Here is a 115,343-nt window from a genome sequence, read left to right as displayed (position 1 = left end):
ACGCATCTCTAACGGATATTTTTCGAGAGCATTTTGGCGTGACATATCACAGAACACACTACAAAGTGAGTATGACATCTCTGCTTGGTGATATTGCACAAGCACTGCATGCCACTTCCGGAACTCCCGCATTGTTGGTAGAGAAGTTGAATTACAATCAGGATGGAGCACTAATTGACTGTGCTCTTGAGTACTGGCGTCATGATGCAGTCTGTATCGAATCAATTGCCGAAATGTTTTAATAAAAGCGCCATTCGTATGAAGTGGCGCTTCTGATTGTCAGAATATTATTTTTTCTGATGATCGTGCCTATGTTCGTAGTACTCATTTACTTCGACTTTATCATCCTCGGAAAATATACAGTACTTAACGCGCTTGTTGTTCTCGGTAAATGCACCTAGCTCTCCACCTCGCTGCACGCAGTATACTTCCGCCTTATTCGAGATTGGCTCGTAGCTTTCAACGTCGTATTCATCAGGTTCAGTTCCTGCACAACCAGCCAAAATAGCCACTGAACTCATTCCAACTAACACTGTTTTTTTGATCATCTCTTTTCTCCTGAAGGATGGATTCTTGCGCTGATGAAATAAGTGTAGGAGATAATTCTTAAAAACTGTTTTGGTAACGTCATGTTTTTCCTGTTTTTTAGAAAAATTTATTGTCATTCATACTCACGTGATACTATTCGTCGGTTTTTTGTTATAAGCGACCCTGCCAGAGACACCTGTTATGAGACACCTGAAAACCACTATCCATCCGGATATCGAGCATCTTGACGATAAAAAAATTATCAAGAGAAACGCAGCCAGAGCAATTGTTCTGGATGGCGAAAACATTTTGCTTCTATATACCGAGCGTTATCATGATTACTCAATTCCTGGTGGTGGTCTGGATGACGGTGAAGACGTGATTGCGGGAATGGTACGCGAGCTCGAGGAAGAAACCGGTGCTCAGAATATTCACAATATTAAGCCTTACGGTATCTACGAAGAATTCCGCCCATGGTACAAAGACGATGCGGACATAATGCACATGCTGTCTTACTGTTATACCTGTAAGATTGACAGAGAGCTTGGTGAAACTTCTTATGAAGATTACGAAGTCAAAAATGGTATGAAACCTTTGTGGGTTAATATTCATGATGCAATTGCTCACAATGAAGAAACTATTGCTAACAGCCCTAAAAAAGGCATGAGTATTGAGCGTGAAACCTTCTTGCTGCATTTGATAGCGAAGGAAATGTTGTAGGAATCAAGCTATGTCTAAAGCAAGAAAGTTATCACTTAGAATTTTTGCCGCGATTTTATTGCTCGGTTGGTTATCTTCTTGCGCCTTCAAAAGTGGTCAGGAGTTGGCTGATGAGCACTATCAGGAAGGATATCTCACAGATAAGAGGCTAGGAGAAACAAGCGGCATGGCCGTGTCCCGAACTAACGAAGATGTTATTTGGGTACATAATGATAGTTTTTCTTTACCTGAGCTTTATGCCATCAATAGTAATGGGGACTATCTTGCTACGATAAAGATTTATGGTGTTGAGAACAATGATTGGGAAGATATAGCAACCTTTGAGTTTAAGGGGCGTTCATATATCGTCATCGCGGATGTGGGTGACAACTATGCTGAGCGTGAAGATTATCAGCTACATTTTATTGCTGAACCCGTATTATCCAATACGAACCAAGTACTGACAGTTAAACCTGAGTGGACAGTGAATTTTCAGTATGAAGATGGTGTGCGCGACTGTGAGTCTGTTGCTATAGACCCCATTAATCAGCAAGTCTTGCTTCTTAGCAAACGAGAAGAACAACCCCGCCTTTATCAACTACCGATAAAACATAATGGGATGGCAGAGGCGAAATTTCTGGGAGAGGTGCCAGCTTTCCCTGACTCTAACCCAGACTTCTTTAATATTCTTAGCTTAGTTGGTTACGGCGCGATGCCAACTGCTATGGATATCTCTCAGGACGGGAAGCAGGCGGTTGTACTTACTTATACCGGCGTTTATCTTTATCAAAAGGATGATAATAGCTGGTTGGAGACGCTGTCTTCAGAGCCTAAGCTCCTGAACATGCCCAACATGAAACAGGCCGAAGCTGTTGCATTTAGTAACGATGGAAAGTCGATCTATATCACTTCAGAGCGAATTCCAGCCCCGCTTGTAAAAGTCGAATTAGATTAAAAATGAAACACCCGGCAAATGCCGGGTGTTTTGTTTCTGAAGTTCAGATAAGTGGCTTACTTAAGAAGACCTGCTTCTTTGTAGTATTTTGCTGCACCTGGGTGAAGAGGAGCAGATAGACCATCTTTGATCATCTCTTCTTTCTTCAGGTTAGCAAATGCAGGGTGTAGCTTCTTGAACGTATCGAAGTTTTCGAATACAGCCTTAACGATGTTGTACACCACTTCGTCTGGCACCTGGGTAGAAGATACAAATGTTGCACCTACACCAAATGTGCCTGCGTCTTCTGGGTTACCAGCATACATGCCACCTGGTACAGTCGCAGTACGGTAGTAGCTAGTATCAGAGATTAGACTATCGACTTTTTCACCTGCCACAGTAACGATTACGCTATCACAAGAAGTAGTCGCTTCTTTGATTGCACCACTTGGGTGGCCAACAACGTAAACCATTGCGTCAATTTTGTTATCACAAAGTGCTTTAGACTGCTCAGATGCTTTCAGCTCAGAAACAAGTTTGAAGTCATCTCTAGTCCAGCCGTAACGCTCCATTAGTACTTCCATAGTACCGCGCTGACCAGAACCTGGGTTACCGATGTTTACACGCTTGCCTTTTAGGTCATCAAACGTTTTGATGCCAGAGTCTTTGCGAGCAACAACAGTGAACGGTTCTGGGTGAACAGAGAATACCGCGCGAAGATCTTTGTAAGCACCTGCATCTTCAAACTTACTTGTTCCGTTGTATGCATGGTACTGCCAGTCAGACTGAGCGATACCCAGATCAAGTTCACCTGCACGAATTGTGTTGATATTGTAGATAGAGCCACCAGTACTCTCTACAGAACAGCGAATACCGTGTTCTTTTTTCGATTTGTTTACCAGACGGCAGATAGCACCACCTGTAGGGTAGTAAACACCTGTTACACCACCAGTACCTATTGTCACAAAAGTGTCCGCTGCGCTAGCAGAAAATGAAGCGCCAAGAAGCAGAGAGGATGCTGTTGCAGTGATCAGGGACTTTAATCGAGTCATATCAATTCCTTTTTTGTTTGTTTTTTTGCTCATCCGTTGCGAGCAGAAATGAAACTAAAAGAGCTTACTTCACCGAGAACGCAGTGCTTTCATAAGTCCATTGAATGAAAACACTGCGCTCTCTAATAAGTTCTTTATTAAAAAATACGCATCATACCCGTGAAAATCAAATTATTCTGTTAACTGCTTTAAAAATCAGCAGATTGTGTTGCTGTTTTGGGTGTTAAGTTTTAAATGTGTGACATTAGTGTTGTGAAAGTGTTTTTGTGGCTAAGTTGGCCTGACAACTAACACATAATGACGCCATTTTTATGTGGTAATTGTCTTATAAACTCAGAGTGTTAGCTCACTTTTAACACGATTTTTCCGATATGTTTCTTTTGCTGGAATGCTTCCTGTGCGAGTGAAATATCTCTTAACGGAAAGGTTTGAGCGACCAGTGGGCGTATGTTGCCCTGCTCTATATGCGCAACCAGGCTTGGGAAAACCTCCGGTTCGATAAAAGTACACCCGAAGAAACTGAGATCTTTTAGATAAAGTGTTCTTACATCTAGTTCAACCATTGCTCCGCCAATTGCACCTGATACGGCATACCGCCCTTTTGGTTTAAGTACTTCAAGGAACTGTGGCCACTGGGCTCCAGCAACCAAATCGATAACAACATCGACACTGTTTTTTCTAAGGGTATCGATCAGATTGGAAGAGCGATCGATTGTTTCATCAGCACCAATATCTAACAGTGCCTGTTTCTTTTCCTTTGAAGTTATTGCGATTGTATGTGCACCACGCGCTTTAGCCAACTGTATCGCTGCTGAACCAACTCCACCAGATGCTCCGGAAATCAGTACTCTGTCACCCTTCTGTACATTTGCGCGGGTTAACAGGTTTTCTGCGGTAGAGTATGAGCAAGGGAAAGAGGCGAGTTCAGTATCGGACAGTTGGCAATCAACCTTAAAAGCGTGTCTGGATGCCACTTTCGTATATTCTGCAAACCCGCCATTGCACTCGGAGCCAAAATACCATGCGCTGTCTAACATTTTGCCGTTGGCTTCTATAATACATGGCTCAATGATCACGCGTTCGCCAATGCGTGCAGCATCGACTTTACTGCCGACCTCTACGACCTCGCCACACACATCTGCCCCTTGTATTAGCGGTAAATTAAGAGCTGTTCCAGCCCAACTAGCATCATCACTGTCGCCATCGTTTTTTGAATACCAGCCTATTCGAGTATTGATATCGGTATTGTTAACACCGACGGCCGAAATTTTGATTAGGACATCGGTATCGTTAAGTGCAGGGACAGGGATATCTGAACGGTACTCCAGACATTCCGGTCCACCATGACCAATAAGCTGTACGCCGTTCATTGTTCTGGCTTTGGTACTCATTGGTTGCTCCCGTTAAATAATTTTATTAGTGAAACTTTGGCTATTGATATCGCTTCTTTTCCCAATATCGGCCACGTTGCAGATACCCCCTCGTGCAACAGAAAAATCTCTCCTGCTAACTCTTCGCGGCCACTCAATCGGCCTAACATAGCTTTAACTTCGAGCTTGTGGTTCTTGACGGCTGTCTTAATGAGAGGGTTACCGGGAAAGGCCGACATCGCTTGTGTTGACATACAGCCATTGGGAGCGTCTCTTTCCATCCACTCTTCCAGTAATGAAAAAACATGAAGTATTGCCGCCTCTCCAATTGGAAGCGCATTATCTGAAATAAGACGGAGATATCTCTCATGCCGATATTCAAGCGCACCGACTACCATAGCTTCTTTTGAGGGGAAATAACGGTACAAAGTCCTGAGGCTTACGTCGGAAGCATCTTTTAGTTTCGCGACGCTAGGCTCAGCAAAGCCGTACTCACTAAACGCGAGCTCAAGACTGGCCGAAATCTGGTTTTTTAACATAGTAACCTTAGCAGGTAGAGTGTTCATTCTACCTGCTAAGGTAAAGCATTCATTCTACCTATGTCAATTTGATATTTGCTTGATGTAAGGATACGTTCGAGGCTTTATTGAACACTGGGTGTCGTTTTAGAAGTTTCCATGCAGTCATTCCAGCACATAAGTTCGCTAATGAAGCTGCAACGATAGTATTTGGTACGTCATCGGTTTGCGTACCGATCCAAATTGCAGGAAGGTAAAAAACGAATAACCGTGCAAAAGAAAGCAGTAGTGCTCTTTTAGGGATGCCTAGGGCATTGAACGCAGATACAACAATCATACATAAGCCAAGTGGACCATAGCTGAATGGGATGATCCACATTGAGAATTTCATCCACTCGATTAGCTGCGCTTCATCGCTCATGATTGGAACTAAAAGGTCAGATGACAGAGCGACAATGAGGGCAACGCTAGTATGGAAAACCAAAACAAACTTAGCCGTGGTGTTCAATAGATTCGAGATGTTCTCAGCATTTCCTTCCCCGAGTGCCTTGCCAATCATCGGAGGGACGGACATAGTCAGAGATAGCGTGAAGACCAGAAGGAATGTCTCGGTACGGCTAAGCAGGCTCCAGAATGCAATGGCATCTACTCCCAAAGTCGATATCAGTAACATACCAAAGAACGTGCTAACAGAAGGTAGGATTTGGTTCATAGTGGTAGGGATGACCATCCGGATTAATTCTGTGAAGTACGTTATGGTTATCGCATTTATGCGAATGGTACTAAACCAACCTTTGTTACGCGCTTTAAACCACATGTAAGCTGCGCACGATGAGAAAGCAATGGTAGAGGCAATAGCAGCACCAATGATTCCCATATCAAGGACAAAAATTAAAATCGGATCGAGTATAAGGTTAATGACGCTCGCGACCACAAGAATCATACCAGGGGATTTAGTGTCCTGATTTGCCCGATAGACCGCCGATACCAGATAGAGCGTTGCGCTAAAGATTGTGCTGAATAGCCATACAGGCCAATAGCTTAGAAAAATCTGCTTTAACACTTCACCTTGTTCATCGACATCTTCAGGAGAGATAAATACAGAGAAAACCTGCTCTCTGAGCAACCATAATAGCGTTGCAACCAAAGTAATAAATAGTGTGCCAAAGATGACAGTAATACTGGCGGTAGTCGTGGCTTTTTCTGTCTGCTTAGCTCCAGCAGCTTGCGAGATTATGCAGGTAGCGGCGACACCTATACCGACCTGTAACCCAATGATGACGGTATAAAATGGAAGAGTCAGTCCCTGAACTGTTAATTGATCTATCCCTAGCTGACCAATAAATATCGTATCGACAAGCTGTACCAGCATGATTGAGAATACCCCCAACGTAAGTGGCACAGTGCGGTTTATGATCAGTTTTAAAGTTGGTGAAATAGTTAACATATCGCTAATTCGCTAGTGTGGACGTGGATAGTAATCTAATTTTTCCTTCCCTGTAATACCTCAGTTTACAATTCACCTTTGCCATATTTGCAACAATGACGGTAGGGTGAAACCTCCTAGAGATATACCAATATATTCGATAGCTTTTAGAATAAAAATTCCCTATATTGAAAATCACTTTCTTCTTTTTGTTGATAATAAAAATGAACATCGAGCACCTAAAATTATTTGTTCGTCTCGCAGCGACCCATAACATCAGCCAGGCGGGTCAGGAACTGGGTTTATCACCGGCAGTTTCCAGCTCTCATATCAATAAGCTTGAAGAGGCGTTAGGTGTACGATTGGTACATCGAACGACGCGAAAAGTATCGCTCACCGAAGAGGGAATGGCGTTTCTACCTCATGCAGAAGAGGTACTTGCAAGTGTTGAAGCTGCCAGAGCCGCTGTTGGCGTTGGGGATTCTATACCAAAAGGAACCTTGAGAATTACAGCGCCAGCGTCATTTGGACGAATGCATCTGATGCCAGTGCTCAAAACGTTTCAGGAGAAGTATCCCGATCTGGTGATTGATCTGCGATTAACCGATTCAATTGTCGATTTGATTGAGGGTGGATTTGATGTTGCCATACGTAACGCAGAGCTAAAAGACTCAAGCTTAATTGCTCGAAAACTTGCAGTCGATAAACGTATTATATGCGCCTCGCCAGAGTACCTATCCAAAAACGGTAAACCATCTAAACCTGAGGATTTGAAAGAGCATAAATTCCTAAGCCTGTCTGGTTTAGAAAACCTGTTGTTTGATGGGCCGGATGGTCGGATTCATGTTAAACCTCAGGCCAGCTTTAAAACCGATCATGGTGAAGCGGTTCGTGACGCATGCGTTAATGGGATGGGGATTGCTCTGTGCGCTACATGGATCGCTTATGAGCATATGAAGAGGGGAGAGTTGGTTGAGATTCTGGCCGATTATACATTGGTGTCAGATGCCGCTATCTGGGCGGTATATCCTAGCTCCAGGTTGCTGGCTCCCAAAGTAAGGGTGTTTATTGATCACTTAGCTGATTTTTATGGAAACCCTCCTTACTGGGATAGAGAGTTAGCATAATAGACAAGGGCTGCGAGTGCAGCCCTGAGTTTATCAATATAATTCGTCATCCCTGCGGAGGCTGGGATCTAAGATTTTGCTTTTAGCAGGCGCTGATATAGCGAATCTTTGAGCTCAGCACGATCATGCTTCATCTTATGCATGGTTTCATCATCAATCGGAGCGCCATCAAGTTCCAGCTCGCGTATTTCTGTATCGAGACCGTCATAAGTTTTTGTGTCTTTGGCAAAGTTCTCATCATTTGCAACTAGTTGAGAGATAAGATCTTTGAATTCCGGAAATTCGTTTAGTAAAGAGTGGTTTTCACCAAGCATAGTGACCCCTTAGATGTGAAATCGTAATTGATTGCTTAACTATAATAATCCTAGCAATACTACAAAAATGTGATAAGCGGCCTACAAAAGAAATCAGTTTCTGAATATCGTTGATAATGAATATGGTTGGACTCAAGTTATTGCGGCTATTTTATATCTGGGCCAAGACAACGTTCGAACAACGGGCACCCAGAGCACAAAGGTGTCTTCCTGCAAAACTGCTGGGCATGCTCCACCATCAAACCATGGTAATAAGCGTACAGCGTTGTGTCCTTGGAATAGACTTGTTCAAACATGGCCTGAAATGCTTCATAGTTTTTAGGCACGTCTAAGCCGATTCTTGTGAATATTCGGCGTGTGTATGCATCGATAATAAAAGAAGGCTTTTTGATGGCATAGACCAGGATCGCGTCTGCTGTTTCATTGCCAATGCCTTTTATTGATAGTAGCTCTTCTCTTAGTTCTGTAGTCGACTTAATACGAACTGTCTCTATATCGAAATTGTATTCTCTATACCATTGGATAAGGGCTTTAAGTTTCTGGGCTTTTTGATTGTAGTAACCGGACGAACGTATTTTTTCAGCAAGTTCTGATAATGGCATCTCTTGCATTAGTTCAGGAGTGAGCTCTTGTCCTAGTTTGTCTAGCGCTTTTTCGACATTGGCCCAGGCTGTATTCTGGACAAGAATCGCACCTACCATTACTTCAAACGGGCTGTCACTTTGCCACCAGTTGAACGGGCCATAATGAGCGCTTAAATCAACGACAACGCTTTCTATAATTGTTCTTTGTTCGGTTGATATTTTGTTGGGTTTCATATTTATACTTGAGTATATAGCCATAAACGAAAAAGCCAGAACGATCCTAAATCGTTCTGGCCAGATTAGCGGAGTAATTCGCGTTTAAATAGCTTTTTCAGTCAGTATTTTTTCTATAACCTGAACGAGCTCTTTATTTTTTGAGGTGTTCTCCGCGTCCGGGTGCGGAGCGGAAAACTGTTTTGAGTCATTGTCATAGTATCTTCCTGATGCGTTAGCAAACTCATCTGAAAGTGCTGCACGGAACAAAATATCTGCGCCAATGCTTAGGTCATTGCCCGCGACGCCGTACGCTTCTTTAACCATTTTGCTGCCCAGGAAGGAGGCCGGGTTTACAGCAATGACAGCAGGACCATTAGTGCCCAGTTCATCGGCCATATGGCGTGACCACATGGTTATTGCCAGCTTGCTCTGTGCGTATGCTGCATTGTCAGACAACGCTTTTTGACCGAGCAAAGCACTTATATCAACAGGACTCTGCGCAGCAGAAGAGAGATTGACCACTCTGCCTGATGAATCCAAAAGATGGATTAACTTTTGGGTGAGCAGATAAGGCGATAATGTGTTTACCACAAAGCGAACATCCAGATTGTCTTTGGTTCGAGTGGTTGGAGTGGTATATACACCAGCATTATTAATGATTACATCAAGGTGTGAGTGTTCCGCAGAGATAGCGACCGCCAGCGCTTCAACATCTGCAATATATGAGAGATCGGAAGTATAGCTATGGATCTTTCCTGCGCCACCGATGCTAGAAAGCAGTTCTTCTACAGCTTTTAATTTCGATGGGGTACGACCGTGAATCAGGACATTATGACCTGCGGTAACCAGCAATTTAGCAGTTTCTAAGCCGATACCGTCGGTTGCACCTGTTATAAGAATGGTTTTTTGCATGGAATATATCCTTAACTGAGAAGTGAAGTAATGATGTGTCGTAGGATAACAGACTGACTATTATTGATAATCAGTCTATTTTAGGAAAGAGTTTATAGTTATTAATGAAAATAGATAGGCAGAAGAGATGATGGAGAGAAGATGACTCTTCTAATCATCAAACTCTGCATCTTCCTCTGATTCGATAAAACTATTGTTTTCACAGCATGGGCAGGATGGGAGGATAAAATTATCCCTAACAACCACTATTGCAAAGTGGCATTGAGTACAGATATATACGCCGATACCGGGCATTTCGCCGGAGATGCGGGTTCCATTTTCTGCGTTTTTGTCGTCCATTTCACTATTCTTCCTGAGAGCATAAATTGCTCTTAATAATATAGTTGCTTTATGCCAAATGTAGAAAATAATTAGTAAATAAATATATGAATATCAGCGATTTTTATGTGGTTCAGCACATTTTATTGTTGGGCTCCTCTATGGAGCCCAATCTATAATCAGCTCTCTTCACTTTTTGCATGCAAGATAGCTAATGACATTGGAGCCAATAACATTTCTCCGTTAACCATCTGGTTAGAATTGTCACGCAAGTTGGTATCACAAATCGTTTCCCACTGCTGTTTTTTATCTGCAGGTAGGATAAAGTGTGACGGCGCGTTTGACTGATTAATCAGATAAATCAACTCATTACCATCCTGACCAATCCCAAGATGAAGAGCTACTGAGCTGAGCTGGTTCCAGTCGTCGTGTTCCATATGATCACCATCTGGTCTTCTCCAGCCGACGCGGTTCTGATTACGCTGCTCCCCGCTAAAGGCCCGAACAAATGGCGACATGTATATGTAGCGAGCTTTCACCATGTCGCTCAGCCAGGTTCGGAAGTGCTCTTTTCTGTCTGTATGTGACCAATTAAGCCAGCTTAACTCGTTGTCCTGACAGTAGGCGTTGTTATTGCCTTTTTGTGAGTGGGACAGAATATCGGCGGTCAGGATATGCGGGATACCAAATGCGAATAACAGGCTAGCGAGGAAATTTCGCTTCTGCTTCTCTCGTATCGCTTTGATTAGCATATTTTCGGTTTCACCTTCGACACCATAGTTGTCTGAACGGTTGTCACCGTGACCATCATGGTTGTTCTCACCATTCTGTTCATTGTGCTTGTGGCGGTAGGAAACGAGATCCTGCAACGTAAACCCATCGTGGTAGGTTATATAGTTCACAGTAAGCTTGTGAGGCCAGCGGCTAGCACTATATAAATCACGAGAACCCATAAGTCGGGTGGCAAACTCTTTTAAATAACCCTGATCGCCTCGCCAGAAACTTCTCGTGATATCGCGGAACTTATCATTACATTCGTTCCATCCATCTGGAAAACCGCCTACTTGATAACCATTAGGGCCAATATCCCATGGTTCTGCTATCAGCTTAACCTCTTTTAAAGCAGGATCCTGCGCAACCGCTTTGAAGAATGGAGAATGATAGTTGTAATTGTCACCATCTCGGCCAAGTGTGGCTGCAAGATCGAATCGGAAGCCATCTATTTTATATTCGTTAACCCAGTAACGAAGCGTATCCATCACCAGATTAAGCGTTGGCTGGTGCATCAGGTTCATGGTATTCCCAGTACCCGCATAGTTAGCGAAGTGGGGACCATGCATGATGTAGTAATTAGGATCCAGTGCTTTCAGGTTAAATATTGGTCCGCCGTTTCCGCCTTCCGCCGTATGGTTGTAGACTACGTCCAGAATGACTTCGATGCCATTGCGGTGAAGTTCGCGAACTGCGGTTTTAAATTCTGTTACCGCATCATCTTTAGCGTATCGAGGATCTGGCACCATAAACAGGTAAGGGTTATATCCCCAGTAATTCACCTTATCCATCTTTAAAAGATGAGGTTCATGCATACAGGCCGCGATAGGTAATAGCTGAATAGACGTAATGTTTTGCTCTTTAAAGAACTTGAGCATGGCATCACTAACCAGCCCGAGGTAACTTCCCTGACTGGATGGTGGTACATCTGGGTTGAGTTTGCTTACGCCTTTAACATGAGTCTCAAATAGCACCATGTCTTCACGAGCGATTCTTGGAGGCTCTGTTCCCTGCCAGTCAAACTTGTCTTCTGTAACGACACACTTGGCCATTTGCCAGGTTTTTTTGTTGCTGAAAGGTAGAGAATAGTTAAGTGGTCTATCGAGGGATTTTGCGTATGGGTCAGAAAGCAGATGTTGGCCTTCATCGGTTTCGATGACATAGCCATATTTTTGTCCGGCTTTCACCTTCTCAATGTAGATATGCCTGGTCCCAGCGTAATGTTCCTCTATTGGGTAGAGGGTATACTTGTCATCACTCTCGAACAACGCGAGAGAGATATCAGGGCAGTTTGGCGCGTATATGGAAAAATTACAGCCTTCACTATCCAATGTTGCTCCATGCGGATAGGGGCGTGAACGCTTTTTAGTCATTTTAAATATTCTGTTTATTTATTCTTCGAAGCTTCTGAACTTAAAGTTAATCGTCTTGTCCTATAAAGGCAACATCCTTGTATTTAAAATTTTCATTATTTTTAAAATACTTTTTGTACTCTCAAATCTGTGAAAGTTTGATGTCAGTAACATTTTGTAGCTGAATATTCCGCAGAACACCCCTCTTCTACACCCTAAATCAGTGACACAGCCTGCAAAAAAATTTTAGGGGTGATTTTCTCCTCCCTCCTACTCCCCCCAAAATTAATCGAGGGCGGAGGAAGTCAGCCTCATTCGAATTATCTAATATCGTCATCGTTGAAACAATTCACAGGGGGGCAACTCCCAACACTTACCTCTGGTTAGTCGACGCTTTTTTACTGCCTATTTGAGCGACACTGGCTAAAAGGGATAAAACAATAATTAATCGTTCAGGAGTTAACGATATGAAAAAAGTAAGCGTAATTGCTGCTGCAGTAGCAGGTACTCTACTAGCAGGAAATGCTTTAGCGGAAGATAAAGTAACTGAAGGCTGGACTGTTAATGGCTATGGCCATTTGCTATACAATGTTGGTCAATCTTTGGCGCTAGATGAGTCTTACACACACCGTCGTGATTATCATGCTGCTGGTGCCGCTTTCTCTGGTAACCCAACACAAGTCGAGTTTACTGTCACTAAGGGCAACAACTACGAAAGTGGTGCATGGTCAAAATACGTACTAAAAACTGAATATGGTAACAACGAAGGTGGTAACGGCCGTGGTTTCTACACTTCATCATCAGGTAGTGAAGGGTTCCTAGAGTCGGGCCAATTAGAATTTAAGGAAGCTTACGTTGAACTAGGTGACCTATCTTACTTCACTGACGGACTTAGCATCTGGGCTGGTCAGCGTTATCTAAACCGCCAGGCTGGTATCATTACTAAAGAATTCTGGAAACAATCATCTGGTGTTGGTGCTGGTGTTCACTATAACAACATGGGATTTGCGATTATGTCTGCTGATCCTGGTGAGGGTAGCTGTACAGTAGATGACATCAATCAGAGTTGTAAGAATCAGAACTTAGATGCCAATGGTGCTAGTACCACAGTAAACACCGCAGATTTTTACTACTATGGAGTTGAAGGACTTGGAGGTCGTTTTGACTTTGATCTGAAACTTATGAAGCGTGAAAATGTAGACGAAGCTAGCACTGCAGAAGATGGTTTTGGCGTATCGGTTACATACTCTCGTGACTACTATGGCTTTGATGGCTGGACAACTACTGCACTTACTTACGGTCAAGGTGTTGCTGCAAACCGAGGTGTAAACTTTGGTCAGTGGAGTGGTAACTGGCAGAAAGATGATGAGTCTATTTTCTTCACTTCTTATGGTGTTGCAAATGTTAGTGATAACTTCCAGTTAGGTACTGAACTAACTTATTGGGACCTTTCAAACGACACTACTGACAGTGTTTGGGGATCTCAGGGTGGTCTATCTAGAGCGTTCCTAGGCTTGACACCTTCTTACAAAGTAAACGAGAACTTCCGAATGGAAGCGGTGTTAACTTATGCAGTAGAAAGTTTAGGCTCTGCAGGTACTTGGGGACGTGAAAAAGCAGATACTGATTTCTACTCTGCAACTCTAGCTCCCGTGTTTACTGTTAACGCGGATTACTGGGGTCGTCCACAAATCAAACCATACGTAGCATACATGTCCTCAAGCGACAGTGGTTACAAGTGGTCTAGAGGTGGTGACGATAGTGAAGCTCGTGTAGGTGTTGAAGCAGAAATTTGGTTCTAATAGCCTAGACAGTTCTTTACTAAGCCAATCTACAAGCAAGGCAGCCAAGGTTTGGCTGCCTTATTCTCTTTAGGAGTATGTATGAAAAACTTTACCGTAGTATCTTTGTTGTCCTTAAGTATATTGGGGTGTGCCAATACTGCTCCCTCAAGCTCCGAGTCGCAGTTACAAACCAGCTTGAGTTCAGATTCACTTTGCTGTGTTTCTGAAGCCGATTTTCCTTGGGTTGTTCTCGACAAAGTAGACTCGTTCAAATTTGAAATAAATGAATCTGCTCCAGTATGGGGTTTCGAGTCAGGTAAAAGCTATTTTTCGGCTTTTGAGTTTTCTCAACAGTCGGGCTCGGTAAGAGTTACACTGAAAAGTAATATGGTAGATAAATCAGTGTTTGCTCCCAGTATCGCTCTGTTAGATGAGCAATATTTGGTCGTAAAAACGTTCACTGAAGATGATTTCAAGGTTAGATTTTCTGATGCATTATCAAAAAGCAGATACGAAAAAACTTTCGAAGTAGATAGCGTAAAAACTCCATATATGGTGATTTATACCGATTCAAATAGTATTAATGATGAGGTCATAGTTCCTCACCCTGCAAAAGTCCGTGCTATAGAAGCTGGTGAGCCGATGCCTATTGTAACGGATTTAAAATACACTAATACCTATTCAGGTGAACTAGAGCTAGAAATAGAAACTCTGTCACTAAGCGGTTACAAGCAAAAGAAACAGCAAGTTCGTCAGAAGGAAGCGATACCTGCACCGACAAAATCGGTAGTCAAACCCCTGCAGTCTACACAAGACTACTACCACTCATCTATTCAACAAGCAGTAGAAGCCAACGATATTCCTAAGGCGTTAAGTTTGCTTGAAGAAGCGAAAGCACTCAATGTAGAAGATGCCCAGAAGGTGTTTGTAGAGGCTGTAAACGCAAGGTAATTCTAGAATTTTTCTGAGTCGCTAATTAATTTTATTGAGCGGCTCAGGAATCAACTGTTGTCACAAGTTAAAGCAACTTTTTGTAACTGTTGCTAAAAATTTGCTCTTTTCTAAATTTAACGACATCATCTGTCTATCATTTCTTCTTTATTAAGCCTAGATTTATTTAACTTATTGTAATAAAACAAATTATATCCCAACTGGTGATTTCTTAAAAAGTTCATTTGTGTGATCTGTATTCCAATAACTCTTTGCGGAAAATTAGGTTTTTAGCTCTATAGCTGTTGATTATTAAGGTTTTTCTATAAACCTTGCGAATGATTGGTTGTTTCTGAATTGGCTCAATGAATGACAGTTAAAAACGATATATGATTTAATGATCGATATTAACACTGTTGGATCACTTTTTAATTTAAGCAGGTGGAAGTGAATTATGTCGATTACAATAAATAACAATTCAAAGTCTATTTTTGGTATCGCGGTTCTTGCCGCACTATATGGTTGTGGAGGCGGTGACGATGCTACCACAGATACATCAGTAGTAAGCACAGGTGGTCAGTCTTTGTCTGGTCAGGCAGCAGACGGATACTTATACAATGCTACGGTTTGCCTTGATCTCAATGATAATAAGGTATGTGATACCTCAGAGCCTTCTGTGACCACAGGAGAGAATGGGGAGTTTACCATTACAGGGCTCAACCAGGATGATATTGATAATCATGGTTTGATAGTTGAAGTAATTAAAGACGTAACGATTGACCAGGATAATCCCAATACGTGACTACTCTCTTGCTGCTCTTGTCGGATATACATTTGTCAGCCCAATCACCACAATGGTTGTCAGTGAGTTAGAATCTTCTTCTGAAAGTCTTGATATTGCGGAAGCAAAAATTATCAGTCAGTTAGGGTTGAATATCGAGCCTAAGCAAGACTATGTCTCAAAGAAGCAAAGCTCTGATGCTTCTGAGAAAAAAGCCTATCAGCAACTCCATCAGGTAGCACAGGTTGCTGCAGCAATTATGAAGGAAACACATACAAACTTCTCTAATGACTCTTCTGCCGAGCAAGGGATCTCTACTGAAGAAAAACTCGATTGGATTGCAGATAAAGTTGCAGACCGCCTTGAAACGATCGCAAGCGAGATAATAGAAACCGATGATGTCAACGCGACCGCGTCATCGTTTGTTGTTTCGCTGGGTTCCGAGATTGAGCTTGATGTTACTAGCGCGAAGAGTGAAATTGAAGTTAAAAGAGAGCTTCAGCTAGCGAGCGCTTCAGAGCTTCTTGATATTGTCACATCGCAAGGAATATACAGCTATAGCGCCTGGCACAATGATAGCTATCTTCGAGCATTTTATAACAACTTCAAATTGGCGACGTCTTCGAATGTTAATAACGCTTATGAAGAAGCTGGTGTCGAGTATCAATATGATGGGACGACGCCATGGAAAGTGAGAACTGATGAAGGAAGCAACATCACATTGACACCGGATGGCTGGAAGAATCTTAGGGATGATTTTTTTATCGAGGTAAACAATATTACTGGTGAGGTGACGCTTACTCATCCAACTTATTCCAATATTATAGAGCGCTTTACGGCGAACAAAGTCTCCTTGCAGAATAAACCGATTGATGACGTTTTGAATGCAGCGGATTTCAGAGCAGCTAAATGGGCTGACTTTGTAACGGCTAACACGACCTTCTCAAACTCAGAATCGTATGGATATCGAATGGAGTTTATCGAGCTGTATGATCGTTATGAACTTTGGCAGCATTCATGTGAGGCAAATGAGCTTCGAGATGGCGTATGTTATCAGACATGGTTGAGCAATGATGTATATGGATACGCACTTACTCTGAATGACCTGATTTCTCAGACGGCAGCGTCCTCCGCTTCGCAAGCTAAAGGGCCGAATGTTGCGTGGTACAACAAAGCTTCTGGAGCGCAAGGGTATGTGTTTGCTGAAATGGTGAATGATTCCAGAAAGAGTGTGAACTTTTATGTTGTATCCAATGACGAACAGGGTAACTCGAACAGCCAGAATGGTGAGCTTGTAGCGACTGGTAACTGGGAGATTAGGCAAGTTAACAGTGAAACCATTTATGTTGTGTTTTTGCCTTCAGCAGTCCGTTTTTATTCGGATGATAATGATACAGCGAGAATTTTTGCTGTTCATGACAATGCTGATGGCGTAAGTGTTGTGCACCAGGGTAAGTTTCAACCTAAGTTCACAGTAGAAGAGCAGGAAATGGTGTTTAACAAATCAGCGCATGATGAGGTGTTAGCGGTATTTGATAGCTCTAAATTTTGTTCAGTTCAGGCAGCAACAAAACACGGTAACCCTTCTCAGGCCTCAGTTGAGTGCCCATAATCCAAAAGTATGTAAAAACGCGCCTGACTGGCGCGTTTTTTGTGTTTGGGGAACAAAAAGTATTTTAGTAGCCTAACATTACTAATAAGAACTAAATGTTTTTTATTAAGAAAAGTAGTAATAAGCCGTTAAATAAATTTAAGGTATACTAATTTTTTAATTTCAGAACGTGTCAGAGTTTAACTTTGAAGTGTTGTGGTACAAGCTGACGAAACTATGAATACAATGACTCTTATTATTGGCGCTACAGGCGTGACTTTTCTGGTCGTGGTTGGCTGGGTTGCGGCGATTTCTGCGCGTAAAAAAAGAGTGGCTAATTTAAGGCTGGAAAGAGAGCGCGCTTTTAAGCGTGAAATAGAAAAACAGAGAGAACAAGAGCGCCAGGAAAGGGTCTTCAAAGCAGAAACAGGCCATGTTCCTACTCAACTATTCCTCGCTAAGGAAGCGGAGCGATCAAACCCTAGAGAGGCACTGCATTGGTATGAGAGAGCCGCGATGCAGGATAATGAGCTTGCAATGTATGGTGTGGTTAGAGTATGCGCCCGAGCGAAAGAAGATCCCGTTCTTAAGTTAAAAGCCAGATTCTGGGAAATTGCCATTGAAGCGCACAATGGTTCACAAAAAGCCAAACTGGAAATGGGTAAGGCACTGATTGGTGGGATAGGGATCGAGACCAATGTTGAAAGAGGGATTCAAGTTATCGAAGAGATAGCCGAAGAGGGGCATGCCGAAGCTCAGGTCTATATGGGCGATTGGTACGTCGCAGAATCGAATATGAATCCGAGCCCAAGACAGGCATCGGAATGGTACTTTAGAGCGGCACAGCAAAATTACACCGAAGGACAAATTAAACTCGGCATTAACTATCGGGACGGTATTGGAGTCGATCGCAGTATTAAGCGGGCTACGTATTGGTTTGAAGTGGCCGGAGAGAGGGCAACTCGGAAGGGCAGTATTACGCTGGTGATATCTGGATAGGTCGTGGCTCAAAGGGAAATGCGATTGCTTACCTCTGGCTCTATTTGTCTGCTCACTTTGGTTATGAAGCTGCTAAATCTAAACGAGATGACCTGGGTAACATACTTGGCGTTGATGGCGTAGTGGGTTTACAGAGCATGGCTAAGCCACTTGTGAAAAAGCTGACTGATGGGGCCATAGAAAAGCACTCACTTATTAATGCACTGAATAAACTCTATAAAAGGGCAAACTACTTCCCTGAAAGGGATGGTAACGAGTTTATGATGACAGATAAAACAAAGGCGGAAGAGCAACAGCATAGTCAACCAGAGGCTGAGCAGGAAGCAGAGAAACAAGATGACGATATAAGCTTTGATTTTTCAATGTCACCGATGGATAAAAACGGTCATTGATATCACTTACTACCAGTCTAAACGAAAAAAGCTTCAGGTGATGTGCCTGAAGCTTTTTTGTATTTGCTAGCTAAAACTTATTAAGCTTTGTTTTGCTGTTCTGCCTGGCAAACTGCAGCAGTGAACACTACGTCAGTTGAGCTGTTCAGTGCTGTTTCAGCTGAATCCTGAATCACACCGATAATAAAGCCAACACCAACAACCTGCATCGCAACATCGTTTGAGATACCAAACAGGCTACATGCTAGTGGGATAAGTAGAAGAGAACCACCAGCAACACCCGATGCACCACAAGCAGACACAGCCGCTACAACACTAAGTAGCAGTGCTGTTGCCATATCAACTTCGATACCCATAGTGTGAACAGCAGCAAGAGTCAGTACTGTGATAGTGATTGCAGCACCAGCCATGTTAATTGTTGCGCCTAGTGGGATAGATACAGAGTAAGTGTCTTCATCCAGTTTTAGTTTTTCACAAAGCGTCATATTTACCGGAATGTTTGCAGCACTAGAACGAGTGAAGAATGCCGTTACACCACTTTCACGCAGACATTTAAATACAAGAGGGTATGGGTTTTGTTTAGTTTTTACATACACAATGATTGGATTCACAACCAGAGCGATAATCAGCATAGCACTTAGCAGTACTGCCAGAAGCTGAGCGTAACCAGCTAGTGCTCCAAAGCCAGTTGTTGCAATTGTTGCTGAAACCAGACCAAAGATACCGAATGGAGCCAGGCGAATGATAAAGCGAACGATTTGAGAAACACCGTGGCTTAGATCCTGGAATACAGCTTTAGTTGTATCAGATGCGTGATGAAGAGCGATACCAAGACCAACTGCCCATACAAGAATACCGATGTAGTTCGCTTCTTTTAGCGCATTGATTGGGTTATCAACCAGTTTGAAAAGCAGTGTGTGAAGTACTTCGCCGATGCCTTGAGGAGGTGTTGTACCTTCTGCGCCAGCTACAAGTGTAAGCGTAGTTGGGAACATGAAGCTAAGTACAACAGCAGTGAAAGCTGCAGCTAACGTACCAATCAGATATAGCGTAACGATTGGACGCATATGAGTATGCTGACCTTTCTTTTGATTTGCGATAGAAGCTGCAACCAGAATGAATACCAAAATGGGTGCTACAGCTTTCAGCGCGCCTACGAACAGGCTACCTAGAAGACCGACATCTTTTGCGGTTTCAGGAGCGATTGTTGCCAGAAAGGCACCAAGGACAATACCGACAAGAATCTGGAATACCAGATTTCCACCGGCAAATTTTGCGATGAGTGTGTTTTCGTTTTGCATGGATTTTCCTAATAATATTTTTAATTATGTTCTGGCGATACTATTTTCTGCCAGAAGGGATATTTTAATGTTAGAAGCAAAAGTGTCTACTATTAACTCAGTAAATAACGTAAAAAGTTAGAATTTAGCCGGTTTATAGAATGAAAGGTTGTTATTGTGTGAATTTATGATAATGAAATGTTTAAACTGGGAGCAAAAGCTCCCAGTTTAATCTTGCATTAATAGCCCTTTTTTCGGAATCGATGTTCGGTTTGGATGGTACGGTACAACTTACCCAGTTTTCGGTTTTTGTCATGAAGCTCTGCGAGTGATGCGCTGTTTCTTTCCTGCTCACGCAATAGTTTCATGTAGTTGTTTAGTCGTCTTTGGTCGATGTCTCCATCTTGAAGTGCTTTTTGTACGGCACACCCTGGTTCCGATTGATGCTGGCAATCCGAGAAACGACAATTCGAAGCAAACTGCTCGATATCGCTAAATGTTTCGTGGATTCCATCTTCGCAACCAGTGAGCTGTAGTTCGCGCATTCCTGGGGTGTCTATCAAGACGGCACCATTTTTTAGAAAGTGAATAGATCTTGACGTTGTCGTGTGACGCCCTTTGCTGTCGTCCTCACGAATCCCCTGAGTTTTCTGTTCTAGTTCCCCAGTTAGCGTGTTGATGAGTGTCGACTTACCGACACCGGATGAACCAATAAAGGCGACAGTTTTACCTGGTTTACACCAGCTATTTAAAACCTCTACACTTTCTTCATTCAGTGCGTTAACGACTTCTACGACTAACAAAGGATCTATTGCCAACAAAGATGCTTTCTTTTCTTCAGCGTCATTGCAAAGATCAGCTTTAGTTAAAATGATAACCGGTTCTACCTTTGCTTCATTGGCCACCGATAAGTAACGCTCGACTCGGCTAGGATTAAAATCCTGATTCAACGAGCTGACAATAAACACCGTGTCTATATTGGCAGAGATATATTGCTCAGCAAGTTTGCTACCGGCTGCTTTGCGGCTAAATAACGAGCTACGTTCTAATAAACGAATAAACTGATTCTCTTCATCAAGTAGAACCCAGTCACCAACGGTCATTTCCGGTAAGGATTTTCGGATTGGTAAGCTAGACGTCCCCTGTTCTGAGATCAGCTCATATCCGGAACGGTGATGCGCATATACTCTGGCTACAGTTCTATTTTCGTAGTCTTCTAAAGTAAGTTGTTGTTGAAAATAAGGTTGCCAGCCTAGTTGTGGCAGACTTAAGTTTGAATTCATTTCTATATACCCCGGACACAACAGTGCCTGTGTAGATCATAATAATTACAATGGGGCTAACTTTTTGCCCCGGTTATAAGCACCGGGTAATAGGAAGGGAAGAGAGGTTAATTGTTAGAAATGATAACCTGTATTTGCTCTTATGCCTTGTTCATTACCTGGTGGGTAGTTGTAACAATCATCAATACATCTCCTAAAATTGGTTTGTTCTTGGCAATGATATATCCAAAGGTAAACAAAATAAAGGCACCTTGCGGAGCCATTATCAAAAATTAATGCTTCATTTTCATCCCTTTCATCACTTTTTTAATAGGAGCGATAAAAGTCTGACTCTCACCATTTTTGAAGTTTACAGTTACTTCTATTTCTTCTCCTTCAGTGAAAGTTTGTCTGAGCTCAAACATCATAATATGAAGGCTACCAGGCTTAAGTACGGTCTTACCCTTAGCTGGTATTTTGATTTCAGGAACCTGGCGCATCTTCATGACGTCACCATCCATAATGTGGTCGTGAAGTTCGACGATACCTGCTGCAGGCGTAGAAGCGGATACAATGGCCCTGTCCGTATCTGTTTTGTTCATTAGCGTTACAAACACAGCACTTGCTGGTGCGCCTGGCGGCATCGCTCTTGCGTAAGGGTGATGAATGTCTATATCACTAGCGAGAGCTGAACTGCTGGTAAAGAGCGATAGGAGCAGAAATAGTGTCTTTTTCACATCAAATTCCTTTTTGGGCTAAAGTTGCTTATTGTTTATCTAAAATTTTATTCATTTCAATAACTAGCGGGGTTGGTTCCAATGTATGTGGAACGCTGGTAATCAACGTACCATCAGGTTCAAGAAAATAGAAATAAGAGCTATGGTCGACAACATATCCGATAGCAGAATCTTTTAGTTCGGTTTTTCTGAAGATCACGCCATACTTATCGGCAAGTGGTTTAGTCAGTTCAAGTGGAGCTGAGAGCCCTTCTATTGTGGGGTGGAAATATTGAGCGTATTGAGTAGCGGATGCTGAGTCGTCCCTTTCTGGATCAATAGAGATAAATAATGGACGGAAGTGACTCAATTGCTCATCACTAAACTCTCGTAGAGCGCCAGACAGCATGGCAAGAGAAGTAGGGCAAACATCTGGGCAGCGTGTATAGCCAAAATAGACAATTCGTGTTCTTTTATCTTTGTTGTCAAAGATATGTACGGGGGTATTATCTCCACTATATAAAACAGGGTCGACAAGCATGGCATCCACCGCAGCCTGGACTTTTTCAGCCTCAATTTTTTCCTGACCATCCAGAAAAACTTTTAGCCCGTAGCCTAAAACAAATGCCATAACTATGGCGAGAGACCAGTTCTTACTCATCGTTCCATCCTAATTGCTGGGAATACCTTACTATTGCCATCTGAAATTGTACCTACCCAGGTCATCTTGTCGAACGTACAAACAGGCAAGAGTAGTTGTGCCTGATAATAACCGTTCTCTTGTCGTTTTAGCTGGTATTTGGCGATACCCATATCCATTTCGACCCCTTGAAGTTCGATCAATAGAGATTCAGCTTCAGATGAAGGCCAATGAACGGAAAGTGTCGTAGGGACTAAAGGCCTGGTGATATCGTGTTCGAGTAACATTGACACGTCGTTTTGTACACAAGGTTCTGTAGAAAGCACGCAGTACTTAGACAAGTCGACCTGCTCAGAAGGTTGACTCAGAGAATGGATGACATCTGGGGCGAAATACCCGGCCACGAGAGCCAGGCAAAATAATACGGGTGGAATAATTTTCATTACTTACAACTAATGGTGTTACCAACAAGTTGCAATATTAACATATTATTCAAGTTTTTATGTGATGCTGCTCTAGTCGATTAATCCTGATCGCCAAATTTTTCGAGTATAAGCACCAGTGCAATTGCGCATGACATCATGACGATTGCGATAACCAGCTGAGAAGGCTGTGATGTAATGGTTTCAAAATCGGATGGCAGCAGATTGTGTTGAAGTAAAGGGACCTGCTCACCATGCGAGTTGGTGCGCCATGTTAGCGTTTCTTTCCAGGGCCAGATTTTTGGTAGCGTACCGATCATTAAGCCAGTTAGAAACATTAAAGTAGTGTCTCTGAACGACTTCAGTAGCCAGGATAAAAGGTGAGAGAAGCTGAGTAGGCCGACAACACATCCCACTACAAATAGCAGCAAAATATCAATTTGCATGGATTTAGCCGCTCCCAGAATCGGAGCATACATACCGATCAGCAAAAGAATAAAACTGCCAGATATGCCAGGCAATATCATTGCACAGATAGCTATCGCACCAGCAATGACAATATTAATATTTGTAGGATCCATCTCTAGAGGCTTTAGAACGGTTATCGCATAGGCAAAACCGATACCTATCAGCATAAATACGCCCCGGATCAGGTCTTTTTTATCAACCTGTTTGAGTATGTGGTAGACAGAAACCAATATCAGACCAAAGAAGAAGGACCAGGTAGGGATAGGGTGTGTAACCAGCAGCCAAGAGATGAGTTTAGCCAGAGTAAGGATGCTGACGATAATGCCGGAAAACAGACTGATCAGAAAGAAACCGTTAATATGAGTAAATGCTGCTTTAAGGCCCTGATCTTTCAGGATTCCTAATAACTTTGGATTTACGCGTCGGATACTCTCTAGCAAAGTATCATAAATGCCAGTGATGAATGCTATTGTTCCACCAGATACGCCAGGAACAACGTCAGCGGCCCCCATAGCCATGCCTTTGAAAAAAGTCGATATGTAATTCATTTTAATACAAGTAATGCGTGAGTTGGTGCGAGGGATTATACCTGTGCTTCTGTCAGATGTACGCGCAGTTTTAACATATTAACGTCAAAAAAGATGAATTCTGCTCAAAAAGGCATTGCGTTAGTTGCTAGTGCTATATAGATAAGCTTATTTATAATTAAACCTATCAATTTGCAACCAGGTTCATAGTATTTTGCTACTTGTTGCAAAATGCAATTGCAAAATGCAAATGTATTGTATTCCTCTGCGAAATACTTGGGCTGAGGTGAGGAAATATGGAGAAGAAAAAGTTGGCACGTATAATGCTCTAACTATGGTGACCCTTCTTAAAGCCGAGGGTCACCTAGCCAACTGACGTTGTTAGTGAATATTATTGTTCACACTATCTATAAGCCAATTGCAACTTATTGCAGTTGGCTCTTTTTTTATCTGTAGCCAGAAAAAGCATAGGACATCTATACGGAACGATGTCAGTTAAATGTTAAAACGCCCACCAAAACGCCTGATAAAAGGATTCTTTTGCATTTTTTTCGATCTTGAGCCCATTATTCGAAATTAGCCTTTCAAACGGCCAGGTCATAATTTCCTGCACAGATGCTCTGAGCAGTGGCATGTTATCAATATGCCGTTTATCGGAAAAAGGCAGCTTGAGTTCTTTATTGACCCCATAAGCCCAGGTTAAGAGTTTCTGACCTAGTGGTAATTCAGGTTGAACGGCGAGAAGATTATCGCTCAGAATCAGTGTTCGGCTTTTAGGGTCACACATGACTAGCTTTCGGGGGTTGTCCATTCCTAACACAGCCGTTTGATATAACTCTGATTTCCATAAGTCAGGTGTTTTTGATGACAACGCTCCGTCAAAATTTAGATCGGAGCGTTTTTGTATGACGGTGGGCGTGGCAAAAAACTGAGCATCAGTATAAGAGAGCCACCACTCTGAGAGGTGCTGGTGGTATGTAGGGGAGGGGACAATCACCCCTTTAATAACTCCTAACGCAGACAGTTCTGTTTGCAGAGCGGTATTGAGTTCAACAGGAGAGTGGATAAGCAGGTAGTCGCCGTCATATTTAATTATGACCATGCGATGGGTATGCATAAGCCCTAATTTTTTATAGGGCATATCTACATACCATAACCGACCTGGTTCCCACTCCTGAATCAGCATGTAAACTCCTTTTACTGCCGCTGATATTTCCTCTTTGGGTTAATACCCCATCAAACTCAGTAGCCTTTCAGCTGTCTCTATCGCCTCTTTACGATTTGCGATGTTGAGCTTCTGATAGAGGTTCCTGATATGAGTTTTGATGGTAGTACCTGCAACGTCCAGCTCCTGAGCAATCTGCTCATTGCTAAAGCCTGAATAGATTAAGCCTAGCACCTGCCACTCCCTTTGAGTCAGTGGGCTAGTTCTTACCAGTTCAGGAATGTCTGGATGATTCAACAATTTATCAATGAACTCTTCATCGAAGTGAACAGAGCGACTGCGCTGTTTGCTTGATATGTCTTTCATTAATTGCTGAGCTCGGTGCTTTTCAAGATCGCCTAGCGTTGCTTTGTTCATTAACTTCTGCAACAGGTGCTCTATCGATGAGCCGTCAATCAGGAAGTTACCTATCATTCCTGTTTGGTTGGTCATCGAGAGTGCTTTCTTCAAATGTTCTGAAGCCAGCACTTCATCATCACTTTTCACTGCCAGAATAGCTTGCACAATAAGGTTGCGGTTGGTATCCGTGACCAGATTGAATTTGCTTGCTTCACTTTGAAGGAAGCTCATGGTTTTTTCTGCAGAGGCAAGATCACCAGTATAGATTTGGGCTCTTACGATGTTTCTCCACTGAAGCTGAAGAAAATGGTTGCTTGCTTCTTCTGGATGTAGCGCGGTTTCAAGCCAATGCTTAATCGATGTTGTATCGCCTTTCGCGTTCCAGTAGAGCAGCAAAGAGAGCGAAGAGTTAGCCGCCCAGTCGACATGATAGGTCGATTGTTGCAACAAATGCTGGATTTGCTCGATAAATCGACCAGCATTGTCAATTTCTCCACGGCTAATAGCGATGCGAGCAAGCATCGCATAACAGAGGAGTCGCTTACTAGGGTCGAGATCGCCAAGGACATCAATACCTTTATAAGCACACTCTTCTGCTTCATCTAACCTGTTCCAACACCACAATATTTGCGCTCGATTCTGCAGTAAGAACTCATGAAGGGGTAGTTGTTGAAGCTTTTGTTCTTCAATCAATTTGAACGCAGTATCCTGGACTTCATAGGCTGCCTGAACAAAGCCCTGTGCAAGCAATATTTCAGCTTGTTGAATTAGTGCCCATAATGCCTGGTGGAATAACTGATACTGACGCGATAACTTTTCGGTTTGCTGCATCAATGGAAGTGCGCGATCCAGTTGCCCCATTACATGGTTTACTTCACCTACGATGGAAGTGGCAACAATTCTGCTACGATAGATAGTCGGATCAAGCTGAGTTAATGCAAGCTCGGCGAGTTCCAGTGCCTGTTCAGGGTCATTTGCGTTGATCGCTACCTGAGCTCTAAGCGCATTGGTTTGGCCCTGGTAACTGGTCGAAAGTGATATCTCTCGTTTTGTTACTTCTTCTTCTGACTCCTTCAGCAGAGCGTCCACTTCACGATACCTGTGCTGACTTTGGGCAAGCCAGGCTCTGATCAGTGGGATGTTCATATCTGAATAGAGCTGATCTTTGCTCAGTTGGTTTATCGCCTGTTCCATGACCCTAAGTTCGCCGTGGTTGAACATGCTCCAGCCATATTCCGACACAATCTTACCGATCAGTTCACCGTCTTTAGCTTTTTGCGCGTGACGTAGTGCCTGATGAGGTATCTTTAGCTTTAACCAGGCTTGTGCCGCAGCCTGATGAAGTGCGAGCTCTTCATGTGGAATGCGGGCACTACGTTCATGTTCTAGGAATTCGGCAAACAGGTGATGGAAGCGATACCAGTTCTGTTCACCTTCCAGAGGGTAAATGAACAGGCCATAACGGTTTAACGATTCAAGCATGCTGAGTGCATCGTCTCTATCCGTTAAAGCGCTGACCAGTTTATCGTTAAACGTGTCCAGTACCGAGCACTGCATTAGAAAGTGGCGTGTTTCTGGATCGAGAATATCGAACACTTCTTCAACCAGATAATCCCATAAATGCGCGTTGCTAAACTGAGAAACAGACTCTGCTGTCTGGGCAAGCGTTTTTCTCTGGTGTTGCGCCTGAAGAGCGATTAACTGAAGTGCAGAAGGCCAGCCTTCAACGTATTTTCTTAGGTTACTTGCCGTTTTGTCATCGATGCCTTCAGATACCCTTTGATTAAAAAATCGTGTTGTTTCTTCTGTATCAAAAGCTAGTAATTCATTACCAATCTCGATCATCAAGTCCCGGACGCGCAGGTTCGCAGTCCCCAGAGGTGGATTTGAGCGACTGGTGACAACCAGTGTCATATTTTCCGGTGCGTGTTTAAGGAAATAACGCATCGTTTCGTGAATTTCGTCTTCGGTGATCAGGTGATAGTCATCCAATACGACGTAAAACTCAGAAGTGTAACTGGCAAGCTCGGAAAATAGTTCCCCGAAAAGGGAGTGAAGCGAAGAGTACTGACGTCTCTCGGCCAGTGTTTGGGCGTTTGGGCAGCTTTCGTTGGTCGCTTTGTTAATCGCCTGGATAAAGTAATTAATAAAACGGAAAGTGTCGTTATCACCGTCGTCTAGGCTATACCAGCCAACCGCTGGCTTATCTGCTAACCATTGGGCGGCCATGGTGGTTTTCCCGTAACCAGCAGGAGAGCGAAAAAGAACAAGCTTATAAAATGGTGCTTGTTGAAGAAGGTCCAAAACACGCGGTCTGAGGATCGCGTTATGTAATCGTCCAGGTTTCGTAAGCTTAGATGGAATCCACATACTACTTTTCTAATTATTAAATATTCCGGCAAATAGTACCTAGCAGGAGTCATGCTGACTACCGACAACGTACTGATTGCATGATCTTTAACACACTTCTTACCTTCTACGCCCCTTCAATGTGATGGATGTCAACTTTTGTGCACTATTTTAGTGATTATCGAACGGGTAACTGTACATATTAGTAATGTTGTAACAAACAAATTGCTTAATACCGTCATCACTTCATCTGAATTCTGAGCTGAGATGTCGAAGTTTGTTCGGGGGAGTGAGGATGAGCAATTACATTAGTGTGATCGGTACAACACTTTTCAATAGTGAGGACGAAGTTGCCATTTTTCTCACCCTTGTGAAAGTCAGATTACATTGGAAGTATTTTTGTGATGTGTATCACCTGTATGTGGGCTTAATGCCCAGATTTTTGTGAGATTCATCAATTGGTAAGTGGGAGAGGAGTATCTACGCCCTCAGTACTCCTCCTTCAGCAAGGCCATACTAGGAGGATGTTCTGCTTCCGATACGGCGGCAGGATAAGCCACAGTTAAATTGTATCAAGTTATGAGATTTCACTATGAAACCTACCCAACAGAAGACTTTTGACAAAGCGCAGTTTCAGGCTGATGTTAAAAACCACCTAAACACAACATATGCAAAAACAGAAGAACTCGCGACACCACGCGATTGGTACCTGGCAATGGGCCGTGCTCTTGCAGGCTTAACGACATCTGATCTACTAAAAACTGAGAATGACAAAAAGATTCAGAATGCAAAAAGCGTTAACTACCTGTCTCTTGAATTTTTGATCGGTCGTCTAACAGGTAACAACCTAATCAGCATGGGTCTGTACGATCAAATTGATGCTGCAATGAAAGAAATGGGTCATAGCCTTACTGACCTGCTTGAAGAAGAGCGTGATCCATCGCTTGGTAACGGTGGTCTAGGCCGTCTGGCTGCATGTTTTATGGATTCGTGTGCTGCACAGGAGTTCCCAACTGTAGGTTACGGCCTGCATTATGAGTACGGTCTGTTCAAGCAGTCGTTCGAAGAAGGTCGACAGAAAGAAGCACCAGACGCATGGCGTGGTGTTGAAGGTTACCCATGGGAAGTGGCGCGTCCTGAACTTGCTCAGGAAATCGGTTTCTACGGTCACGTTGAAGTGGTTAAGAAAAACGGTAAAGACGTGCGTCAATGGGTTCCAGGTATGACTGTTAAAGCAATGCCTTAGGATCTTCCAATCGTGGGTTACGAGTCAGACACTGTATACCCGCTACGTCTTTGGGAATGTCAGGCAATCGCTCCATTCTCTCTGGAAAGTTTTAACAACGGTGATTATTTCGAAGCTCAGCACGCGCTAATCGATGCAGGTAACATCACTAAAGTTCTATACCCGAACGACAACCACGAAAAAGGTAAGACACTGCGTCTAATGCAGCAGTACTTCCACTCTGCAGCTTCGGTACGTGATATCTTACGTCGTCATCAGGAAGCTGGTTTTACTCTGGCTGACCTGCCAAAACAAGAGACTATCCAGCTTAACGATACTCACCCAACGATTGCTATCCCTGAGCTAATGCGCATCCTTATCGACGAGAAAGGTCTGACTTGGGATGATGCTTGGGCTATCAGTTCAAAAACGTTCGCTTATACGAACCACACACTACTTCCTGAAGCACTAGAGACATGGCCTGAGTCGCTTATTCAGCGTCTGCTTCCACGTCACATGGAAATCATCTTTGAAATTAACCACCGCTTCCTGCAAGAAGTTCGTAAGATGTGGCCTGGCGATGGTGAGAAGCAAGCTAAGCTTTCTATCATCGAAGAAGGTTTCCACCGTATGGTTCGCATGGCTAACCTATGTGTGGTTGGTTCATACGCAGTAAACGGTGTAGCGGCACTTCACTCTGAGCTAGTTAAGAAAGACCTGTTCCCAGAGTTCCACGAAATGTACCCAACTCGTCTGCATAACGTAACGAACGGTATTACACCTCGTCGTTGGTTGAAGTTCTGTAACCCAGGTCTATCTAACCTAATCACTGATAAGATCGGTTCTGAGTGGCCACTAAAACTAGAGCAACTTTCAGGTATCGCTAAGTACGCTACAGATGCGAAGTTCCAGAAAGAGTTCATGGCTGTTAAGAAGCAAAACAAACAACGTCTTGCTGACTGGGTTAAAGAGAACATGGGTATCGAGCTAGATACTAACGCTATCTTTGATGTGATGATCAAGCGTCTGCACGAGTACAAGCGTCAGCACTTAGATCTGCTACACATCTTGTCTCTATACCACCGTATCCTTAACGAACCTGGCTTTGAATGTACTCCACGCGTATGTTTCTTTGGTTCTAAAGCGGCGCCAGGTTACCACCTAGCGAAAGAGATCATCTTCGCTATTAACAAGATCGCTGACAAGATCAACAACGACCCACGCATTGGCAACAAACTGAAAGTGGTATTCATCCCTGACTACCGTGTAAGCATGGCTGAAATGCTGATCCCAGCAGCTGACGTTTCTCAGCAAATCTCGCTAGCGGGTAAAGAAGCATCTGGTACAGGTAACATGAAGATGGCTCTAAACGGAGCTCTAACTATCGGTACGATGGATGGTGCGAACGTTGAGATCCGTGAAGAAGTAGGCGATGAGAATATCTACATCTTCGGTCTTGATGTTGAAGGTGTGAAAGCGGCGAAAGCAGCAGGATATAACCCTTACGACTACTATAATTCTGATAGCCTATTGAAAGCGTCTATGGACCTTCTAACGGGTGAGGAGTTCACTCCTGGTCAACCAGGTCTACTGCGCGCTACATTCGATAGCCTGCTAGATGGCGGTGACCCATACCTATGTCTTGCTGACTTTGCGTCTTACGTGAAAGCACACGAAGAGATGGGCAAGCAATACCAGGATCAGGCTGGCTGGGCTAAGAAAGCAATTCTTAACACTGCACTAGTTGGCAAGTTCACTTCAGACCGTTCGATTCGCGACTACGTGAACAACATCTGGAAACTGGAAGCGGTTAGTCGTTAATCCAGCTCAAGCCGGGGTTCGCCCCGGCTTAATACCCAATCCAATAATCATTTTTGAACCCGAGATGCTTACTGGATTTGGTATACCCTACTTATTATATATTGAAGGCCTGCTTCAGCCTTCGGAGAGAGCGATGAAAGAACAATCAGTTTTAAAACAAGTCGCTGAAATGGCTAGAATATCTGATAGCTATGTCAGTGCATGGGGAGACGATGCATTCGTTTCCGACGAGACAATACTAAGCCTGCTAGGCTCTCTGGGTTACGACACATCAAGTGATGAGAAGCTGCTTCAATCAGCAGAGAAAAAACATAAAAAAGATGTTCTCGGCTCGGTTTTGGTAGTTAAAGATAGTGATCAACCTTTAGAAGTTGAGTTAAACCTGGGTGTAAGTGCGCGCGAGAGCGAGTTTAGCTGGCGCCTGGAAACAGAACAGGGTGAGATACTGGAAGGTTATCTTCAGTCGCAAATCGTTCGCGATGATCGAGCAGAGGGTGGCGCTCTGGTATTTCAACTGCCTAACCTGCCGTGGGGTTACCACAAGCTTTTTGTAATTCGTAAGCGCCGCAAAGCACCTTATGAGATGACCATTATTGTGACGCCAAAGTCTTGTTACAAACAAGACAGCCTTGAGCAGGAAAAGAAGCTTTGGGGCCCAAGCGTTCAGCTATACACACTAAAAACCCCGCATAACTGGGGCATCGGTGATTTTGGCGATCTTAAGCAGCTAGTTGGTGAAATTGCATCACGTGGTGGTGACTTTGTTGGGCTTAACCCTATTCATTCGCTGTTCCCGGCAAACCCTGAAGGTGCAAGTCCATACAGCCCGTCTTCACGTCGTTGGTTGAACATTCTGTACATTGACGTTAGCTCTGTACCAGAGTTTGCGCTAAGTGTAGAAGCACAACAAAAGGTTGGCAGTGCAGAGTTCCAGCAACGCCTGAAAAAAGTACGTGAAGAGCACTGGGTGAACTATACCGAAGTTTCCGCTCTGAAAATGAGCGTGCTGCCACTTCTTTTCAGCGAATTTAAAACCAGACACCTGGAGAAAGAAACTGAGCGTGCACGTGGCTTCCTAGACTTTGTAGAGGAAGGTGGCGAAAGCTTGTTACACCAGGCGACGTTTGATGCAATCCATTCTAAGCTACACGCAGAAGATTCATCTGTGTGGGGTTGGCCTGTATTCCCTGAAAAATACCGTCGTTTCGATAGCCCAGCGGTACAGAAATTTATTAAAGAAGAGCAGGCCACTGTTCAGCTGTACCTGTATCTTCAATGGCTGGCAGACGGTCAGATCAAAGAAGCTCAAGCTCTGGCAGAAGAAAAGGGTATGTCGGTAGGCCTATACCGTGACCTTGCGGTTGGTGTTGCAAACTCTGGTTCTGAAACCTGGGCTGATGAAGGCAACCTGGTAATGGATGCCAGCATTGGTGCGCCACCGGATATTCTTGGCCCACTAGGTCAGAACTGGGGTCTGCCTCCGCTAAATCCACAGGTACTTCAAGCGACGGGTTATGATGCGTACATTAAGCTATTACGTGCAAATATGAAGCACTGTGGTGCCCTTCGTATCGACCACGTACTTGGACTATTACGCCTATGGTGGATTCCTGAAGGTAAAGGTGCGACTGAAGGTGCTTATATCTACTACCCGGTAGAAGATATGCTGGCAATTCTTGCCCTTGAATCTCATCGTCACCAGTGCAGCGTTATCGGTGAAGATCTGGGTACAGTTCCCGATGAGATTGTAGACATTCTTGCAGATGCAGGTGTTCACTCTTATAAGGTATTCTTCTTCGAAGTGGCAGAAGATGGTGGCTTCTACTCACCAACGCACTACAAAGCGCAGTCTATGTCTGCACTTTGTACTCACGATATGCCAACCTTACGTGGTTTCTGGCACTGTGATGACCTGAAAATGGGTAAAGAGCTAGGTTTGTATCCGGACGAAGAGCAGCTTGCGACGTTGTTTGACGATCGTCTGGAGTGCAAGCAAGGCATCCTTGACAGCGTTGCATGGCACGGATTCCTTCCAGAAGGTGTTGGACGTGATGCGGCATTAGTTCCAATGGACTCTTACCTGAGCGAAGCATTACAACTTCACGTTGGTGCTGGTTCATCAGCTCTATTGAGTGTACAGTTGGAAGACTGGCTGGAAATGGATAAACCAGTAAATATTCCGGGCACAGTGGATGAATATCCAAACTGGAGACGTAAGCTTTCGCTAACACTGGATGAAATCTTCTCTAGAGAAGAGGTGAACCGAATTGCTAAGCGACTTACAGATGTGCGTGCACAAGCGAGCAAATAGTTGTTTTATCGCAATGAAATATCCATTAGTGGCGTAAATTATCGTTTGCGTCACTCAATGTATGTGTATAGTTCGGTATATTAACCGTACGCTAAACGCCCGCGCTAGCGGGCTTTTTTGCGTAAGGCATAAATAGATATACTCAAAGTATAAGACCCCCAATAAATGCCAATTTATATTTTTAAGTAAGATAGTTAAGGGAGACGGCAGTTGAATAATTCTAAAATCTCTAAAGAGACGAAGGCTTTTAACCAGTTAGCGCAGGCTGCTTTTCCGGAACCATTTTCCTTCTTAGGCCCTTATAATGATGAAGATAAGGTTGCTCTGAGAGTGTGGATGCCGGGGGCTGACAAGGTTGAATTAGTTGTAGGTGGTGAGCCTCGTGTAGAGCTTGAACGAGAATTTGATGGTGTATTTGTTCTTCGTGATGACCGGGACCTGAGGTTTACTCATTACAAACTAGCCGTTGACTGGGCTGGTACAGAACAGATAGTAGATGACCCATACCAGTACCACGGATTGTATGCATCTTATGAAGACCTGCATACGCCAGTGAACATGTTCCACCATATGGGGGCACAGTTTGTTACTCTGGAGCGCGATGGAGAGCAAGTTTCAGGTATCCGTTTCCTTGTGTACGCACCGCACGCTTCAGCAGTAAGCTTAATTGGTGAGTTTAACCACTGGGATGGCCGACGCACGCCAATGCAGCGTCTTGATTACGGTATCTGGGGTATTTTTATGCCAGATATGCCAGAAGGCACCTCATATAAATATGAGCTGAAAGGACCACATGGTGAAGGGCTTCCGCATAAAGCCGACCCATGGGGCTTCCATGCAGAACAATATCCATCATTTGCTTCTGTTACCTATGATCACGATCGTTACAATTGGAATGATGATGCGTGGCGTAACCGCCCGGTGACAACAAAGACCAAAGAAGCCCTTTCTTTCTATGAGCTTCACGCGGGTTCCTGGAAGCGAAATGAAGATGGCAGCTTTATGAGCTACCGTCAGATGGCGGAAGAGTTGGTGCCATACCTTAAGGATATGGGCTACACTCACGTTGAGCTAATGCCAGTATCTGAATATCCATTCTACGGTTCTTGGGGTTATCAGCCAGTAGGCCTGTTTGCACCGACCAGTCGTTTTGGTTCACCAGATGATTTCAAATTCTTCGTCGACGCGTGTCACGAAGTGGGTATTGGTGTTGTACTGGACTGGGTTCCGGCACACTTCCCGGCAGATAGCCACGGTCTGGCAAACTTCGACGGTACGCCACTGTTCCATGATCCGGATCCTCGTCGTGGCTGGCATCAGGACTGGAATTCGTTTATCTACAACGTTCACAAAGAAGAAGTTCGTCGATTCCTGGTTTCGAACGCGCTTTACTGGTTTGAACAGTTCCACATTGACGGTATCCGCGTGGATGCAGTGGCATCTATGCTTTATCTGGATTACTCACGTAGTCATGATCAGTGGATTCCAAACGTCGACGGTGGCCGTGAAAACTACGAAGCTATCGCCATGTTCAAGTGGATGAACGAAGAAGTATACCGTCACTTCCCGAACGCAATGACGATTGCAGAAGAATCAACGGCTTTCCCAGGTGTTTCTGCGCCAACCTTTATGGGTGGTCTGGGCTTTGGCTTTAAGTGGAACATGGGCTGGATGCACGACAGTCTTTCTTATATTCAGGAAGATCCTGTACACCGCAGCTATCATCACAACACTATCACTTTCCCGCTAATCTATGCGCACAGTGAAAACTACGTGCTTTCTCTGTCACATGATGAGGTGGTTTATGGTAAGCGTTCTATTCACGACAAGATGCCGGGTGATGAGTGGCAGCAAACTGCGAACCTAAGAGCATTCCTTGGTTACATGTATGGTCAGCCTGGTAAGAAGCTGAACTTTATGGGTACTGAGTTTGGTCAGACAAGCGAGTGGAACCATAATGAGCAGCTTGAATGGAACCTACTTGAATACAAACGCCACCAGGGTGTGCAGAGTCTGGTTCGTGATTTGAACTTCCTGTACCGTGATGAGCCAGCACTGTTCGATCAGGATTGCGAGCCTGCCGGATTTGAATGGCGCCTTTCGGATGCAGCAGAAGCAAGCATTCTTGCCCATGATCGTATCAGTGAAGATGGTGAGCGTATTCTTGTTGTCACTAACTTTACGCCGGTACCACACGAGAAATTCCGTTTGGGAGTCCCTGTAAAAGGTGAGTATAAGCTACTGCTAAATACTGACGATGAGAAGTACAACGGTAGTGAGTTTAATGTGTACAAAACACGTTCAACGCAGGATGTCGAAAGTGAAGGCCTTGAACAGTCTATTGAGCTGAAGTTGCCACCACTTTCAACGGTATTCTATAAGTTTGTTGGCTAAACGACTTTTAGCTTCGTACTTAAGTTAGCTTCGTACTAAAAAACCGATACCAGATGACTGGTATCGGTTTTTTTTTTGGATTTAGTATTGATGCCAGCGCAGAGTTCACGGACTACCGCGCACTCCTGAACAGGCTTATATACCTAAAACATTCTGGAATAGTATCAGTGAACCTACACCACTAATCACCACCCAGATAAGATCAAACTTAAGGCTTACTAAAGTACATACAATAGCAGCCAGAACTTTAGGGTTGTGTAGGTCAAACTCCATTTGTGGCCCTGCACCTAAAACTTCAACGGCTATGATCGCTGGTAATACGGTTACAGGAACAAAGCGCAGGGTTTTCTTGAAACGATCAGACATTTCAAATTTGCCTGCCATACCGATTACTGAAAAACGAACGATAAAGGTTGCAAATACCATTGCCAGAGTAATCAAAAGGAAACTAGTCGTATTCATAATTATGCTGCTCCGTATTGGCCGTCTACTAGGTGAGTGTTGGATTGTTCTTCTGCGCGTTTCGCTTCATCTGCCTCGGATGCTAAGTCCATACGATAGCCAGCAAATACACCAACTACAGCGGCAACGACAAGGCCAATAGAATACGGAAGTTCAGCAAGCAGGATACCAGTAAAGGTAGCAACAAGTGCTGCGACGATACATTCGCGACTTTTTACCTGAGGAATTACGATTGCGATAAATGCTGCAACCATAGCGAAATCCAGGCCGTAATCAGCGATGTGAGGGAAGGATGAACCAATCACCGCACCAAGGAAGTTCGCCAGTACCCAGTTAAACCAGAAACCGCCCATTACTCCCATGTAAAACCAGATACGTCCCTCTTTTTCCTGTTTCATTTCACCAATTGACGTAGCGTATACCTCATCGGTTAGGCCATATGCCATTAGGGCTCTGATATGAAATGGGTACTCTTTCACATATTCAGATAGTGACGCGCTATAGAGAAGGTGACGAAGGTTAATTATAAACGTAGTAAACATGATCACGATGATGCTTGCGGAGGACTGTATCAGGCCAAGTGCGACCATTTGAGAAGAGCCCGCGAAGACAAAAAAGGACCACAACGTACTTTGTAATACGTTCATGCCTGCGGTGATACTGATCGCCCCTACAATGAACGAAAAAGGAAAAGCACCGACGCAGAGGGGTAGGATAGCTTTAATCCCGGCTTGAAAAAGTTGCTTCTTCATAAATTATATTTCCAGAGAGAATGATTGCCAAAATTGCATAGAAAATTCAAATATAGTTGCAATAAATTCGTGGGAAAGGATATTTCGACAACAAAAAATTGCAATCTTATCTAGCACGATTAGCGCAAAATATAACCAGTTAATATTCGAGAAACATAGAATAATGGCGGCTATAGTGTTGATATCAAAAGATTTGTAATGATGAATTTTATTTTTGCAATGTTTGATTTTACAAATGAAAGTGCAAATAAAGTTGCAATAATTGAGTTTGCAGAACTAAAATAATTTTGAATTTTTTGCAGTATTGTTAGGAACGTATTATGAAAACAATTATCACTTCTGAAAAAGCGCCTGAAGCTATCGGCCCATACTCACACGGCAACGCTTACGGTGACTTCATTTTTACTTCAGGACAGCTACCAGTATGCCGCGAAAAAGGCGGTGTTGTTGAAGGTGGTATCAGTGAGCAATCTCGTCAATCGCTTCTTAATTTGCAATATGTATTGCAAGCAGCCGGTGGTGATATGGACACTGTATTGAAAACGACTTGCTACCTTTCTGATATCAGTGACTTTGCTGCTTTTAATGAAGTATACAAAGAGTTCTTCGAAAAAGATTGCCCTGCTCGCAGCTGTTTTGCTGTAAAAGACCTTCCACTTGGCGTGAAGATTGAAATCGAAGCTATCGCTTGTCGCAAGTAGTTACGGAGTAACATGATCATGAAAGCACAATGGAAGCAATATAAAGACATTATCAATGCGGTAGTAAAGCCAGCTCTTGGTTGTACTGAACCAATTTCTGCAGCGTTTGCTTCAGCAACAGCTGCGGAACTATTAGGTAAAACACCAGAGAAGATAGCGGTTCACGTATCTGACAACCTATACAAAAACTCAATGGGCGTGTTTGTACCGGGTACTGGCAAAATTGGTCTTCCAATCGCGGCCGCGGTTGGTGCGATTGGCGGTAACGCTCAGGCTGGCCTTGAAGTATTAGCTAAGATTACATCAGAAGATGTTGAAAAAGCACAAGCACTTATCGATGCTGGTAACGTTGTTGCATCACGTAAGGACGTAGAAGAGTTCATCTACTGCTACGTTGAAGTGGAAGCAGGAAGTGATAAGGCGACCGTTGAAGTTTGTGGTGGCCATACTCAGGTAGTTAAGAAGACACTTAATGGTGAAACAGTATTTGAACAAGAAGTAAGTGCAGCTCAGTCAACAGGCTCTATCTGTGACGGTGTTGATATTAGTATTGCTCAAATCTATGACTACGCAACTCAGGCTTCATTTGAAGAGATTGAGTTTATTCTAGAAGCTTCTGTACTGAACGATACGTTGTCTAAAGAAGGCCTAGAAAATAGCTATGGCTTAGAGGTTGGACGTACTATCGAGCAAAGCATAGCAAATGGCTTTATGGGTGAAGATCTGGTTAATAAGATCATCATGCGTACCTCTTCTGCTTCTGATGCTCGTATGGGTGGTGCGACACTTCCTGCGATGAGTAACTTTGGTAGCGGTAACCAGGGTATTGCAGCGACAATGCCTGTAGTTGTTACAGCAGAACACTTTAAAGCCTCTGAAGAGTTGCTTGCTCGTGCACTAATCATGAGCCACCTGGGTGCAATCTACATTAAATCTTACTACCCACCATTATCTGCTTTCTGTGGTAACACCGTAACCAGTGGTGCGGCAGCAATGGCAATGGTATACCTGGCTGGTGGTACATTTGAGCAAGCTTGCTTTGCGATTCAAAACGTACTAAGTGACTGTTCTGGTATGGTTTGTGACGGTGCAAAATCTACCTGTGCAATGAAGGTAAAAACTTCGACTAGCTCAGCAGTGAACGGATTCCTGATGGCGATGAGTAATAATGAAGCGCATGATCAGGGTATCGTTGCTCACGATGTAGAAAAAACAATCCGCAATGTAGGTAAATTAGTTACCACTGGTATGGGCGTTACAGACAGTACAATTATTGATATCATGTCTGCTTAATCAGTTGTAACAAAACCTGTTGTTGAGCCGCTCAGTGTTATGCTGAGCGGCTTAGTTTTTTATGTAACGAGGATGAATTGCGTGTTTGAATTAACGCAAAGTGACTATGATATTCTTCATGCCATTGAAAATGTTGTTGATGGTATCGCTGCTATGTATGGTGAACATACGGAAGTAGTGCTTCACAGCTTAGACGTCAATAACCCATCAATTCTTAAGATTGTTAACGGGCATATCACGGGTAGAGAAGTAGGTGCTCCGATAACAAACGTCGCATTAATGAAGCTCTATGTCGGAAAAGATATTTCGGAGCCATATTTTAGTACTAGCCCTGATGGAAAAAACCTTCGCTCCACAACGACTATCATTCGAAACCCAAATAAACAGCCAATAGGGCTGCTTTGTATCAATTCAAATTTAGACGCATCTTTCAAGTCAGTTGTGAGTGCATTGCTTCCCGGTGCAGAACAAGGCTCTGAACAAGCTGGGTCTCAAGAAACATTTGCACGCAGTAACGAGGAGATGATGAACAGCTCCATAGAAGCTGTTGGAGCACAGGTTCAGGAAGATAATACGATACCGCCATCAAAGAAGAGCCGCGAGATTGTTACCCGACTGCATGCTCTTGGCGTGTTTAAAATAAAGGATAGCATCCAGATTGCAGCGAATAGTCTGGATATCTCTACACATACTATTTATCGATATTTGCGAGAGCTAAAAGGGTAAAAGGCAAGGGGTTATGCCTATACCCTTTAATTTACATAAGTGAAAAGCTCGAGAGCAGGAATATACCGAATGTTGTCGATGCCAACGATAGAACCGTGGTTAATGCGATGATATTTGCTGCCAGTGTAGGACTTCCACCCATAGCCCTTGCCATGATATAGCTCGCTGCTGCTGTAGGTGCTGCACTCATAAAGAATATAATGCCCAACTCCAGGCCTCGATAACCTAAAAGAAGTGCCGCTGTAACGATAACTAATGGAGCGAACAGCAGCTTATAGCCTGTAGAAAGCCATGTAGCGCCTCCTTCGCTTTTCAAAGATTTCAGGTTCAACGATCCCCCTGTGCAAAGCAGTGCCAGTGGTAATGTCATGTTTGCAAAGTACTGACCTGCATCCAGGACGATAGCTGGCACAGGAATCGAAAGTGCATAAAACGAAATGCCAGCAAGTATCGCTAATATTAGCGGATTGCGGGTTATGCTCTTTATCATCACCTTGGTTACTTCTGTAACAGAGCTATCTCCTTTTGGAGTAAGAGCGATAACCGCGAGGATGTTGTAAAGAATAGTCATAGGTGCGACATAGATAGCCGCTACGGCTACCGCATCGTGACCATATGCGTTAGCAACGTAAGCCAGGCCAATGATTGCGGTATTGGCTCTATATGCACCCTGAACAACAACGCCCTTATCCTGTTTGTTCTTTAGGAACTTACCCACCGTCAATGATGTGAGAATGAAAAACAGAATGTTGGCAATAATACCAAATAGGGTAAAGTTGGCAGCACTGGCAAAGTCGTGCTCTGAATTAACGATACTTAAGAACAAAAGCGCGGGTAGGGTGACCTGAAAAACGAGCTTAGAGGCGACATCGATAAAATTTTCATTGATTAGACCAACGCGCTTAAATACAACACCTAAAACGAGCATGAGACAGATCGGCCCGGTTATAGAAAGCGAAAATGCAAGTTGTTCCAGCAGGTGTGCCATTGTTTCCCCTAATAAATAATACAAATATACTCAGTGACCTCAAGATACAGTATTCAGAGCGACATCAGAAGCGTTAGTTCAAGGAAATAATGAGCCACTCAGAGTAAATACTCTAATGTTGCATATATGTAATAATTTGGCATTATGTACAGGGATAAGATTTATAAACTAAATAAAGTTGGCACATATCGATGAGCGAGAAGATATATTTTAATAAATCGGGAAAAAATAGTATTAAAAAACAACTAATTAATATCTCTACCCGATTACATCATACCGTGGCGCCCAGGCATGCTAAAAAACAGCAAAAAAACTGTTTTTGACTCCAGTCAGAACGCCAAAAGCCAACGACGAGCCAATTGGGCTTTCAAAATACGATCTGGAGACCAGCGAAGGAGCAATTAAGATGTACTCATTGGGGGCCGGGCCTGTTTGGGTACTGAATCATGGTTGGTCTGGCTCGGCCAGTCAGTTTTACCCATTGATGGAGTTTATTTCCTCTAATGGTTATACCGCAGTAGCTTATGATCAGCCTGGACATGGGGAAAGTGAAGGTGCTTTCGGTCATATACCCGCTTTTGTCCGCTGTCTGGAAACCGTACTGGATAGCCTGGATGATATAGCCGGAGTTGTAGCACATAGTATGGGGACAGCGGCAACACTTGAATGTCGTCATGCAAAAATCGCTGACTGCCCAATACTCCTGGTGGCTCCTGTACTTGATTATCTGGATAACCTATTTGGCAGCGTGGCGCGTTCGGGGTACTCGATGAAATTATTTCAGGAAGTTGTTGATGACGTTGCGCAGCAATATCATTATCCGATACACATCATCGACCCATACCAGCACCTCATGAACAGAACTTCCCAGACTTATATTGTTCATGACGAGAAAGATAGATTTACTAAATATTCAGTATCAGAAAAAGCAGCAACTGAAAGCGATTATGTCACGTTAATAACGGCTCATGGAAAAGGTCATGGTCGTGTTATGAAAAGCACAGAAGTCATGGAGGCGTTTAAGCAATTAATTTAATTTATCTTTTATCTGGGGCTAATTTATTATTGATTGCTAACATATGTCTCACTTCTTAGTGAAGCTTGTTTGAAGTACAAGAATTTTCTTGAATTTTTCCCAAAATAGGGCGTTACTATTAGTATCAAACGGTAATACTTACTAACACAAAACTGTAGTTGTGAGGTGAAAATGGAGTTGTTTGCCGACCATCGTGAACAAAATAACAATAACGAAGAAAATCAACCGAGAGTTCAGTTAAAACCATGGCGAGTTTTGCTGGTTGATGATGACGTGCAGATGCATCAGATTACCAAGTTGGCGTTAAATGGCTTTATATTTCAGGATCGAAAACTTGAACTTATCTCTGCATATACAGGTATTGAAGCAAAAGAAATTTTAGATAATTCAGATGACATCGCGGTAGCACTTATCGATGTAGTGATGGAAACTGAACACGCGGGCCTCGATTTAGTTAAGTATATTCGTACGGAGCTACAGAACCATATGACACGTCTGGTGTTAAGAACCGGACAGGCAGGGCAGGCCCCTGAAGATATGGTTATTCAGGAGTACGAAATTGATGATTATAAAGAGAAAACCGAGCTAACCACTCAGAAATTAAGAACGCTGCTTTACTCTATGCTTCGTTCGTATCGTGACCTTTGTATCATAGAAGAACAAAAGGAGGGGCTAAGTAAGGTTATTGAAGCCTCGGCCAATGTTCAAAACACCAATACCCTAAAAACCTACGCTTCTTCAGTGCTTAATCAACTGACTTCTTTGCTAAATCTTGAAGCGTCGGCCTTCTACTGTGTGGTTCAGCCATGTCCCGACAGTGAGGATACTCGTGCGTTAACATTGGCGGCAACAGGCGACTATGTGAACTTCTACCCGGTATGCTCATTTGATTTATTACCCGATATGGTTGCTACACGTTGCACTGAAGTACTCCATGCACATGACTCTATCCAGTACGAAGACGCTTATGTGCTTTTCTCTGAAGATGAGCGAAGGGTGATTAGTATTCTGTATGTAAACCTTAAAGAGCAGCTATCTGATCTGGATAGACAACTGCTCAAGATCTACATGCATAACATTGCCCTTACTTTTGAGAACCTCAACCTGTTAGTTGACCTGCAAGATACGTCTAAAGAGTTAGTATACAACCTGGCGAATGCAGTGGAGGCAAGGAGTAAGGAAACCGGCGCTCATGTACAACGTGTATCGATGATTTCGGAAAAACTGGCTAAGCTTTATGGTTTGGACGAACAGGACACATTAATGATCAAGCATGCATCACCGCTGCATGATATTGGTAAAGTGGCTATTCCAGATAGCATTCTTCATAAACCAGGTAAACTGGATGCAGAAGAGTGGGAAACCATGAAGAAGCACGTTGATTATGGAGTCGAGATTCTTAGCAAATCGAAGCGAAGGTTGATTGTCGTTGCACGTGAGATAGCGGGATATCACCATGAGAAATGGGATGGTACAGGGTATCCGAATCAACTTAGTGGAGAAGATATCCCTATTTCTGGGCGAATCACGGCGCTTGCAGATGTTTTCGATGCTTTGGGCTCTAAACGAAGCTATAAAGAGCCATGGTCAGATGAAGATATCATGAAAGAAATAAAGGCGTTGAGTGGAAAGCACTTTGAGCCGAAGCTTGTTGAGCTTATGGTAGAGCGCTGGGATGAATTTATCTCCATCCGGGATATGTACCCCGATTGATTGTTTAATTTCCCGTATTTATTTCTTCTACAATACCACTCTCTAACGAGAGTGGTAAATTTTGTGGGATAGAAAATATAAAATGAACACCAGCTCCAGGCTCCGAATCAAACTCTAGATTTCCCTTTAACTTCTGGTGAACTAAATTAAACACTAGATTCAAACCAAGTCCGGAACCACCTAAACCTCTTTTAGTGGTGAAGAAGGGCTCGAATATCTTCTGATGGTAGGAGCGGTCTACACCACAGCCGTTATCGTGATATTCAAACACTATTAGATCATCTTTCTGTTCAAACTTAATACTAATCTCTGGGCTTTCCTGGTTTTCAAAAGCATGGTTAACACTGTTAAGAACCAGATTCGATACGACTTGTGTGAGCACGCCTGGCAGGCTGTTCATAGTTATATCTTTGCCACCTTCGATTGTCGGCTCTACAGGAACTTTACGTGTACGAGAATGTAAACTTGCCAGTAGGGAGTCCAGTACGTTGTAAACCAGGAACTGGCTACGACTCTCTGAGACCTGATCAACGGCTGTCTGCTTAAAGTCTTTGACCAATTTGGCTGCTCGATTAAGGTTATCTTCGAGCATCACATTCGTATCGTTCATTCGTGACATAAGTTCCTGGAACTGAGTACTGGTCAAGGTTTGTGAGTCAAAAGAATGGGTTAACTCGGCTGATATCTCTTTTATAATTGATGCCGCAGTTACCGATATACCAAGTGGTGTATTTACTTCGTGCGCAACACCGGAAACCAATCCCCCTAACGCAGCTAATTTCTCTGACTCAATCAGTTTTTCCTGAGTTTGTTTCAGGTTGTTCATGCTGGCGCGAAGGTCTTTTGTTCGCTCTTCTACCTTTTTCTCCAGAGTTTCGTTTAACTCTTCAAGTTCGATAAGTGCCTGCTGCAGAACGGTAATATCGATGGCGGTTCCTCGGAAACCAAGGAAGTGCCCATCGTCGTAGTTAGCGATGGCCTGTAGTAACAGGTAATGTGTTTGTCCGTTGATTTCCACTTTTTCCTGGCAGAATTCAAACGATTGTCGATTATCAATCGAGGAAAGAAACTTAGGTGCCGTTTCGAAGATATCGAGATCTTTAATGTTGATAAGCTTAGTAGCATCAAGACCAAGGTGTTTTTCCATCTCAGCGGAGACATAGATTAGCCGGTTATCGGAATTGGTTTCCCATAACCAGTCAGACGAAACGTTAGCGAAGTCTGTAAACCTTTCCTGTTCGTATTTTATGTTGTTGTAGAGAGTGGTCAGGCGGTTAGTAATTCGGTTGGTTTCATCCCCTAACCACTGGACTTCATCTTCCCGTGACATAAAAATTCGGCGATATCTAAGTTTTAGAGGCTTCCTTGGGTGGCGAGGGTTATAGTTTCTAAGATGCCGGGCGATAGCGAATATACGTTTGTTGATACTTTCATTTACCACAAACAGGATAACCAGGCAGACAATCATGGTCTTTATACCATTTATAATAAGAGTGACTGCAAACTGCCAAATCAGGTAATCATAGATTTCCTGAGCATCGGAATGAACATACAGTGTTCCAAGATATTCGGCTTTAGAGCTCGGTGTTTTTCGGTAGACGACGGGATATCCGTCGATAACGCGATTTACTGGTACGGCTGTCCCGGCTTTGAAATGATCGTGTGCTGATTTGATTTCCAGGTAATCGATTCTTGGTAAGTTAACCAGGCCTTCCAGACGTTGTTGTACCAGTTTTAAGTCGAACTCCCATAGTGAAGCGGCAAGAAGAGGTACATGAACCATTTGAATCTCTTTGTGTCTTGCCTCTACCTCGTTAAACTCACGCGTATAATCCCATGACAACTGAAGTATGGTGGAAGATAAAGTAACGGTACTACTGATAAGAACCATTATTAAAATGATTCGTTTACCAACACCACTAAATATTGGACTCTTTATACTCTCTTCAAGCTCTTTATTCTTCATTTCCAATCCTTTGCGTGAGCATACATTTATCTTAGAGTGTTTATTAAGAAATGAAAACGTTAGGTGTAATAAAAAGTGCTCGCGCTAAAGTATCTTGAGGTCACGAGTATATTTACTTGCCAATTACGTGAAGCATCTATAATTAAAATGTCGCGTATGTGATCCGGGGTAAGCCATGAATCGGGTGTTTCTGACTCACAATATTAAGTCTCTACTTCTTATACTGTCTTTTATTTCTTTTCAATTGTCTCCTTTCCCCGCAAAAGCAGATGGAATTGTGCACCTCACGGTAGGAGAGTGGCCACCATACACCTCTCAGCATAGCCCGTTTGGTGGGTTTGCAACGCATGTTGTTACAGAGGCATTTAGCGCGGCTGGGTTGGATGTTGAGTATCGATACCTGCCTTGGGCGAGGGCAGGGGAGTATGCTAAAAGGGGAAAAGACACACACGGAGGTGAATGGCATGGTTCTGTTGGCTGGGCATACACCGAAGAGCGAGGAAAGCACTATGACTATAGTGACTCTTTAGGTAAGAGTCAGCAGGTCCTTTTTATCTGAAATCCCGCCCTCTAGTATGGCAGGAGTTAAATGATCTGAAAGGAAAGACGATAGGTGTAAACCTGGTTAATCCCTATTCGCGTTTGGCGAAAGCAGCAGAAGACGGACTTATCTACTTAGAGTCTGGTGGGAACTATGATGTGTTATTAACAAAACTTCTTTACAGGCAGTTGGATGCCATTTCTATGACCAAAGCGGTAGGTCTTCATTATCTGGAAAGTAATTACTCGGAAGAAGAGAAATCCCGTATCGGATATTCACCTGTGCCTCTTTCAACTCGAGACTTTTACCTGATTTTTTCAAAGCAGATTGAAAGTAATAAAGCTCTGAGAGAGAAGTTCAATCAGGGACTAAACACCATCAGGAATAATGGTATATATGATCTTATATACCAGAACTTGCTGGATGGAAAATATGATTAAGTTAACCATTTCTATGGTGAACTCTAATCATTTTGTTCAAGTTCTTTTGGTAACGTGAATACAAAGTGTACCCCTTGATTTAGGCTTGAGGTAAAGCTCATTTCACCGTTTAATCTTTCGCGGATCAAAGTTTGCACAAGATTCAGCCCGAGCCCGTTTTTACCGGTTCGTTTACTACTTGAATAGAATGGTTCAAATATCTTCTCGTGTAAGGACTCAGGGATGCCGCAACCATTATCCCGATATTCCAGAATGATGTTTTTTCCGGATTCTTCAAATGAAATCTCTATCTCAGGTTCAGGCTGATCGTAAAAGGCGTGCTGGACACTGTTTACAATCAGGTTCGACAAAACCTGGGTAACGCTACCCGGTAAGCTATTCATCATTAACTCTTCATTTCCGGTAAGAAGAGGAACAACAGGAACCTTGCGTGTTTCTGGGTACATACTCGAAAGCAAAGCTTTGAGTATTTCTTTAATATTAAAGGAGCAGCAGGTATTCGATACCTGATCGATTGCAGTCAGCCTGAAGTCATGTATGAGGCGTGTGCCTTTGTTAAGGTTCTCTGCAAGCATATCGGAGCTTATAGTTAGCCTTTCTACCAACTCTTCAAACTGTTGACTGGTTAAGGTCTGGTTATTAAATGATTCTTTTAATTCATCGCGTATATCCTGAATAACGGAAGTTGCTGTGATAGATATTCCTAAAGGCGTATTCATTTCGTGCGCAACACCTGCTACGAGCCCTCCTAATGTCGCCAGTTTTTCCGATTCAACAAGGTGTTTGTTTTGAGTTTCGTTTTTGTAAATGAGTTCTTTCAGGCTTTCGCGCATAGAAAGAAGATCGCGACCTAACTGGTCGATTTCACTGTTGCCAGTAGTGTCTAAGTCAGCTAATAGATCGCCCTTAGCGACCTGTTTAGAGAAACGTGAAAGCTTGTTTAGTTGTAGGTTGATACTTGAGAGCAGCGCTGAACTAAAAAACAAAAACAGTACGATAGTGACTAAAGCTAGAATACTAATGATTAACATGCCATTACGAGAAGTACTTTTCGTATCCTCGTAGAACTGATTAAGTTTGGTATCGGCAAACATCTGGATCTCATTCACCACTTTGCTAAGGCGTTGAATATGCACTTCGCCCTCTGTTGTTGTTACTTCATAGGCGAGATCTGAACGATTTAGCGAGCGATAATTAAAAACTTTTTTACGAATGGGCTCCCAGTCCAAAAAAAGCTGACGCAACTTTACTATTTCGGTTTTATCACCCAGATAGCGTTCTTTTAGGATATCGAAATAACTAAGCGTATCTCTGTGAAGGTGGCTGATTGCTTTTTGAGCTTCTGATATGTCTTTGTTGAGAGCTATATCCTTCATCTCACGGTTTATTAGCTCAATATTCAGGGCAATTTCGCTCACCGCATGATAGACGGTGACAGGGTGGTCGTAGATGTCTTCGACCAGATTGCTCATTTTACTGTACTGGATCAAGCTAATGATTAGCGATGCGAGTATGCATGTAATCGATAATGAGATGATTATCGCTAAACGAGCTTTAACGGAAATCTTCCGAAATATATTTATCATTAAGATGCTTGGTTAAAATTCAGGAGAACATACAATTTAGCGTAGCCTATTAATTTCGATATTGACGTAATCAACATCGAAATTTAAACAATAAATTCAATGTAACCTTCTGAATTATATATTTCTTGAATATGCAAGCTTATCCCGACTAAACTGACTTATCTATAAACAATACGTATGAGTATGCTGATATGCAGGTTCCTCAGGTCGACTTTAACAATAGAAAAAACGAACAAGCGCAGTTTGAAATCGTTGACCTGGAAGAGCTTGCCAGAAGAGCGCCCTCCTTACCTCATTCTCCGGATCAGGCACATAGAGTTAGCTTTTTTGCGGTTCTCTATGTAGCGGAAGGGTGCGGGAGTCACATGATAGATTTTATCGACTATCCGTTTGAAAGTGGCTCTGTGCTTTTCATTCAGAGAGAGCAGGTCCATGCCTATGACTTTTCGGGTAAACCGAAAGGAAAGGTTTTACTTTTTACTCAAGCATTTCTGGATCAATTACATTCAAATATGCGTTTGCCTAATTACACACCGACACATTTAGATTTTCAGTATCAGCCGGTGATAAATCTAACTCGTGACGTTCAGCAGTGTGTTAGTAATCTACTTTCCGAGCTACTCAGGGAAACAAGCCGTGTTGATAACGATCCTTTGATTATTATGTATTTGTTCTCGGCGTTATCTTTAACCCTGCATCGGGAGCGGCCTGAATCAAGGCAGGATAAAATGTCCAAAGAGCAGAACCAGCGCTTTGCGCGTTTTTTCGCTCTTTTGCAAACGCACTACACTTCTATAAGAGACGCGAACTGGTATGCAAATCAAGCGCACACGACCTACAAAACCCTCAATCAGGATTGTAAACTTGCCACCAACCTTACTGCCAAGCAGTTAATCGATGCTTACACCACGCTTGAGATCAAAAGACGTCTGGTGTTGCGTGATAACTCGGTACAGCAGATGGCTTATGGCATGGGGTTTGACGATGCAAGTAATTTCGTAAAATATTTTAAAAAGCAAACCGGAAGTACTCCGACTCAGTTCCAGAAGAAGTATTTTGACCCTTATCTATAGGTTTATGTCGGTTCGATATTTACCATTTTTCCGCCTCGAATGACCTGCCGTCATTGTTGGGATGATTTTAAGATACCCCCATCCCAACAAGAGGAACGAACAATGAAACTATCTACCATTTTCACACGTACACTTTTAGCTGCTGGCATCCTGACGACCGCGGCTTGTTCGACAGCCACTGATGAAGCAAGCGCTGTTTCTAACAAAGAGAAGGCAGTAGCACTTATCTCCAGCATTGAAACTGGCGATCCAGCACCAGTCGCATACGTAAATCCGGAAAAATACATTCAGCATAACCTTGCGGTAGGTGATGGCCTTGCTGGTTTTGGTGAAGTAATGCAAGCCCTACCCAAAGGCAGTGCAAAAGCAAAAGTACTACGTGCTCTGGAAGATGAGGAGTATGTAGTGCTGCATACAAAATATAACTTCTTCGGTCCGAAGGTAGGCTTTGATGTTTTCCGTTTTGAAGACGGCCTGATCGTTGAGCATTGGGATAATCTTCAGGAAATTGCTCCGGCCAATCCAAGTGGCCGAACTCAGTTTGATGGTCCGACAGAGATTAAAGATCTGGATAAAACAGCAGAGAACAAAGCGCTGGTTGCTGATTTCGTAAGTACCATCCTGATGAAAGGTCAGATGGATCAGATTGGTAAGTTTATTGGTCCAAATGATGAAGATTACCTGCAGCACAATCCAGGTATCGCAGATGGTTTAAGTGGTCTTGGTGCTGCGTTTGCTGCAATGGCTGAAAAAGGTCTTTCTATGATCTATACCGCCAACCATAAAGTGCTAGGTGAAGGGAACTTTGTTGTATCCATCAGCGAAGGTGAGTTTTTGGGGCAGCATGTAGCGTTTTACGATATGTTCCGCGTTGAAGGTGGCATGATTGTTGAGCACTGGGATGCGATTCAGGAAATTCCAGCTAAAAGCGAGTGGAAGAATCAGAACGGTAAGTTTGGTTTCTAATAGTCTGGCTATGGCTTCTTCATCTTGAGGTCACTTGAAAATGTGCTTATCATGAATACGTTTTGTATATCAGATAAGCGCATTTAATTTACGGTGTTTAAATTTTTCTTTATCCCCTTATTCACACTCTTCATCTCATTTCTGGTTCAGGCATCTGAACCAAAATCAACGCGTACTCTCGAAGAAGCAATCGAAGCCTTCACACCACGAGTCAGAGCGGAACTTACTCCCTATTTTGATAAAGCGAATATCATCTACCCGCCTGATAAAGTAACGCTACTGGCAATCAAAGAGCGTCATATTGTTGAGGTTTGGGCGACAAGCGGAGCCAAAACAAGTTTCATTAAACAATATTTTATCTGGAGTGCCAGCGGGGACTCAGGACCAAAGTTAGAGGAAGGGGATAAACAGGTTCCAGAGGGAATCTACAAGGTGATAGGGTTGAATCCGAATAGTAAGTATCACCTCTCTATGGCTCTCAATTACCCTAACGAGTTTGATATGAAATGGGCAAAAGCTGACAAAAGGCACGATCCGGGAGGAGATATCTTTATTCACGGTGACTCATACTCTGTTGGCTGCCTTGCAATGGGAAACAAAAACATAGAAGAGCTTTTTATTCTTGCTGTGGATACCGGGATTCGTAACTTCGAGGTTATAATCGCACCAGGTGATCCAAGAAAACGCCGCCTGGAACGCAAAGAAAGTGATCCGAAGTGGGTTGATACCTTGTACAAAGATATCGAATCGGCCTTTAAGCCTTTCAATTTAAGATAATTACACTTTCACCAACGTTATAGGGAATCTAATCAAGGTGGAGAATTCAATAAAAAATTCCTCTGCCCCTCATGTCGGCATTATTGGGGGCGGAATTGCAGGTTCTACAACGGCACTGCATCTTTCTGAACAAGGTTTTAACGTTACTCTGATCGAACGAGGGAACGGCCTGGTTAGTGGGCCACCTATCTGCCATCTGCATGCTGGTGGTAATTTATACAGAGAGATATCGCAACAGCAATGCCTGGATCTGTTGAGACAGTCAATTGATACCGTTCGTCTTTATCCGCATGCACTTAATGTCAGGCCTACGGTTATTGCTACACCTGTTACAGATAAGGGTGAGCCCGAAGCTCTGCTTCCAAGACTAGAAACAATTCAGAATGCGTATAGTGAACTTGTCGAACAAGATGAAAGAAATAGTGTGTTGGGCGATCCGAACGACTACTACCGATTATTCTATAGGGATGAACTTGAAGCACTCGCATTGAGCACGCAGTCTAAACACCCGGTCACTATAGAAGAGTGGCTTATTCCCTTTGCCAAACATACCGATTTGGACAAGCTCAAGTTTCCAATTGTTGTGGTTCAGGAGTTCGGGTTAAGCGTTTTCCGGTTAGCCGCGAGTGCGACCCTTTCTTTAGAATCGCATCCCCAATGTAGGCTTCTGACTGGTTGCAGTCTGGACAGTGCTGATTTTGATGGAAGACGTTGGAATCTAACTTATAGTGATAAAAATGATAGTAAGTACCCACTGGAAGTCGACTATCTGGTTAATGCGTGTGGTTATCGAAGCGGTACTATCGATGACGTTACCCGTCAGCCACAAAAAAGGTTGGTTGAGTTTAAATCTGCGTTTGTTACTCGCTGGCCAGAATGTGAAATGCACTGGCCCGAAGTGATTTTTCATGGCGAGAGAGGCACACCAAACGGTATGGCTCAATTGACCCCTTATCCAGATGGTTTTTCCAGCTGCATGGGATGACAGAGGACATTACCTTGTTTAGAAACGGCCTGACATCCTCAGACGAAAACAGTTCTCAGCCAAGGCTTCCAAAGGAACTTGAGAGTAAGATTACCAGTGGCTGGCCAGAGGTTGTTCAGGTGCAGAGAACCACCCTTGCTATAAATCATCTAAGTCAGTTTGTTCCAACTTTTTCCTCAGCGGTTGAAGCAGGAAAGCCACTATATGGTGCTCAACAGATCCCAGGGTCGGATCCCTCTTTGAGAGCGGTTGATGTCTCCTTTACAGATAATCACTATGCTCGCGTTGAAATTGTCAAAGCCTCGTCGGCGTATCAGGCAGCCTGTAAGATTGCAGAACGAGTCAGACATTTAATGGGATTCGGCAGAGAAACTGAAGACCCAGAGTCCATTGAAACGATGCATCCAAATCATCTTGTTCAGAACGCACAAACGATTGAGTGGAAAGCCATTAAACTGGCAACTGAGCGTGGCTACCCAGAGGCATTGGCAAAAATACCGGGATAAAACTATTACTGGCTATATAGGGGAGGGGCTACCGGCGTTGGCAGGAAGTACACCCCCTGCAAGCCGAACGTGTATGAGGATCCAGGCGACTTCTCTGTACTTTACAGTACGCCTTTTTTAGCGCCCGGCGACCAGAAAACCAGTCATCGGGCTTGTCCATAAGCAGGTAGCCATTAAAACGTTTCATTAGCTGAGTCCGATACTCGTCAATAAAGCGACTATCAAACTCAATCTCGAAATAATCAAGCGCCTGTTCTATTGATGTAAAACCGGCAATCGTTTTCTGAATATCTGACTGGCTCATAGTATAGTTACCTTTGATCTCTGAGCCAGTATATACTCAGTCCGCTAAAACTGTCACTGTCGGGGGGAGCATCACATTGTCAGTATCAACATATCCGATGGCTCCGGGTCTATCGATGACGAACCGTAATATCTCTTTATCATTGTTCAGCTCTATTGGCGGGGTGCCCTTACCGATAAAGCGTCTTACCGTCCAATAAGCTGAGTATTTGTCTTCATCCTGTTTTAGAAACTTATCGAGAAACTTATTTCTAAGCGGACTTTGTGGTTTCGCATTAACCGGAATGACAGATAGTCCATCGAGCTCAATGATCCTTCCTGTGTAAATTCTGAGGACGGTATCATGAGTTAGTGTTCCCATATTGCTACTTCCTATCACGACGATATCAGCAAAAGCACTTTTAGCAAGCATCACCGAAAGCAGTAAGAAGAAGGTCAGATAGTTATGTTTCATACCTCCTCCTTAAAATACAAAGCTATAGGATAAAGAAAACACCGCGATGTCTGCGCCGCTGATGTCGGTGCCAGACGGGGTATCTACCAGGCTTGAAGCATTACCGATATGGCTGAGCATAAACTCTGCCTTTAGTTTGCTGGTTGGAGTGAGCCGGTATGAAGAGCCTATTGCCATCGAATATTGGTCGTAGTTTTGATAAACGTCCGCCATCACTTTTTGTGATGCATTGATGACCTCAGAACCTGGTACTAAATCAGGGACAGATGAGCTATTCAATGCGTTATAAAACTCAGTCTCATCGCTATCGGTTTTTATCTGAGAGTAGAATATATAGGGAGTCCATTTGCCAATGCTCTTGCGCAGGGAAACATATCCGGTGTAGCTGTTTTGTCCATTGGTTACGTTGCCTATCGTTCTTCTCGCCGCCAGTTCAAACGCAAGTCGGGTATCGTATCCAAGGCCAATGTCTGCACCAAGGTTGGCAATGATAACATCCTGGTGATCAACGGGTGTCGCGCCTTCGTAGGTGTAATAGCCGATACCATTGCTCTCTGCATAAAGTGGTTTTTCATACCAGTCGAACTGGTCGCTCCTGTTTTTACTTATTGCATAATGAATACCACCGATGTAGGTGTTCTCTTCAGTTTCATAGGTTAACGCCCCGCCAGTTAGCTCAATATCTATCGGAAAATAGAAACTTCCCGCATTGATATCGGTCCCCACGTCTTCACGGTAATAAAAACGCCAGTCTGTACTGACTACGCCGTAGTAGGCATCGAGAAAAAGATCGCCCTGAGAAAGAATGAAAGAGCGGTTTATAGATATCCCGGTATAGTCGTAAGTGGGACTCAAAGAATCGAATTCAGGCGGTACCCGAACATAGTCATAGGTTACTCCAACATCCCGATTCTCGGAGTTTAGATAACCGGGAACACGTAGCATACCCGCACGTAGTAACCAGTCATTTGTAGGGCGATAGGACAAGAATGCCCAGGCAATGTTTCCCTCCCAGCCGCTATCTTTAGAGGAGTTTGCCTTTATCTGTGGTTGTAAGGTAGCGCTGAATTTAGGGTTAAACTGAATATCCAGCTGCCCGGCAAGCAAACTGTCCTGGCGGAAGGTTCCGCCGTCATCGATGTTAACCAGATAACCATATGATTTATTAGATTGCGTATAGCCGATAGTGCCAAACCCCGAGAAGTCGACCTGTATCTCGGCACGCGCAGTAAAGCTACTTGCACAGAGCAGGGTTAACAGCCCCGGAAGCCAGGCTTTGACGTTGTTATGCGTTATTTTCACTGCTAAATCCTTTTATATAACTGTTATATATAGCTATTATTATAGTTTGGTTTGTTTTAGTTGGTTTCATCCGGCCAGCTATCTGCTATTGAGATACATTGATCCTCTATAGCGATTAAAGCATCGACTATCTCCGGGTCGAGGTGATTGCCACTATTGGTTTTAATTACATCAATGGCCTCTTCGTGGGTTAGTGCATCTTTGTAAGGCCGGATACTCCTTAGTGCATCGTAGACATCCGCAACCGCCATCAATCGAGCGGATACAGGTATTTCATCACCATGCAGGCCAAATGGATAACCACTGCCATCCCATTTTTCGTGGTGGTATAAAGCAATATCCATCGCGCAGTTCAGAAAATCATCATCTCCACCCATAAAATCAGCGGCTTGTTTAAGTATTTTGTAGCCTCTTTGGGAATGAGTTTTCATTACCGAGAATTCTTCGCTAGTGTGTTTATCCGGTTTTAGCAGAATGCCATCAGGAATAGTGATTTTGCCCACGTCGTGCAGTGGCGCTGATTTAGCGATGAGATCGATCTTATCCGGTGTCAGATAAGCGTGGTGTTTGGATGATTGAGCTAGCTTCTCTGCCAGAGCTTTTACATATGCCTGAGTTCGTCTAATGTGATTCCCGGTGCACTCGTCCCGAAACTCCGCCAGAGAAACCATCACGTGGATGGTGGCATCTTTAAGCTGATTAACCTGGGTCAGACGTCGGGAAACCTCATTTTCAAGCCACTGGTTATTGTCTATTAGGGAGTCTTGCCATTCCTTTAGTCGAAGATGATTTCTCACCCTGGTTTTGACGATGGGTGGGCTGATTGGTTTATGGATAAAATCTACCGCACCTACTTCGAATCCGTGCTCTTCATCTTCGACAGATGATTTCGCTGTCAGGAAAATCACAGGCACATGGCAGGTTATGCTCTCTTGTTTTAGACGGGAGCATACTTCATAGCCATCTATGCCTGGCATCATTACATCAAGCAAAACCAAATCTGGTGGAGAGGAGAATGCCAGCTCTAGTGCTCTGGTTCCGTTATTAGCGATCTTTACACGGTACTCATCATTTAACAGACCGGTTAACAGCGTTAGGTTGGTAGGAGTATCGTCTACGATAAGTATTGTTGGCCGACTCTTATCCATGCTCTCCCCTTAGCTTGTTGAGACACTGTAATGCCCTGTCAAACTCGTAATGATTGATGTACTGATGAAGTCGAGACACTTCCAGTTTAGGAAGAGTCACTGAAAGTTGATTGTAGCTTCTGCTCCATAACTCGATGACCTCTGAATCGCCTTCAGATAACAGCTTGATCAGCTTAATGATCATGGCTTTTGTATCAACATCTGGCTGCTCAGTCTCCTGTTGAGTACTGGCGATATTCCGCTTAATCTCGGAAATGATAGGTTGTAGCCCCTTTGCGAGTTCCGAAACTAGACGAACGGCATCCTGTTCTTTACGGAGCAGTATAAATTGCTCAAGTGTTCTTGCTGTCTCTGTGAGTTGATTCGCGCCTATCGTTTTCGATAATCCAGCCAGGGAGTGAGTATAGATGGCGGCTTCTTCCCAGTTTTTTGCATTTATGTGGTTGAATGTTGTATCTGCATAAGCTGAGAAGTCTAGAACAAAATTAGAGAGCACTTTCTGGTAGAGAACCGGGTCTCCTGCGGAGTTACGTAACCCTTGCGCAATATCGAGGCTGCGGATATTTCGTATAGCTACCGTCGATTTGTTCCCTTCAGTATTATTGCTATCTGGCATTTTCGGGATAGCAGGTTGATAGTATTGATCAAGAGTGGAGTAGAGTGTTTCCGGTAATATCGGCTTAACGATATGACCATTCATACCAACCTGTGTGCCTTTCTCTATCGCTTCTGTCATCGCGTGTGCTGTCATTGCAATGATGGGGAGGTGTTCGTAATAAGGGTTGGCACGAATCTGTCTTGTTGCCTCGAAGCCATCCATAACCGGCATCTGTAGGTCCATCAATACGGCATGGTAGTGATCACACTCGTTACCCATGATTTTGTTTACCGCTTCCTGCCCGTTGCTCGCAATATCGACACTGATGCCTTTCATTTTCAATAGATCGACAGCCAACTCCTGATTGGTTCGATTGTCTTCTACCAACAGGACATTCATACCACGCAGATAGTGTGTCTTCTCAGGCACAGAATCCAGTGTGACTGAGATGGACTCTGTTTCATAGATGGATGAGAAGAGGCTCTTTAATGTGGTAGGAAGAATAGGTTTTGGCAGGAAATGCCTGACTCCCATATTCTTTACGTGCTCATGAATGATTTCAAAGTCATAAGCTGAGGTGATAACTATCTCCGAGGTTTCTCTTACCTCAATCTCTTTTAGCGCATAGAGGAAGTCACCCCCATCCATTCCCGGCATTAACCAATCTAGGAAAATTAAGTCATACGGAGAGCCTATATTGCTGGCTTGTCTTATCATTTCAATAGCTTCTAAACCGCTGTTGGTAACATCAACCTCATGGGAAACACTTGTCCCCTTACCAAACGCGTAGATCATTCCATGAAGCACATCCCTCGCTTCTTTTTTATCATCGATGATCAGTATTTTTCGTGCTTCGTTGCTGGTATCAATAGGGTGCTTCAACGGGATATCAGCGACTGTGAACTCGGCAGTAAAAGTAAAGGTAGAGCCTAACCCCGGGGTGCTCTCAACGTTAATTTCACCATGCATAAGTTCTATCAGGGTTTTAGAGATGCTCAGCCCAAGTCCCGTACCACCGTATTTTCTGGTCGTTGAACTATCCGCCTGAGTAAATTCCTGAAATAATCGGCCGACCTGTGCTTTGGTCATGCCTATACCACTGTCTTCTATAGAAAACTGTAGCACTATCTTTCCCCGGTCACGATTGACGATATCCACACCAAGAATAATGCAGCCCGATTCGGTAAACTTCACGGCATTTGAAAGCAGGTTATTAAGTATTTGCCCCAAACGTATAGGATCACCAATCAGAGTTCCGTCCTCCTCCATCAAAAATGGATCGCGGACAGAGTAAAGAAGTTCGATCTCCTTTTTTTGTAAAGCTGGCTTAATAAGAGGTAACGCATTCCCGACAACATCTTCTATTCGTAACTGGGTTTTTTCTAACTCTATTTTTCCGGCTTCAATTTTAGAAAAATCGAGAATGTCGTTGATGATGCTTAATAATGACTTACCAGCATTGTGAATGGTTTCAATATAGTGTGTCTGTTTTGTCGACAGATCGGTTTTCAAGGCTAAATAAGCCATACCAATAATGGCGTTCATTGGTGTGCGTACTTCGTGGCTCATATTGGCGAGAAACATAGATTTAGCTTTCGTTGCCTCCTGGGCCATTTGGTTTGCTTTTTCCAGTTTCTGCTGAACCTCTTCACGGTTGTGAATATCTTCTTCAATGGATTCGGACATATGGTTCAGCGTATTGCCAAGAGTAATAAGCTCTTGAGCGCTCTTTCCTGAATCTACTCGTGTTGAGTATTTTCCCTGTGCGATCTCTTCGGCGGCATCGGACAGGCGCTTTATTGGAGTGAGAACATAGAACTTGAAATAGAGGTACGAGACAAAGACCAAAAATAGCGTTGTGATAACGGCAATAAATGCATTTGTTATAAGGGTTTTTAAGTGTTTTGTAGCCAGAGAAATTTCTGTCGATGTACGGTTTTCTACTTTCATCGCAAGATCGTGAATTGCCTGAGATAGCGCCGCTTTTTCACTGTTGTAGCGTTTACTAAAAACCAATCGATTGGCGAACTGAAGGTTTGGCTCTATGTCTGATACAAAATCTTGTATTTTAGGGTCATACAGCCCCTGAGTCGCGGCAAAAGCGATTTGTTCCAGTTCGCCAAGTGATTCCAGATACTTGAGTATGTCGTTGAGGGATTGGATTTCACTGTTACTGAAACCCAGCCCTTCCATCCTGGTAAATAGAGAAGTGCCTCCTTCGTTTAGTGGTGGATGATTTTTAACATTGGCTATCACATCATCCCAATAAGTTTCCGGGTTGTAATCGACAGGAGGGACTTTTTGACCGTTTCGAATGGCAATAATATCGTAGTAATAGAACAGGTAACGAGACTCACTTGTTGCCGTATACAAGCGTACAAGCTGAGCGAGTTGACTCGTTTCTGTCCTCAGATCATGGGTTAGTGCGAGCGATTCCTGACGATGGACCTGAGCCTGTATCACTTCATCGTATGCTTTCTTAACATTAACTACAGCGTAGGAGTTAATGAGTAACGCCAGCAATAACACCAAAGAAAAATAGATAGAGGCCGTAGAAAGCTTCATGTAGTAATTCCTTTACTTTTCGATACTTATAGACCTGGCTATATATGAGTATAAGTATTGTCTCTTAATACTATATCGGCAAATGTGAAAGAATATTTATGCTTAAAAGAGTTGTAATTTGTGATCGGGTGTTTTTTGTATGGTATTTAAACTGTTAAAAAACTGTAAGTTCATTGTCACAAATGTTCATCATTATATTGCCTTAATTATAAGCACCATAGAAAGGTGCGCATTTCAGCATATAAAAGGAAGCACATAATGAATGAACTTGATCATAACAACGATCAGCGCCCATTAGATCATGAACCTGAGTTCAACCGCTTTGTTGACGCAGCAATATCTCGACGTCGATTTTTGAAAACAACAGGCGCGGCGGGTACCGTTGGCTTTTTTGCGGCTAGTCCTATTAGTCAGGCTATTGCCAGTACCATGTCATCTAAATCGGAGTTGATGGGTTTCGAGGCGATTCCTACCTCGACAGCAGACACTATCACAGTGCCAAATGGTTATCAGGCGGATGTTCTTATTTCCTGGGGTGATCCGGTTGTAAGTGGAGCGCCTGTATTTACTCAGTCAAACGATTCGAAGGCTCAAGAAAAACAGTTTGGCGACAATAACGATGGAATGACATTCTTTCTGGTTTCTGATGATCGCGCGGTTCTTGCTGTTAATAATGAATACGTAAATAAAGAGTATCTTTACGAGCATCAGGGGAAGAACATTAGCGCCGATGACGCCCGAAAAGCGCAGGCTGCTCATGGTGTTTCGATCGTTGAACTCAAAAAAGAAGACGGAAAGTGGGTGGTAAATCCACAGGGTCGAGTAAACCGCCGAATTACGGCATTTACTGAAATGGAAATGACAGGACCGGCTCGAGGACATTCTTTGCTTAAGACAAGTGCGGATGAGTCTGGAATGAAAATTCTAGGCACCATGAACAACTGTGCCAATGGTCAGACACCATGGGGTACCTACCTGACTTGTGAAGAGAACTTTAATGGATACTTTGGTTCGTCGTCTGAACAAGAGCTAGGAGATACTTATGCTCGTTATGGTTTAAAGAATAAAGACTGGGGCTATGACTGGTATAAACATGACGAGCGCTTTGATATGGCGAAGCACCCGAATGAACCACATCGCTTTGGGTGGGTGGTAGAGATCGACCCAATGAACCCGAACTCAACGCCTAAAAAGCGCAGTGCGCTAGGGCGTTTCAAACACGAAAACGCGGCGTTAACCATCAATGGTTCTGGTCATGCTGTTGTATACCTTGGTGACGATGAGCGTGGTGAGCATCTCTACAAGTTTGTTTCTAAAGGCAAATACGTACCGGGTTCAGATTCAAATCGTGATCTTCTGGAAGAGGGGACTCTTTATGTTGCGAAGTTTGATGGCGCTGAAGGTGAACTGAACGGGAAAGGGGAGTGGCTAGAACTGACCTGGGGCAAGAACGGCCTTACTCCGGAAAATGGATTCCCGGATGCTGCGTCGGTGATGATTTTTGCTCGCCAGGCAGCGACTCAGGTTGGCGCTACAACAATGGACCGTCCTGAATGGGTAGCGGTTCATCCGAACAATAAGTCAGCGTTCTGTACTTTGACAAACAACAAATATCGCGGTGTTAAAGAGACACAGCCATTAAATGTGGCTAACCCTAGAGAGAAAAACCCATATGGTCACATTATTCGCTGGAATCCAATGAATAGCGACCACACCGCAGATACGTTTGAGTGGGATATCTACGTACTGGCCGGTAATCCGGAAGTTCACGAATCTGGTTTGATGGCTGGCTCTGATAATATCAACAAAGACAACATGTTCAATAGCCCTGATGGAATCGGGTTTGATATGGCTGGTCGCTTGTGGATTCAGACTGATGGAAACTACAAAAATAAAGATGGCTTTGCTGGAATGGGTAATAACCAAATGCTTTGTAGTGATCCTGAAACCGGAGAGATTCGTCGATTTATGACGGGCCCGGTAGCTTGTGAAATCACTGGGCTTACATTCTCTCCTGACCACAAGACTATGTTTGTTGGTGTTCAGCATCCAGGTGAAAAACTGGCTCCTTCTCATTTTCCTGAAGGTGGCAATAGTATCCCACGATCGTCTGTTATCGCCATTACACGTAAAGATGGTGGTGTAATAGGCGCATAGTCCCTTGTCCCAACCCCTAATAAAGGCCTCGTTAATCTAACGGGGTCTTTTGCTTTTTGAGTTTGGGTATTAAGCGTTTTGTTGAAATTTTGAACTCTATAACATAATAATTCAGCTTTTCGGGGGAAAATATTCAGGCTTAACTAGTTAAGAGAATGTCTACTTCAGCAGTAAGGTGGTTCGTATGGATAGAGTTGCCCCCAACTCACCTGTCATTCCAGATGAGAAAGCTGAGAACAGTGATAAAGAGATAAGCAGAGATCAGGCGTTAGAGAGAGCTACTAAGCTGGCGCTTGAAACTGTGGACGAAATGTTCCAGCAACCAGGAAAGAGTAGCAACTCTTAAGAGTTAGCCTCTTTTTTGTTCTTTTTTTCAATCATCATCCAAAAGTCACAGGCAGCTCTGTCTGCCTTAGTGGGGTTGCCCCAGGCTCCGCAAAGGTCGATAGGCTTTCCCGAATTCCTTTCAAATTGACGACAGTTCCCACAGCATTTTTTCATCACGAGTACTCCTTTAGCTCAACTTAGTGTAGAGATTGTAATTCATTTTTGGTTCAAAGCTATATGCATGTGCGTTACAAATTTAAAATTAACATAAAATTAAATTAATTAACCTAAATTTAATTTACATATACTTAAATATAGGTACATATTCCTAAATAAATGATGCTCAGTACCTATTTGGTATTATGTTATTAAATTTCAGTTTATATAGCTAATAATAGGTATGAATAGATAATAATTGGCGAACTAATGCGTAATTTTACTACATGACTGTAAGTTAATACGAATTGGTTTAATGTTATTTTGGTGTTTTTATATATAAAAATGGCGATTAATTAATGATGCTTTTGCAACATACTGTTGCTTGATGAGTGTAATGTAAAGAGTTGCTCTTAGAGAGATTATTATCTATATGTTTGAATTATAGCAATAAAGTGTCTTTGTGCTTAAATCTTAGACAGCTTGATAGATTCGATTTTTAAGTTTTACGTTTGTGCGTTAATGAAAACTTACTTTTCACTTTATTAAATCCATTTAAACTGGTTAGTGAAATATAAAGTTGCTGTCTAAAAGAGACGGAAATAATTACAAATATAAATGTTAATAATGTTTAACAAAATAACGTAAACTGAAAAATGGAATAATGGAGTAGTTCTAAATGACAACCCTTATTATATCTGTAGCCCCAATTATCTTTTTGATTTGGATGATGACAAAGAAAAATGGTGTGCCATCTCACATTGCATTGCCCATTACTGCGTTGATTGTCGGATCGCTACAGTTTTTTTACTTTAATACTGATTTCACGTTAATCAGTGCAAACATCATCGCTGGTACCCTTTCTGCTATTACCCCAATTTCTATCGTTGCCGGTGCTATCTTAATCAATCGGTTAACTTATTTATCTGGTGCTGAGTCAACTATTCGCAAGTGGCTGGAAGGTATTAGCCGAAATAAAGTGGCGCAGTTGATGATCATAGGTTGGGCGTTTGCCTTTATGATCGAAGGTGCTTCCGGTTTTGGTACGCCAGCTGCCATTGCGGCTCCAATTCTTGTGGGGTTAGGATTCCCCGCCTTGAAAGTTGCGATGCTTGCACTCGTGATGAACTCCGTTCCTGTATCTTTTGGAGCGGTCGGGACACCTACCTGGTTTGGGTTCTCAAACCTAGGCTTAGAACATGCAATGCTTCTTGAAGCTGGCCAGGTTAGCGCCATGATTCATATGGTAGCTGCGTTTATCGTACCACCTATGGCACTGAGATTTGTGGTGAGCTGGAAAGAGATTCAACAAAACTATGTGTTTGTACTGATCAGTACTTTATCTTGTACAGTGCCTTACTTTTTGATCGCTCAATGGAACTATGAATTTCCTGCGTTGGTCGGTGGGGCTATAGGTCTTATCACTTCAGTGATGGTCGCACGAACCGGACTTGGATTGGTTAAAGAGGGTGAACAAGAAAATCAATCTTCTGCTGTGTCTTCTGCAGAGGTTTTTAAAGCGATGACACCAACGCTTCTGCTCATCGTTATTCTTATTGTTACTCGTATCAAACAGTTTGGTATCAAATCGATGCTTACAGATAGCACTGAAATGCTGAGCTTCTCTTTTGGAGCATTGGGCGACTTTAGTGTTAGTAAGGCACTTATCTTTAAGCTGAGTAATATCCTGGGAACAGACGTTAGCTGGGCTTACAAAACGCTTTATGTACCAGCTTTGATTCCATTCCTCCTGGTTGCGATCATCTCTATCTTCGTATTTAGGCTGGAAAGAAGTACTGTAACTCAGATGTTTGCTGAGACTGGAAACCGTATCAAGATGCCTTTCATTGCGCTGGTGGGTGCTTTGATAATGGTTAAACTGATGATGACGGGAGACCAGAACTCTCCAATTATGGTTACGGGCAAGGCTTTCGCCGATCTGATGGGAACAAGCTGGCAGTATGTTGCGTCTTATCTCGGTGCTCTAGGGGCATTTTTCTCTGGATCCGCAACGGTTTCAAACCTTACGTTTGGTGCTATTCAACAGACTATTGCGCTAAATGTTGGCCTGCAACAAACTACCATTCTTGGCTTACAATCTGTAGGTGGCGCGATGGGTAATATGGTATGTATAAACAATATTATTGCTGTATCTACCATTCTAGGGATAGCAAACCAGGAAGGTTACATTATTAAGCGTACGGTCATTCCTATGATTGCATTTGGGGCGGTGGCCGCTGGTATGAGTGTGGTTGTTTAAACTTTTTCACTCAATAAAGAGCTGTGATTTTTCGCAGCTCTTTTCGATTTCCGACTAAAATTTCTGAGTATTTCGGTTGTAGCAATCGTAGATATGTTCTATCAGTAGTTTTGTTTTGACAGGAAGATGCTTTGTATAAGGGTACACGGCATAAATACCCAGACATTTAGCGACCTTATCCTGCAGAACTTCAATCAAATCTCCACTAGATAGTTCATCTGCTACTAATACTCTTGGCACATAAACTAATCCCTGCCCAAACAAAGCTGCTTTTCTTAAAGCAGAGGCATTGTTAGTACAAAAGTTACCTGAAACATTTACTGTTACCGGTTCTGGGTCGCCTTTAAACAGCCATTCATAAGCGCCAGTCTCCTGATAGGAGTAACCAAGACAGTTGTGTGCAGCAAGATCTTCCGGTGTGAGCGGTACGCCACGCTCTTTTAAGTAAGCCGGTGCAGCACATATTACCCAATGAGCATCGACCAGTCGGCGGGCAATAAAGCTTGAGTCGGGTAAGACGCCTGTTCGTATAGCGAGATCGTATCCCTCAGCGAGGAGATCGACGAAGCGATTATCCAGGTCCATATAAACTTTTATATCGGGATACTTTTCACCGAACTCAGCAATTGCCTGAGGAAGAACAAGTTCACCAGATATGGTCGGGACCGTGATGCGGATAGTCCCGGACAATGTATCGCCAAGCCCTTGAAGCTCCTCTTCGGCACTTTGCACCGATTGATAAATCTCCCGGGCATGTTTATAGAATACTTTGCCTGCTTCAGTGAGGCTGAGCTTTCTGGTTGTTCGATAGATCAGTTGGGCACCGAGGTCTTTTTCTAACCGAGTGATGCGCTTGCTTATTACCGATTTGGTTAGATCCACCTTCTCAGCCGCTTTGCTGAATGAACCTAATTCTATCAACTGATAGAAGATTATGAAGTCATCTGTATTTCGTACCATTGTTCAACTATGTGCAACAGTGCTAGTTATCGTTGCAATAAGTTTAGCTGAATGGTTAACAAAATAATGATAGCTGCCACAGAATTTTAGAGGTCAACTACAACTTAGATTGGAATACTGAGCTTATTCCAAAATGAATATATAAAACTAACTTCATATAATACAGTTCTTTAGTGAGATCTGGATCACATAAAATTCCAACAACAAGAGTAAGTTGTATGCCTTCAAAATAAGGAGATAAATATGACGGCTTTAAGGGTTTATTACAGAGATTTTTGGGGGTTAGTTCTAATCATATCAACTCTTTTTGTGGTTATCGCGCTTGAACTGGATCTGTTGGCACTTCTAGCACACCTAACTCATGATGATGTCGTTGCGAGTATCTTCTTACATGAATCATTTCCGCTGTTTCTATTTGTTGTCCCGCCATACTTCATCGGACGATATATTAATCAACGTAAATGGGTAGCAGATACTATTGCTTATCGTCTTAGAGCTAGTCTGGGTAAAGGTTAAATTGACAAAAAGCCATCCTGATGAAAAGGATGGCTTTTACTTAAACCTAAGTGGTGCGTTACTTACTCAAGTTAGAACTTAAAGCTTACACCTGCACCAGTAAACAGACTCTTTTCATCATAGAAATCGATATTCGAATCGATGTCGCTATACGACGCTAAGAGGTTGAATGCAAGAGTATGAATACCAAATAGATCCCCGTACTCATAAGCGAATGTAAAGCCTAACTCGCTATTATCCTGAGTTTTTCCAAATACAGGGTTTTCTTTATCGAAGCTCACGCTGGCATAATCTGCGGTTAAAGCAAAAGATTGGTTTTGAACAATTCGGATCACAGTTAAACCAGCGCCATAGCGAGTGTTTGACAGTGCATCACCTTCAGCATCAAACTGATTGAGTCGGATAGAGGGTAGTATAGTCGTTACTCTATCTGGCTTTAATCTAGCAGATAGTTTTCCGTAAAAACCATCTCCGTTCCGATCCAGTTGAGAGCTATAAGCACCATAGGCTGTTGTACCAGAGAATTCATCTTCAATATCTTTATCGTAGGTCGCGATATCTACTCCAAGACCGGTACTTAATATATTGGTGTATTGAATACGGAAAGCTTGCCCGGATTCATCGGTGGTTAATCGTTCCTGACCTGTAACAAAAGGATCCGCCCAGGTCTCTTTGTCCATAACCGATGGAAGCCAGGATATTGCAACAGATGAGTTCGGTGCAACTGACAGCTTATAGCCGAGTTCAAGTGCTACCAGCCCCTGAACCACATCAGCACGTGATGTACCTGCAAAGACCTGATGCGCTGAACCCGGACCGAATGTGTATCTCAGCTGACCCAGTGGCAGGAAGAGACCACTTGAGTCAGATTCTCCGCCGCTATCTAAATCGCCCGTTTTGGTTTTATTATCCGTATTGAAGTTACTTTCGGACGAGGTATACGCTCCCATAAGAGAGAGCTCGCCACTAAAGCCAGGATTTCCAAAACCGGCAGCAGCAGGCAGGCTAGCCAAGCCTATCACTGCGGATAAAGCAAATTGACGCGTCATAATTATGTATCCCCATTTGCAATAATGGTTTTTAGTTTTTGGTATTTAGTATTGTATCAAATTAATGATAAAGGGATTTTTCAACAATACAAATTATATTATATCCATGTGGTATTTTTATTTGCCACTACGTATAGTGAGCGTATGTTTATTTAAAAACTCTGCAACATGTCCTTAATTTCAAAGCTTACCCTGCTCTTGGCTTCTTTCACCGCTTTTGCAAATGCTACGGGGGCTAACTTGCAAACCTCTGACTCAGTAGATAGTGGTGAATACAATTTTATGACTGTAGGAATGGGGCTATGGGATTGTTCTCAGGTTGGCTTACCCGAGAGTAGCCAAGCTCTGCTAGCTGTTGGAACTGACAACATTGGACTTTATCTGGCGGATGAAGCGATTACGTTTGAAGGGTTCAGTTCACATCATCGGTGTTTCGAAGAAATCATTATGTTGTTGCTCTAGATTCAAAATGGTTAGCATTTCGTGAGGATGGCAGAGGAGAGACATCAGAGCTTGAATTTAACTACGAGTTTAAGGTGCTGACCAAACGAGTTCATCAGGCTGGAATAGCAGATATCTCGAATTATCATTGCCGTAAAAAATCGCCATAAGAATGTGCTGTAGGCGATTTTTCACTCGACTTATATTTACTGCCACATCACCAATATTGCGGCCACTGCTACCATAAGCAGTGCTCCAATGTCCTTTCTCTTTATCCCTTCTTTCAGCCAAAAGTAAGAGATCAATATGGTAAAGAATACCTCTATCTGCCCGAGAGTTTTGACATATGGAACAGCCTGAAGGGACATTGCTGAAAACCAGCCAAACGAACCAAAAAAACTTGCGACACTCGTCATCGCTACCAGTTTAGGTTTGCGAATCATTTGCAACAATGTAGCTCTGTCACGAAGTAGCAGGAACGTAACCAGCATGACAGTTTGGATAAATATGACTAAAAACAGTACCCAGGCGGCTCGGTGAGGAAAGGGTAGGTGAAGGCTTAAGCTGGACTCCCGAATCCACAAAGAAGTCAAGGCGAATGCAGTGCTGCATGCTAAGCCCAAGAGTGCGGTAGAGAGGGAAATGCTCCTGAAGCCTTGAGGGCAACTCAGTATAAGAACGGCTACACCACCTATCAAAACACCAATCCACCCCAAAAGAGAAAGAGATGTGCCGAAAAACAGGACACCGAGAAAAGCTGAGACTGGTGCTTCACTCTTTGCAAGCCCGGCGCCAATAGCAAAGTTTTTTTGTTTAAACAGAACCACCATTAAAGCGGTTGCTATTATCTGCATCACTGATGCGCCGAGTATATAAAAAACAGACTCGCCAGTGATGGTTGGTAGCTCAGCAGGTTGCCACTGGTAAAGGGCTGCCAGATAAATCAATGCAAGCGGACTAGCCCATAGAAAGCGGGCCAGGGTGACACCAGTTACGTTGAGTTCTTTGCTTAGTTTGCTTTGAAAAGCATTCCGCCACGACTGGCTAAATGCGGCCAAAATGGTAAATAGAATCCAGCTCACGAAGAGATCTTATATTTGGTTTAATTGAGCTCTTATTGTTATGTAAAAACTCGTTGAGTAAAAGGGTTAACAGTAATAACGAGTCGATTATTTGAGTATTCCAATCTTGCGAAGCCGTCGGTATAAAGTATTTCTACTAACACCCAATGCTTGTGCAGTGCGACTGATATTTCCTTTGTGAGCCTTGTAGCTTGTTATAAGAGTATCTTCAACAGTGTCTCGAAGCGTTTCGATTTGACTAGAGTCAGAAGCGTTTAAAGGTATCGAAACCGCTTTAAGTAGATGCGATGGTATATGTTCGGCCGTAAGTGATTCTTCCCCATCAGATAGGAGTGAAGAAACTTTAATAACGTTGTCGAGTTCACGAATGTTACCGGGCCATTGATAGGTCATCAGAGCTTTCATCAGTCCATCATCTATTAATTGACTTCCTTGTTGATGCTTTTCGTGAACCTTCTCTATGAGTTGCCGCTTATCTTTTCGATCTCTTAATGGCGGAATATCTATCACCAGCCCATTCAACCGGTAGTATAGATCCTGGCGGAATAGACCTTGAGAAACAAGCTGTTCGAGATTCTTGTGAGTAGCGGACACTACTTGAATATCGACGCTATACGTCTGATTTGATCCTACGGGAATTATCTCTTTATCCTGTAATACGTGTAGCAGTCGACATTGAGCGTCAAGTGGCATGTCAGCGATTTCATCGAGGAACAGTATACCTTTATCTGCGTTTCGTATTTTACCCTCATAACCTTTACTGCTTGCCCCAGTAAATGCGCCGGGAGCGTATCCAAACAGTTCTGACTCCATTAAATCTTTTGGTATAGCACCACAGTTGACGGTAACAAGTGGCTGTTTTTTTCGATTGCTTGCATGGTGTAGTTGCTTAACAAACTCATTTTTACCGACGCCTGTCTCACCGAGCAACAAGATATTAATTCCCTTGTTAATCAAGCGACAGCTTTGCTGCCAGGCTTGTTCTATACGTTCATCTCCAAAGTGTAATGAAGTGGAAGCGGAATACACTCCAACCTTATGTGGTGTCTTTGTAATTTGAGACTGCCGTTTACAGAAGAGTGGTGTTTCACAGCGTTCAATTATATGTTCAATTGGCTTTCCTACGATCTCGGTTTGATCGAGTAACTGTGTAGCAATGTTGTTGTGTGCCACGATATTCCCATCTTCATCAGCGATTGCTATGCCTTGCCAGCCACTAGTGATCAGTGATTCATCTAGTGCCAGGTCGAAACGAGTTTTTGCGTCAGGGTGTTCAAAAAGTAGCTCATTTTCGATTCTTCGAACCATACTCTGAACGAGTTGAAGGGTATTTCCATGATGTAGTCGCTGCTCACTGGTAATATCGAGAATGCCTAGTAAGTTTCCCTCATAATCAAAAATAGGGCAGGCGGAGCAGCTAATAAAGTGGTGTCGGTTTACGAAGTGTTGATTACCAATGACCGAAATGGCTCTTTGTTCAACTATTGCTGTGCCGATAGCGTTAGTCCCTTTAACTTTTTCTTGCCAGCATATTCCTGTCTCAAGGGATATAGAAGCAAGCTTGTCATCAAATTGCTTTTTTCCCCATGAAGCAATAATAACGCCATCCGCATCACTAAGAATAAGTTTGCTATTTGTCCTTGCAAAAAGCTGACAAAATAGTGGTTTTGCAAACTGCTCGGTTAGAGAAATCACTCTGGATAAGCAGGCTTTTCGCTCACCTAACTGAGCATTGCCTAGCTTTATGTTGTCTGCTGCTCTGTTTTTTAAGATGCCTGCTTTCAGGCTTCTTTGCCATGAATGACTAAGCCAGTTCTGTGGCTGTTCAATTATCTCTTGTCTCATTGTTCCACTTTGTAACAGTTAGGGTGTGCCAATCTGAAACACCTGAACATTTAATCAATCAGGTCAGGACAGCGATAAACTCACCTGAGTTTAATGTAAATAAAATGTAATCATAGTGTTAACTGTCGTGTGGGGCAAGTCTAGCGATTCTGGCGTGTGATTTGCGTTAATTAGTGTCACACGAGAGTACGTGTATCACTGAATGTATCGGAAAAAGGAAAATGACATGATATATGCTCAACCGGGAACAGAAGGCTCGATTATTGGCTTTAAAGAGGTTTATCAGAACTATATTGGTGGCCAATGGGTAGAACCAAGCAGAGGGGAGTATTTTGAAAACATCTCCCCGGTAAACGGTCAGCCTTATTGTAAAGTCGCACGCTCGACTCAGGAAGATGTTGACCTGGCAATGGATGCAGCTCATAAGGCGAGAGCTGGCTGGGCGGCTACAAGCGCAGGTGAGAGGGCAAATATCTTATTAAAGATCGCTGATCGCATAGAGCAAAACCTCGAGGAGTTAGCTGTTACTGAAACCTGGGAAAATGGCAAGCCAGTTAGGGAAACCTTAGCCGCTGACTTACCTCTTGTCGTTGACCACTTTAGGTACTTTGCCGGTTGTGTCAGAGCACAAGAAGGCACTGCAGCAGAGCTTGACGTAAATACGGCTAGTTATCATTTCCCTGAACCAGTGGGTGTTGTTGGTCAAATTATTCCATGGAACTTCCCTTTATTGATGGCAGCATGGAAACTGGCTCCCGCACTGGCGGCTGGGTGTTGCGTGGTTTTAAAACCGGCTGAGCAGACTCCTACTTCAATATTGGTACTGATGGAGAAAATAGGTGACTTGATTCCTGATGGTGTTGTAAATGTGGTTAATGGTTTCGGCTCAGAAGCGGGTCAGGCGCTTGCAACGAGTGAACGCATCGCTAAGTTAGCGTTCACAGGCTCAACGAGTGTTGGTCAGCATATTCTTAAATGTGCAGCAGACAATCTGATCCCTTCTACAGTGGAATTAGGGGGTAAATCTCCAAACATCTATTTTGAAGATGTGTTTGAACATGAAGATGCGTATCTTGATAAGTGTGTTGAAGGCATGCTACTTGGCTTCTTTAATCAGGGTGAGGTGTGTACCTGTCCTTCCCGTGTGTTAGTTCAGGAGTCCGTTTACGAGAAATTTATCGCTAAGGTGGTAGAGCGAGCTCAGACGATAAAGCAAGGTAACCCGATGGACACAGAGACTCAGGTGGGTGCGCAAGCATCACAAGAGCAGTTTGATAAGATCCTGGGGTATCTGAAAGTAGGGCAAGAAGAGGGAGCGAAAGTACTGCTAGGTGGAGAGGTCGCTGAGACAGATAGCAACCTAAACACGGGATATTACATCCAGCCAACCATTCTTCAGGGGAAAAACAATATGCGAGTGTTCCAGGAAGAGATTTTCGGGCCAGTTATCGCTATTACTACCTTTAAGGATGAAAAAGAAGCGCTAGAGATCGCTAATGATACCGAGTACGGCCTCGGAGCCGGGCTTTGGACACGTGACGCAAACCGTGCATATCGAATGGGGCGTTCAATTGAGGCAGGCCGAATCTGGGTAAACTGTTATCACATGTATCCGGCGCACGCTGCCTTTGGCGGATATAAGAAATCCGGTATCGGTAGGGAAACCCATAAGATGATGCTTGACCACTACCAGAACACGAAGAACTTGCTCGTTAGCTATGACGTTAACCCACTAGGATTCTTCTAAAAATATTAGCGGCTCATGGTTCACTATTTTCTGCCAGGGCCGCTTTTTATATACAAGTGTTACAAGTCGTTACAGAGTAATTCGATTATTTAACTTTACAACATGGTGTAAGCAAGGAACAATTCGCTATCTTTAGATAAGTAGCAATCTATTCTGGCGAGTTAAGATGGATAAGAGCAAAAAAAGCAACCCGATGTTTGAGGTTGCCTTCAATGTATTGATACCTTCGTTGATTTTGATGAAGTTAAGCGGAGACGATCAGCTTGGACCTGTTGTTGCTCTTGTGGTTGCGCTAGCTTTCCCTGCTGGCTATGGCGCAAGAGAGCTTCTACTAAATAAGAAAATGAACTTTATTGCCGCTCTTGGTTTTGTCAGTGTGTTATTGACAGGCGGAGTTGGGTTGCTTGAACTTGATACTCGTTGGCTGGCATTCAAAGAAGCTTTGATTCCTGGATTGATAGGTGTGGGTGTTCTTATCTCAACGTTCACGCGCTACTCACTAGTGAAGAAAATGTTCTTCAACGAAACGCTATTCAATATCTCTTTAATCAGAGACCGTTTAGCGAAAGCGGGTAAGCAGCTTGAGTTTGAGCAGTGCTTGACGACATCAAACTATCTGTTTGCCAGCACCTTCTTCTTTTCTTCCGCGATGAACTATTTCCTGACCACCTGGATAGTGACTAGCCCTGCGGGGAGTGTAGAGTTTAATGAGCAGTTGGGTAAACTAACTTTATATAGTTACCCGATGATCGCTATCCCAAGTATGTTGGTGATGGCGGGAGTGTTCTACTATGCCTGGCGCCAACTACGTTCTATGACGGGATTAACCAGCGAACAAATTCTTGTAGAGAAGTAGAAGCGGAATAAGGACTCCGCTTCATTCGCTTCAAATGGATTAAACTTTAAACTGTCTGGTAAGCTCGCTTAGCTCTTCGGCTGAGCGAGCGACTTCCTGACTTGCCGCGCTTAACTGTTCAGATGCCGCAGCGGTTTGAACAGAAACATCGTTTATAGTAAGAATTTTCTCATTTATTTCTTCAGTGACATGTGCCTGTTCTTCAGATGCTGTAGATATCTGTGTCATCATGTTATCAATGGCATTGATAGACTCAGTAATGCTCACAAATGCCTCGCGAGTTTGCTCGGAAAGTTCACCAGCGGAAGCGGCATTTGATGCACTAATCTGAATGCTGCTGCTTACTGAATTCGCAGAGCCTTGTATGCCAGTGATCATCTGTTGGATTTCTAGAGCAGAGTCTTGTGTTCGCTGAGCCAGGGTTCTTACTTCGTCGGCAACAACGGCAAAGCCTCTTCCTGATTCGCCAGCTCTTGCAGCTTCAATTGCAGCATTCAGTGCCAGCAAGTTAGTCTGCTCTGCTATCTCCTGAATCACCTCCAGCACTTTATCTATCGCTTCACTCTCGTTCTTTAGTTCTACAACCTGATCTGAAGTGCTATTTACCGAAGCGATCAATTCATTAATTGCCGAGATATTGTTCTCCAGTGTTTCTAAACCAGTTTGACTTTGTTGCGCTGCCTGCTCCGACGCTAATGCTGCATCGTGTGTGTTTTTAGCAACATCGGAAGTGGTACTTGCCATTTCATTGATAGCGGTTGCTACTTGTTCTATATCCGAATTCTGGTTGGTGATCGATGTACTGGTTTGTTCCGATACTGCAGAGGTTTCTTCCGAAGTCGATGCAAGTGTGTTGCTCGATTCCAGCATTTTAGAGACGATACTTTTCAGGTTAGTCGACATATTTCTTAATGAACCATATAGAGTGTTGTCTGCGATAGTTTCGTCGAACTTATGGGTCAGGTCACCACTGGCGACTTGTGCTGCCAATGCAATCATCGCTTTTGGTTCTCCGCCCAGTGGCTTTTTGATTGAATTAGCTAACATCACGCCAACTATAATTACGGTCACAATGACGACGGCTAGCAATATGAACAGCAGTTTTTCTATTGTAGTAAGGGCGGCAAACGCTTCTTGCTCGTCAATTTCTACTAGCAAAGCCCAGCGGAGTTCATCAATATCAAGTGGTGCAAAAGAGGACAGTACCGGATTGCCATTATAGTCGATGATAATCTCAGAACCCGTTTCTCCCCGCAGTGCGGCATCTGTGGCAATGGTTTGGACACCATTCTTCTCGACTGAGCCTGAGAAAGATGCCTTAACAGAACGCCCAGTTGGGTCTAAATAGGAGTCAGAGCGCATTCGGTTGTCTGAGCCAATCAGATAAGACTCACCGGTTTCCCCCATACCCTCGCGCGTGCTCATTACAGCATTAATGGCATCGAGTGAGAGCTGTAACGCAACCACTAGGACTAAATCTCCCTGTTTTGAGAATATAGGTTGTGCAATAAAGGAAGCAGGGTCGAAGTTAGATGGTTCATAAGGAGAGAAGTCGACCATGCTGTATACTTTGTTGTTTTTAACCTCGCGGAACAATTGACCCAGATTGGAACCGGAATATTTACCGTTGATCAGGTTTGTACCAAAATCAGCCTCTCTTGCAGCGGAGTAAAATATTTCTCCTTCAGGCTCGATGATAAACAGGTCGTAATAGTTGTATCTTTCGATATAGGTTTGATATAGCTCTCTGTTAGTTGAATCAGTAGGTACCAGAGCATCAAGAATATTGATATCCGATACTACCTCCCAACTAAGGTCATCTGTAATTTGAATCGTTCGGCTGGCACTTAGGATAAGTTGGTTGTTCCTGTCTCGGCTAATCTGTGTGGAGTCAGAAAGAGCCGTAGCATTAGAAGGTTTCTCCATCCTCACTGAATTTAGGAATGATTCTTTAACCGACAGATCCACTCTGTCTGAACGTAAAAGGCGATCAGGACCAACCAAGTAGCTGAGAACATCGCTATCAGAGGAAAGGATTTTTGATATATGATCAATAGGGAATTGCAGTGCAGCGTAACCAACATGTGTGTCGTACTGATCCAGGACTTTTGTCAGGAAGAAACCAGCTGGTTCGTTATTGGATGGTCCGTATGCTACGAAGTCTCCAAAAAAGATGTCACTACTATCATCGGGAGATAGACGTGCTTGCTCGTAAGCTTGTTGTAATCCTGAGCCTTTAATGAGTTCAGAGTTTACGTTTTGAGCTAAATCTGATTCTCTGGCTGAGGTATAAAGTATGTCCCCATCTATATTGATTAAGAAAGCGTCATACCAACCAAATTCATTGTTGAATTCATCAATTTGAGGACCATATTTTTCTGCTGCGTCTTTCCAGAGCAGCTCTTCTGTTGACTTGCCTTGAAAATCAAACGCGCGGGAAAAGTTGTCTACTGCGTCAACCACAGAAGCTGCGTGAGCAAAAATTTTAAGTTCGTGTTTCAGAGTGTTTATATACTCTTTTAGTTCATTCTCACGGGCTTTGTTGGTTGATTCCAGTACAGAAACAGCTTCGTTATTGAAGGTGTTAATGATCTCACTAAGAACCAAAATATCGTTTTTCCGTTCTTCGAAGAAACTATTAATCTGGTAGCTTTTTACCTCTCTAATAGCGCTTAATTGGTTGTAGGTTTGTGCTTCCAGCTCGTTTCTGAATAAGCTCCCGGATATCAAGCCTACAAGCAATGCAGGTATAACACCTACGCAAAGAAGAGATAACAGCAATAGTCGTGATAATGTTATGTTTCTAAATGACATATTCATCAACCTATATCCTCATTTGAATCAGTTATTCTCATAATCTATATGAAAATATAGGTCACATGAATGATTTAAGCGTCTGCTAATAAACTATTTTCTGGATATTGATTGGTACGTCAAAAAAACGTTAGTTGATATAGATTTATAGGAATGAATCTTGAAATGTAGACCGGTGAATTTCTGTGCTATTTGCCTCCACTCTCAAGCCATAAAATGGCAGAAGCTCTATCCGGGAATATTCTTGAATTGTGTCTCTTTAGTTCTGGAATGTCTCGTTCATGTAATCGAAGCAAAGCATAACTTTCGTGAACGATAGCAATTGCGGATAGGTGCTTATAATCCAGATCACGATAAAAGCGATCTACTGCCTGGTATGCTTCAGGAGTAGCTCCGGTTTGTTGAGTGGAATCAACCAGTAGAAAGCACTCTTTATCACCATAGCTCTCAATCGCCTTTTTCTGCATTTCTAAGCAAGCAATTACACCGGGTTCGTTGAACTCTCCAATTAAAGTGAAGATAACAATATTCCCGTTGGTTTCTTTTGTATAAGTTCCGTGTTCTAACATAGTGACTCCGTACATCTAAAGATTTATTCAAATAACGTCGTGTTGTCACATACATTAGTTCATTATAGAACTATTTATTAGTGCGAACCTGGCATTTACTATGACACATCTACAGTGAGGTCCTCAGCCAATGCAAGGGCATTAAATAGATGCTTTGTTTCTTCCGTATCACTTTGTTTTGCAACATCAAGCAAGTTTTTTCTAATTTCACTTAATGGCATGGCTATATAGCGCCTGTTTTTGCTTTTCCAGCTTAATTTTTGGCTGGGAGAGCTAAAGGTATAAGTAATCATTTTTTAACCCTGCGTTCAGGCAAATTATTTATAAGTAGTTACTGACGTTGTTAGCGCAAATTATTTTAATGGGGTTGTATTACGCATTAATTGTTTTAAAAAAGGGCGTTAACCCTTTATAATTTCATTATCTAAATCACTCTGTTTAATATTGTATATTCAACAGGGTTACCTTTCCGAATGCTATTTCTATTGCTTCATGCGCATCCTGAGCGCTCATGTTCTTTTTAAGATCTTGCACCAACTTTGATACAGCAGCTGAAGCTTGTTCGTCCAGGGTATCTGACATATTCGCTTGTACGAACATTTCTACAATACGCCTGAATCTTGGTTGTGAGAGCTTATTTGTCCAGCTATCAACAAATGCTGCTTTACTGCTAACATCAAGATCTTCGTAAACAATTCCAATAAGTTTATGACGAAAAGCAAGGGACAAGTCTTTTCTTTTTGGAAAGTATCTCTGCACAGAGCTCAAGCTAACATTAAAGTGTTTCGCTACCCTCGAAAGAGTGACTTCAGCCCATCCTTCAGTAAAAAAAAGCTGCTCGATATAGGCATTGTATTGCTCGAGCTTTTTGTTTCTTTCTTCCTGAGAGATTTTTGCCATAAAATACTGTCCTTGTCTTTATGCGGTATGTTACCCCATAAAAGTGTTGCGTCAAGAAAAAATACACGTGAGATTGATATCCAGGATAGGTTGAAGAGGATTATTTGCAAGCAAGGTTTTGTTATAACTAACTTTCTCATGTTTGATTTCGAATTTGTCGTTATATTGGCTTATGCTTAATCCATAAAAAATAAATATATGGTGTTGGCTATGGTAGTTCAGGAAAGAATAACAATCGATCTCAGGCATGCCCTGTTAATGATTGCACGCGCTCTGGATTTTGTAGGTATAGATGACATAAATCACGGGCATAGGGTAGCCTATATGGCTTATGAATGCGCAAAAAGACTGGGCTGGGACAACAAAAAAGCCAGGTTTGCGTACTATACCGGTTTGATCCACGATTGCGGTGTATCGACAACAGAAGAGCATTCGGCTCTTGTTGGAGAGCTTCAACCGGAAAACGTCCGGGAACACTGTATTCGTGGTCATCAGGAACTGACTAATTGCCCGCTACTTAGTCGATTTGCAGTACCGATTTTGTATCACCATACACAATGGGAAGAGTTGAAAAATCTAGAGTTAACGGAATTTAACCGTGATATCGCAGCGATCGTTTATATCGCTGACAGACTGGATTTTCTTCGCGCCTACTATATTCAGGATAACCATCAGGAAGCGGTCACACTGCATAAAGAGCTGATTGCCGAACATATTAAGTCTCAGGCAGGAACCATGTTCAATCCTGAAATGGTTGAAGCCATGGAACAGCTCATATTTATGGATGGCTTTTGGTACAACATGGACACTGCGTACATAGAAGTTCAGGCATTGTCCGAAGACTCGGATGGCGAATACAGTGGTGAGCTTAGTATTAATGATGTTAAGCAGATGGCCAGATTTCTTGCCAGGATCGTTGATGCAAAAAGCCCGTTTACTTACCAGCATTCTGAGAAGGTCGCGGTGTTATCAATGACACTGGCGGATGAGTTGGGGTTAAGCAAGTCTATTCAGCAGTTGATATATGTAGCAGGGCTGCTTCATGATATCGGGAAATTACGCACACCAGATGAAATTCTCAATAAGGGGAACCGTCTAACACGGGAAGAATATACGCGTATCCGAAGGCATACCGTGGATACTGAACATACTTTGAGGAGCTTTTTCCCTAACTCTCCAATTGGTGAATGGGCCTCTAATCATCATGAACGACTTGACGGTTCAGGCTATCCATACAACAAAAATGGTGAAGATCTTGATCTCCCTTCAAGGATTATAGCTGTAGCAGATAACTTCCAGGCGCTTGCACAAAAAAGACCGTATCGTCTGCTTCACCTTTCTATGGAAGACATCATGTCGAGACTAGAGCCTCTGGTCGAGAGTGGAAAATTAGATCGTGAAGTGTTTGCACTGATAAAAAATAACGAAGAAAGATACTACCAAATTGCTATTTCTGAAGACTGAGATTGCAAACTGTGCCACATAGCTGTGTTATATGCCGAATTACTTGTTATATTATTATCAATTATGGATATTGGCCTGCCAATCTAAGCCATGAGTTGGCTTAGTTGACGGAGTGCAGCAAAAGAATTTTTTATGTTCGGTGACAAAATCTCATTAGCGGTTATGAGTGAGTGGTATAACAACTTCTCGATTATGGCTGCTCTTTCTGGCTACAAATTTTTATTGGCGCGTATTGATGGTGAAAAAATATCGGATGTCGTTACGCATTCTGATGATGTTTTTGATCAGGAAAAAGTGGTCAAAGAAGTTGCGAATTGCCGGCTAGATGTTCTATTCGATAAGAAAGAGCTTGTCTTAAGCTCGTCTGAATTCTCATTTATTTCTACGAGTCTTGTATTTTGGCCTGATAATTCAGTCTATGGACTGTTGATTTCATATTCTGACAATAAGCCAGAATCAGAGCAGGTTCGGGTGCTATCAGCCAACTTATCAAGCCATATAGAGAAGAACCTCACCGAGGTATTTAACACCGAAGTCAAGAGTCGTCAAAGTGAGTTAACAGCTAGCCCTAAACTATTTCCTGAACCTTCCTTCCAGGAGTTTATTGACTGTTTTGATGACCATATTTGGATTAAAGATCCGGAAGGAGTTTATACGCATTTTAATTCGTCTTGTCAGACAGCATGGAAGCAGGAACGAGAAGAGCTAATTGGCAAGACAGACTTCGACCTGTTTGAAAAAGAGATTGCTGAAAAATTTCTCAATGCAGATCAGCGGGTAATTACAGCAGGGCATCAATTAGTTGTTGAAGAGTGCTCAAACGCGGTTGATGTGGATGGTAATAGCTGGCATGAAACGATCAAAGCACCACTTACGGATCGCAATGGTAAGGTGATGGGTACTATCGGGATGACCCGTAATGTTACCAACCGAAAGCTAATCGAAGAGCAGTTAATGATTGCCGGAACGGTATTCGAAAACTCTGTTGAAGGGGTAATTATTACCGACAGGTTGGGGAATATCGTCTATGTAAATCAGGCATTTTGCGAAGTGACAGGTTATTCGCAAGCCGAAGCGATTGGACGAAATCCGAGATTCTTAAAATCAGGTCGTCACGACAAGGCTTTCTATGAAGAAATGTGGGGAGCTTTAGTGGAAGAAGGTCGATGGAAAGGGGAGCTATGGAACCGACGTAAGGACGGTGCAGTTTATCCCGAGCTCTCTACTATCAGCGTTGTATACGATGAAAAGGGTGATGCCTGTAACTATGTTTCTGTTTTTGTAGATATATCTCAGCAGAAGCAAAGTGAAGCCGAACTCATTCACATGGCCTATCACGATCCGCTGACGGATCTTCCAAATCGACTCAAACTGTCTAATCAAATTGAACATGAGATTCATCACGTTAAACGTCATGGCGGCAGACTGGCAACCATCTTTATCGATGTCGACCACTTTAAGCATATCAACGATACCTACGGGCACTTGATTGGAGATGAGGTACTTTGCGAAGTTGCAGACCGTCTTGAAGAGTGTGTCAGGGAAGAAGACACGGTTGCCCGAATTGGGGGAGACGAGTTTGTGGTACTGATTTCTGGTGTGTCTAACGTTGATAATGTTATGGTTGTTGTCAATAAGCTCATGGCGCTATTTGGCACTCAGATAGAGTTATCGAATAATAAAAAGCATCGATTGACGGGTAGTGTCGGTATTTCTTTATATCCAGAGGATGGTGAAGACAGTGATACCTTGCTTCGAAATGCTGATGCGGCAATGTACAGGGCGAAGCAGAACGGTCGCAACAACTATGCCTTTTACACTCAGTCTCTTACACAGGAATCTGAATCCCACCTCAGGCTACAGGAGGCGATGCACGACGCCTTAGAGAATGATGATTTCAGGTTAGTTTACCAACCTCAATATAATATTCAGAGTGGTCGCCTTACCGGCCTGGAGGCATTACTTCGTTGGGAACACCCCACTTTGGGCCCAGTTCCGCCTGCTGACTTTATTCCGGTAGCGGAGAAAACGGGGCTAATTGAACATATTGGAGAGTGGGTGTTGTCTACCGCGTGCCGACAGGCTTCAATATGGCGAGAAAAGGGATTTGAGTTCGGACGGGTTGCCGTCAATGTATCTGGCCGACAACTACACAAAGGTGATTTTTCTGAATTAGTAGAAAAGACGCTGATAGCAAATAACTTGAGCCCTCAATATCTTGAGTTGGAAGTTACGGAAAGTGCCATGATGGATAATTCCGGTGGTGCGATTGCACAATTGGAAGTGCTCAGAAATATTGATGTGGAGATTGCCATTGATGATTTTGGTACCGGCTATTCATCGTTGAGTTACCTTCAGCAGTTGCCACTTACCAAAATCAAAATAGATCGTTCTTTTATCGCTGATATTGAAGACAAGCAAAGTAGTGCAATTGCAAACGCCATCATTGCCCTTGGCAGAGCTTCATCATTGAAGGTGATAGCAGAAGGTGTTGAAACACGGGAGCAGCTGGATGTACTGGCATCTAGTGAATGCGGTTGTGCACAGGGTTATTTCCTGGGTGCACCTATGCCTGCAGAAGAGCTAGAATTAATACTTGCAAATCAGAAAGTAACATGCGCCTATCAGGATTAGAGCCGATATCTGGTAATTTGCATGTTGCAGGATTATGATGCTCGCGTACTTTTAATTATCTTACTTTTAATATGTCTTCACATTCTCCTATACAAGGTGCGAGCTGGATGCTTACGGCAGGTTTATCCTTTGCCATTGTTAACAGTTTCGCACAGTACGCCAGTATTAATTATGGTGTTGCATCAACAACGGTAGCCCTTATCCAGTATGCCGTTGCCTTTGTTGTGATACTTCCTTACCTGTCTACGCTTGGCATCAAAAACTCACTAAGAACCAACCATCTTTTCCAACACCTGTTTAGGGTTTTTTAGCCGTTGTTGGTGTTCAACTCTGGATGTGGGCGTTGGCATATCCTGTGCCAATCTGGCAAGGAATAGCACTGTTAATGACATCACCGTTGTTTGCAACCTTAGGCTCAGGGTTATTACTCAAAGAAAACGTCGGAGCCGCAAGGTGGATTGCAACATTAACCGGTTTTGGTGGGGCGATGATCATACTAGAGCCGTGGGCTGAAGACTTCAGCTGGGCAACTTTGCTTCCTGTTGGAGCTGCTTTCTTCTGGGCTTGTTATTCGCTGATGGTGAAAAAGCTATCCTCTGAAGACTCGCCATCAACTATGATTGTTTATTTTCTGGTGCTGATCACGCCGTTCAATATGTTTTTGGCAGCACCGGCATGGGAAACACCACATGGGACGAATGTCTGGATATTATTGGTTTTGGCCGGGTGTGCAACGGCAATCGCTCAATGGGCGATTGTAAAAGCGTATGCGGTTGCGGATGCTTCGTTTGTTCAGCCTTTTGATCACGCAAAACTACCGATGAATGTTTTTTTAGGGTGGTTAGTATTTGGCTGGGTACCACCAGGACGTTTGTGGCTCGGCGCGGCAATCATTGTTGCTTCTGTCGCATTTATCACTCAGTGGGAACGAAAAAAGTAGGATAGCGAAGATGGACTACATTCAGCTTTCACGTATCAGTCTGAAGCACCTTAGTGTGTTGCATGTGCTGCTTGCGACAAGCAGTGTGACGAAAACGAGTGAACAGCTTTGTGTTAGTCCTTCAAGTATCAGTAAAACACTATCGCAGTTAAGGCTGCTTTTGAATGATGAGCTTTTTTATCGCGATGGTACTCACCTTGTCCCGACTGCTTATGCGATAAAAATAGGTCCAATAGTACATTCGGTACTTTCCAGCATGAATGGTGTGATACATCAACAAACCTTTGAGCCAGCGAGTTACTCTGGTACGTTTAAGCTATCCATGCGAAGTAGTGCATTCGAGGTTTTTGCTCCAATCATCGCCCAGCTAGCTTCGGAGAAAGCCCCAAATTCTCGTTTTCAGGTCTACTCGAAAGAACAGCTAGGATTGGATGCTCTGATTCGTGGGCAAGTCGACCTGGTTTTGCTTCCTCATGATATATCTCAGCCTCCCACAGATAATAGCGACTTGCAGTGGCAGACGATTCTGGATGATGAAATGGTATGCCTGATGAATTCAGAACATCCGCTGGCTAACAGCGAGTTGACTATTGAACAGTACCTGGAGTTCAGACATATCGGGATTGTTGAAAAAGAGCTGAGTGTGCCGTTTTTTGAACAAAATTTGGCGCAGCGTTTTAAACCAAGAAACATTGCCATATCGGTTTCCGACTTTGGTAGTGGTGCGCTGATGTGCCATGAAACCGACTTTCTGTTTACTACCTCAAGAATCTGGGCAGAAACCGCGAGGCAGGCGAGGGGGCTAACCATGAAGAGGTTACCGTTTGATTATGGAAAAGTCGCATTTAGCATGGTTTGGAACAAAGCCAGTATCAATGACCCCTCGATGAAATGGCTTTATAACGAATTAGTCAAGGAGTCAGAAAACCTAGTTATTCGATGAATGGTTTTTGTAGTTAAGTGCTCTACATCAATATATAGTAACTAACTTATTGAGCTGTAAACTAACTTTAACCTACACTAACTACTATTGATTTGTTATGCGATTCAGATAACAGCTTCCCATGATCTAAAAAAGGGGTTGGTATGTTCGTTCAAAAAGCTCTCCGTGTTCTGTTCTCCTTGATATTAATATCCAGCTCATCCTTATTGTTTGCTGATGACTCTTTAGAATACATCGCGACAGTTAGGACAGCTCATGGGGATGTGCTGATTCAAAGAGATTCGGCTAAAGAGCCTCTTCTAACAGGCAATGGCTTAATTGAAGGCGATATAGTTACAACTAGCCGAAGTGGTAATGTTTCCCTGCTCTTTGTCGACGGTACACAACTGTCCCTAGGTCCATCCACTAGCATCATCATAAATCGATACCTATTCACACCTAAGAAAAAAGAGTATGCCTTCGAACTGAAGCTTAACAAAGGTTCTGCAATTTATAGTTCAGGAAAAATGTCTAAGCTTGCTCCCGAATCGGTAAAAATCCAAACGCCTCAAGCCACTATAGGTGTAAGAGGAACAAAGTTTTTAGTTGAGGTAGATTAATGATGAAAGGTATTTTAGGAAGAATTTTAACGATACTCGCTTTTGCCAGCGTGATTAGTGCGTGTTCATCAACTACAGTTGTTCTTCTCCCTGATGGAAACGAAAGCAGTCAGGTGACTATCTCAACAGAGGTAGGGAGTCAGACGTTAACCACCCCTGGTAGTGCTACAACAGCCAGCTCTACATCAAGCCAACCAGATTCACCAAAAGTGAAAGAAATAGAACAAATTAAGCAAAAACACGCTTCGTTATTCTCTATTCATCCAGAAGAAGCTCAAATATTTCTACTGTACTTTCAACATAATGATGTAAAACTGCTTCCTAAGTCCGAAAAACTAATGTTGGACGTAATCGCGAAAGCGAAACAACGAATTAACCCTATTATTAATATCATTGGTCACACGGACGCCTCTGGTAATAGCGACTACAATATGAGCTTATCAATTAAAAGAGCAAAAGCCGTAGAAAAGCGTTTAAAAGCGGCGGACATCTCAGGCGCAACATACAGAATCGATTCATACGGTGAAAACGACCCCCTCATTAAGTCAAATCGTCAGTATGTCCCCCAAAATAGACGTGTTGAAGTTCAGATTTGGTAACGCTAAGTGTCAGATTATCTTCCTAAAAATGTATTGTTAAATTACATGCCAATCATAATAGGGTTGATACTCTCATTAGGAACCGCTTACTACGCAGCTACAACCCCTCATGGCGAGCGAAATATTGGTTGGAAAATCTATGATTATTACAACCGCTACTACCCAAGCCCACAGCCTTCTAGCAACATAGTGATCGTTGACGTTGATGACCAAAGCCTTGAGGCTATAGGTCAATGGCCCTGGCCTAGATATCGTTTAGCTGAAACTATCAGAATCATTATTGAAGGTCGTCCCTCTAGCCTACTACTGGATATTTTGCTTGCGGAACGAGACCGAACATCGATCGTTAATATACAAAAACAGTTAGAAATGGATTTCGGCATAGACATTGAGGTGCAGGGCCTACCTGCCGTGCTGGAAGACAACGATAAATACTTATCAAGCATACTCACAAATAGTCAGGTAGTTCTGGGCTCAGTGGCAACTCAAAACAGAGTGGATGATATTGGTCTATGTGCATCAGGTAATAAAAGCACCATACAGTCAAACCACATAGAATCTCTCGAGTTTCCAAGGATGCAAGGCGTTATCTGCCCTTTAGATGGATTCTATCAACAGAGCGCTTCTACTGGTTTTATTAATTCATCAATTGATTCTGATGGGTTGCTACGGCGTGTGCCGATACTAATGAGTCATAAAAACAAGCTTATTCCCAGTTTATCGCTTGCTGGTTTGGAAACGGTATTTGGGAATAGATTTACTGTAAAACCATCGCTATCTGGTAGCACTGTCGAGATTAATGGTAGGGAGATCCCTTTAGACAGAAAGGGGAGAGCATTGCTTAACTTCCGAGGCAAGGGGCGAAGTTACCAGACAGTGCCAATATTAAATGTTTTGAACGGTACAACGCCACCAGACTTTTTTCTGGGTAAAATTGTATTGCTTGGAGCTACTGCTTCTGGGTTAAATGATGTGGTTAGCACGAGTTTGGATATAGCGTTCCCTGGTACAGAAGCTCACGCTGTTTTTATAGATAATGTGTTGAACAACGATGTTATCTACACACCTGCATGGTTCGAAAATGCTGAAACTATTACCATCATAATTATTGGTATGCTTACCGCTATGATAGTGATGTCTTTTACACCCAGAACTTGCTACTTAGTTAGCCTGTTAATCTTAGTTTTCCTCCTAGTAATCCCTGCTGCGTTGTTGTACAACTATCAACTCTATGTGTCGCCGTTTCTGTGTGTCGCGAATTTTCTGGCTATCTTGACTTTAGCCACCATTGCTAAGTATTACGCTGCTGAAAAACACCTTACAGCCGTTCTTGCCTCAATATCTAAAGCCAACTTTTCTGTTATCGACAGTATGGCAACAGTAGCTGAACTAAGAGATCCAGAAACTGGCGGTCATATCATCAGAACTCGATTGTACGTTAAGGTTCTGGCGAAAAAGCTACAAACAATGGAGGAATTTAAAGACGAAGTAGATGACGATTTCATCGAATATATAAATGCAGCAGCGCCTCTTCATGACATCGGCAAGGTTGGAATAGCGGACAAAATACTGTTGAAGCCAGGCAAGCTATCCAATGATGAGTTTGATGTTATGAGAACCCATGCTCAATTGGGAGGAGATCTGCTGAAGCAAGCTGAAGCTAATGTAGGTTTTAGTCCTTATTTAAGGATCGCTAGTGAAATTGCCGCAAGTCATCATGAAAAATGGGACGGAAGTGGTTATCCAATGGGGCTAAAAGGCAATGAAATACCACTATCAGCGAGAATAATGGCAATTGCTGACGTATTTGATGCTCTTGTAAACAAGCGTGTTTATAAGGAGGCTATTAGTTTTGAGCGAACCATCGACATCATGATGAGCGATTCAGGAACGCATTTTGACCCAACACTTATGGAAGCATTTATGGAAGTCAAAGATGAGTTTATTGAGATCGCGCTTAAAATCAGTGATGACTAAGCCTAATCTAGACTGAGTGTCGGTGGTGTTATAATATTTCTTCCCAAAATCCCTGTTAGCTTGACTCTGAAATTTTCTACATCTTCTTTAGTACAGGTATCCCAAAACAGAGCCTCCCCGCTTACTCCATGGTGCTGAAAGGCGTTGATTCTGATAGCAACGCTGGAAGGTAAGCGATTTAAATAGTCACCTACCGCAGATACTTCATCGGTAAGGTCAGTTTTTCCCGGAATGAGCAGTAAGCGTACTTCATAAAGCTTGTTTTGCGCGGCAAGATAATTGATAGACTTTATCACCCTATGGTTACCACGACCGGCCAACCACTCATGTGTTTCAGTTTGCCATGCTTTTAAATCGATCATTGCTCCGTCAAGGTATGGGAGGATCCGATCCCAGCCTGTGTCAGGTAGTGAGCCATTGCTGTCAACAAAACAAGTTAGGTGACTCAACTCTTTGTCGGCTTTTATCGCTTTGAAGAGTTCTGTAATAAACGGTAGCTCTAGTGTGGCTTCTCCACCGGAAATGGTAATGCCCTGCAAAAAAAGATGACTATCGCGGATGATCTCTACAAGTTCTGGCACAGAATAGTTCCAACCTTTAGGGTTGGACTGATAGGAACAAATATCGATACATTTATCGCAGTTGGAGCAGAGCGCTTCGTTCCAGAATACTTTGCCTTCAATACTGCGGGTGAGTGCACCATCGGGGCAATGTTCGACACAGATTCCACAATGGTTGCAATGATTGATGGTATGTGGATTGTGGCAATTCACACAGGAAAAGTTGCATCCCTGCAGAAAGATAACCAGTCGGTTACCAGGTCCATCAACACAAGAAAAGGTAAGTATTCTGCTTACCTTTGCTCGCTTTTCGCTATCTGATGTTGCCGCCATATTCTTGTTATCTAGCCGAAATCGTAAGTAGGTGACATCTCTTGACTGATAACTCTTGGCTGGCGATCAAGAATGCCGGTATTGTCTGCCGCTTCTGATCCCAGGAACGTGGTATTGGTTCTGGAGCCTTGATCCTTGAATTTAGCAATATCAGATAGCTTGACCATATAGCCGGTTACCCTAACCAGATCGTTAGAGTTTACATTGGCCGTAAATTCACGCATGCCAAGCGCAATAGCTCCTTTACAAAGGTTATACATCGCTTCCGGGTTATTTTTTACGGTTTCATCTATGGTCAAGATGTCACTGATACCCGATGGGTAATATTGATGATGTTTAACGGTTGTCTTGATATAGCTGACCGGATCGGGTTCAGTGCCATATGGAATTCGAACGCCAGGTGTCACCTCTTTGTCCAGACTGATTCCAGCCTGAGAGTGTAATAAGGCCCTGCCATTAAGTCCGTACGTGACAGGTGTTGACTCGACGATACCAGCTAGTGTTTCTGATATTTTGTAGCTTAACTTTGCGGCTTCTGCATCCCGACCGTACTGGAATGATTGCCCCTGTTTCTCAAACAGGATTTGAACGGCTTCCGCCATACCATATATGCCGTACATCGGTGCAAATTTGTCTTCGTAAATCAACTCTTCCTGAACAAGAAAGCTGCCAAAAAAGTTAGATTGCTCATGCAGGAATGCGGTACGCGCCTCTATCAACTCAAACATAATACGGCAGTACTCTGGCAGCACGTCTGCAAGGAAGTGTTCCGCGTTATCTGAACGTAAAGCCACTTCTTTCAGGTTCATTCTAACCAGTGTGTTTGCCCCCCGGCGAGAGGCAGTGAGTTATAACAGCTAACAATACCAAAACCTTTGTCATCAAATGTTCTTGAATGCATCGGGTAATTAGCGATATGTGGTTTGCTGCATTCGCAAATATTGCTGGTTGCCTGGCGTAGCAGATCATCAGGGGTTACTTCGGGATCGTACATAAACGTTAGGTTTGGGGCTATCTGTTTAAGTTCGGCATCCACTTTTAGAATGGTACGGCAGATTACGTTGTCTGTAGGGCCAATATTTGCGTGCATAAAGGCATCTGGCAGTGTGCGGTCTAACATGATCCAGAAAAGTTTCAATTTCTGATATATCTGCGCTTCGGTAAGTTCTCCGATATAGGGAAGTAATATGTCATCAAGCTGGCCGATATATACGGGAATAGACGTCACGGAAGGTACGTGATGATAAAGAATCGTCAGAAGGTTTATTGCTTCGTCCAGGTTTGTTGCCGGATCTAGCTCAAGGTGTTTTGAGCCATTGCTTAAAAACTTAGCGTAGTCTGGTAATACATACCGAGGTTTGTATGGTGCGTGGCCTTCAAAAATATCACACAGTACGTTCTCTTCTAGTGCTTTGGTGACCTTTTCTGACACGGAAACATAAGGAAGACTGTTTTCTGCTTCGGCTGCAAGCAGGTTAGTTTTCTGTTTCGGAGAAAGATTTTTATCTGAGATGATTTGAAGAGGACGATTCATATTAAAGACCATAAACGAATTATGGACTTATGATACTAAAGTGAGGTTTTTTCCACGAGTGAAATTATGTGTAAAGTATTTTTCCATATGGGAAAATGCAGATATAAAGCTAATCGATTGCTAATGAAAATTGAAGAAAAAACAGTGGCATTCATTCAGTGAATAATACATTTGCATGATAGAATTCGACTGAATTTTAAAAACATAATGAATAAAAGAGGTTGTCTTGAGCCAGATAATGAACTTTAAAGGGCGAATTGTATCGGCGTCAATATTGTTACTCGCACTATCCATGGCAATATTGGGGTACTTATCTTACAGCAACGTATCCCGGCTGGTAACAGAGGATGTAGACAGATATTCCATGCTAAAAGTATCTGCGAGTGCAGATAAAGTGGCTCAGTTTGTTAGGGCGATGAAGGTCGATCTTGAAAGTACAGCGCCATCTTTCTCGGAAATAAACGAACAGTCAGAAATCATGTCGCGTCTTAAACAGATCAGTGCGTTGTCTGATGCCTCAGCAATCGTTGTGGGATACCAAGATGGCTCAGCCTTTAACAGCAATAAAGGTCGCTACGATGCAAGTTCATACGATCCAAGAGTTAGGGGGTGGTATAAATCAGCAAAAAGCCAACGCAAGACGGTGATTACCGATATCTATACTGGGAAATCGACCGGCACTCTAATGATCAGTATCGCAACTCCATTTTACAAAGGTAGCGCTTTGGCTGGAGTACTTCTGGCGGATATTGAACTCACAATCTTAAAGCCAATCGTGGAAGAGATGGTGTTTGATGGGGCTATGGCAGCCTTATATGACGGAACAGGCCTCACTATCGCGTCTACCGGAGAAGTAGATGTACCAGGTAAATCTCGTTTGTCCGATTTTGCGGATCTGGTTCCTCTTGAAAAAGAGATGCTATCGAAGGATCAAGGTGTCTATGAATATTCGCTATTGGGTATGGATAAGGTAGCCTATTTCCAGACAATTGAACTCGACGATCGTACTAAATGGCACGTCCTGGTTGGCCTGGATAAGTCCGTTGTATATCACTCTGTTGCTGAGTCGTTCGAAACTACAGTGATTACAACATTGTCACTGGTTGTTTTCTCTGCGTTGGCTATCTACTTAATACTAAGTTATGCCTATAAGCCAGTTATTGCGCTTAAACAGACCGTCAACGAGTTATCGAGTGGCAATGGCGATCTGACTCAACGACTACCGGTAGCAAGTAATGATGACCTTGGTCAAATCTCGCGTGATATCAACACATTCATAGAAAGTCTGCAGAAAATGATGCTAGATATCTCTGATATGACTAACCGAATCGGTGATAGTGTCGGTAACCTTCAGACTCAAACCGACGAAAATCGTCGAGTGCTGTCAGAACATCAGTCAGAAACGGAAATGGTGGTTACCTCACTAGACGAGATGAGTGCCACTTCAAACGATGTTGCACAGAACACGGCTGAAGCGGTTGAGTTCACCGGCAACACAAACAGCCAAACGGATGAGTCGAAAAACTCAGTATCTCACGCATCAGGTATGGTTCTTGAGCTGGTTAATAAGGTTGAAGATGCAGCTTCGCAAATTAACCAGATGGGCGGTGATATCAATGAAATCACTAATGTTCTGAAAGTGATTGGCGAAATTGCTGAGCAGACTAACCTTCTGGCTCTTAACGCGGCGATTGAGGCGGCTAGGGCTGGAGAGCATGGCCGTGGGTTTGCTGTTGTGGCAGATGAAGTTCGTGCTCTTGCGTCACGTACTCAGGACAGCACAACAGAAATACAGAACACGATTAACCGCCTTACAAGCAGTTCAGAGAGCGTGATTGATGCAATGAACGTGACACGAGAAAGTTGTGTTCAGGCTTCAACCCAGGCGAATCAGGTAGTAGAAGATCTGGATGTAATTAGCCAGTCGGTGGATGGAATTAACAACCTGAACGTTCAGATTGCTACTGCGGCGGAACAGCAGAACTCAGTTGCTGCTGAAATCACCCAGAATATGGCGAAGATGAGCGATATGGTTCAGCGTGTTGCAGAAAGCGGAGATCAGGTAAATTCTGAAGCATCCAACCTTGCGCAAGCTAATTCCCAGTTAACTGAAATTGTGAATCAGTTTAAGCTTCGATAAGACTTATCGTTTTTGAGCGGTTCAGCATTTAACACGAGCCGCTCCTATTCATTTCCTAAGTCCAGCAATTTTGAAACGTATAGGCTATCCTCAGTCCTATGATAGGTTAGTTGAGTATAAGATTTCGTTGTTATTCTTCTTGGAGCAGAAAGTAAGGTGTTACTCTAATGAACATTAATCGAAGCACTTTAAAAAAAGCAACAGACAAAGGCATTATCACGGCTGAACAAGCCAAAGCACTTTGTATATTTATAGAATCGGAACAGCAAAATACTGCTCAATTTACATTTACCCACCTGCTGTATTACTTCGGTGCACTAATCGCCATTGGTGCTATGACGCTTTTGATGAACCTAGGGTGGTCTTCATTCGGCGGGTTGGGCATTTTACTCTTCTCATTAATCTATGCAGCTATTGGATTGTACCTTGCTAACTCATTCAATAATAAGGGGCTGCGTGTACCAAGCGGCTTATGCGCTACGTTTATCATTTGTTTGACTCCTTTAGCCGTATTTGGTCTACAGGATTGGCTAGGATTATGGCCGGAAGGTGTTGACTATCGAGAGTACCATCGGGTTATAGAGTGGCACTGGATATATATGGAGCTTTCTACTCTCGTTGTGAGTGCGCTAATTTTTGTCAGGTTCCGTTATCCATTCATGCTAATGCCAGTAGCGATTACCTTGTGGTATATGGCTATGGATGTGGCGGTGATGATTGTTGGGCCAGATGCTGAATGGCAAACCCGTAAGCTGATAACCATGTATGGTGGCCTGCTAATGACAGCATTTGCTCTGCTGGTTGACTATAAAACCAGAGATTCTGATGATTATGCATTTTGGCTTTACTTGTGGAGTGTTAGCGTTCTGGGGAGGAATGACGGCTCAAGCTTCAGATAGCGAACTTGCTAAATTCATTTACATGTGCATCAACGTTCTATTGCTTTGTGTTGGCGTGTTATTAAACCGACGTATATTTACGATTGTTGGCGGTGTTGGTGTGTTTATTTACCTGAACCATCTTGCAGTGAAGGTTTTTGAAGATAATTTCCTTTACCCAATATCATTAACCGTCATTGGGTTTGCTCTAATAAGGCTAGGCGTTTGGTTCCACAAGAACAAAGCAGAAATAGAAGTCAGAATAGAAAAATTCGTACCGATTTGGTTAGCCCGGCTTAGAGAAGCCAGGCGCTGATGTAGCTATCCTAAGTTATAATCGTTTTTCAGTGCCGGTTCTTCTGAAAGGTACTCAACAAACTCAAACTGTAAGTTGTGTTTATCGACATAGTAAACGCTTCTTCGGTGAGGGTGATTACCACCCATATGATCGAGCTGATACCCGGAGTTGGATAATCGTGTGATAACGTCATCAAGGCTTTCTACAACGATTCCTATATGTTTCACACCACTCCAATGCTCTGTCCATCCCTTAGCGTTGGTATCCCCGCCGTTTTGAATCGTGATGTAGGTTTGCTCGTCGCCTACGTGATACCAGCGAACGGCTTTTCCAAACCAATCATCCATTCTTCCTTCGCCTCTTATTGACCAATCTGGTGCAGCAGCAAGAAGAAGTTTTATTGTGTGTTCTGCATCGATGACGGTTATGTTTGCGTGCTCAATATAGGTTCTCATAAGGCTTGCTCCGTTTCTGTTTTCACATATGTTGACTGGTGAAGGTGGTCAATTATTACATCCAGTTGATGAATTGTTCGTGAAGAGATTAAACACTCTTTCATGATGGCCCTGTTCTTCTGGTAGTTATCAGTTTTTATTTCTGGTGCGTTGCCCCATGTAGATTTATCTGGCCACTGTGCATATCCAATAAGAACATTGGGAGTGTCAGTTGTGTGTAACCTGGAACCAAGACTACCGTTGCTTTTGTATATTTCTTTCGTAACTTCAAGCCAGGCATTGCGAAACGCTGTGATTTCTCCTGGTGAAACTTCAAACTCATAGATTGCGATAAACATTGGTTTTCCTTTTAAAAGTGAGTGGATGAAAACAACTCTACAACCTAAACTTAACTTTAGGTCAAGCGTCATTATGGATGATTTTATGGAGTTGAGTGTTGGTGAAGTGGCAAAGCGGGCGGGTGTGAGTGTGCCTACCTTGCACTTTTACGAAAAAAAGGGGTTGATAAGTAGCTATCGGAATCAGGGTAATCAACGACGATTTAACCGGCAGGTACTTAGGAGAATTGCGGTGATTAAAGCGGCTCAAAATGTTGGGTTAACTCTGGGTGAAATTAGCGAAGCGCTAGCAGCTTTACCAACAGATAAAGCGCCTAATAGAAGCGAGTGGGAAGAGTTAGCTGCTAACTGGAATGATAAACTGGAAGACAAAATTCAGAGCTTAAAAAGGATGCAGACTCAGTTAGGAGGGTGCATCCAGTGTGGCTGTTTGTCTTTGGACAGCTGCAAGTTATATAACCCAGATGACTCTCAGGGAATCAGGGAGCCAGGAGCAAAGTTGAGTGGCAGTTAATGCTCTTTCTTAAGCTAAGCCATTATTTCAAGATGGTTGCCTTCTGGATCGAGCAAAACACTTTCATAGTAGCCATCGCCGGTCCAGCGAGGCTCACCTAATATCTCATAACCTTCTGCCTTAAATGAGTTGGTCATCTGATCTACTTTTGCAACAGATCCTACTGAAAAGGCTATATGGGCAAGGCCAGTAAACTGCTTGTAAGCGTCAACTTGTAGAACATCTATCGATTCCATTTTCATCAGTTCAATTCGAGCCCCTTCGGGGAGCGTCAAAAAATATGAAGAAAATCCTTTGGTTTGATTGATGTATTTTTCGTTGCTTGTTGCGTTAAAGTTTTTCTCGTAGAAACACTTCATCATTTCTAAGTCTTTACACCAGATAGCTATGTGTTCGATTTTCATTTCTGTTCCTTTGAGTTGTTCGTTTCATACCAGTCATACAAAGATATTAGAGGCTGTATATGGTGAATGCTTTAATGAGATAACTTGAATCAATAACAAAGCCGCTACGGCCTTGTTTTGCTCAACTTCTCTACAAAGAAATCGATAAAACTCCTTACTTTAGAAGACATGTGCTTTCTGCTGGGGTACACCATATAAACTCCAACGGTTTTTTGTCCATATTGCTCTAGCAGGACTTGAAGTTGTCCGTCCTTAAGCTGATTACCAAGATTGAACTCTGGCATTCTTACTATCCCTTGCCCGGCTGTTGCTAATGCAAGGATCATCTCAGAATTGTTGCACTTAGTTCTGCCATCAACCCTAACCTCTATTAGTTCGCCGTTTTCGTCGTAATAACTCCAGAGGTTTGGATTTTTAAGATTACTGTAGTTGATGACTTTGTGCTTTTCGAGATCATCTGGTGTTTGGGGCACACCATGCTTGGACAAGTAGGAGGGGGCCGCCAGTGTTAATGACGCTGAGTCCATAATCTTGCGGCTGACCATTGTGGAGTCTTCCAACTGTGGTGTTGCCCTGATAACAACGTCAAAACCGTCGGAGATCAAATCAACCTTTCGATCATTAAGGTCGATATCTAATTCAATTTCAGAAAATTTTGATAGGTATTCTCCCAAAAAGGGCTGAATCTTAGATATTCCAAATGCAACAGGGCAACTAACCCGGAGAACTCCTCTTGGTTTTCCTTGTTTGCCGGCAACGGCTTCTTCTGCCTCTAATACATCATCAATTATCTGGCTGCATTTCTGATAATAGATTTCACCTTCAGGGCTTAACCGCAAAGTTCTGGTTGTTCTATGAAGCAACCTTACACCAACTCGCTCTTCCAGTTTGTTTATCTCTTTGCTGATATGAGATGTGGAGTGCCCCAGCTTTGCAGCAGCGTGAGTAAAGCTTCCAGAGTTGACCACTTCTACAAACACAGCGACTCCGTCGAGCAGATTTGATTGCATGGAGTTTTCCTTATTAACAGTCATTTGGAAATAATGATTTCACATCTACATTATTAATCCTTAATTGAGAAAGATCTATAGTAATTCCAACAAAACGAGATGACAGATTGAGTCAAAGGAGAATTACCATGAACGTATTAGCATTTGCAGCAAGCAGCAGTAAAAACTCAATTAACCAGCGTTTAGCTTACTATGCAGCAACCCAAATCGAGGGCGCTAACGTAGAGCTTCTGGATATCAATGATTACGAGATGCCGTTGTTTAGCGAAGACAGAGAGAAAGAGCTTGGACAACCAGAGCAAGCAAAAGCTTTTTATAAAAAACTTGGTGAAGCGGATGTAATAGTTATCTCTTTTGCGGAGCACAACGGTTCATATACCGCTGCTTATAAAAACCTGTTTGACTGGACATCTCGTATCGATCGCGAGGTATTTCAGAATAAACCAATGCTATTGCTGGCTACTTCTCCTGGCCCTGGTGGCGCAGCAAGTGTGCTGGCTCAGGCAAAACAGTCTTCACCCTATTTTGCAGCAGATGTTAAGGGGGCAGTATCGGTACCTAGTTTTTATGACAACTTCGATATTGAGTCAGGTAGCTTTAGAAACAGCGAGCTAGAGCAACAATTGAAAGGGCTGGTAGCATCGCTGTAGTTTATTAATGACTTCCTCAAGATGCAGTTCCGAATACGGCATCTTGAGGTCACTTTAAGTGTCAACTTTCGAATAGATATAGATACTCTTCATAGCCTTCTTCCTTCATTTTATCGTAAGGAACAAAACGCATTGCCGCAGAGTTCATGCAATATCTTAGCCCGGTAGGAGCTGGCCCGTCCTTAAACACATGACCCAGATGTGAATCAGCGAAACGGCTTCTGACTTCTGTTCTTGGATAAACTAGTAAGTAATCTGTTTTAGTGGTGATATAGCCTTCGTTTATTGGCTGAGTGAAGCTCGGCCAGCCAGTACCAGAACGGTACTTATGGGTTGAAGAAAACAGAGGTTCGCCGGTTACGATATCAACGTAAATGCCTTCTTCTTTGTTATCCCAATATTCATTGTCAAATGGCCTTTCGGTCCCTTCGTGCTGAGTCACTTTGTACTGAAGTGGCGTCAGCATCTTTTTTATTTCTTTATCTGACGGCTTTACATACGTTTTTACCGATGAGGTTTGATTTTTCTTATCGATCATCTGGCGAAGAGTAACCGGGTTATCCTCTCTGTCTTTACCGAAAACCTTGTCCAGGAACTTATCTCTACCTGATGCATGGCGATAATAGCTGTATCTAATGCTATTACGTTTGTAATAGTCCTGATGGTAGTCCTCTGCCGGATAGAACTTCTTGAACTCAATGATTTCTGTTGCAAGAGGCTTAGCGAAAATTGATGCTTCGTCTACTTCCTTAAGAAAACGTTCGGCAATCTCTTTTTTGACTTTGGTTATGATAGAAAATAGCAGGTCGGTATTGTGGGCCGCGATCGACGAATGAACCTTTGTTGTCGGTTGGATCCATATGGCGCAATAAATGGTCCAGAATACCTTCGTAATCTACAACGGAAGGATCGTACGTGACCTGAATGACTTCAATATGGCCGGATTTACCAGACGACACCTGTTTGTACGTCGGGTTTTCTAATTGGCCGCCAGAATATCCAGAAATAACATCAATGACGCCATCCAGCTTTTCAAAGTCAGATTCAGTACACCAAAAGCATCCACCGGCTAATGTGGCTATTTCTGTCTTGCCAGAAGTGGAGGTTTTAGCCGATACCTGAGAGCTTTTCTCGGCGCTAAATAGTAAGAAAAATACCGGAACGGTTAAGGCAATGGCTAAAAGCCCTTTGAGCATGGATTTCATTCTCTCTCCCCATATGCTGAGCATACTTTTATTATCTGGCTATATAGAACGGAGAAAGAGGAAAAAAATTACAACGTATCAATTTTTATTCGCGCGGGGTGCGTTGTATAGGCGATAGCCAAGCCAAAATATACAGCTGCTAAGCAGAGTTCCACCAAAGGCAACAAGCGGCCAGTTGCCCGTTTGCCAGCAATAGATCAACAGAAAGCCCCCAAGACTCCCTCCAATGTAATAATGCACAAGATACAGTGCGGTTGCCGTTGCTTTGGCTGTTTTTGCTTTCTGACTTACCCAACTATAAGCCAGCGCGTGAGTAAAAAATCCTCCGGTACTAATGAGTAGTAAGCCGAGAACCATCATAGGTATACTTTCAAACCAGGCGAGATACATACCGGCAAGTAAGATAAGATTTCCGAATAGCATTCCTACGACAGGGCTGAACCGGAGACTCCAGCGTCCGCTCAAACCTGAGCTGACGGTTCCCGAAAGATAACAGAGGAATACAAGGGAAGTTAAGCTGGAAGGGAGTGAATAGGGTGGTTCAGACAACCTAAAACCGATGACTGAGAATAGGTTTACAAAAAGCGCAAAGTTAATCCCGCCGATGATCATCGAAAACCAAACCTGATGATCTCGTACGTGCATTACTAAACCGCGGTTATGGGCAAAAAAGAGTCCTTTTTGTGGTTTGAAGTACTTTTGTTGCGGCAATGATCTTAAAACGATACTGGCACCAACAAGCGAGAAAAGGCCGATGATTAACACGGCTGTTTGCCAATCAAACAGATCCGTTAGCACGCCACCAGCTATTCTTCCTGTTATTCCACCCAGTGAGTTCGCGGCTATATATCCCCCAACAGCTTGGCCTAGTGCCTGAGGCGTCATCTCTTCTGCCATATAAGCAACCGCGACAGAGGCGAACGCAGCAAGTGACACGCCCATTGCTGCTCGAGCTATCACCATGGCGGTAAAGCCTGGATTTAGTAACATCAAAAAGTTAATAGCGGGTGGAAGAAATAGTCCTAGCATCATTACTTGTTTTCGTCCTATGGACTCAGACACCAGCGCCCAGGGAACCAAAAACATAGAGAGCATAAAAGTGGTTGCAGCAAATATCCAGTTTACCTGTGTAGCGGAGATAGAAAGCTCCACAGAGAGTGCAGGCAGAATTGGCTGAAAAAGATATAGATTGCAGAACACGAGAAATGAGCCAAAAGCCATGGTTAAGCTGACGGTTCTGTACTCACGTGTTCCAAGTTCAATCATATTTACCTATTTACCTGGAACCTTCGCCGAAAGGGTAGAAAACCAGGTTATTGCTTTCGACCATTACACAATCCATTCCTGCCGCGTGAGCGGCTTTTTTGCCTAACTCAGTATCTTCAAATACCACACACTTTTCGGGCTCAATGCCTGTACGCTCTGCGGCAAGCAGGAAAGTGTCAGGTGCTGGTTTATAGTTGGATACGTCGGTTGAGGTAATGATGGCATCGAACAGGTGAGCGACCCCTTTTCCTTTGAGTAGTAACATTGCACTCTTTCTTTGGCTGCCCGTACCAATCGCCATTTTTTTCTCACCATGATATTGGCGTAATAGCGAGTATGTTGACTCAATAAAATCGCCATGACTCTCAAGCCCCAGATAGTAGGTCATCTTTACCTTGGCGATGTCATAAGGGTCATGATTTAGCTTATAGCGCTCGATCATTTGCATTGCCATCTTGGCACTAGGTTGACCGCTTAACTGGTATGTCCAGTCCGAATCGAAAGGGAATCCAAACTGATTGGCGGTTTTTTCCCACGCAGCCAGGTTGGCAGGCATGGTATCTATTAACGTTCCATCCATATCAAAGATAAAGCAATCGTAAGCGGATAGGTCGATAGTCATAGGCTGAGCTCAGGTTCTAGGGTCATGTTACTTGAGTATATTAGCCTGAATCAGTTATGATTCAGACAAGAGATTTGTTTAAGTGTGAGTTAATGAATCATTTTCGTCGTACAGTGTTAATTTGTAATCTGGTATTGGTAGCCCTGCTGACCTCTGTGTTTGGCATTGCCTCAGCCAACAGCTATGTGTATACCAGTTACCCTGATGGCACTGAAGCGATGCTGAAAATGGAGGCTCCGGCTCTTGATTGTCAGAAGTACGAAGATATTCAGACTCACAACGAAATAGCATGGGAGAGTGCGTTAGCGATGGGAAAAGATGCTAAAGCCTCCCATCAATGTTGCCCTTCAATCAATGTCACTACGCTATTCCCTGCGACCTTTGCATCTGATTTACAATCCAAACAAACCTTCTCACTAGCGCTTATTCAGCATGAATCACTTGGGAAAACTAAGGCGCTTTCTGAATCTATCTTTCGCCCACCGATTGGCTGATTTTCTCCTAAATCACCGGACAATATAGTCCTACGTTAATCTGTTTACATATCGGAGCATGCTCTTCGATACTAATAATCTTTAAGAGAATTAAAATGAAAAAAATAATCACCTTAGTTTCTACTATCTTACTTAGTTTTGCGGTTAATGCGGCAAAGTTTGAAGAAGGTAAGCATTATCAGGAGCTAAGTACTCCACCATCTTCAAAACCTATCGTTACAGAGTATTTTTCGTTTTACTGCCCTCACTGTAAGTCATTTGAGCCTTTAATGAATCAGCTCAAAGGCAGCCTTATCGATGGTGCTAAGTTCCAGAAAGCGCATGTTTCGTTTATGGGGGGGGCATGGGTACTTCTATGGCAAAAGCCTATGCAACCATGATCGCTTTGAAAGTTGAAGATAAAATGATACCTGTAATGTTCCGTCAGATTCAGGATCTAAAACAAGCACCTAAAAACGATGCTGAACTTCGTCAGATCTTTGTGGATAACGGTGTAGATGGAGCGAAATTTGACGCGGCATTTAATGGTTTTGCTGTGCAATCTATGCAACGTCGATTTGACAAAGGCTTTAAAGATGCAGGCTTAAGAGGTGTACCGGGCGTTGTTGTTAACAACAGATACCTTTTGACTCCTGATGGAAGCATATCTTCAACCAAAGAGTATATTGAGCTAGTTAATTTTTTACTGCAGAAGTAAAAAGCTATACCTGAATAAAAAGAGCTGGCAATCACCAGCTCTTTTCACATTAAGCTATTGCTCGCTCTTCTTGTTGTGGTTTTGGGTTTACCGCGAAGACAAGCTGGATAAGAAGAAGTATTCCTGTTGCTCCTAAGCCGACACCAATACCTCCCCAGATTCCAGCCAAACCATATGATTGCATTAGAATCCACGCTGCTGGCAATCCGAATGCCCAATAGCCAACCGCAGTAATAACGGTTGGGCCAACAACGATCTTCATGCCACGTAATAGGTTGATTGCTAACAGTTGCCACGCATCAACAGCAAAGCAGAGAGCAACAATCCAGATCATTGAAGATAGTAGGGATGTTAAGTCAGTTTGGCCGTCTGCGTCTAACTGGAACAGGCTTGCGATAGCGTCCGGCCACAGCATAAACACGCCAGCCAATATAACGCTAAGAACCGTTACCATAATAAAGCTGTTTTTGGCGGTTCGTTTAATACCCTGGTAATCGTTAGCGCCAAAATCTTTTCCGACCAATATTGCAGACGCTTGTGAAAAGCCGAAATTGATGTTCCAGGTGAAGCTTAAACATTGCAGCAGAATCTGGTGTAAAGCGAGAGACGCAACACTAATCATGCCTGCCATTAGCGTTCCTCCATAGATAAGTCCGTGTTCCAAAACGCCCGCAAGCGCGATAGGGACGCCCATAGCAAACAATGGATTCATCAACTTCAATGAATACTCGTGATTGTTTTGCCATGGAGCAAATCTATAATATTTCGGCTGTCGGAAAACCCAGTAGCCGTAACCTACCAGCATTAGCGATGCGGCAATAGCCGTACCTGCACCTAAACCAGCAATTCCCCAGTTAAGCTGAAAAGCTAAAAGATAACTGATTGGAACATTAAGTATTACCGTAGCTACCGACATGATCATAACAGAACGTGCATCGCCAAACGTACTGGTTAACCCTCTTAATACAAGTAGCAACAATGTAGGTAACATTGCCCACTTAAGAGCATTGAGGTAGTTCATGGCTATTGTGATAACGTCTTCTGACTGATTTGCAGTCTTCAATAATTCTGGTGCAAATATAAAACTTAAGGTGAGTAGCACTGTAAGCAACAACGAGATCATCACTGCGCCTTTAATTGCGAAACGGATTTGTTGCATGCCATAGTCCGGGCGAGACAAACTTTGTCCATAAGCAATCGCAATAAGGTTTGCGACACATCCTACGATGCTACCTGCAACCAGAAATACAAACGAATAGACGGACGCACCAAGTCCACCAGCCGCAAGATCCGCGAGGCTTAATCTGGACATCATCCAGATATCCGTAAGAACCAGTGCCATGGCGATAAGTTGTGAAATGATAAGCGGAAACGCCAGAGACAGAATTTTTTTCATATTACCCTCGGTGATTTCCGGCAAAGATAAGCTTTTTCACACTGGTACTCAAATAACATTTATGTCATTCTCACATTACCTCAGATCATGCCAGGGAATAGGTAATCAATGTCGCCTTATCCAAACCTCCCATATTCTCATAACAGCCTAAAAGGTTTTGAATCAGTAGCAAGGTTGATGAGCTTTACGCGGGCATCTAATGAACTGCACGTCACTCAAAGTGCGGTTAGCCGACAGGTAAAACAGCTAGAGGATGATCTGAACGCATCATTAATCGTGCGCAAACATCGCTCAATCGAACTAACAGAAAAAGGTCAGGCATTGTTTGCTGTTTTGGCAGGTAACTACCAGGCGGTGGAGTCTTTGCTTGCGTCCTGGAGAGATCCAGAGCCGCACAGAATCGTGATAAAAGCATCGTTGAGTTATGCGACTCGTTCACTTATTCCCAAAATTCAGCATTTAAGTGAGCGGTACTCTGAGTATGAAATTGTTGTTATACCGACGATAGAGGAAGAGGTCAGCGATGACTATGATTTGCTGATTTTTACTACTATGAAACCCAAGCAAATAAGTCGAGAGAAAGGCGCTTTTTTCTTACGTGAAGAGTATATGGCACCAGTGTGTGCAAAAAGCCTTTTGAACGATGATTCAGATCTGGATTCAGTATTAAAAATGCCTCGGCTTCATCCATCACTCGACCATGTGGATTGGAAGTCCTGGCTCAACGCATCGGGTTACCCGGTAAAAAGGGTTCGAAACTCAACATTCTTTACTCTGGATTTGGCCTTAAGTGCTTGTTTATCCGGGCAGGGCGCGACAGTCACCGACTTGTTGCTGGTATTGCCTGAATTGGAAAGAGGCTTTCTTGTATGTCCTGAAAAGGCTGGTGTATATCCCAGCCCCTGGAAGTATTATTGCCATCAGAAAACACAATCCCCCATTGTTGATGAGCTGGTGGATTGGTTTAGGCAAGAAACGGATAATGAAACCAACAAGCTCACTCATTTGGCGACAAAGTTTGGCTGGGATATCCATTTAACTTAGATCAGAGTATGTAGTTTAAACATTGATCAGAGTATGTAGTTTAAACATTCGTCCACGAAAGATAGATATGTTCATAGCCAATACTTAGCGCAACATAGACCAACATAACCGACATCAGGTAGTTGAAGGTTTTAAAGTAAACCGGGTTTTCGATTCTTTTTCCCAGAACAGAGCCTGCCAACGCGTAACTGGCTGGCGCGCCAAACGCAACAATAGATAAAATAAGTGACCAGAAGAATATCTGGCTACCTGCAATACCTGCCGCAGGAAACTGAATGGTAGAGATCGGGAGTGTTGCAATTAGCGCTTTTGGATTAAGCAGATGCATGATTAATCCATCACGATACCTTAAGTTGCTCTTTCCTGTATCATCGTTCTTAATATTGATGTTTGCTCTGAATACCTTCCAGGCAATATAAATGATATAGCTGCATCCCAGGATACTGATATAAGGCAAAACCGATTTATCAATGACCTTTGAGCCTAAAAATGCCAGTGAAATAAACAAGATTAGCATTGCGGAAGCAACGCCAACGTAAAAACCAAAGTGAGCTTTTCCCTTGCCTTTTAAACCACTGTGCAAACCGAGTAAGTTGATAGGACCAGGGCTATACATCACACTGATCCCGTACGCGAAAATTTCTAACATATTGAATTCTTTTCTGAAAATTATAGAGAAAGCTGTAACTGATATTGCTTTGGTGTCATTCCGAAGTATCGCTTAAACCTGCGATTTAAGTGGCTGCTATCAGCAAAGCCACAAGCTTGTGCGACGTCTACAGAAGGTGTACCTACTTCAAGCGCTTTACGCGCAGCGTTGATGCGGCAGTTCAGTACATACTGGTGTGGAGTAATGCCATATTGAGAACGAAACAGGCGAATAAAATGATATTTTGACAAGTTAGCCGCTTCAGAAATGTCATCGATAGAGATATCGTCATGCAAGTTTGCGAGTACAAACTCTTTCGCTCTCAACAGTAGTTTTTCTTTACGGGTACCGGGTGTTGTATCTTCCAATTGCCCACTTAATCGTACAAGCGATTGAGCAACCTGGAACAGACCCGACTCATGTTCTATTTTGGTCGTGCTGTCATCTTTAATCAGATGAGAAAGGGATATAACCTGATGGCGAAGGATCGGGTCATCAAGCACAGTACCATCTACCCGTAAAGATTGTTTCATATTAGCGCCAAGCGCCTGAAACTGATGTTTTACTTCATCTGGGTGGAGGTACAACATCATATATTCAAGGTCGACATCGCCCCCGGAATGTCCATCGTGCACATCATCCGGGTTAAACAATACAATGTTTACAGGGGAACTTTTATGGAAAGAGCGGCAAGCGAAAAGTCCTGTCGCCCTTTTAAAGTGACACCGATAGAGAACTCTTCGTGCGCATGTTTATCATAAGAAAAGTCACTCATATTTGCACTCAGCGTCGTCACCGTATCAAGGTGCTTACTGGCTGCAAACTGAAAGTGATTCTCTTTACTCATTTATAAGTTCCATTGTGTCTGTGGCATTAATCCTCCCACAATATAGATTAGAGTTCGATGGAAAACTTGAACAAAATTGCTCTTTATCCGGATCAGGCCAGGAAAGAAAAGGTTGAGCCATTGCTGATAATTCGATAAAAAGGACGACCAACTAAAAAAACATAACAGACACAACCTCAGACAGAAATAAAACAGGACGTATTATGATTAAAGAAAACACATACTTTGATGGCGGAGTTAAATCGCTTGGCTTTTCCCAGGAAGATGGAGACAGCAGTGTAGGGGTAATGGCGGTAGGCGAGTATACTTTTGGAACCGCTGCTCCAGAGAGAATGACAGTAGTAAAGGGCGCACTAACAATTAAGCGCAAAGGTGAAGATGAGTGGCGTACATTTAACTCGGGTGATGCCTTTGAAGTTGCGGGTGATTCTTCCTTTGATGTGAAGGTCGAGCAATCAACAGCGTATCTTTGCGAATACTTGTAGTCGTTCGAGCCAATATAAACGAACCAATAAAAAATAACGCTCGCACAAACTTAGAGATAAGTATGCGAGCGTTTTTTGTGAAAAAGAATCAGGCAGTGGATTAGTCGCCTTGACTCAAGTTAATTGAGAGTATTGATTCACTACAAATAATTAGATTGCTTCACCGTTAACGGTAACAGCGACATCGATATTACCTCGGGTAGCGTTTGAATAAGGGCACACCTTGTGTGCAGTGCGAACCAGTTCAAGGGCCGCATCCTGTTCCAGGTCTAGTTTTGCGGCCAAGCTAACCGTTAAAGCAAATCCGCCTTCGGCATTTGGTCCAATACCTACTTCAGCGGTAACTGGAGCCTCGGCTAGCTTCACTTTAGCTTCGCGAGCTACATGCAGAATTGCATTAGAAAAACAGGCAGCATAACCAGCAGCAAATAGTTGCTCTGGGTTAGTTGCTGCACCAGAACCTCCCATCTCTTTTGGATAAGCCAGATTGACCTCAAGCAGACCATCGTCTGTTGATACCTTACCATTGCGGCCTGCTAGTGCTGTTGCTGATGTTGTGTATAGTGCTGACATACTATTTCTCGCTATATTTGGTTGTGCGCTATTAAGTTGCTTGCATTATATACTCAATTTTAAATTTAATGCAACTATATTGCGCGCAATATTATTTTTGTCGACTATCAATGGGTTTAAGTCGAATAAATTTGAAAGCTGAAGTAGACCTGCTTTTCGGTATCAAGATAGAATGTATGTTTTCGTAATGGGTTGAGTTCCAAGGAAGGGAAGATGAATACTGTTGTATTGGGGGAGCGCAAAGTAAAACCCTCAAAGATTGTTTGCATTGGCTGCAATTACGTTGAACACATAGAGGAACTCGGCAATTCTATACCTGAGCAGATGGTTGTGTTCAATAAGCCCAACTCAGCAATTACATGCAGGCTGAATGCTTTTCATCAAGAGCCTCTTCATTATGAGGCAGAGATTTGTTTCTTGGTACGTAAGAAAAGTCTTGCTGCAGTTGGCTTTGGGTTGGATCTTACAAAGCGTAAACTTCAATCCAACCTCAAAGCGAAAGGTTTACCCTGGGAGAGAGCAAAAGCATTCGACGGCTCTGTCGTATTGAGTCGATTTGTTCCTCTGGGAAAGGTGGATATGGATGACCTGAGTCTTGAGTTATGTATCAATGGAGTAAGGATTCAAAGTGGTCATGTGAGCCAGATGCTGTATCCACCCAGAGTGATATTACAGGAGTTGAGCACTTATACCTCGCTGCAAACTAACGATATCATTATGACAGGCACGCCCAAAGGTGTTGGTGTGATACACCGGGGCGATAAGTTTACCGGGCGCGTGAAGTGCGGTGAAAAAACGTTAGTAGAAGTAGAATGGACGGCAGAGTAGGGGCTGCAAGCTGAGTTCTCCCCTAAAATAACTAGAATATGATAAACAGTATCAGAACAAAATTAATATTAACCTACTCTGCGATAACAATGGTTTTTATTGTATTGCTCTTGAGTGTGGTTTACCTAAGCGAGAAAGGTAAAGTCCTGGACCTGGCGTTGGACAACTCTTTGTCTCTCTCCCAATTGCATGCCAACCTGGTGAGTAGCGAGTTCCACCAATATGTAACAGCACTCAAAGCAGTAAGCAGCCAGAGCAATGTTAAGCAAGGTGATAAGGAATACATCATCAATGAATTACACAGGTTAGTGGATCTTGGTGGTGGTTCATTTCGAAATGCGATTTATGTCGATAAGAAGTTCAACGCGATAGATCTCACCGGAATCAGTCTCCCCGTATCGGACTTGCCGTTTGTTAAAAATAAGAGTTGGTACAAATCTGAATACAGCATTACTCCCGGAGAATTAGGTCTGTTCACTAAAGAAAAAACCGTAACCTTGGGTGTACCAATTCGTAATCGAAATGGCGAATGGCAAGGTTGGATTGCGGTTTCTATTTCGTTAGAACATTTGACACAACAGTTGTCTTCAATAACCTTCGGAGAAGGGAGCTATGCGTTTTTATCTGGAGTTGGTGGTGAGGTCATCGCTCACCCGAGTAGGAACCTGATTTTGAACGCCAATATATTTGCTGCTGATGAAATTGGCTTTCCAGGCTTTAGCGCAATTGGGAACAAAACGCGAACCAATGAGGTTGGTTATGGTGAGTACTATAATGAGCATTCAAACGAGTCTAAGATAGTCACGTTTGCAAAAGTGGATTACTTACCAGAATGGACGTTATTTGTTGCAACTGATAAGTCTGTAATATTTAAAGAGATATATTCAATTTTGATGAACGTACTAGGCGTGTCATTGGTGCTGATGTTTATCTTTTTGTTCGTTGTCATTAACCTAACCAACAGAATAACCTCTCCGATTAAACAGCTAACCCATGTGGTTAGGGATTCTGTAGACAATCGCTTTACACCAATTATTACCGTGAAATCTGAGGATGAGATAGGGCAGTTATCCAGGGCATTCAGTGAAACGATTAATCAGGTGCATAAACACACTCACAACCTTGAAGAGTTGGTCGCTGACAGAACACATGAGTTGAATGCTGCCTACCAAAAGTTGGAAGAGAAGAATAAAGCACTTGAAGAAATGGCCTCTAAAGATCCTTTGACGGAACTGTATAACCGAAGAGCTTTTAATGTGTTTGCTGAAAAAGAGATGTCTCGTGCTGCAAGGCATGATCTACCTGCTTCTCTTATCCTGATAGATATCGATCATTTTAAGGCGGTAAATGATACGTATGGCCATGATGTCGGAGATGCGGTTTTATCCAGGATAGCTCATATACTTACCCGGTATACACGTAAAGAGAATGTCATTTGTCGCTGGGGCGGAGAAGAGTTCATCATTTTGCTCACACAGGCAACCCCTGAGATGGCATTGTGCGCTATGGCTAAAATTCGCGAGAGAATTTCTGAGCAAAGTTTTGGCCCATTAGAGTCCCTCACGGTTAGTGCAGGTATAGCTTCATATCAAGTCGGTGAGCCCCTCAAAGCCTGGGTCCACCGAGCAGATATAGCGTTATTTGAAGCAAAGTCAGCAGGTCGAGATTGCGTGAGGTTAGCTGAACAGGTTGTGCCCATAGTTGCGCTCTAAGTGCCTCCTAAAGGTCAGCAATAACAGTAAAGATATTCCCCAATACCCTGAGCTACCACCACTATCGGAAGACGTGTCGGTGCTGCTTTCCTCACTGTTATCATCCTGATCGATGTCACGGGTATTAAAATCAGGCGAAGACCAGTCTTCCTGTTCATAATCTTCTCTGTCTTCCTCAGTCACTGTATAGGAAGGTGCTTCATTTCCCGCGAGTACGGAGGCTATCCAGGTTTGATAGTCGACGACTTCTGTAAATACAGAAGTATCATCTGAATTAGCGTTATAACAGCCTGACCAGCCATAGCTAGTAATGCCGGCCTGAACATACTCATCTCCATCAAACCAGTATAAAGGTCCACCAGAATCTCCTGAACAGGTGGTGTTCCTAACTCCTGTATCTTCGTCTAACTCTCCAGTCATACAAATTTGAGAGTCATTTAAATCTCCCAGATCACATTCTCCTGCTTCGTAGTTTAGAGTGGTTTGCAGAAGCTCATCTTCATCGCCATTTTCAGTATAACCATGTCCAACGGCAATCATGGGCTCTCCATCGGTACCTCTATAAAAATCATCGCTTGCACGCACAACATAGTCGGAACTACTCACACTTATCGGTGAATCAAGCTTTATGATTGCAATATCGTTTGGCCACGAGGCTCCTGTTGAAGAGGATGAATCAACATAGTCACTGTGTGGGTAGAACTCTGAGGCACGAATCACTTCTACAGAACCGTCTAAGAACTGACTTTCATTTTCCATTTGGATCGCTACAGAGGTGTAGACAAGATAGTCTTCGTTCAGATCGCCGTTACCGTCATATAAGCAGTGTGCAGCTGTTAGTACATGCTGTTCATCCAGAATCGTTGCGCCACAGTACATGCCATATAGGCCGGTGTAATCAATAGCATCATAGTAAAGCGTAGCGATGGATGGGAACGTGTCGACGGTTGCTTCTGTGCCATTGTAGATTTGAGTAGAAATCTCTGCGGACAACGCTTTGTTCTGTATAGGTAACATGGCAATAGAAACCAGAAAAAGCTTAAATTTGGTCACAACCAAACCTCAATACTTAATTAAATCTTTCGATACCTACCGTAATGAATAAATGTGTTCTGAATATGGAGAAAATAAGGAGGTTGTCTTTTTTTAATTGGTACGATGTACTTCATTGAGTTGGATTTCGGATTAGATAAATTAACCTGAAGCTAAGTAAATGTTATGACGTGAACCTTGAAAAAGTTCCTAATGTCAGAGTTCTGTCATTATGCTATACAAACATGTCAGCTCTCAGTGACAACCTGCCTTTTATCAGTATGATTGCGCGCCTAATAATTCATTAACCCATATAAGAGTTAAAAAATGCAATCATCTATAGTTGTGACGAACGATAAACAGAATTCACGGAAGTGGACCTATAAAGACTTCACCTGGTGTCTTTCTCTTTTTGGTACAGCGGTAGGAGCCGGCGTACTTTTCCTTCCCATTAAAGCGGGCGCTGGTGGGTTCTGGCCATTAGTTATTCTAGCCCTAATCGCAGCACCAATGACCTGGTTTGCACATAAAAGCCTGGCACGTTTTGTTCTTTCTGCGAAGAATCCAGAAGCCGATATCACGGACACGGTAGAAGAACACTTTGGTAAAACTGGCGCAAACCTTATCACTTTTGCTTACTTTTTCGCTATTTACCCTATTGTTCTTATTTACGGTGTTGGTATTACCAATACGGTAGATTCTTTCCTTGTGAACCAGATTGGGGCGGATCCACTACCTCGTTGGTTGTTGTCTGGTGGCTTAATTGCTCTTATGACTGCTGGTGTTGTGTTCGGCAAAGAGCTGATGCTTAAAGCAACTTCCGCAATGGTATACCCTCTGGTATTCATTCTTCTGGCTCTTTCTTGCTACCTAATTCCAGACTGGAACACATCGATGATGAGTGTTGACCCAGACTGGTCATCAATGCCTTCAACTATATGGCTCGCCATTCCAATTATCGTATTTTCATTCAATCACAGCCCGGTTATTTCTCAGTTCTCTAAAGAGCAGCGTCGCGTTTACGGTGAGTCAGCAGCACAAAAAACCGATATGATTACTGGCGGAGCAGCAATGATGTTGATGGGTTTTGTCATGTTCTTCGTATTCTCTGTTGTGCTGTCTCTGTCGCCAGAACAGCTAAACTCAGCGAAAGAGCAAAACATTTCTATTCTGTCTTACCTTGCAAACGTACACCAATCTCCAATCATCTCTTACATGGGCCCTGTCGTTGCATTTGCAGCAATTACATCTAGCTACTTTGGCCACTTCCTTGGTGCTCATGAAGGTCTTGTTGGCCTAATCAAGTCACGCTCTAAGTTAGAAGTAAGCAAGATTGAAAAAATCTCACTTGTGTTCATCGTACTGACTACATGGGCAGCCGCAATCGTAAACCCAAGTATTCTGGACATGATTGAAACAATGGGCGCACCTATGATCGCAGCTATTCTGTTCCTGATGCCTGTTTTTGCAATGCAGGCAGTACCATCAATGGCGAAGTACAAAACTTCTTTGCCAGTACAGATCTTCACGACGATTTGTGGCTTCGCAGCAATCACATCTGTAATTTACGGCGCACTTTAATTCTTTGAATTAAAAGTATTAAACACAGTTTCGATATAAGCCTCCCTACGCGAGGGGCTTCTCAGTAAGGTACATCAAAATGATTAGTGTATTTGATATCTATAAAATAGGTGTTGGCCCATCAAGTTCTCATACCGTTGGTCCAATGAAAGCGGGTAAAGAATTTATTGATGATTTACGCACAATGGGAAAGCTGCGTGATATCACCAAGATTACCGTTGATGTTTATGGATCACTATCACTGACAGGGAAAGGTCACCACACAGATATTGCAATTATTATGGGTCTTGCCGGTAACACACCGGAAAAAGTGGATATTGACTCGATACCGGGCTTTATTTCTCGTGTAGAAGAAACGGAGCGCCTGCCTGTTGGAATGCACTGTCATACGGTGTCGTTTCCTAAAAGCGAAGGCATGAACTTCCATAGATCTAACCTGGATTTGCATGAAAACGGTATGCAGATCCATGCATGGATTGAAGACGAAAAAGCCTATTCAAAAACATACTACTCGATTGGTGGTGGTTTTATTGTTGATGAAGAAAACTTTGGTAAGGAACAAAACAGTAATATTACCGTTCCTTACGATTTCACTTCGGCAGAAGAGTTGGTTGAACAGTGCAAAGTAAGCGGCCTTTCTATCAGCGCTTTAGTGATGGAAAACCTGAAACATATGCACTCAGAGCAAGAGTCGCGTGAGTACTTTGCCAGTATCTGGAAAACCATGCATGAGTGTATGGATCGCGGAATGAATACCGAAGGGCTGCTTCCGGGTCCATTGCGCGTGCCTCGCCGGGCATCGGCACTTCGCCAGCAATTAATGGCGATGGAAAAAACAAGCAATGATCCAATGTCTGTTATTGATTGGGTAAACATGTTTGCGTTTGCAGTAAACGAAGAAAACGCAGCTGGTGGGCGAGTAGTAACAGCGCCGACAAATGGCGCGTGTGGCATCATTCCCGCGGTTCTTGCTTATTACAACAAGTTTGTTCAGTCGGTATCAGAAAAAGAATACACCCGTTACTTTGCTGCTTCAGGCGCAATTGGTGGATTGTACAAGCGTAATGCATCGATCTCTGGTGCAGAGGTAGGATGTCAGGGTGAAGTTGGTGTTGCATGCTCAATGGCTGCCGCTGGTCTTGCGGAGCTAATGGGTGGTAGCCCGGAACAGGTTTGTATTGCGGCAGAGATCGCGATGGAACACAACCTTGGCTTAACTTGCGACCCGGTTGCCGGTCAGGTTCAGGTTCCGTGTATCGAAAGAAACGGTATAGCGGCTGTAAAAGCAATCAACTCGGCACGTATGGCGCTTCGACGCTCTTCTGCACCCACGGTTTCTTTGGATAAAGTGGTTCAGACAATGCTCGAAACGGGTAAAGATATGAATGCTAAATACCGGGAAACCTCTCAGGGTGGTCTGGCAATTACCGTGCTATGCTAAATTAGCCCTCTATTAAATGTATTAACCCCAGACTCGAGTCTGGGGTTATCTTTTAGTCCTTCTTACTTTCCACCGAGCGCTTACGCAGCTGAAGTTTTGCGATCCTTTTGCTCAGAGTGTAAATGCGCTTGAGTTGCTCTACCCATTCCATTTCGTAACGAAATACCCTTAATCTGTTTGGGTCATTTTCTGTTAGGCGTTCCGCCTGATGAGCCAGTACAGAATTGAGCTGAGAGTTGAGCTCTCTTTTAGCACTAAGTACATTCGAAGCTAGGGTGTCATCGTTTCGTCTGATTGCGTTGACACAATCCAGCATCGCATCACTGACCCGGTGCTGCACGGAGTCGAGCGCTTCACGCATTTTAGGGCTGGCAGTTGTTCCTTCATTCAGAGTTTTGTATGCCATTGGTAACATGCCATCAACGATAAGATCTGCGGCGCTTTCCATCTGGTCGGTAATACTGATCAGTTTTATTTGCTGGCTACTTTGACTATCTGATAGTGCCTGCATACGTAAACGTCCGAGATAAGAGAGGATTGCTCCATGTAGCTGATCCACTTCTTTTTCGATTTGTTCTATCTCTTTGAGTTTATCCTTAACCTTTTTCCTTTCTTCCTCGCTTTCATACCTTAATGCGAGGGGAGGCAGCAAGTTCAGCATATTACATACTCGACGACCTACTCGGCCCAGCTCTAACTGTGCCTGGTCAAGTGCGATATCTGGTGTTGCTAAAAAAGCGCCATTTAGGTACTTGGTCTGAATCGTCTTTGATTTCCTTTTTTTTGCTTTAGGCTTGTGAGGAATAAATTTACGAACCAGCCATACAAATGCGCTGGCAAATGGCAGCATTATCAGAGTATTAAGAACGTTAAATAATGTGTTTGCGTTCGCTATCTGTCTGGGAAGCTCAGCTGCCATTCGTTCTATACCACTTAAATCGGCATGAACAGGGGAGATGCTAATGCTCATTTGGCTGAGATAACCGATAAACGGCAACCAAATCATAACTCCGAGGATGTTAAAGGTTATGTGCACTGCGGATGTTTGCATAGCTTCTCTGGACTTACCTATAGCAGCAAGCACTGCGGTCACACAGGTACCTATGTTCGCACCCATTGCCAAAGCGATACCTGTTTCCAGCGAAATAAACCCTTGCCCAGCGAGAACGATAACAATACCTGTTGTGGCGGAAGATGACTGAACCAGAGCGGTGAAAGCGGCGGCGATCAAGATGGCGAGGAAAATATTATCCATTTGCGCCATTGCATCAATAAAGGGCTGGAAGGTGCGGAGCGGGGACATCGCTTCGCTCATCAGGTTCATTCCCAAAAAGATTAAACCAAGCCCGAACAACATATTACCGTAGTGTCTGGTGAGTTCTTTTTGGGCCAGAAAGCTAACGAAAAATCCCCCGGCAACCATAGCAAGCGCGGCTTTGGTGACCTTAAACGCTATAATTTGTGCAGTGACTGTTGTACCTATGTTGGCACCCATGATTACGCCAACTGCCTGAGTAAGCGACATCAAACCCGCTGAGATAAAACCAACCAGAAGAACCGTGGTTACCGATGAAGACTGAATGACCGCGGTTAAACCGGCTCCGGTCATCACACCTGCGACACGGTTTGTAGTTAACCGTGCCAACAGTGTTTTCATTTTATCGCCAGCGGCTTTCTTCAATGCCTCTGACATTTTATCCATGCCGTACAGAAAAACAGCCAGCCCGCCAAGAAGGCCAACGGTCATAGGTAAGTAGCTGATTTCATTCATTCGCATACCCCATTTTCGCCGTATCTAGTATAAGTATAGCGATGGTATATACGCTCGGATGTGTATATTACATATTTGTGATATTAATATGTTGAGTATATGAGCTAGTTAGCTTTGAGATGCTGCCTGCTGCGCTTTTCAAGTTTAGAAAACAGTAGAGATAGGATTAAGCAAAGCACCAGATAAGCCAGTCCTACCAATAGCCAAATCTCAAATATTAATCCTGATGAGTTGGCTATTTCCGTTCCAACAAATGTCAGTTCCTGAATCGAAATAAGCGAAACGATCGATGAGTCTTTTACCAGAGAAATCGCCTGACCTGCTAACGCAGGGGTGATTGCAGTGATAACCTGAGGCGAAATGATATAGCGATACTTCGACCAGGTAGATAGTCCAAGTGAGTGGGCGGCTTCCCACTGACCTTTCGGGATCGACTCTAGGCCAGCACGAACCACTTCAGCAATATAAGCCGCAGAAAGCAAACCAACGCACAAAACGCCCGAAAGTAAGTTTTCCCACAACCCTGATCTCCCAAACAGAATTGACTGGATAATAGTTATCTTCCCGCTATGCTCTCGTAGCAGTGGCTCAAGACCTAAGAGTGGAATGAGCTGATTGGAGATAAAAAGTAAAAGATAAATACAAACACTAACGGTGGAATATTGCGGATAAGCTGGATATAGGCCGTTGCCGGTATCCGAAATAGTGCGATTTGGGAATGGCGAGCGACGCCTAATAGTGACCCCAATAGGATTGCTAAAACCATTCCCCAAACACTTAGCCGCAAGGTGGAAATTAACCCCTGAAAAAAGTAGGGTAGTCCACCGTCAGCACGAGGAGTAAAGATCAGTTCTATGGCTGCGGCCCAGTTCCAGTGGTAATTCACGCCAACGGAAGAGCGATAATATAGCCAGCATGCTAAAACACCGAGAACAATAAGCAAAAAATAGTCCGAGTTTGTTCAGGGATATGGCGTTTCTCTTTACCCCGGTATCAACACTCTCTGCGTTTTCCAAAGACACTAACTGAAATACTCCTGTGCTATCGATATATGGTTAAGCCGACAACTATTGCCCTTCGGCTATCTGGTTTTGCCAGTCCAGAGATGCGAACCAGTACTCGTATCGTTCTGACAGCCATCCATCTTGAGTTCGAGCCTCAATCCAGTTATCAAAGAACGCTTTTTTGTCCTCTTCGCCTAAACGTACCGCGAACGCTTCATTACCTTTTGAAAGTCTCTCATTAAATGGGAGGAAAGGGCGTTGCTATGCTTAATCGCTTCGTGTTCTGGTTTAGGGCTGGACGCAATAACAGCATGAGCATTACCATTCAGCACTTCCTGAAATGCCTGTGCGTCATCATCGAACTGCAAGATTTTTGCTTTTGGAAATGCTTCACGAGCTACCTGAACAGTATGTGCACCCCGGCGAGCAGCGATTTTTACCCTTCTTGAGTTGAAGTCGCTTAGTTGGCTGAAACCATCAGCAAGCTCTTTATTGGCTGCGACCTGGACACCTGAGTGAGAATACGGTGTGGTAAACAGAACGCTTTTAGAGCGCTCCGGCGTAATGGACATACCACCGATAATGACATCAAACTTCTTAGCAAGAAGTGCTGGAATAATGCCATCCCACGCTGTTGGGACAAACTCGACTTTCCATCCGCTGTCCTTTGCGAGGCGCTTAGCTACATCAATCTCAAAACCGATGAGTTCACCCTGCTTATTACGCATTGCCCAGGGTACGAAAGTCGACATACCGACTCTTAATGTGCCCCTTTCGTTAATCTTGTCCAGATTTGGTGTATCTGCTGCCGTAGCTGATGCAGCAGGGAGCGCAAGTAACACCCCAAGTAAACTAGTTGCTACTGTTTTTAACAGCTTCATGGTTATTCTCCTTAATACAGTGCCATTACTGACTTTTCCATTGAGCGCCAAGCTTATGCTCTAACATAGCGGCTAGCGCCGATAAAGAAAGCGTTAATACCAAATAAATGCCAGCCACACTAAACCAGATCTCAAATGGCATGGCGGTCTCTGAGACAATGTTCCGGCCTTCGGTGGTCAGATCAAATATCGCCATGACACTAACAATAGATGAGTTTTTGATAAGTGACACGGCTTCGTTAGTGAGCGGAGGAAGTGTTCTCTGTATAACCTGAGGCAGTATTACATCTTTGTAGGTATAAAACAGGGGCAGGCCTAACGAATGAGCAGCCTCAAACTGTCCCTTAGGAATACTATTTAGCCCGGCTCTGAAAATCTCGGCGGTATAGGCTCCCTGAAAGAGCGCTAAGGCTAGAACCCGCAGTTGCGAATCGGTCGAGGCCAATCACCGGGCCAAACACAAAATAGAGCAGATAGATTTGAACCAGCAGTGGTGTATTACGAATTAACTCGATATATAAACGGGAAATCGTTCTTCCTACAACTGAATCAGATAACCGAAGCAATGCAGTAGTCAGCCCTATCAAAAGCGTAGCCAAAAGGGCGTAGAAGGATATCTTGATGGTGACGATTAGACCCTCGATCAGTTCTGCTGGCCACCACTGTCCGTCTTCATAAAAAAACAGATAATCGGGTACTCTATGCCATTGCCATTGATAACCCATAGCCTCAGCACCGCTATCCAACAGCCAGCTGATAGCGAACAGAAGAATCACTATCTGACAGAGTGCGGATAAAGCTGGCTTAATAATTTTGGTGATCATTGCTCGATGGATTCTAATGGCTAAGTATCTGGTCTAAGAACGCTTGGGTGCGCTCGTGTTCTGGTGAACTAAATAACTTTTGCGGTGAGGCTGTTTCTATTATTTGTCCTTCGTCCATAAACACAACTCTATCTGCCACTTTTCGCGCAAAACCCATCTCATGGGTGACGCAAACCATGGTCATACCGTCTTTTGCTAACTCTATCATTACGTCCAGCACTTCATTAATCATTTCCGGGTCTAGTGCGGAAGTCGGTTCGTCAAACAGCATGATGCTAGGCTTCATACAGAGAGAGCGAGCGATAGCGACACGTTGTTGCTGTCCACCGGACAGTTGAATGGGGTACTTTTCGGCTTGCTCGGATATATGAACACGCTCAAGAAAATGTCTGGCGCGTTTCTCGGCTTCAGATTTACTTAACTTAAGTGTGCGCATAGGTGCAAGCATCAGATTTTCCAGTACGGTAAGGTGTGGAAAGAGGTGAAAATGCTGGAATACCATGCCTACTTTGCCGTTTTGGTTCTGAAGACGGCTGTGACCCATGACACTTACTGTGCCTGAATCATAAGCTTCAAGTCCGTTA

At 43.3% G+C, this 115,343-nt stretch carries 97 protein-coding genes and 10 pseudogenes (2 of these 107 running past the window's edge); 51 read left to right on the top strand and 56 right to left on the bottom strand.

Annotated elements, in window-relative coordinates; all coding sequences use genetic code 11:
• Positions 1-242: the end of a phosphonate utilization transcriptional regulator PhnR gene (gene phnR / locus P7F88_RS07160; protein ID WP_277823203.1), read on the top strand. It extends 460 nt beyond the left edge of the window; the window shows 242 of its 702 coding nt (coding positions 461-702); the start codon falls outside the window, past its left edge; the stop codon is at positions 240-242.
• A gap of 45 nt (positions 243-287) precedes the next feature.
• Here phnR and P7F88_RS07155 read toward each other — a convergent pair whose 3' ends face one another.
• A complete protein-coding gene (locus tag P7F88_RS07155; RefSeq protein ID WP_338405544.1) occupies positions 288-548 on the bottom strand; it encodes a DUF333 domain-containing protein in 261 nt (86 codons plus the stop codon).
• 181 nt (positions 549-729) lie between these two features.
• On the opposite strand from P7F88_RS07155, the gene P7F88_RS07150 reads away from it, so the two are divergent.
• Positions 730-1,248, top strand: coding sequence for an NUDIX hydrolase (locus tag P7F88_RS07150; RefSeq protein WP_277823201.1), 519 nt, complete (start codon positions 730-732; stop codon positions 1,246-1,248).
• Positions 1,249-1,258: 10 nt separating this feature from the next.
• Positions 1,259-2,182, top strand: coding sequence for a hypothetical protein (locus tag P7F88_RS07145; protein ID WP_277823199.1), 924 nt, complete (start codon positions 1,259-1,261; stop codon positions 2,180-2,182).
• Between the two features lie 56 nt (positions 2,183-2,238).
• Here the strand turns inward: P7F88_RS07145 and P7F88_RS07140 are convergent, their stop codons facing one another.
• From P7F88_RS07140 to P7F88_RS07125, 4 genes are all read right to left on the bottom strand, one after another.
• The gene (locus tag P7F88_RS07140; RefSeq protein WP_277823197.1) at positions 2,239-3,213 is read right to left on the bottom strand and encodes a TAXI family TRAP transporter solute-binding subunit; all 975 of its coding nucleotides are present in this window, start codon (positions 3,211-3,213) and stop codon (positions 2,239-2,241) included.
• Between the two features lie 341 nt (positions 3,214-3,554).
• Positions 3,555-4,604: an alcohol dehydrogenase family protein gene (locus P7F88_RS07135; protein ID WP_277823195.1), complete on the bottom strand. Its 1,050-nt coding sequence runs from the start codon at positions 4,602-4,604 to the stop codon at positions 3,555-3,557.
• A complete protein-coding gene (locus P7F88_RS07130; protein WP_277824571.1) occupies positions 4,601-5,122 on the bottom strand; it encodes a TetR/AcrR family transcriptional regulator in 522 nt (173 codons plus the stop codon). Before P7F88_RS07130 ends, P7F88_RS07135 begins: the two co-directional genes overlap by 4 nt.
• 58 nt (positions 5,123-5,180) lie before the next feature.
• The gene (locus P7F88_RS07125) at positions 5,181-6,548 is read right to left on the bottom strand and encodes an MATE family efflux transporter (RefSeq protein WP_277823193.1); all 1,368 of its coding nucleotides are present in this window, start codon (positions 6,546-6,548) and stop codon (positions 5,181-5,183) included.
• Between the two features lie 203 nt (positions 6,549-6,751).
• Between P7F88_RS07125 and P7F88_RS07120 the strand changes: the two genes are divergently transcribed.
• A complete protein-coding gene (locus tag P7F88_RS07120; RefSeq protein WP_277823191.1) occupies positions 6,752-7,654 on the top strand; it encodes a LysR family transcriptional regulator in 903 nt (300 codons plus the stop codon).
• A 68-nt stretch (positions 7,655-7,722) separates the two neighbouring features.
• On the opposite strand, the gene P7F88_RS07115 is transcribed toward P7F88_RS07120, so the two are convergent.
• The 5 genes from P7F88_RS07115 to glgX form a co-directional block, all read right to left on the bottom strand.
• Complete coding sequence (locus P7F88_RS07115) at positions 7,723-7,968, bottom strand: HP1242/YdcH family protein (protein ID WP_277823189.1); 246 nt, start codon at positions 7,966-7,968, stop codon at positions 7,723-7,725.
• Between the two features lie 146 nt (positions 7,969-8,114).
• Entirely contained in the window at positions 8,115-8,786 is a 672-nt protein-coding gene (locus P7F88_RS07110) for an endonuclease III domain-containing protein (protein ID WP_277823187.1), read from the bottom strand.
• Positions 8,787-8,870: 84 nt separating this feature from the next.
• Positions 8,871-9,680 (bottom strand): SDR family NAD(P)-dependent oxidoreductase, encoded by an 810-nt coding sequence (locus tag P7F88_RS07105; protein WP_277823185.1) that lies wholly within the window; start codon positions 9,678-9,680, stop codon positions 8,871-8,873.
• Between the two features lie 150 nt (positions 9,681-9,830).
• Positions 9,831-10,019, bottom strand: coding sequence for a zinc ribbon-containing protein (locus tag P7F88_RS07100; RefSeq protein WP_277823183.1), 189 nt, complete (start codon positions 10,017-10,019; stop codon positions 9,831-9,833).
• A 158-nt stretch (positions 10,020-10,177) separates the two neighbouring features.
• Positions 10,178-12,142 (bottom strand): glycogen debranching protein GlgX, encoded by a 1,965-nt coding sequence (gene glgX / locus P7F88_RS07095; RefSeq protein ID WP_277823181.1) that lies wholly within the window; start codon positions 12,140-12,142, stop codon positions 10,178-10,180.
• 446 nt (positions 12,143-12,588) lie between these two features.
• Here glgX and P7F88_RS07090 point away from each other — a divergent pair, with 446 nt between their 5' ends.
• From P7F88_RS07090 to P7F88_RS07065, 6 genes are all read left to right on the top strand, one after another.
• The gene (locus tag P7F88_RS07090; protein WP_277823179.1) at positions 12,589-13,923 is read left to right on the top strand and encodes a carbohydrate porin; all 1,335 of its coding nucleotides are present in this window, start codon (positions 12,589-12,591) and stop codon (positions 13,921-13,923) included.
• 81 nt (positions 13,924-14,004) lie between these two features.
• On the top strand, positions 14,005-14,856 hold the full coding sequence (locus tag P7F88_RS07085) for a MalM family protein (protein ID WP_277823177.1): 852 nt from the start codon (positions 14,005-14,007) through the stop codon (positions 14,854-14,856).
• A 433-nt stretch (positions 14,857-15,289) separates the two neighbouring features.
• On the top strand, positions 15,290-15,637 hold the full coding sequence (locus tag P7F88_RS07080; protein WP_277823175.1) for a hypothetical protein: 348 nt from the start codon (positions 15,290-15,292) through the stop codon (positions 15,635-15,637).
• Complete coding sequence (locus P7F88_RS07075) at positions 15,612-17,228, top strand: hypothetical protein (protein ID WP_277823173.1); 1,617 nt, start codon at positions 15,612-15,614, stop codon at positions 17,226-17,228. The genes P7F88_RS07080 and P7F88_RS07075 overlap by 26 nt, the downstream gene beginning before the upstream one ends.
• Before the next feature lie 216 nt (positions 17,229-17,444).
• The gene (locus tag P7F88_RS07070; protein WP_277823171.1) at positions 17,445-18,206 is read left to right on the top strand and encodes a tetratricopeptide repeat protein; all 762 of its coding nucleotides are present in this window, start codon (positions 17,445-17,447) and stop codon (positions 18,204-18,206) included.
• 44 nt (positions 18,207-18,250) lie between these two features.
• Positions 18,251-18,598 carry a hypothetical protein gene (locus P7F88_RS07065; protein ID WP_277823169.1) on the top strand — a complete coding sequence of 116 codons (348 nt, stop codon included), beginning with the start codon at positions 18,251-18,253 and terminating at the stop codon, positions 18,596-18,598.
• 80 nt (positions 18,599-18,678) lie between these two features.
• On the opposite strand, the gene sstT is transcribed toward P7F88_RS07065, so the two are convergent.
• The 8 genes from sstT to malT form a co-directional block, all read right to left on the bottom strand.
• On the bottom strand, positions 18,679-19,899 hold the full coding sequence (gene sstT, locus P7F88_RS07060; protein WP_277823167.1) for a serine/threonine transporter SstT: 1,221 nt from the start codon (positions 19,897-19,899) through the stop codon (positions 18,679-18,681).
• A 218-nt stretch (positions 19,900-20,117) separates the two neighbouring features.
• Positions 20,118-21,161, bottom strand: a complete 1,044-nt coding sequence (gene rsgA / locus P7F88_RS07055) for a ribosome small subunit-dependent GTPase A (protein WP_277823165.1) — start codon at positions 21,159-21,161, stop codon at positions 20,118-20,120.
• Between the two features lie 272 nt (positions 21,162-21,433).
• Complete coding sequence (locus P7F88_RS07050) at positions 21,434-21,877, bottom strand: copper chaperone PCu(A)C (RefSeq protein WP_277823163.1); 444 nt, start codon at positions 21,875-21,877, stop codon at positions 21,434-21,436.
• 28 nt (positions 21,878-21,905) lie between these two features.
• Entirely contained in the window at positions 21,906-22,517 is a 612-nt protein-coding gene (locus tag P7F88_RS07045) for an SCO family protein (RefSeq protein WP_277823161.1), read from the bottom strand.
• Entirely contained in the window at positions 22,514-22,939 is a 426-nt protein-coding gene (locus P7F88_RS07040; protein ID WP_277823159.1) for a hypothetical protein, read from the bottom strand. The genes P7F88_RS07045 and P7F88_RS07040 overlap by 4 nt, the downstream gene beginning before the upstream one ends.
• Positions 22,940-23,019: 80 nt before the next feature.
• Entirely contained in the window at positions 23,020-23,934 is a 915-nt protein-coding gene (locus P7F88_RS07035; protein ID WP_277823157.1) for a polyprenyl-phosphate transporter, read from the bottom strand.
• 481 nt (positions 23,935-24,415) lie between these two features.
• Positions 24,416-25,099 carry a hypothetical protein gene (locus P7F88_RS07030; RefSeq protein WP_277823155.1) on the bottom strand — a complete coding sequence of 228 codons (684 nt, stop codon included), beginning with the start codon at positions 25,097-25,099 and terminating at the stop codon, positions 24,416-24,418.
• A 39-nt stretch (positions 25,100-25,138) separates the two neighbouring features.
• Positions 25,139-27,847, bottom strand: coding sequence for an HTH-type transcriptional regulator MalT (gene malT, locus P7F88_RS07025; protein WP_277823153.1), 2,709 nt, complete (start codon positions 27,845-27,847; stop codon positions 25,139-25,141).
• A gap of 571 nt (positions 27,848-28,418) precedes the next feature.
• Here malT and P7F88_RS07020 point away from each other — a divergent pair.
• From P7F88_RS07020 to glgB, 3 genes and pseudogenes are all read left to right on the top strand, one after another.
• Positions 28,419-30,872 (top strand): annotated as a pseudogene (locus P7F88_RS07020) (glycogen/starch/alpha-glucan phosphorylase).
• A gap of 133 nt (positions 30,873-31,005) precedes the next feature.
• On the top strand, positions 31,006-33,183 hold the full coding sequence (malQ, locus tag P7F88_RS07015; protein ID WP_277823151.1) for a 4-alpha-glucanotransferase: 2,178 nt from the start codon (positions 31,006-31,008) through the stop codon (positions 33,181-33,183).
• A gap of 210 nt (positions 33,184-33,393) precedes the next feature.
• Positions 33,394-35,577 (top strand): 1,4-alpha-glucan branching protein GlgB, encoded by a 2,184-nt coding sequence (gene glgB, locus P7F88_RS07010; protein ID WP_277823149.1) that lies wholly within the window; start codon positions 33,394-33,396, stop codon positions 35,575-35,577.
• A gap of 135 nt (positions 35,578-35,712) precedes the next feature.
• Here the strand turns inward: glgB and P7F88_RS07005 are convergent, their stop codons facing one another.
• Complete coding sequence (locus P7F88_RS07005; RefSeq protein WP_277823147.1) at positions 35,713-36,039, bottom strand: AzlD domain-containing protein; 327 nt, start codon at positions 36,037-36,039, stop codon at positions 35,713-35,715.
• Positions 36,040-36,041: 2 nt separating this feature from the next.
• Complete coding sequence (locus P7F88_RS07000; RefSeq protein ID WP_277823145.1) at positions 36,042-36,791, bottom strand: AzlC family ABC transporter permease; 750 nt, start codon at positions 36,789-36,791, stop codon at positions 36,042-36,044.
• A gap of 320 nt (positions 36,792-37,111) precedes the next feature.
• On the opposite strand from P7F88_RS07000, the gene P7F88_RS06995 reads away from it, so the two are divergent.
• From P7F88_RS06995 to P7F88_RS06985, 3 genes are all read left to right on the top strand, one after another.
• Positions 37,112-37,492, top strand: a complete 381-nt coding sequence (locus P7F88_RS06995) for a RidA family protein (protein ID WP_277823143.1) — start codon at positions 37,112-37,114, stop codon at positions 37,490-37,492.
• An 18-nt stretch (positions 37,493-37,510) separates the two neighbouring features.
• Entirely contained in the window at positions 37,511-38,785 is a 1,275-nt protein-coding gene (locus P7F88_RS06990) for an L-cysteine desulfidase family protein (RefSeq protein ID WP_277823141.1), read from the top strand.
• Between the two features lie 81 nt (positions 38,786-38,866).
• Positions 38,867-39,511: a helix-turn-helix transcriptional regulator gene (locus P7F88_RS06985; protein ID WP_277823139.1), complete on the top strand. Its 645-nt coding sequence runs from the start codon at positions 38,867-38,869 to the stop codon at positions 39,509-39,511.
• 31 nt (positions 39,512-39,542) lie between these two features.
• Here P7F88_RS06985 and P7F88_RS06980 read toward each other — a convergent pair whose 3' ends face one another.
• Positions 39,543-40,499 carry an AEC family transporter gene (locus P7F88_RS06980; protein WP_277823137.1) on the bottom strand — a complete coding sequence of 319 codons (957 nt, stop codon included), beginning with the start codon at positions 40,497-40,499 and terminating at the stop codon, positions 39,543-39,545.
• Positions 40,500-40,690: 191 nt separating this feature from the next.
• Here P7F88_RS06980 and P7F88_RS06975 point away from each other — a divergent pair.
• A pseudogene (locus P7F88_RS06975) lies at positions 40,691-41,535 on the top strand (alpha/beta hydrolase).
• A 171-nt stretch (positions 41,536-41,706) separates the two neighbouring features.
• Positions 41,707-43,248: a DUF3369 domain-containing protein gene (locus P7F88_RS06970; RefSeq protein ID WP_277823135.1), complete on the top strand. Its 1,542-nt coding sequence runs from the start codon at positions 41,707-41,709 to the stop codon at positions 43,246-43,248.
• A 4-nt stretch (positions 43,249-43,252) separates the two neighbouring features.
• On the opposite strand, the gene P7F88_RS06965 is transcribed toward P7F88_RS06970, so the two are convergent.
• Positions 43,253-45,214, bottom strand: coding sequence for a PAS domain-containing sensor histidine kinase (locus P7F88_RS06965; RefSeq protein WP_277823133.1), 1,962 nt, complete (start codon positions 45,212-45,214; stop codon positions 43,253-43,255).
• Between the two features lie 175 nt (positions 45,215-45,389).
• Between P7F88_RS06965 and P7F88_RS06960 the strand changes: the two genes are divergently transcribed.
• Positions 45,390-45,773 (top strand): type 2 periplasmic-binding domain-containing protein, encoded by a 384-nt coding sequence (locus P7F88_RS06960; RefSeq protein WP_277823131.1) that lies wholly within the window; start codon positions 45,390-45,392, stop codon positions 45,771-45,773.
• An 83-nt stretch (positions 45,774-45,856) separates the two neighbouring features.
• Positions 45,857-46,195 (top strand): hypothetical protein, encoded by a 339-nt coding sequence (locus P7F88_RS06955; RefSeq protein WP_422127581.1) that lies wholly within the window; start codon positions 45,857-45,859, stop codon positions 46,193-46,195.
• A gap of 23 nt (positions 46,196-46,218) precedes the next feature.
• On the opposite strand, the gene P7F88_RS06950 is transcribed toward P7F88_RS06955, so the two are convergent.
• Positions 46,219-47,781 carry a sensor histidine kinase gene (locus tag P7F88_RS06950; RefSeq protein ID WP_277823129.1) on the bottom strand — a complete coding sequence of 521 codons (1,563 nt, stop codon included), beginning with the start codon at positions 47,779-47,781 and terminating at the stop codon, positions 46,219-46,221.
• Positions 47,782-47,972: 191 nt separating this feature from the next.
• On the opposite strand from P7F88_RS06950, the gene P7F88_RS06945 reads away from it, so the two are divergent.
• The 4 genes and pseudogenes from P7F88_RS06945 to P7F88_RS06930 all read left to right on the top strand — a co-directional run bounded on the left by P7F88_RS06945 (position 47,973) and on the right by P7F88_RS06930 (position 52,088).
• A complete protein-coding gene (locus tag P7F88_RS06945) occupies positions 47,973-48,854 on the top strand; it encodes a helix-turn-helix domain-containing protein (protein ID WP_277823127.1) in 882 nt (293 codons plus the stop codon).
• 102 nt (positions 48,855-48,956) lie between these two features.
• Positions 48,957-49,820, top strand: coding sequence for a nuclear transport factor 2 family protein (locus P7F88_RS06940; RefSeq protein WP_277823125.1), 864 nt, complete (start codon positions 48,957-48,959; stop codon positions 49,818-49,820).
• Between the two features lie 93 nt (positions 49,821-49,913).
• Positions 49,914-50,597, top strand: coding sequence for a L,D-transpeptidase family protein (locus P7F88_RS06935; RefSeq protein ID WP_277823123.1), 684 nt, complete (start codon positions 49,914-49,916; stop codon positions 50,595-50,597).
• A gap of 37 nt (positions 50,598-50,634) precedes the next feature.
• Positions 50,635-52,088: pseudogene (locus tag P7F88_RS06930) on the top strand (FAD-dependent oxidoreductase).
• Between the two features lie 28 nt (positions 52,089-52,116).
• Here the strand turns inward: P7F88_RS06930 and P7F88_RS06925 are convergent.
• Genes P7F88_RS06925 through P7F88_RS06905 form a run of 5 tightly spaced genes read right to left on the bottom strand, consistent with a single transcriptional unit; the run spans position 52,117 to position 58,458 of the window.
• Positions 52,117-52,392: a nitrogenase-stabilizing/protective protein NifW gene (locus P7F88_RS06925; RefSeq protein WP_277823121.1), complete on the bottom strand. Its 276-nt coding sequence runs from the start codon at positions 52,390-52,392 to the stop codon at positions 52,117-52,119.
• A 36-nt stretch (positions 52,393-52,428) separates the two neighbouring features.
• A complete protein-coding gene (locus P7F88_RS06920; protein ID WP_277823119.1) occupies positions 52,429-52,845 on the bottom strand; it encodes a hypothetical protein in 417 nt (138 codons plus the stop codon).
• Between the two features lie 9 nt (positions 52,846-52,854).
• The gene (locus P7F88_RS06915; RefSeq protein WP_277823117.1) at positions 52,855-54,147 is read right to left on the bottom strand and encodes a hypothetical protein; all 1,293 of its coding nucleotides are present in this window, start codon (positions 54,145-54,147) and stop codon (positions 52,855-52,857) included.
• Between the two features lie 56 nt (positions 54,148-54,203).
• On the bottom strand, positions 54,204-55,295 hold the full coding sequence (locus P7F88_RS06910) for a response regulator (protein ID WP_277823115.1): 1,092 nt from the start codon (positions 55,293-55,295) through the stop codon (positions 54,204-54,206).
• The gene (locus P7F88_RS06905) at positions 55,288-58,458 is read right to left on the bottom strand and encodes a response regulator (RefSeq protein WP_277823113.1); all 3,171 of its coding nucleotides are present in this window, start codon (positions 58,456-58,458) and stop codon (positions 55,288-55,290) included. Before P7F88_RS06905 ends, P7F88_RS06910 begins: the two co-directional genes overlap by 8 nt.
• A gap of 258 nt (positions 58,459-58,716) precedes the next feature.
• On the opposite strand from P7F88_RS06905, the gene P7F88_RS06900 reads away from it, so the two are divergent.
• The 3 genes from P7F88_RS06900 (at position 58,717) to P7F88_RS06890 (ending at position 63,358) form a co-directional block, all read left to right on the top strand.
• Positions 58,717-60,615 carry a PhoX family protein gene (locus tag P7F88_RS06900; RefSeq protein ID WP_277823111.1) on the top strand — a complete coding sequence of 633 codons (1,899 nt, stop codon included), beginning with the start codon at positions 58,717-58,719 and terminating at the stop codon, positions 60,613-60,615.
• Positions 60,616-60,799: 184 nt separating this feature from the next.
• Positions 60,800-60,961 carry a hypothetical protein gene (locus P7F88_RS06895; RefSeq protein ID WP_277823109.1) on the top strand — a complete coding sequence of 54 codons (162 nt, stop codon included), beginning with the start codon at positions 60,800-60,802 and terminating at the stop codon, positions 60,959-60,961.
• A gap of 816 nt (positions 60,962-61,777) precedes the next feature.
• A complete protein-coding gene (locus tag P7F88_RS06890; protein ID WP_277823107.1) occupies positions 61,778-63,358 on the top strand; it encodes an L-lactate permease in 1,581 nt (526 codons plus the stop codon).
• A 54-nt stretch (positions 63,359-63,412) separates the two neighbouring features.
• Here P7F88_RS06890 and P7F88_RS06885 read toward each other — a convergent pair whose 3' ends face one another.
• Positions 63,413-64,318 carry a LysR family transcriptional regulator gene (locus P7F88_RS06885; RefSeq protein WP_277823105.1) on the bottom strand — a complete coding sequence of 302 codons (906 nt, stop codon included), beginning with the start codon at positions 64,316-64,318 and terminating at the stop codon, positions 63,413-63,415.
• 243 nt (positions 64,319-64,561) lie between these two features.
• Here P7F88_RS06885 and P7F88_RS06880 point away from each other — a divergent pair, with 243 nt between their 5' ends.
• On the top strand, positions 64,562-64,834 hold the full coding sequence (locus tag P7F88_RS06880; protein ID WP_277823103.1) for a D-fructose-6-phosphate amidotransferase: 273 nt from the start codon (positions 64,562-64,564) through the stop codon (positions 64,832-64,834).
• Positions 64,835-64,905: 71 nt separating this feature from the next.
• Here the strand turns inward: P7F88_RS06880 and P7F88_RS06875 are convergent, their stop codons facing one another.
• Positions 64,906-65,883: a DUF2860 family protein gene (locus tag P7F88_RS06875; protein WP_277823101.1), complete on the bottom strand. Its 978-nt coding sequence runs from the start codon at positions 65,881-65,883 to the stop codon at positions 64,906-64,908.
• A 240-nt stretch (positions 65,884-66,123) separates the two neighbouring features.
• Here P7F88_RS06875 and P7F88_RS06870 point away from each other — a divergent pair, with 240 nt between their 5' ends.
• Positions 66,124-66,345 (top strand): hypothetical protein, encoded by a 222-nt coding sequence (locus tag P7F88_RS06870; RefSeq protein ID WP_277823099.1) that lies wholly within the window; start codon positions 66,124-66,126, stop codon positions 66,343-66,345.
• A gap of 185 nt (positions 66,346-66,530) precedes the next feature.
• Here P7F88_RS06870 and P7F88_RS06865 read toward each other — a convergent pair whose 3' ends face one another.
• Both P7F88_RS06865 and P7F88_RS06860 read right to left on the bottom strand, forming a co-directional pair.
• Positions 66,531-67,406 (bottom strand): DMT family transporter, encoded by an 876-nt coding sequence (locus P7F88_RS06865; RefSeq protein WP_277823097.1) that lies wholly within the window; start codon positions 67,404-67,406, stop codon positions 66,531-66,533.
• An 87-nt stretch (positions 67,407-67,493) separates the two neighbouring features.
• Entirely contained in the window at positions 67,494-69,251 is a 1,758-nt protein-coding gene (locus P7F88_RS06860) for a sigma-54-dependent Fis family transcriptional regulator (protein WP_277823095.1), read from the bottom strand.
• A 226-nt stretch (positions 69,252-69,477) separates the two neighbouring features.
• Here P7F88_RS06860 and exaC point away from each other — a divergent pair, with 226 nt between their 5' ends.
• Together exaC and P7F88_RS06850 are read left to right on the top strand one after the other, a co-directional pair.
• Positions 69,478-70,998 carry an acetaldehyde dehydrogenase ExaC gene (gene exaC / locus P7F88_RS06855; protein ID WP_277823093.1) on the top strand — a complete coding sequence of 507 codons (1,521 nt, stop codon included), beginning with the start codon at positions 69,478-69,480 and terminating at the stop codon, positions 70,996-70,998.
• Between the two features lie 166 nt (positions 70,999-71,164).
• On the top strand, positions 71,165-71,854 hold the full coding sequence (locus P7F88_RS06850) for a VC0807 family protein (protein WP_277823091.1): 690 nt from the start codon (positions 71,165-71,167) through the stop codon (positions 71,852-71,854).
• A 39-nt stretch (positions 71,855-71,893) separates the two neighbouring features.
• Here P7F88_RS06850 and P7F88_RS06845 read toward each other — a convergent pair whose 3' ends face one another.
• From P7F88_RS06845 to P7F88_RS06830, 4 genes are all read right to left on the bottom strand, one after another.
• A complete protein-coding gene (locus tag P7F88_RS06845; protein WP_277823089.1) occupies positions 71,894-74,674 on the bottom strand; it encodes a methyl-accepting chemotaxis protein in 2,781 nt (926 codons plus the stop codon).
• A 182-nt stretch (positions 74,675-74,856) separates the two neighbouring features.
• The gene (locus tag P7F88_RS06840; protein WP_277823087.1) at positions 74,857-75,237 is read right to left on the bottom strand and encodes a hypothetical protein; all 381 of its coding nucleotides are present in this window, start codon (positions 75,235-75,237) and stop codon (positions 74,857-74,859) included.
• Positions 75,238-75,335: 98 nt separating this feature from the next.
• On the bottom strand, positions 75,336-75,530 hold the full coding sequence (locus tag P7F88_RS06835) for a hypothetical protein (protein WP_277823085.1): 195 nt from the start codon (positions 75,528-75,530) through the stop codon (positions 75,336-75,338).
• Between the two features lie 145 nt (positions 75,531-75,675).
• Entirely contained in the window at positions 75,676-76,137 is a 462-nt protein-coding gene (locus P7F88_RS06830) for a TetR family transcriptional regulator (protein WP_277823083.1), read from the bottom strand.
• Positions 76,138-76,347: 210 nt separating this feature from the next.
• Between P7F88_RS06830 and P7F88_RS06825 the strand changes: the two genes are divergently transcribed.
• From P7F88_RS06825 to P7F88_RS06795, 7 genes and pseudogenes are all read left to right on the top strand, one after another.
• Positions 76,348-77,601, top strand: a complete 1,254-nt coding sequence (locus tag P7F88_RS06825) for an HD-GYP domain-containing protein (protein WP_277823082.1) — start codon at positions 76,348-76,350, stop codon at positions 77,599-77,601.
• Positions 77,602-77,733: 132 nt separating this feature from the next.
• On the top strand, positions 77,734-80,235 hold the full coding sequence (locus P7F88_RS06820) for a sensor domain-containing protein (RefSeq protein ID WP_277823080.1): 2,502 nt from the start codon (positions 77,734-77,736) through the stop codon (positions 80,233-80,235).
• A gap of 71 nt (positions 80,236-80,306) precedes the next feature.
• Positions 80,307-81,175: pseudogene (locus P7F88_RS06815) on the top strand (DMT family transporter).
• Between the two features lie 10 nt (positions 81,176-81,185).
• Entirely contained in the window at positions 81,186-82,118 is a 933-nt protein-coding gene (locus P7F88_RS06810) for a LysR family transcriptional regulator (protein WP_277823078.1), read from the top strand.
• Between the two features lie 143 nt (positions 82,119-82,261).
• Positions 82,262-82,717, top strand: a complete 456-nt coding sequence (locus P7F88_RS06805; RefSeq protein WP_277823075.1) for a FecR family protein — start codon at positions 82,262-82,264, stop codon at positions 82,715-82,717.
• The gene (locus tag P7F88_RS06800) at positions 82,717-83,316 is read left to right on the top strand and encodes an OmpA family protein (protein ID WP_277823073.1); all 600 of its coding nucleotides are present in this window, start codon (positions 82,717-82,719) and stop codon (positions 83,314-83,316) included. The genes P7F88_RS06805 and P7F88_RS06800 overlap by 1 nt, the downstream gene beginning before the upstream one ends.
• Positions 83,317-83,322: 6 nt before the next feature.
• Entirely contained in the window at positions 83,323-85,293 is a 1,971-nt protein-coding gene (locus P7F88_RS06795) for a CHASE2 domain-containing protein (protein WP_277823071.1), read from the top strand.
• 2 nt (positions 85,294-85,295) lie between these two features.
• Here P7F88_RS06795 and P7F88_RS06790 read toward each other — a convergent pair whose 3' ends face one another.
• On the bottom strand, positions 85,296-86,186 hold the full coding sequence (locus P7F88_RS06790) for a YjjW family glycine radical enzyme activase (RefSeq protein ID WP_277823069.1): 891 nt from the start codon (positions 86,184-86,186) through the stop codon (positions 85,296-85,298).
• Between the two features lie 11 nt (positions 86,187-86,197).
• Positions 86,198-87,732, bottom strand: a pseudogene (locus P7F88_RS06785) (YjjI family glycine radical enzyme).
• A 214-nt stretch (positions 87,733-87,946) separates the two neighbouring features.
• Between P7F88_RS06785 and P7F88_RS06780 the strand changes: the two are divergent.
• From P7F88_RS06780 to P7F88_RS06770, 3 genes are all read left to right on the top strand, one after another.
• Positions 87,947-89,860, top strand: coding sequence for a methyl-accepting chemotaxis protein (locus P7F88_RS06780; RefSeq protein ID WP_277823067.1), 1,914 nt, complete (start codon positions 87,947-87,949; stop codon positions 89,858-89,860).
• Positions 89,861-90,027: 167 nt separating this feature from the next.
• Complete coding sequence (locus P7F88_RS06775) at positions 90,028-90,759, top strand: hypothetical protein (RefSeq protein WP_277823065.1); 732 nt, start codon at positions 90,028-90,030, stop codon at positions 90,757-90,759.
• Entirely contained in the window at positions 90,737-91,054 is a 318-nt protein-coding gene (locus P7F88_RS06770) for a hypothetical protein (RefSeq protein ID WP_277823063.1), read from the top strand. Before P7F88_RS06775 ends, P7F88_RS06770 begins: the two co-directional genes overlap by 23 nt.
• Before the next feature lie 5 nt (positions 91,055-91,059).
• Here the strand turns inward: P7F88_RS06770 and P7F88_RS06765 are convergent, their stop codons facing one another.
• Positions 91,060-91,491 carry a VOC family protein gene (locus tag P7F88_RS06765; RefSeq protein ID WP_277823061.1) on the bottom strand — a complete coding sequence of 144 codons (432 nt, stop codon included), beginning with the start codon at positions 91,489-91,491 and terminating at the stop codon, positions 91,060-91,062.
• A complete protein-coding gene (locus tag P7F88_RS06760; RefSeq protein WP_277823059.1) occupies positions 91,488-91,829 on the bottom strand; it encodes a putative quinol monooxygenase in 342 nt (113 codons plus the stop codon). The genes P7F88_RS06765 and P7F88_RS06760 overlap by 4 nt, the downstream gene beginning before the upstream one ends.
• 85 nt (positions 91,830-91,914) lie before the next feature.
• On the opposite strand from P7F88_RS06760, the gene soxR reads away from it, so the two are divergent.
• The gene (gene soxR / locus P7F88_RS06755; RefSeq protein WP_277824568.1) at positions 91,915-92,343 is read left to right on the top strand and encodes a redox-sensitive transcriptional activator SoxR; all 429 of its coding nucleotides are present in this window, start codon (positions 91,915-91,917) and stop codon (positions 92,341-92,343) included.
• Positions 92,344-92,357: 14 nt separating this feature from the next.
• Here the strand turns inward: soxR and P7F88_RS06750 are convergent, their stop codons facing one another.
• Positions 92,358-92,747: a VOC family protein gene (locus P7F88_RS06750; protein WP_277823057.1), complete on the bottom strand. Its 390-nt coding sequence runs from the start codon at positions 92,745-92,747 to the stop codon at positions 92,358-92,360.
• Between the two features lie 104 nt (positions 92,748-92,851).
• Complete coding sequence (locus P7F88_RS06745; protein WP_277823055.1) at positions 92,852-93,757, bottom strand: LysR family transcriptional regulator; 906 nt, start codon at positions 93,755-93,757, stop codon at positions 92,852-92,854.
• A 128-nt stretch (positions 93,758-93,885) separates the two neighbouring features.
• On the opposite strand from P7F88_RS06745, the gene P7F88_RS06740 reads away from it, so the two are divergent.
• Entirely contained in the window at positions 93,886-94,407 is a 522-nt protein-coding gene (locus P7F88_RS06740) for an NADPH-dependent FMN reductase (RefSeq protein WP_277823053.1), read from the top strand.
• A gap of 61 nt (positions 94,408-94,468) precedes the next feature.
• On the opposite strand, the pseudogene msrB reads toward P7F88_RS06740, so the two are convergent.
• The 3 genes and pseudogenes from msrB to P7F88_RS06725 all read right to left on the bottom strand — a co-directional run bounded on the left by msrB (position 94,469) and on the right by P7F88_RS06725 (position 97,500).
• Positions 94,469-95,612, bottom strand: a pseudogene (gene msrB, locus P7F88_RS06735) (peptide-methionine (R)-S-oxide reductase MsrB).
• A 78-nt stretch (positions 95,613-95,690) separates the two neighbouring features.
• Entirely contained in the window at positions 95,691-96,878 is a 1,188-nt protein-coding gene (locus tag P7F88_RS06730; protein ID WP_277823051.1) for an MFS transporter, read from the bottom strand.
• A gap of 10 nt (positions 96,879-96,888) precedes the next feature.
• Entirely contained in the window at positions 96,889-97,500 is a 612-nt protein-coding gene (locus tag P7F88_RS06725; RefSeq protein WP_277823049.1) for an HAD family hydrolase, read from the bottom strand.
• A 92-nt stretch (positions 97,501-97,592) separates the two neighbouring features.
• Here P7F88_RS06725 and P7F88_RS06720 point away from each other — a divergent pair, with 92 nt between their 5' ends.
• On the top strand, positions 97,593-97,994 hold the full coding sequence (locus tag P7F88_RS06720) for a hypothetical protein (RefSeq protein WP_277823047.1): 402 nt from the start codon (positions 97,593-97,595) through the stop codon (positions 97,992-97,994).
• Between the two features lie 95 nt (positions 97,995-98,089).
• Positions 98,090-98,691: pseudogene (locus tag P7F88_RS06715) on the top strand (thiol:disulfide interchange protein DsbA/DsbL).
• A gap of 49 nt (positions 98,692-98,740) precedes the next feature.
• Here P7F88_RS06715 and P7F88_RS06710 read toward each other — a convergent pair.
• Complete coding sequence (locus tag P7F88_RS06710; protein ID WP_277823045.1) at positions 98,741-100,087, bottom strand: MATE family efflux transporter; 1,347 nt, start codon at positions 100,085-100,087, stop codon at positions 98,741-98,743.
• A 108-nt stretch (positions 100,088-100,195) separates the two neighbouring features.
• Here P7F88_RS06710 and P7F88_RS06705 point away from each other — a divergent pair, with 108 nt between their 5' ends.
• The gene (locus P7F88_RS06705) at positions 100,196-101,131 is read left to right on the top strand and encodes a LysR family transcriptional regulator (protein WP_277823043.1); all 936 of its coding nucleotides are present in this window, start codon (positions 100,196-100,198) and stop codon (positions 101,129-101,131) included.
• Between the two features lie 40 nt (positions 101,132-101,171).
• On the opposite strand, the gene P7F88_RS06700 is transcribed toward P7F88_RS06705, so the two are convergent.
• Genes P7F88_RS06700 through P7F88_RS25635 form a run of 3 tightly spaced genes read right to left on the bottom strand, consistent with a single transcriptional unit; the run spans position 101,172 to position 102,627 of the window.
• Positions 101,172-101,780: a LysE family translocator gene (locus P7F88_RS06700; RefSeq protein ID WP_277823042.1), complete on the bottom strand. Its 609-nt coding sequence runs from the start codon at positions 101,778-101,780 to the stop codon at positions 101,172-101,174.
• Between the two features lie 20 nt (positions 101,781-101,800).
• A complete protein-coding gene (locus P7F88_RS06695) occupies positions 101,801-102,433 on the bottom strand; it encodes an AraC family transcriptional regulator (RefSeq protein ID WP_338405543.1) in 633 nt (210 codons plus the stop codon).
• Between the two features lie 8 nt (positions 102,434-102,441).
• On the bottom strand, positions 102,442-102,627 hold the full coding sequence (locus tag P7F88_RS25635) for an AraC family ligand binding domain-containing protein (RefSeq protein WP_338405542.1): 186 nt from the start codon (positions 102,625-102,627) through the stop codon (positions 102,442-102,444).
• Positions 102,628-102,830: 203 nt separating this feature from the next.
• Here P7F88_RS25635 and ppnP point away from each other — a divergent pair, with 203 nt between their 5' ends.
• Positions 102,831-103,112, top strand: a complete 282-nt coding sequence (gene ppnP, locus P7F88_RS06690) for a pyrimidine/purine nucleoside phosphorylase (protein ID WP_277823040.1) — start codon at positions 102,831-102,833, stop codon at positions 103,110-103,112.
• A 150-nt stretch (positions 103,113-103,262) separates the two neighbouring features.
• Here the strand turns inward: ppnP and ohr are convergent, their stop codons facing one another.
• Positions 103,263-103,685, bottom strand: coding sequence for an organic hydroperoxide reductase Ohr (ohr, locus tag P7F88_RS06685; protein ID WP_277823038.1), 423 nt, complete (start codon positions 103,683-103,685; stop codon positions 103,263-103,265).
• 213 nt (positions 103,686-103,898) lie between these two features.
• Here ohr and P7F88_RS06680 point away from each other — a divergent pair, with 213 nt between their 5' ends.
• Together P7F88_RS06680 and P7F88_RS06675 are read left to right on the top strand one after the other, a co-directional pair.
• Positions 103,899-104,513 (top strand): fumarylacetoacetate hydrolase family protein, encoded by a 615-nt coding sequence (locus tag P7F88_RS06680; protein ID WP_277823036.1) that lies wholly within the window; start codon positions 103,899-103,901, stop codon positions 104,511-104,513.
• An 89-nt stretch (positions 104,514-104,602) separates the two neighbouring features.
• Positions 104,603-106,225 carry a sensor domain-containing diguanylate cyclase gene (locus P7F88_RS06675; protein ID WP_277823034.1) on the top strand — a complete coding sequence of 541 codons (1,623 nt, stop codon included), beginning with the start codon at positions 104,603-104,605 and terminating at the stop codon, positions 106,223-106,225.
• On the opposite strand, the gene P7F88_RS06670 is transcribed toward P7F88_RS06675, so the two are convergent.
• On the bottom strand, positions 106,190-107,278 hold the full coding sequence (locus P7F88_RS06670) for a S1 family peptidase (protein WP_277823033.1): 1,089 nt from the start codon (positions 107,276-107,278) through the stop codon (positions 106,190-106,192). The two genes, P7F88_RS06675 and P7F88_RS06670, sit on opposite strands and share 36 nt — an antisense overlap.
• Before the next feature lie 306 nt (positions 107,279-107,584).
• On the opposite strand from P7F88_RS06670, the gene P7F88_RS06665 reads away from it, so the two are divergent.
• Both P7F88_RS06665 and P7F88_RS06660 read left to right on the top strand, forming a co-directional pair.
• Positions 107,585-108,838 carry an aromatic amino acid transport family protein gene (locus P7F88_RS06665; protein WP_277823032.1) on the top strand — a complete coding sequence of 418 codons (1,254 nt, stop codon included), beginning with the start codon at positions 107,585-107,587 and terminating at the stop codon, positions 108,836-108,838.
• 79 nt (positions 108,839-108,917) lie between these two features.
• Positions 108,918-110,279 (top strand): L-serine ammonia-lyase, encoded by a 1,362-nt coding sequence (locus P7F88_RS06660; RefSeq protein WP_277823031.1) that lies wholly within the window; start codon positions 108,918-108,920, stop codon positions 110,277-110,279.
• A 52-nt stretch (positions 110,280-110,331) separates the two neighbouring features.
• On the opposite strand, the gene P7F88_RS06655 is transcribed toward P7F88_RS06660, so the two are convergent.
• The 5 genes and pseudogenes from P7F88_RS06655 to P7F88_RS06635 all read right to left on the bottom strand — a co-directional run.
• A complete protein-coding gene (locus P7F88_RS06655; protein ID WP_277823030.1) occupies positions 110,332-112,050 on the bottom strand; it encodes a Na/Pi cotransporter family protein in 1,719 nt (572 codons plus the stop codon).
• A 104-nt stretch (positions 112,051-112,154) separates the two neighbouring features.
• Positions 112,155-112,993, bottom strand: a pseudogene (locus P7F88_RS06650) (amino acid ABC transporter permease).
• A 124-nt stretch (positions 112,994-113,117) separates the two neighbouring features.
• Positions 113,118-113,935, bottom strand: a pseudogene (locus tag P7F88_RS06645) (transporter substrate-binding domain-containing protein).
• Positions 113,936-113,960: 25 nt separating this feature from the next.
• Positions 113,961-114,759: pseudogene (locus tag P7F88_RS06640) on the bottom strand (amino acid ABC transporter permease).
• A gap of 13 nt (positions 114,760-114,772) precedes the next feature.
• Positions 114,773-115,343: the 3' portion of an amino acid ABC transporter ATP-binding protein gene (locus P7F88_RS06635; protein WP_277823028.1), read on the bottom strand. 149 nt of this gene lie beyond the right edge of the window; only the last 571 of its 720 coding nucleotides appear in the window; its start codon lies off the right edge, out of view; the stop codon is at positions 114,773-114,775.

The organism is Vibrio hannami (assembly GCF_029589055.1).
GTDB classification, from domain to species: Bacteria; Pseudomonadota; Gammaproteobacteria; order Enterobacterales; family Vibrionaceae; genus Vibrio; species Vibrio hannami.
Note: the sequence above shows the minus strand (reverse complement) of the source record. Positions and strands in the feature narration are given on the sequence as shown.

Coding starts and splice junctions, on each gene's coding strand:
- P7F88_RS06740 (WP_277823053.1), top strand. CDS start 93,886: ATGAACGTATTAGCATTTGCAGCAAGCAGCAGTAAAAACTCAATTAAC.
- P7F88_RS07120 (WP_277823191.1), top strand. CDS start 6,752: ATGAACATCGAGCACCTAAAATTATTTGTTCGTCTCGCAGCGACCCAT.
- malT (WP_277823153.1), bottom strand. CDS start 27,847: ATGTGGATTCCATCTAAGCTTACGAAACCTGGACGATTACATAACGCG.
- sstT (WP_277823167.1), bottom strand. CDS start 19,899: ATGCAAAACGAAAACACACTCATCGCAAAATTTGCCGGTGGAAATCTG.
- P7F88_RS06835 (WP_277823085.1), bottom strand. CDS start 75,530: ATGATTACTTATACCTTTAGCTCTCCCAGCCAAAAATTAAGCTGGAAA.
- P7F88_RS07070 (WP_277823171.1), top strand. CDS start 17,445: ATGAATACAATGACTCTTATTATTGGCGCTACAGGCGTGACTTTTCTG.
- P7F88_RS07030 (WP_277823155.1), bottom strand. CDS start 25,099: ATGCTGATTCAGGAGTGGGAACCAGGTCGGTTATGGTATGTAGATATG.
- P7F88_RS06945 (WP_277823127.1), top strand. CDS start 47,973: ATGCAGGTTCCTCAGGTCGACTTTAACAATAGAAAAAACGAACAAGCG.
- P7F88_RS06725 (WP_277823049.1), bottom strand. CDS start 97,500: ATGACTATCGACCTATCCGCTTACGATTGCTTTATCTTTGATATGGAT.
- P7F88_RS06990 (WP_277823141.1), top strand. CDS start 37,511: ATGAAAGCACAATGGAAGCAATATAAAGACATTATCAATGCGGTAGTA.
- P7F88_RS06665 (WP_277823032.1), top strand. CDS start 107,585: ATGCAATCATCTATAGTTGTGACGAACGATAAACAGAATTCACGGAAG.
- P7F88_RS06925 (WP_277823121.1), bottom strand. CDS start 52,392: ATGAGCCAGTCAGATATTCAGAAAACGATTGCCGGTTTTACATCAATA.
- P7F88_RS07150 (WP_277823201.1), top strand. CDS start 730: ATGAGACACCTGAAAACCACTATCCATCCGGATATCGAGCATCTTGAC.
- P7F88_RS06970 (WP_277823135.1), top strand. CDS start 41,707: ATGGAGTTGTTTGCCGACCATCGTGAACAAAATAACAATAACGAAGAA.
- soxR (WP_277824568.1), top strand. CDS start 91,915: ATGGAGTTGAGTGTTGGTGAAGTGGCAAAGCGGGCGGGTGTGAGTGTG.
- P7F88_RS07005 (WP_277823147.1), bottom strand. CDS start 36,039: ATGAATACGACTAGTTTCCTTTTGATTACTCTGGCAATGGTATTTGCA.
- P7F88_RS06765 (WP_277823061.1), bottom strand. CDS start 91,491: ATGAGAACCTATATTGAGCACGCAAACATAACCGTCATCGATGCAGAA.
- P7F88_RS06840 (WP_277823087.1), bottom strand. CDS start 75,237: ATGTTAGAACACGGAACTTATACAAAAGAAACCAACGGGAATATTGTT.
- P7F88_RS06700 (WP_277823042.1), bottom strand. CDS start 101,780: ATGTTAGAAATTTTCGCGTACGGGATCAGTGTGATGTATAGCCCTGGT.
- P7F88_RS06705 (WP_277823043.1), top strand. CDS start 100,196: ATGTCGCCTTATCCAAACCTCCCATATTCTCATAACAGCCTAAAAGGT.
- ppnP (WP_277823040.1), top strand. CDS start 102,831: ATGATTAAAGAAAACACATACTTTGATGGCGGAGTTAAATCGCTTGGC.
- P7F88_RS06995 (WP_277823143.1), top strand. CDS start 37,112: ATGAAAACAATTATCACTTCTGAAAAAGCGCCTGAAGCTATCGGCCCA.
- P7F88_RS07000 (WP_277823145.1), bottom strand. CDS start 36,791: ATGAAGAAGCAACTTTTTCAAGCCGGGATTAAAGCTATCCTACCCCTC.
- P7F88_RS06940 (WP_277823125.1), top strand. CDS start 48,957: ATGAAACTATCTACCATTTTCACACGTACACTTTTAGCTGCTGGCATC.
- P7F88_RS06720 (WP_277823047.1), top strand. CDS start 97,593: ATGAATCATTTTCGTCGTACAGTGTTAATTTGTAATCTGGTATTGGTA.
- P7F88_RS06800 (WP_277823073.1), top strand. CDS start 82,717: ATGATGAAAGGTATTTTAGGAAGAATTTTAACGATACTCGCTTTTGCC.
- exaC (WP_277823093.1), top strand. CDS start 69,478: ATGATATATGCTCAACCGGGAACAGAAGGCTCGATTATTGGCTTTAAA.
- P7F88_RS06860 (WP_277823095.1), bottom strand. CDS start 69,251: ATGAGACAAGAGATAATTGAACAGCCACAGAACTGGCTTAGTCATTCA.
- P7F88_RS06710 (WP_277823045.1), bottom strand. CDS start 100,087: ATGAAAAAAATTCTGTCTCTGGCGTTTCCGCTTATCATTTCACAACTT.
- P7F88_RS06980 (WP_277823137.1), bottom strand. CDS start 40,499: ATGGCACACCTGCTGGAACAACTTGCATTTTCGCTTTCTATAACCGGG.
- P7F88_RS06850 (WP_277823091.1), top strand. CDS start 71,165: ATGGATAAGAGCAAAAAAAGCAACCCGATGTTTGAGGTTGCCTTCAAT.
- P7F88_RS06960 (WP_277823131.1), top strand. CDS start 45,390: ATGAATCGGGTGTTTCTGACTCACAATATTAAGTCTCTACTTCTTATA.
- P7F88_RS06745 (WP_277823055.1), bottom strand. CDS start 93,757: ATGCAATCAAATCTGCTCGACGGAGTCGCTGTGTTTGTAGAAGTGGTC.
- P7F88_RS06885 (WP_277823105.1), bottom strand. CDS start 64,318: ATGGTACGAAATACAGATGACTTCATAATCTTCTATCAGTTGATAGAA.
- rsgA (WP_277823165.1), bottom strand. CDS start 21,161: ATGAATTCAAACTTAAGTCTGCCACAACTAGGCTGGCAACCTTATTTT.
- P7F88_RS06910 (WP_277823115.1), bottom strand. CDS start 55,295: ATGGATAAGAGTCGGCCAACAATACTTATCGTAGACGATACTCCTACC.
- P7F88_RS06875 (WP_277823101.1), bottom strand. CDS start 65,883: ATGACGCGTCAATTTGCTTTATCCGCAGTGATAGGCTTGGCTAGCCTG.
- P7F88_RS25635 (WP_338405542.1), bottom strand. CDS start 102,627: ATGAGTAAAGAGAATCACTTTCAGTTTGCAGCCAGTAAGCACCTTGAT.
- P7F88_RS07130 (WP_277824571.1), bottom strand. CDS start 5,122: ATGTTAAAAAACCAGATTTCGGCCAGTCTTGAGCTCGCGTTTAGTGAG.
- P7F88_RS06790 (WP_277823069.1), bottom strand. CDS start 86,186: ATGGCGGCAACATCAGATAGCGAAAAGCGAGCAAAGGTAAGCAGAATA.
- P7F88_RS06760 (WP_277823059.1), bottom strand. CDS start 91,829: ATGTTTATCGCAATCTATGAGTTTGAAGTTTCACCAGGAGAAATCACA.
- malQ (WP_277823151.1), top strand. CDS start 31,006: ATGAAAGAACAATCAGTTTTAAAACAAGTCGCTGAAATGGCTAGAATA.
- P7F88_RS06730 (WP_277823051.1), bottom strand. CDS start 96,878: ATGATTGAACTTGGAACACGTGAGTACAGAACCGTCAGCTTAACCATG.
- P7F88_RS06770 (WP_277823063.1), top strand. CDS start 90,737: ATGACGGCTCAAGCTTCAGATAGCGAACTTGCTAAATTCATTTACATG.
- P7F88_RS07115 (WP_277823189.1), bottom strand. CDS start 7,968: ATGCTTGGTGAAAACCACTCTTTACTAAACGAATTTCCGGAATTCAAA.
- P7F88_RS06830 (WP_277823083.1), bottom strand. CDS start 76,137: ATGGCAAAAATCTCTCAGGAAGAAAGAAACAAAAAGCTCGAGCAATAC.
- P7F88_RS07125 (WP_277823193.1), bottom strand. CDS start 6,548: ATGTTAACTATTTCACCAACTTTAAAACTGATCATAAACCGCACTGTG.
- P7F88_RS06895 (WP_277823109.1), top strand. CDS start 60,800: ATGGATAGAGTTGCCCCCAACTCACCTGTCATTCCAGATGAGAAAGCT.
- P7F88_RS07045 (WP_277823161.1), bottom strand. CDS start 22,517: ATGAGTAAGAACTGGTCTCTCGCCATAGTTATGGCATTTGTTTTAGGC.
- P7F88_RS06880 (WP_277823103.1), top strand. CDS start 64,562: ATGACGGCTTTAAGGGTTTATTACAGAGATTTTTGGGGGTTAGTTCTA.
- P7F88_RS06660 (WP_277823031.1), top strand. CDS start 108,918: ATGATTAGTGTATTTGATATCTATAAAATAGGTGTTGGCCCATCAAGT.
- P7F88_RS06900 (WP_277823111.1), top strand. CDS start 58,717: ATGAATGAACTTGATCATAACAACGATCAGCGCCCATTAGATCATGAA.
- P7F88_RS07035 (WP_277823157.1), bottom strand. CDS start 23,934: ATGAATTACATATCGACTTTTTTCAAAGGCATGGCTATGGGGGCCGCT.
- P7F88_RS07105 (WP_277823185.1), bottom strand. CDS start 9,680: ATGCAAAAAACCATTCTTATAACAGGTGCAACCGACGGTATCGGCTTA.
- P7F88_RS06905 (WP_277823113.1), bottom strand. CDS start 58,458: ATGAAGCTTTCTACGGCCTCTATCTATTTTTCTTTGGTGTTATTGCTG.
- P7F88_RS06965 (WP_277823133.1), bottom strand. CDS start 45,214: ATGAAGAATAAAGAGCTTGAAGAGAGTATAAAGAGTCCAATATTTAGT.
- P7F88_RS06920 (WP_277823119.1), bottom strand. CDS start 52,845: ATGAAACATAACTATCTGACCTTCTTCTTACTGCTTTCGGTGATGCTT.
- P7F88_RS06890 (WP_277823107.1), top strand. CDS start 61,778: ATGACAACCCTTATTATATCTGTAGCCCCAATTATCTTTTTGATTTGG.
- P7F88_RS07135 (WP_277823195.1), bottom strand. CDS start 4,604: ATGAGTACCAAAGCCAGAACAATGAACGGCGTACAGCTTATTGGTCAT.
- P7F88_RS06845 (WP_277823089.1), bottom strand. CDS start 74,674: ATGAATATGTCATTTAGAAACATAACATTATCACGACTATTGCTGTTA.
- P7F88_RS06805 (WP_277823075.1), top strand. CDS start 82,262: ATGTTCGTTCAAAAAGCTCTCCGTGTTCTGTTCTCCTTGATATTAATA.
- P7F88_RS07110 (WP_277823187.1), bottom strand. CDS start 8,786: ATGAAACCCAACAAAATATCAACCGAACAAAGAACAATTATAGAAAGC.
- P7F88_RS07085 (WP_277823177.1), top strand. CDS start 14,005: ATGAAAAACTTTACCGTAGTATCTTTGTTGTCCTTAAGTATATTGGGG.
- P7F88_RS06820 (WP_277823080.1), top strand. CDS start 77,734: ATGTTCGGTGACAAAATCTCATTAGCGGTTATGAGTGAGTGGTATAAC.
- P7F88_RS06810 (WP_277823078.1), top strand. CDS start 81,186: ATGGACTACATTCAGCTTTCACGTATCAGTCTGAAGCACCTTAGTGTG.
- glgX (WP_277823181.1), bottom strand. CDS start 12,142: ATGACTAAAAAGCGTTCACGCCCCTATCCGCATGGAGCAACATTGGAT.
- P7F88_RS07090 (WP_277823179.1), top strand. CDS start 12,589: ATGAAAAAAGTAAGCGTAATTGCTGCTGCAGTAGCAGGTACTCTACTA.
- P7F88_RS07155 (WP_338405544.1), bottom strand. CDS start 548: ATGATCAAAAAAACAGTGTTAGTTGGAATGAGTTCAGTGGCTATTTTG.
- P7F88_RS06950 (WP_277823129.1), bottom strand. CDS start 47,781: ATGATAAATATATTTCGGAAGATTTCCGTTAAAGCTCGTTTAGCGATA.
- P7F88_RS06825 (WP_277823082.1), top strand. CDS start 76,348: ATGGTAGTTCAGGAAAGAATAACAATCGATCTCAGGCATGCCCTGTTA.
- P7F88_RS07140 (WP_277823197.1), bottom strand. CDS start 3,213: ATGACTCGATTAAAGTCCCTGATCACTGCAACAGCATCCTCTCTGCTT.
- P7F88_RS07100 (WP_277823183.1), bottom strand. CDS start 10,019: ATGGACGACAAAAACGCAGAAAATGGAACCCGCATCTCCGGCGAAATG.
- P7F88_RS07040 (WP_277823159.1), bottom strand. CDS start 22,939: ATGAAAATTATTCCACCCGTATTATTTTGCCTGGCTCTCGTGGCCGGG.
- P7F88_RS07145 (WP_277823199.1), top strand. CDS start 1,259: ATGTCTAAAGCAAGAAAGTTATCACTTAGAATTTTTGCCGCGATTTTA.
- P7F88_RS07080 (WP_277823175.1), top strand. CDS start 15,290: ATGTCGATTACAATAAATAACAATTCAAAGTCTATTTTTGGTATCGCG.
- P7F88_RS06750 (WP_277823057.1), bottom strand. CDS start 92,747: ATGAAAATCGAACACATAGCTATCTGGTGTAAAGACTTAGAAATGATG.
- P7F88_RS06655 (WP_277823030.1), bottom strand. CDS start 112,050: ATGAATGAAATCAGCTACTTACCTATGACCGTTGGCCTTCTTGGCGGG.
- P7F88_RS06775 (WP_277823065.1), top strand. CDS start 90,028: ATGAACATTAATCGAAGCACTTTAAAAAAAGCAACAGACAAAGGCATT.
- P7F88_RS06675 (WP_277823034.1), top strand. CDS start 104,603: ATGGTTTTTATTGTATTGCTCTTGAGTGTGGTTTACCTAAGCGAGAAA.
- ohr (WP_277823038.1), bottom strand. CDS start 103,685: ATGTCAGCACTATACACAACATCAGCAACAGCACTAGCAGGCCGCAAT.
- P7F88_RS06680 (WP_277823036.1), top strand. CDS start 103,899: ATGAATACTGTTGTATTGGGGGAGCGCAAAGTAAAACCCTCAAAGATT.